This is a genomic window from Pseudomonas sp. BN417 (assembly GCF_029871205.1).
Lineage (GTDB): Bacteria > Pseudomonadota > Gammaproteobacteria > Pseudomonadales > Pseudomonadaceae > Metapseudomonas.
Map to the genome: position 1 here is coordinate 57,672 of NZ_SSOJ01000067.1, position 115,021 is coordinate 172,692.

General features: G+C 62.4%; 96 protein-coding genes, 2 tRNA genes and 1 other RNA gene (1 of these 99 running past the window's edge). 65 read left to right on the forward strand and 34 right to left on the reverse strand.

The window, feature by feature from the left end:
• The 3 genes from E8F11_RS06830 to gcl form a co-directional block, all read right to left on the reverse strand.
• On the reverse strand, nt 1–865 hold the 5' portion of the coding sequence (locus tag E8F11_RS06830; protein ID WP_280288081.1) for a 2-hydroxy-3-oxopropionate reductase. 26 nt of this gene lie to the left of the window's left edge; the window shows 865 of its 891 coding nt (coding positions 1–865); it begins with the start codon at nt 863–865; its stop codon lies off the left edge, out of view.
• 11 nt (nt 866–876) lie between these two features.
• Entirely contained in the window at nt 877–1,659 is a 783-nt protein-coding gene (gene hyi, locus E8F11_RS06835; RefSeq protein ID WP_280288082.1) for a hydroxypyruvate isomerase, read from the reverse strand.
• An 87-nt stretch (nt 1,660–1,746) separates the two neighbouring features.
• Nucleotides 1,747–3,522, reverse strand: a complete 1,776-nt coding sequence (gene gcl / locus E8F11_RS06840) for a glyoxylate carboligase (protein ID WP_280288083.1) — start codon at nt 3,520–3,522, stop codon at nt 1,747–1,749.
• 361 nt (nt 3,523–3,883) lie between these two features.
• Here gcl and E8F11_RS06845 point away from each other — a divergent pair, with 361 nt between their 5' ends.
• Nucleotides 3,884–4,321 carry a heme-binding protein gene (locus tag E8F11_RS06845; protein WP_280288084.1) on the forward strand — a complete coding sequence of 146 codons (438 nt, stop codon included), beginning with the start codon at nt 3,884–3,886 and terminating at the stop codon, nt 4,319–4,321.
• Between the two features lie 180 nt (nt 4,322–4,501).
• On the opposite strand, the gene E8F11_RS06850 is transcribed toward E8F11_RS06845, so the two are convergent.
• Nucleotides 4,502–5,131: a TetR/AcrR family transcriptional regulator gene (locus tag E8F11_RS06850; RefSeq protein ID WP_280288085.1), complete on the reverse strand. Its 630-nt coding sequence runs from the start codon at nt 5,129–5,131 to the stop codon at nt 4,502–4,504.
• A 200-nt stretch (nt 5,132–5,331) separates the two neighbouring features.
• On the opposite strand from E8F11_RS06850, the gene moaA reads away from it, so the two are divergent.
• The 5 genes from moaA to E8F11_RS06875 all read left to right on the forward strand — a co-directional run bounded on the left by moaA (nt 5,332) and on the right by E8F11_RS06875 (nt 10,193).
• Nucleotides 5,332–6,327 (forward strand): GTP 3',8-cyclase MoaA, encoded by a 996-nt coding sequence (gene moaA / locus E8F11_RS06855; protein WP_280288086.1) that lies wholly within the window; start codon nt 5,332–5,334, stop codon nt 6,325–6,327.
• 122 nt (nt 6,328–6,449) lie between these two features.
• Entirely contained in the window at nt 6,450–7,808 is a 1,359-nt protein-coding gene (locus tag E8F11_RS06860; RefSeq protein WP_280288087.1) for an 8-oxoguanine deaminase, read from the forward strand.
• Between the two features lie 116 nt (nt 7,809–7,924).
• The gene (locus E8F11_RS06865; RefSeq protein WP_280288088.1) at nt 7,925–8,743 is read left to right on the forward strand and encodes a transporter substrate-binding domain-containing protein; all 819 of its coding nucleotides are present in this window, start codon (nt 7,925–7,927) and stop codon (nt 8,741–8,743) included.
• 254 nt (nt 8,744–8,997) lie between these two features.
• A complete protein-coding gene (locus tag E8F11_RS06870; protein ID WP_280288089.1) occupies nt 8,998–9,261 on the forward strand; it encodes a hypothetical protein in 264 nt (87 codons plus the stop codon).
• A 122-nt stretch (nt 9,262–9,383) separates the two neighbouring features.
• Nucleotides 9,384–10,193 carry an outer membrane protein OmpK gene (locus E8F11_RS06875; protein WP_280288090.1) on the forward strand — a complete coding sequence of 270 codons (810 nt, stop codon included), beginning with the start codon at nt 9,384–9,386 and terminating at the stop codon, nt 10,191–10,193.
• A gap of 226 nt (nt 10,194–10,419) precedes the next feature.
• Here E8F11_RS06875 and E8F11_RS06880 read toward each other — a convergent pair whose 3' ends face one another.
• From E8F11_RS06880 to puuE, 7 genes are all read right to left on the reverse strand, one after another.
• Entirely contained in the window at nt 10,420–11,271 is an 852-nt protein-coding gene (locus E8F11_RS06880; RefSeq protein ID WP_280288091.1) for a nucleoside-binding protein, read from the reverse strand.
• Between the two features lie 188 nt (nt 11,272–11,459).
• A complete protein-coding gene (locus tag E8F11_RS06885) occupies nt 11,460–12,806 on the reverse strand; it encodes a nucleobase:cation symporter-2 family protein (protein WP_280288092.1) in 1,347 nt (448 codons plus the stop codon).
• A gap of 194 nt (nt 12,807–13,000) precedes the next feature.
• A complete protein-coding gene (locus E8F11_RS06890; protein WP_280288093.1) occupies nt 13,001–14,305 on the reverse strand; it encodes a urate hydroxylase PuuD in 1,305 nt (434 codons plus the stop codon).
• Nucleotides 14,306–14,356: 51 nt separating this feature from the next.
• The gene (locus E8F11_RS06895; protein ID WP_280288094.1) at nt 14,357–14,860 is read right to left on the reverse strand and encodes an ureidoglycolate lyase; all 504 of its coding nucleotides are present in this window, start codon (nt 14,858–14,860) and stop codon (nt 14,357–14,359) included.
• Between the two features lie 107 nt (nt 14,861–14,967).
• Nucleotides 14,968–15,963 (reverse strand): allantoicase, encoded by a 996-nt coding sequence (alc, locus tag E8F11_RS06900; protein ID WP_280288095.1) that lies wholly within the window; start codon nt 15,961–15,963, stop codon nt 14,968–14,970.
• A gap of 55 nt (nt 15,964–16,018) precedes the next feature.
• Nucleotides 16,019–16,534, reverse strand: a complete 516-nt coding sequence (uraD, locus tag E8F11_RS06905) for a 2-oxo-4-hydroxy-4-carboxy-5-ureidoimidazoline decarboxylase (protein WP_280288096.1) — start codon at nt 16,532–16,534, stop codon at nt 16,019–16,021.
• The gene (gene puuE / locus E8F11_RS06910; protein WP_280288097.1) at nt 16,531–17,460 is read right to left on the reverse strand and encodes an allantoinase PuuE; all 930 of its coding nucleotides are present in this window, start codon (nt 17,458–17,460) and stop codon (nt 16,531–16,533) included. Before puuE ends, uraD begins: the two co-directional genes overlap by 4 nt.
• A gap of 422 nt (nt 17,461–17,882) precedes the next feature.
• Between puuE and uraH the strand changes: the two genes are divergently transcribed.
• Nucleotides 17,883–18,236 carry a hydroxyisourate hydrolase gene (gene uraH / locus E8F11_RS06915; RefSeq protein WP_280288172.1) on the forward strand — a complete coding sequence of 118 codons (354 nt, stop codon included), beginning with the start codon at nt 17,883–17,885 and terminating at the stop codon, nt 18,234–18,236.
• Nucleotides 18,237–18,649: 413 nt separating this feature from the next.
• Here the strand turns inward: uraH and E8F11_RS06920 are convergent, their stop codons facing one another.
• Both E8F11_RS06920 and E8F11_RS06925 read right to left on the reverse strand, forming a co-directional pair.
• Nucleotides 18,650–19,276, reverse strand: coding sequence for a LysE family translocator (locus E8F11_RS06920; RefSeq protein ID WP_280288098.1), 627 nt, complete (start codon nt 19,274–19,276; stop codon nt 18,650–18,652).
• 70 nt (nt 19,277–19,346) lie between these two features.
• Nucleotides 19,347–20,696 (reverse strand): NCS2 family permease, encoded by a 1,350-nt coding sequence (locus E8F11_RS06925; protein WP_280288099.1) that lies wholly within the window; start codon nt 20,694–20,696, stop codon nt 19,347–19,349.
• Between the two features lie 617 nt (nt 20,697–21,313).
• Here E8F11_RS06925 and E8F11_RS06930 point away from each other — a divergent pair.
• A complete protein-coding gene (locus tag E8F11_RS06930) occupies nt 21,314–22,084 on the forward strand; it encodes a GntR family transcriptional regulator (RefSeq protein ID WP_280288100.1) in 771 nt (256 codons plus the stop codon).
• 236 nt (nt 22,085–22,320) lie between these two features.
• On the opposite strand, the gene guaD is transcribed toward E8F11_RS06930, so the two are convergent.
• The 4 genes from guaD to xdhA all read right to left on the reverse strand — a co-directional run bounded on the left by guaD (nt 22,321) and on the right by xdhA (nt 28,545).
• The gene (guaD, locus tag E8F11_RS06935; RefSeq protein ID WP_280288101.1) at nt 22,321–23,628 is read right to left on the reverse strand and encodes a guanine deaminase; all 1,308 of its coding nucleotides are present in this window, start codon (nt 23,626–23,628) and stop codon (nt 22,321–22,323) included.
• Nucleotides 23,629–23,683: 55 nt separating this feature from the next.
• Nucleotides 23,684–24,517, reverse strand: coding sequence for a xanthine dehydrogenase accessory protein XdhC (xdhC, locus tag E8F11_RS06940; protein ID WP_280288102.1), 834 nt, complete (start codon nt 24,515–24,517; stop codon nt 23,684–23,686).
• 199 nt (nt 24,518–24,716) lie between these two features.
• Nucleotides 24,717–27,113 carry a xanthine dehydrogenase molybdopterin binding subunit gene (gene xdhB / locus E8F11_RS06945; protein WP_280288104.1) on the reverse strand — a complete coding sequence of 799 codons (2,397 nt, stop codon included), beginning with the start codon at nt 27,111–27,113 and terminating at the stop codon, nt 24,717–24,719.
• Entirely contained in the window at nt 27,106–28,545 is a 1,440-nt protein-coding gene (gene xdhA / locus E8F11_RS06950; RefSeq protein WP_280288105.1) for a xanthine dehydrogenase small subunit, read from the reverse strand. Before xdhA ends, xdhB begins: the two co-directional genes overlap by 8 nt.
• A 489-nt stretch (nt 28,546–29,034) precedes the next feature.
• On the opposite strand from xdhA, the gene E8F11_RS06955 reads away from it, so the two are divergent.
• From E8F11_RS06955 to ligA, 4 genes are all read left to right on the forward strand, one after another.
• On the forward strand, nt 29,035–29,694 hold the full coding sequence (locus E8F11_RS06955) for a GntR family transcriptional regulator (protein ID WP_280288106.1): 660 nt from the start codon (nt 29,035–29,037) through the stop codon (nt 29,692–29,694).
• A gap of 13 nt (nt 29,695–29,707) precedes the next feature.
• Nucleotides 29,708–33,196: a chromosome segregation protein SMC gene (smc, locus tag E8F11_RS06960; RefSeq protein WP_280288107.1), complete on the forward strand. Its 3,489-nt coding sequence runs from the start codon at nt 29,708–29,710 to the stop codon at nt 33,194–33,196.
• Nucleotides 33,197–33,426: 230 nt separating this feature from the next.
• Nucleotides 33,427–34,239 carry a cell division protein ZipA gene (gene zipA / locus E8F11_RS06965; RefSeq protein WP_280288108.1) on the forward strand — a complete coding sequence of 271 codons (813 nt, stop codon included), beginning with the start codon at nt 33,427–33,429 and terminating at the stop codon, nt 34,237–34,239.
• A 70-nt stretch (nt 34,240–34,309) separates the two neighbouring features.
• Complete coding sequence (gene ligA, locus E8F11_RS06970; RefSeq protein WP_280288109.1) at nt 34,310–36,679, forward strand: NAD-dependent DNA ligase LigA; 2,370 nt, start codon at nt 34,310–34,312, stop codon at nt 36,677–36,679.
• A 3-nt stretch (nt 36,680–36,682) separates the two neighbouring features.
• Here ligA and E8F11_RS06975 read toward each other — a convergent pair whose 3' ends face one another.
• The gene (locus E8F11_RS06975; RefSeq protein ID WP_280288110.1) at nt 36,683–37,561 is read right to left on the reverse strand and encodes an AraC family transcriptional regulator; all 879 of its coding nucleotides are present in this window, start codon (nt 37,559–37,561) and stop codon (nt 36,683–36,685) included.
• Nucleotides 37,562–37,956: 395 nt separating this feature from the next.
• Here E8F11_RS06975 and E8F11_RS06980 point away from each other — a divergent pair, with 395 nt between their 5' ends.
• The 14 genes from E8F11_RS06980 to E8F11_RS07045 all read left to right on the forward strand — a co-directional run bounded on the left by E8F11_RS06980 (nt 37,957) and on the right by E8F11_RS07045 (nt 50,749).
• A complete protein-coding gene (locus E8F11_RS06980; RefSeq protein ID WP_280288111.1) occupies nt 37,957–38,154 on the forward strand; it encodes a Flp family type IVb pilin in 198 nt (65 codons plus the stop codon).
• A 41-nt stretch (nt 38,155–38,195) separates the two neighbouring features.
• A complete protein-coding gene (locus E8F11_RS06985) occupies nt 38,196–38,714 on the forward strand; it encodes a prepilin peptidase (RefSeq protein WP_280288112.1) in 519 nt (172 codons plus the stop codon).
• A 15-nt stretch (nt 38,715–38,729) separates the two neighbouring features.
• Nucleotides 38,730–40,052, forward strand: coding sequence for an AAA family ATPase (locus E8F11_RS06990; RefSeq protein ID WP_280288113.1), 1,323 nt, complete (start codon nt 38,730–38,732; stop codon nt 40,050–40,052).
• Between the two features lie 12 nt (nt 40,053–40,064).
• Entirely contained in the window at nt 40,065–40,880 is an 816-nt protein-coding gene (gene cpaB, locus E8F11_RS06995) for a Flp pilus assembly protein CpaB (protein WP_280288114.1), read from the forward strand.
• Between the two features lie 65 nt (nt 40,881–40,945).
• On the forward strand, nt 40,946–42,448 hold the full coding sequence (locus E8F11_RS07000; protein ID WP_280288115.1) for a type II and III secretion system protein family protein: 1,503 nt from the start codon (nt 40,946–40,948) through the stop codon (nt 42,446–42,448).
• A gap of 14 nt (nt 42,449–42,462) precedes the next feature.
• Complete coding sequence (locus E8F11_RS07005) at nt 42,463–42,735, forward strand: hypothetical protein (protein WP_280288116.1); 273 nt, start codon at nt 42,463–42,465, stop codon at nt 42,733–42,735.
• A gap of 10 nt (nt 42,736–42,745) precedes the next feature.
• Nucleotides 42,746–44,086, forward strand: coding sequence for a Tad domain-containing protein (locus E8F11_RS07010; RefSeq protein WP_280288117.1), 1,341 nt, complete (start codon nt 42,746–42,748; stop codon nt 44,084–44,086).
• An 8-nt stretch (nt 44,087–44,094) separates the two neighbouring features.
• Nucleotides 44,095–44,565 (forward strand): TadE/TadG family type IV pilus assembly protein, encoded by a 471-nt coding sequence (locus tag E8F11_RS07015; RefSeq protein ID WP_280288118.1) that lies wholly within the window; start codon nt 44,095–44,097, stop codon nt 44,563–44,565.
• Nucleotides 44,565–45,068, forward strand: coding sequence for a TadE/TadG family type IV pilus assembly protein (locus E8F11_RS07020; RefSeq protein ID WP_280288119.1), 504 nt, complete (start codon nt 44,565–44,567; stop codon nt 45,066–45,068). Before E8F11_RS07015 ends, E8F11_RS07020 begins: the two co-directional genes overlap by 1 nt.
• On the forward strand, nt 45,062–46,279 hold the full coding sequence (locus E8F11_RS07025; protein ID WP_280288120.1) for an AAA family ATPase: 1,218 nt from the start codon (nt 45,062–45,064) through the stop codon (nt 46,277–46,279). Before E8F11_RS07020 ends, E8F11_RS07025 begins: the two co-directional genes overlap by 7 nt.
• Nucleotides 46,280–46,282: 3 nt before the next feature.
• Nucleotides 46,283–47,719: a CpaF family protein gene (locus E8F11_RS07030; protein ID WP_280288121.1), complete on the forward strand. Its 1,437-nt coding sequence runs from the start codon at nt 46,283–46,285 to the stop codon at nt 47,717–47,719.
• Entirely contained in the window at nt 47,716–48,702 is a 987-nt protein-coding gene (locus E8F11_RS07035; protein WP_280288122.1) for a type II secretion system F family protein, read from the forward strand. The genes E8F11_RS07030 and E8F11_RS07035 overlap by 4 nt, the downstream gene beginning before the upstream one ends.
• A 30-nt stretch (nt 48,703–48,732) precedes the next feature.
• On the forward strand, nt 48,733–49,701 hold the full coding sequence (locus E8F11_RS07040) for a type II secretion system F family protein (protein WP_280288123.1): 969 nt from the start codon (nt 48,733–48,735) through the stop codon (nt 49,699–49,701).
• 1 nt (nt 49,702) lies between these two features.
• Nucleotides 49,703–50,749, forward strand: coding sequence for a tetratricopeptide repeat protein (locus E8F11_RS07045; protein ID WP_280288124.1), 1,047 nt, complete (start codon nt 49,703–49,705; stop codon nt 50,747–50,749).
• Between the two features lie 45 nt (nt 50,750–50,794).
• Here the strand turns inward: E8F11_RS07045 and E8F11_RS07050 are convergent, their stop codons facing one another.
• Complete coding sequence (locus E8F11_RS07050) at nt 50,795–51,094, reverse strand: HU family DNA-binding protein (protein ID WP_280288173.1); 300 nt, start codon at nt 51,092–51,094, stop codon at nt 50,795–50,797.
• A gap of 390 nt (nt 51,095–51,484) precedes the next feature.
• On the opposite strand from E8F11_RS07050, the gene ffs reads away from it, so the two are divergent.
• The 3 genes from ffs to E8F11_RS07065 all read left to right on the forward strand — a co-directional run bounded on the left by ffs (nt 51,485) and on the right by E8F11_RS07065 (nt 53,245).
• An RNA gene (gene ffs, locus E8F11_RS07055) (signal recognition particle sRNA small type) lies at nt 51,485–51,581 on the forward strand.
• Between the two features lie 510 nt (nt 51,582–52,091).
• Nucleotides 52,092–52,319 (forward strand): hypothetical protein, encoded by a 228-nt coding sequence (locus E8F11_RS07060; RefSeq protein ID WP_280288125.1) that lies wholly within the window; start codon nt 52,092–52,094, stop codon nt 52,317–52,319.
• Between the two features lie 290 nt (nt 52,320–52,609).
• The gene (locus E8F11_RS07065; protein WP_280288126.1) at nt 52,610–53,245 is read left to right on the forward strand and encodes a 2OG-Fe(II) oxygenase family protein; all 636 of its coding nucleotides are present in this window, start codon (nt 52,610–52,612) and stop codon (nt 53,243–53,245) included.
• A 47-nt stretch (nt 53,246–53,292) separates the two neighbouring features.
• Here the strand turns inward: E8F11_RS07065 and E8F11_RS07070 are convergent, their stop codons facing one another.
• Nucleotides 53,293–54,021, reverse strand: coding sequence for a transporter substrate-binding domain-containing protein (locus tag E8F11_RS07070; protein WP_280288127.1), 729 nt, complete (start codon nt 54,019–54,021; stop codon nt 53,293–53,295).
• A gap of 142 nt (nt 54,022–54,163) precedes the next feature.
• Here E8F11_RS07070 and dnaX point away from each other — a divergent pair, with 142 nt between their 5' ends.
• The 6 genes from dnaX (at nt 54,164) to E8F11_RS07100 (ending at nt 61,051) form a co-directional block, all read left to right on the forward strand.
• Nucleotides 54,164–56,311 carry a DNA polymerase III subunit gamma/tau gene (gene dnaX, locus E8F11_RS07075; RefSeq protein ID WP_280288128.1) on the forward strand — a complete coding sequence of 716 codons (2,148 nt, stop codon included), beginning with the start codon at nt 54,164–54,166 and terminating at the stop codon, nt 56,309–56,311.
• A gap of 11 nt (nt 56,312–56,322) precedes the next feature.
• Entirely contained in the window at nt 56,323–56,649 is a 327-nt protein-coding gene (locus E8F11_RS07080) for a YbaB/EbfC family nucleoid-associated protein (protein ID WP_009619439.1), read from the forward strand.
• A gap of 132 nt (nt 56,650–56,781) precedes the next feature.
• Entirely contained in the window at nt 56,782–57,381 is a 600-nt protein-coding gene (recR, locus tag E8F11_RS07085) for a recombination mediator RecR (protein ID WP_280288129.1), read from the forward strand.
• A gap of 148 nt (nt 57,382–57,529) precedes the next feature.
• On the forward strand, nt 57,530–58,678 hold the full coding sequence (locus E8F11_RS07090) for an acyl-CoA dehydrogenase family protein (protein ID WP_280288130.1): 1,149 nt from the start codon (nt 57,530–57,532) through the stop codon (nt 58,676–58,678).
• 98 nt (nt 58,679–58,776) lie between these two features.
• A complete protein-coding gene (locus E8F11_RS07095) occupies nt 58,777–59,310 on the forward strand; it encodes a PaaI family thioesterase (RefSeq protein ID WP_280288131.1) in 534 nt (177 codons plus the stop codon).
• A 277-nt stretch (nt 59,311–59,587) separates the two neighbouring features.
• Nucleotides 59,588–61,051, forward strand: coding sequence for a SulP family inorganic anion transporter (locus E8F11_RS07100; RefSeq protein WP_280288132.1), 1,464 nt, complete (start codon nt 59,588–59,590; stop codon nt 61,049–61,051).
• 246 nt (nt 61,052–61,297) lie between these two features.
• On the opposite strand, the gene putA is transcribed toward E8F11_RS07100, so the two are convergent.
• The 6 genes from putA to E8F11_RS07130 form a co-directional block, all read right to left on the reverse strand.
• A complete protein-coding gene (gene putA / locus E8F11_RS07105) occupies nt 61,298–65,275 on the reverse strand; it encodes a trifunctional transcriptional regulator/proline dehydrogenase/L-glutamate gamma-semialdehyde dehydrogenase (protein WP_280288133.1) in 3,978 nt (1,325 codons plus the stop codon).
• 332 nt (nt 65,276–65,607) lie between these two features.
• Nucleotides 65,608–66,177, reverse strand: a complete 570-nt coding sequence (locus E8F11_RS07110) for a TetR/AcrR family transcriptional regulator (RefSeq protein WP_280288134.1) — start codon at nt 66,175–66,177, stop codon at nt 65,608–65,610.
• Nucleotides 66,178–66,269: 92 nt separating this feature from the next.
• Nucleotides 66,270–67,214: a LysR family transcriptional regulator gene (locus tag E8F11_RS07115; protein ID WP_280288135.1), complete on the reverse strand. Its 945-nt coding sequence runs from the start codon at nt 67,212–67,214 to the stop codon at nt 66,270–66,272.
• A 223-nt stretch (nt 67,215–67,437) separates the two neighbouring features.
• Entirely contained in the window at nt 67,438–68,967 is a 1,530-nt protein-coding gene (locus tag E8F11_RS07120) for a tripartite tricarboxylate transporter permease (protein WP_280288136.1), read from the reverse strand.
• Nucleotides 68,964–69,485 (reverse strand): tripartite tricarboxylate transporter TctB family protein, encoded by a 522-nt coding sequence (locus E8F11_RS07125; RefSeq protein WP_280288137.1) that lies wholly within the window; start codon nt 69,483–69,485, stop codon nt 68,964–68,966. The genes E8F11_RS07120 and E8F11_RS07125 overlap by 4 nt, the downstream gene beginning before the upstream one ends.
• A 48-nt stretch (nt 69,486–69,533) precedes the next feature.
• On the reverse strand, nt 69,534–70,547 hold the full coding sequence (locus E8F11_RS07130; protein WP_280288138.1) for a tripartite tricarboxylate transporter substrate binding protein: 1,014 nt from the start codon (nt 70,545–70,547) through the stop codon (nt 69,534–69,536).
• A 406-nt stretch (nt 70,548–70,953) separates the two neighbouring features.
• Here E8F11_RS07130 and E8F11_RS07135 point away from each other — a divergent pair, with 406 nt between their 5' ends.
• The 6 genes from E8F11_RS07135 (at nt 70,954) to E8F11_RS07160 (ending at nt 78,276) form a co-directional block, all read left to right on the forward strand.
• Nucleotides 70,954–72,285, forward strand: coding sequence for an MFS transporter (locus tag E8F11_RS07135; protein WP_280288139.1), 1,332 nt, complete (start codon nt 70,954–70,956; stop codon nt 72,283–72,285).
• Nucleotides 72,278–73,243, forward strand: a complete 966-nt coding sequence (locus E8F11_RS07140) for an amidohydrolase (RefSeq protein ID WP_280288140.1) — start codon at nt 72,278–72,280, stop codon at nt 73,241–73,243. Before E8F11_RS07135 ends, E8F11_RS07140 begins: the two co-directional genes overlap by 8 nt.
• Nucleotides 73,240–74,253 (forward strand): 4-hydroxythreonine-4-phosphate dehydrogenase PdxA, encoded by a 1,014-nt coding sequence (locus E8F11_RS07145; protein WP_280288141.1) that lies wholly within the window; start codon nt 73,240–73,242, stop codon nt 74,251–74,253. The genes E8F11_RS07140 and E8F11_RS07145 overlap by 4 nt, the downstream gene beginning before the upstream one ends.
• Nucleotides 74,254–74,632: 379 nt before the next feature.
• The gene (locus E8F11_RS07150) at nt 74,633–75,958 is read left to right on the forward strand and encodes an MFS transporter (RefSeq protein ID WP_280288142.1); all 1,326 of its coding nucleotides are present in this window, start codon (nt 74,633–74,635) and stop codon (nt 75,956–75,958) included.
• A gap of 31 nt (nt 75,959–75,989) precedes the next feature.
• The gene (locus E8F11_RS07155) at nt 75,990–77,165 is read left to right on the forward strand and encodes an L-lyxonate dehydratase (RefSeq protein WP_280288143.1); all 1,176 of its coding nucleotides are present in this window, start codon (nt 75,990–75,992) and stop codon (nt 77,163–77,165) included.
• Between the two features lie 229 nt (nt 77,166–77,394).
• Complete coding sequence (locus E8F11_RS07160; RefSeq protein WP_280288144.1) at nt 77,395–78,276, forward strand: DMT family transporter; 882 nt, start codon at nt 77,395–77,397, stop codon at nt 78,274–78,276.
• A gap of 134 nt (nt 78,277–78,410) precedes the next feature.
• On the opposite strand, the gene E8F11_RS07165 is transcribed toward E8F11_RS07160, so the two are convergent.
• Nucleotides 78,411–78,722, reverse strand: a complete 312-nt coding sequence (locus E8F11_RS07165; protein ID WP_280288145.1) for a transcriptional regulator — start codon at nt 78,720–78,722, stop codon at nt 78,411–78,413.
• Nucleotides 78,723–79,007: 285 nt separating this feature from the next.
• Here E8F11_RS07165 and E8F11_RS07170 point away from each other — a divergent pair, with 285 nt between their 5' ends.
• Entirely contained in the window at nt 79,008–79,700 is a 693-nt protein-coding gene (locus tag E8F11_RS07170) for an endonuclease I family protein (protein ID WP_280288174.1), read from the forward strand.
• Between the two features lie 91 nt (nt 79,701–79,791).
• Here the strand turns inward: E8F11_RS07170 and E8F11_RS07175 are convergent, their stop codons facing one another.
• Both E8F11_RS07175 and E8F11_RS07180 read right to left on the reverse strand, forming a co-directional pair.
• On the reverse strand, nt 79,792–82,053 hold the full coding sequence (locus tag E8F11_RS07175; RefSeq protein ID WP_280288146.1) for an ATP-dependent DNA helicase: 2,262 nt from the start codon (nt 82,051–82,053) through the stop codon (nt 79,792–79,794).
• Nucleotides 82,054–82,055: 2 nt separating this feature from the next.
• On the reverse strand, nt 82,056–83,687 hold the full coding sequence (locus E8F11_RS07180) for a VRR-NUC domain-containing protein (protein ID WP_280288147.1): 1,632 nt from the start codon (nt 83,685–83,687) through the stop codon (nt 82,056–82,058).
• A gap of 157 nt (nt 83,688–83,844) precedes the next feature.
• Between E8F11_RS07180 and E8F11_RS07185 the strand changes: the two genes are divergently transcribed.
• From E8F11_RS07185 to E8F11_RS07275, 19 genes are all read left to right on the forward strand, one after another.
• The gene (locus E8F11_RS07185; RefSeq protein ID WP_280288148.1) at nt 83,845–84,192 is read left to right on the forward strand and encodes a DMT family transporter; all 348 of its coding nucleotides are present in this window, start codon (nt 83,845–83,847) and stop codon (nt 84,190–84,192) included.
• Nucleotides 84,193–84,427: 235 nt separating this feature from the next.
• Entirely contained in the window at nt 84,428–85,747 is a 1,320-nt protein-coding gene (locus E8F11_RS07190) for an NAD(P)/FAD-dependent oxidoreductase (RefSeq protein WP_280288149.1), read from the forward strand.
• A 50-nt stretch (nt 85,748–85,797) separates the two neighbouring features.
• Nucleotides 85,798–86,229, forward strand: coding sequence for a RidA family protein (locus E8F11_RS07195; RefSeq protein ID WP_280288150.1), 432 nt, complete (start codon nt 85,798–85,800; stop codon nt 86,227–86,229).
• 11 nt (nt 86,230–86,240) lie between these two features.
• The gene (locus tag E8F11_RS07200; RefSeq protein WP_280288151.1) at nt 86,241–86,918 is read left to right on the forward strand and encodes a DUF1028 domain-containing protein; all 678 of its coding nucleotides are present in this window, start codon (nt 86,241–86,243) and stop codon (nt 86,916–86,918) included.
• On the forward strand, nt 86,911–88,083 hold the full coding sequence (gene argE / locus E8F11_RS07205) for an acetylornithine deacetylase (protein ID WP_280288152.1): 1,173 nt from the start codon (nt 86,911–86,913) through the stop codon (nt 88,081–88,083). The genes E8F11_RS07200 and argE overlap by 8 nt, the downstream gene beginning before the upstream one ends.
• A gap of 279 nt (nt 88,084–88,362) precedes the next feature.
• The gene (rpsA, locus tag E8F11_RS07210; RefSeq protein WP_044875460.1) at nt 88,363–90,042 is read left to right on the forward strand and encodes a 30S ribosomal protein S1; all 1,680 of its coding nucleotides are present in this window, start codon (nt 88,363–88,365) and stop codon (nt 90,040–90,042) included.
• Nucleotides 90,043–90,191: 149 nt separating this feature from the next.
• Nucleotides 90,192–90,476, forward strand: coding sequence for an integration host factor subunit beta (ihfB, locus tag E8F11_RS07215; RefSeq protein WP_280288153.1), 285 nt, complete (start codon nt 90,192–90,194; stop codon nt 90,474–90,476).
• Between the two features lie 100 nt (nt 90,477–90,576).
• Nucleotides 90,577–91,638 (forward strand): Wzz/FepE/Etk N-terminal domain-containing protein, encoded by a 1,062-nt coding sequence (locus E8F11_RS07220; RefSeq protein WP_280288154.1) that lies wholly within the window; start codon nt 90,577–90,579, stop codon nt 91,636–91,638.
• Nucleotides 91,639–91,848: 210 nt separating this feature from the next.
• Nucleotides 91,849–93,102, forward strand: a complete 1,254-nt coding sequence (locus E8F11_RS07225; RefSeq protein WP_280288155.1) for an oligosaccharide flippase family protein — start codon at nt 91,849–91,851, stop codon at nt 93,100–93,102.
• Between the two features lie 26 nt (nt 93,103–93,128).
• Nucleotides 93,129–94,220, forward strand: a complete 1,092-nt coding sequence (locus tag E8F11_RS07230; protein WP_280288156.1) for an EpsG family protein — start codon at nt 93,129–93,131, stop codon at nt 94,218–94,220.
• Nucleotides 94,221–94,228: 8 nt separating this feature from the next.
• Complete coding sequence (locus tag E8F11_RS07235) at nt 94,229–95,422, forward strand: glycosyltransferase family 4 protein (RefSeq protein WP_280288157.1); 1,194 nt, start codon at nt 94,229–94,231, stop codon at nt 95,420–95,422.
• A gap of 11 nt (nt 95,423–95,433) precedes the next feature.
• On the forward strand, nt 95,434–96,483 hold the full coding sequence (locus tag E8F11_RS07240) for a polysaccharide biosynthesis protein (protein ID WP_280288158.1): 1,050 nt from the start codon (nt 95,434–95,436) through the stop codon (nt 96,481–96,483).
• A 3-nt stretch (nt 96,484–96,486) separates the two neighbouring features.
• A complete protein-coding gene (locus E8F11_RS07245) occupies nt 96,487–97,605 on the forward strand; it encodes an NAD-dependent epimerase/dehydratase family protein (RefSeq protein WP_280288159.1) in 1,119 nt (372 codons plus the stop codon).
• A gap of 91 nt (nt 97,606–97,696) precedes the next feature.
• A complete protein-coding gene (gene wecB, locus E8F11_RS07250) occupies nt 97,697–98,827 on the forward strand; it encodes a UDP-N-acetylglucosamine 2-epimerase (non-hydrolyzing) (protein ID WP_280288160.1) in 1,131 nt (376 codons plus the stop codon).
• Between the two features lie 13 nt (nt 98,828–98,840).
• Nucleotides 98,841–100,097 carry a glycosyltransferase family 4 protein gene (locus E8F11_RS07255; RefSeq protein WP_280288161.1) on the forward strand — a complete coding sequence of 419 codons (1,257 nt, stop codon included), beginning with the start codon at nt 98,841–98,843 and terminating at the stop codon, nt 100,095–100,097.
• Nucleotides 100,094–101,059 carry an SDR family oxidoreductase gene (locus E8F11_RS07260; protein WP_280288162.1) on the forward strand — a complete coding sequence of 322 codons (966 nt, stop codon included), beginning with the start codon at nt 100,094–100,096 and terminating at the stop codon, nt 101,057–101,059. The genes E8F11_RS07255 and E8F11_RS07260 overlap by 4 nt, the downstream gene beginning before the upstream one ends.
• Nucleotides 101,056–102,066: a glycosyltransferase family 4 protein gene (locus E8F11_RS07265; protein ID WP_280288163.1), complete on the forward strand. Its 1,011-nt coding sequence runs from the start codon at nt 101,056–101,058 to the stop codon at nt 102,064–102,066. Before E8F11_RS07260 ends, E8F11_RS07265 begins: the two co-directional genes overlap by 4 nt.
• Before the next feature lie 191 nt (nt 102,067–102,257).
• The gene (locus E8F11_RS07270) at nt 102,258–104,270 is read left to right on the forward strand and encodes a nucleoside-diphosphate sugar epimerase/dehydratase (protein WP_280288164.1); all 2,013 of its coding nucleotides are present in this window, start codon (nt 102,258–102,260) and stop codon (nt 104,268–104,270) included.
• 62 nt (nt 104,271–104,332) lie between these two features.
• The gene (locus E8F11_RS07275) at nt 104,333–104,656 is read left to right on the forward strand and encodes a ComEA family DNA-binding protein (RefSeq protein ID WP_280288165.1); all 324 of its coding nucleotides are present in this window, start codon (nt 104,333–104,335) and stop codon (nt 104,654–104,656) included.
• Nucleotides 104,657–105,052: 396 nt separating this feature from the next.
• Here E8F11_RS07275 and E8F11_RS07280 read toward each other — a convergent pair.
• A tRNA-Asn gene (locus tag E8F11_RS07280) sits at nt 105,053–105,128 on the reverse strand.
• A 70-nt stretch (nt 105,129–105,198) separates the two neighbouring features.
• Complete coding sequence (locus E8F11_RS07285) at nt 105,199–106,395, reverse strand: amino acid aminotransferase (protein WP_280288166.1); 1,197 nt, start codon at nt 106,393–106,395, stop codon at nt 105,199–105,201.
• A 183-nt stretch (nt 106,396–106,578) separates the two neighbouring features.
• On the opposite strand from E8F11_RS07285, the gene uvrB reads away from it, so the two are divergent.
• Nucleotides 106,579–108,594: an excinuclease ABC subunit UvrB gene (gene uvrB / locus E8F11_RS07290; protein ID WP_280288167.1), complete on the forward strand. Its 2,016-nt coding sequence runs from the start codon at nt 106,579–106,581 to the stop codon at nt 108,592–108,594.
• 39 nt (nt 108,595–108,633) lie between these two features.
• Here the strand turns inward: uvrB and E8F11_RS07295 are convergent, their stop codons facing one another.
• Genes E8F11_RS07295 through E8F11_RS07305 form a run of 3 tightly spaced genes read right to left on the reverse strand, consistent with a single transcriptional unit; the run spans nt 108,634 to nt 112,170 of the window.
• Nucleotides 108,634–109,533: an EamA family transporter gene (locus E8F11_RS07295; RefSeq protein WP_280288168.1), complete on the reverse strand. Its 900-nt coding sequence runs from the start codon at nt 109,531–109,533 to the stop codon at nt 108,634–108,636.
• Nucleotides 109,534–109,574: 41 nt separating this feature from the next.
• The gene (locus tag E8F11_RS07300) at nt 109,575–111,074 is read right to left on the reverse strand and encodes an MDR family MFS transporter (RefSeq protein WP_280288175.1); all 1,500 of its coding nucleotides are present in this window, start codon (nt 111,072–111,074) and stop codon (nt 109,575–109,577) included.
• A 49-nt stretch (nt 111,075–111,123) separates the two neighbouring features.
• Entirely contained in the window at nt 111,124–112,170 is a 1,047-nt protein-coding gene (locus tag E8F11_RS07305; protein ID WP_280288169.1) for an HlyD family secretion protein, read from the reverse strand.
• Nucleotides 112,171–112,278: 108 nt separating this feature from the next.
• Between E8F11_RS07305 and E8F11_RS07310 the strand changes: the two genes are divergently transcribed.
• From E8F11_RS07310 to E8F11_RS07320, 3 genes are all read left to right on the forward strand, one after another.
• Nucleotides 112,279–113,199, forward strand: coding sequence for a LysR family transcriptional regulator (locus E8F11_RS07310; RefSeq protein WP_280288170.1), 921 nt, complete (start codon nt 112,279–112,281; stop codon nt 113,197–113,199).
• A gap of 25 nt (nt 113,200–113,224) precedes the next feature.
• Entirely contained in the window at nt 113,225–114,706 is a 1,482-nt protein-coding gene (gene gltX / locus E8F11_RS07315; RefSeq protein WP_280288171.1) for a glutamate--tRNA ligase, read from the forward strand.
• Between the two features lie 146 nt (nt 114,707–114,852).
• A tRNA-Ala gene (locus E8F11_RS07320) sits at nt 114,853–114,928 on the forward strand.
• The last annotated feature ends 93 nt before the right edge of the window (nt 114,929–115,021 follow it).

The following is a 115,021-nucleotide window of genomic DNA, read 5'->3' on the forward strand; positions in this document are numbered from 1 at the left end:
CCATGTGCTCCAGGCCCTTGATCAGCGCGGAGTGGTCCCAGTTGCTGCCGCCGATGGCTGCGCAGGTGCTGAACACTTGCTGGGCGTTGGCGGTGTTCGGCAGGTTCAGGCCCAGCTCGCGGGCGCCGGACAGGGCCAGGTTCAGGTCCTTCTGGTGCAGGCTGATGCGGAAGCCCGGATCGAAGGTGCCCTTGATCATACGCTCGCCATGGACTTCCAGGATCTTGGAGCCGGCGAAGCCACCCATCAGGGCTTCGCGCACCTTGGCCGGGTCGGCGCCGTTCCTGGCGGCGAACAGCAGGGCTTCGGCGACGGCCTGGATGTTCAGGGCGACGATGATCTGGTTGGCCACCTTGGCGGTCTGGCCGTCACCGTTGGCACCCACGCGGGTGATGTTCTTGCCCATGGCCTGGAACAGCGGCAGGGCGCGTTCGAAGGCGTTCGGGCAGCCACCGACCATGATGCTCAGGGTCGCGGCCTTGGCGCCCACTTCACCGCCGGATACCGGGGCGTCCAGGTAGGCGGCGCCGGTGGCCTTGATCTTCTCGGCGAAGGCCTTGGTGGCGGACGGGGAGATGGAGCTCATGTCGATCACGACTTTGCCGGCGCCAACGCCTTCGACAACGCCGTCCTTGCGGAACAGCACGTCTTCGACCTGGGGGGTGTCCGGAACCATGATGATGATGAACTCGGCTTCCTGGGCAACCTCTTTCGGGTTGGCCAGGCCAACGCCGTTGTCGCCCAGCAGATCAGCCGGCGCCTTGTCGAAATGCTCGGAGAAGAACAGGGTGTGGCCGGCCTTCTGCAGGTTCTGAGCCATGGGCTTGCCCATGATGCCGGTGCCGATGAATCCGATTTTTGCCATGGGATTTGTCCTCAGATTGCGTTGTGCGTCTTCAGCCAGCCAAGGCCAGCAACGGTGGTGGTAGCCGGCTTGTATTCACAGCCGATCCAGCCCTGGTAGCCGATGCGGTCCAGGTGCTCGAAGAGGAAGCGGTAGTTGATCTCACCGGTGCCCGGCTCGTTGCGGCCCGGGTTGTCGGCGAGCTGCACATGGTTGATCGCGGCGAGGTTGGACTCGACGGTGCGCGCCAGGTCTCCTTCCATGATCTGCATGTGGTAGATGTCGTACTGCAGGAACAGGTTGGCACTGCCGACCTTTTCGCGGATGGCCAGGGCCTGCCTGGTGTTGTTCAGGTAGAAGCCGGGGATGTCGCGGGTGTTGATGGCTTCCATCACCAGCTTGATGCCGGCGGCCTCGAGCTTCTCGGCGGCGAACTTGAGGTTCTCGACGAAGGTCTGCTCGATGGTCGCGCAGTCATGGCCTTGCGGACGGATGCCGGCCAGGCAGTTGATCTGGGTATTGCCCAGTACCTTGGCGTAGGCGATGGCCTTGTCCACGCCGGCGCGGAACTCTGCCACGCGGTCGGGGTGGCAGGCGATGCCACGCTCGCCCTTGCCCCAGTCACCGGCGGGCAGGTTGAACAGCACCTGCTGCAGATTGTTGGCGTCCAGGCGGGCACGGATTTCCTCTACCGGAAAATCGTAGGGGAAGAGGTATTCGACACCGCTGAAGCCGGCTTCGGCGGCAGCGGCGAAACGGTCCAGGAAGTCCACTTCGGTGAACAGCATGGAGAGGTTGGCAGCAAAACGGGGCATGAATGTCTCCTTCTTGTTCCTCGCTCCCGCAAGCGGAAGAGGGGAGGTGAAGCCCCTCTCCTGCCACGAACAGGAGAGGGGTGTCAGTCAGTCCAGCAGCGAGATGGCGGTCGGGGCGTCGGCGCCGCTCTGGGCCAGTTCCTCGAACTCGTTGATCGCGTTGATCTCGGTACCCATGGAGATGTTGGTGACACGCTCCAGGATGACCTCGACCACCACCGGTACGCGGAACTCTTCCATCAGCTGCTTGGCCTTGGCGAAAGCGGCTTGCAGGTCGTTGGCGTCGTGCACGCGGATCGCCTTGCAACCCAGGCCCTCGACCACCGCGACGTGGTCGACGCCGTAGCCGTTGAGTTCCGGTGCGTTGACGTTCTCGAAGGACAGCTGCACGCAGAAGTCGATCTCGAAGCCGCGCTGCGCCTGGCGGATCAGGCCCAGGTAGGAGTTGTTCACCAGCACGTGGATGTAGGGCAGGTTGAACTGCGCACCCACGGCCAGTTCTTCGATCATGAACTGGAAGTCATAGTCGCCGGACAGCGCCACGACCGGACGGGTCGGGTCGGCCTTGACCACGCCCAGGGCTGCCGGAACGGTCCAGCCCAGTGGGCCCGCCTGGCCGCAGTTGATCCAGTGGCGCGGCTTGTAGACGTGCAGGAACTGCGCGCCGGCGATTTGCGACAGGCCGATGGTGCTGACGTAGCAGGTGTCCTTGCCGAAGAACTCGTTCATCTCTTCGTACACGCGCTGCGGCTTGACCGGCACGTTGTCGAAGTGGGTCTTGCGCTGCAGGGTGCGCTTGCGCTCGCGGCAGGCTTCGACCCAGGCGCTGCGGTCCTTCAGCTTGCCGGCGGCCTTCCACTCGCGGGCGACTTCGAGGAAGGCGTCCAGGGCCGAGCCGGCGTCGGAAACGATGCCTAGATCCGGGGTGAACACACGGCCGATCTGGGTCGGTTCGATGTCCACGTGGATGAAGCGGCGGCCTTGGGTGTAGACGTCAACGGAGCCGGTGTGGCGGTTGGCCCAGCGGTTGCCGATGCCGAAGACCAGGTCGGATTCCAGCATCGTGGCGTTGCCGTAGCGGTGCGAAGTCTGCAGACCGCACATGCCGGCCATCAGCGGGTGGTCATCGGGAATGGTGCCCCAGCCCATCAGGGTCGGGATGACCGGTACGCCGGTCAGTTCGGCGAACTCCACCAGCTTGGCCGAGGCGTCGGCGTTGATGATGCCGCCACCGGCGACCAGCAGCGGACGCTCGGCGTCGTTCAGCATGGCCAGGGCTTTCTCGGCCTGGATGCGGCTGGCGGACGGCTTGTGGACCGGCAGCGGTTGGTAGGCGTCGATGTCGAATTCGATCTCGGCCATCTGCACGTCGAACGGCAGGTCGATCAGCACCGGGCCGGGACGGCCGCTGCGCATTTCATAGAAGGCCTTCTGGAAGGCGTAGGGCACTTGGCCCGGCTCCAGGACGGTGGTCGCCCACTTGGTCACCGGCTTGACGATGCTGGTGATATCGACGGCCTGGAAGTCTTCCTTGTGCAGGCGTGCACGCGGGGCCTGGCCGGTGATGCAGAGGATCGGGATGGAGTCGGCGGACGCCGAGTACAGGCCGGTGACCATGTCGGTGCCGGCAGGACCGGAGGTGCCGATGCAGACGCCGATGTTGCCCGGGTTGGTGCGGGTGTAGCCCTCGGCCATGTGCGAGGCGCCTTCGACGTGACGGGCCAGTACATGGTCAATGCCGCCGATCTTGTTCAGGGCCGCGTACAGCGGGTTGATGGCGGCGCCGGGGATGCCGAACGCGGTGTCGATGCCTTCGCGGCGCATCACCAGGACGGCGGCCTCGATTGCTCTCATTTTGGCCATGTTTTGTGCCTCTTTCTTGTGAGAATTGTATACAAGCTACGTGGCTGGATTCTATTCAGCAGCTGACTGAAGGGTCAAGGCCATTTGTGAGGCTAAAGGTCGCAGGGCAGCGACTCTTTTAAAACGCCCGTTTCACGGGCCTCTCCAGGGATGGTCAGGATGCCGACGACACTAATGTATACAAAAAATAATGTGATTGTATCTATCTGTTGATTTTTTTGTGTTCGGTGGGATAGTGAGCTACAGCTTTCAGACGCATCGCAGGACGGGCTGGAAAACGCCCGCATGGCCGCAGGAGTGCACTGACTCTGGCCCGGACGACGCCGCACAAGGTTCAACCACTCACGAGGAACGCTTGAAAATGACCACTCTGACCCTGGAAACCGCTGTGAGCATTTCCAACCACGCCCTGGCCACTGGTCGGGAAATGCGCACGGCGCCGCTGACCATCGCCGTGCTGGATGCAGGCGGCCACCTGATCACCCTGCAGCGCCAGGACGGCGCCAGCATGCTTCGGCCGCAGATCGCCATCGGCAAGGCGTGGGGCGCCGTGGCCCTGGGCAAGGGCTCGCGCCTGATCGCCGCCGACGCGCAACAGCGCCCGGCCTTCATTGGCGCGGTGAACAACCTGGCCGACGGCAATCTGGTGCCGGCGCCGGGTGGTGTACTGATTCGCGATGCCCAGGGACAGGTGATCGGCGCCGTCGGTATCAGCGGCGATACCTCGGATATCGACGAGCAGTGCGCGGTGAGCGCCGTGGAAGCGGCCGGCCTGAAGGCGGATGCCGGCGCGGCGTGATGGCTGAAGGGGGCTGCTGCGCAGCCCTCAGCGAATGAATTCGCCCCCACAGGGTTGGTGCCAGCCGGCGCCTACCTTGTGGGGGCGAAAACGTTTTCTGTAGGGGCGAATTCATTCGCCAGGCAGTCCGAAGGACTGCCCGCTGAGGGTGCCAGAGAATCTTGTGGGAGCGGGTCGGCCTCAGGCGCTCTTGGCCTGGGGCTTCTCTTCCACTTCGCAGCCCTTGATCACCAGGCGGATGATGGTTTCCGCAGCGGCATCGTAGTCGGCGTCGCTGAGGCTGGCCTTGCCGGTGACGGTGGAGATCTGCCAGTCGAAGTCGGCGTAGGTCTGGGTCGCGGCCCAGATGCTGAACAGCAGGTGGTGGGGGTCGACCTTGGCCATCAGGCCCTGGTCTATCCAGCGCTGGATGCACTCGATGTTGTGCTTGGCCTGTTCGTTCAGCTGCGCGGTCTGCTCGGGGGAAAGGTGTGGCGCGCCGTGCATGATCTCGCTGGCGAACACCTTGGAGGCGTAGGGCAGTTCGCGGGAGATGCGGATCTTCGAGCGGATGTAGGCGGTGAGCACCTCGAACGGGTGGCCGGCCTGGTTGAAGGGCGCGGAGGCCTGCAACAGCGGCTCGACGATGCTCTCCAGCACCTCGCGGTAGAGGTTTTCCTTCGACTTGAAGTAGTAGTAGACATTGGGCTTGGGCAGGCCAGCCTTGGCCGCGATGTCGCTCGTCTTGGTGGCGGCGAACCCCTTGTCGGCGAATTCCTCGCTGGCCGCGCGCAGGATCAGGTCTCTGTTGCGCTCGCGAATGCTGCTCACATCGGCTCCTTGTTTGGCTCGCCAGGGCGCCAGAAAGGCCGGCTGGCGAGAGGTCGGGCATGTTAGCATCGGGTTCGCGGCGCTCTCAAGCGAGCCACTGGATGAATTTCCTGTATACAAAACAAGACGTTTCTGTTTCCATTCGGCATCCGTCCATGTCGCCGGTGTCCTGACCGGTGCGTGCTGCGGCAGGCTTCACCATGCAAGACAACCACTTGCTCGACCCTTTCGGGCGTCGAATTTCCTATCTGCGTCTCTCGGTCACCGACCGTTGCGACTTCCGTTGCACCTATTGCATGAGCGAAGACATGGTCTTCGCTCCCCGGGCGCAGATCCTCAGTCTGGAAGAACTTTACGCCGTGGCCGATGCCTTCATCGGACTCGGGGTCACCCGCATTCGCATCACCGGCGGCGAGCCGCTGGTGCGCAAGGGGCTGACCTCCCTGCTGACCCGCCTGGGCAAGCGCAATGAGCTGGAAGACCTGGCCATCACCAGCAACGGCTCCCAACTCGGGCACATGGCCGCCGAGTTGCGCGAAGCCGGCGTCACCCGCCTGAATATCAGCCTCGATTCCCTGCAGCGCGACCGTTTCGCCGCCTTCACCCGTCGCGACCGCCTCGACCAGGTACTGGCCGGCATCGATGCCGCGCGCGCCGCGGGCTTTCGCCGGATCAAGCTGAACACCGTGGTGCAGAAGGGCCGCAACGACGACGAGGTGCAGGACCTGGTGGCCTTCGCGGTGGAGCGTGGCCTGGATATCAGCTTCATCGAGGAGATGCCGCTGGGCAGCATCTCCAGCCACGAGCGCAAGGTTACCCTTTGTACCTCGGAGGAGGTGCGCGAACGGATCGAGCAACGCTTCCGGCTGCTGCCCAGCAGTCACCGTACCGGCGGCCCGTCACGCTACTGGCAGGTGATCGGCAGCGACACCCAGGTCGGCTTCATCTCACCCCACAGCCGCAACTTCTGCGGCGACTGCAACCGCGTGCGCGTCACCGCCGAAGGCAAGCTGGTGCTCTGCCTCGGTCACGAGGGCGCGCTGGACCTCAAGGCTCTGATCCGCCGCCATCCCGGAGATGGCCAGCGACTGCGCGCGGCGTTGATCGAGGCCCTCAGGCTCAAGCCGGAGCGGCACTACTTCGATGCTGCCGAACAAGTGCAAGTAGTCCGTTTCATGAGCATGACCGGCGGCTGACGGCCCCCCGCGATCTTTCAACTGAATCTGCGAATTCGTCTTTCGTAGGGTGCGCCGTGCGCACCGAAACCCCTGTCCGCATAACGAACGGTGCGCGTGGCGCACCCCACAAGGAGCCCCGAATGGCTAAGACACTCTTGGTGAAGAACGCCGACCTGCTGGTGACCATGGACGGCCAGCGCCGTGAAATCCGGCAGGGCGGGATGTACATCGAGGACAACCGGATCGTCCAGGTCGGGCCGAGCGCCGAACTGCCACAGACGGCAGACGAGGTGCTGGACCTCAAAGGCAAGGTCGTCATCCCCGGCCTGGTCAACACCCACCACCACATGTACCAGAGCCTCACCCGCGTGGTGCCGGCGGCCCAGGATGGCGAGCTGTTCAACTGGCTGACCAACCTCTACCCGATCTGGGCACGGCTGACCCCGGAGATGATCCATGTCTCCACCCAGACCGCCATGGCCGAACTGATCCTGTCCGGCTGCACCACCTCCAGTGACCACCTGTACATCTACCCCAACGGCTGCAAGCTGGACGACAGCATCCACGCCGCCGGCGAGATCGGCATGCGCTTCCACGCCGCGCGCGGCAGCATGAGCGTCGGCCGCAGCCAGGGCGGCCTGCCGCCCGATTCGGTGGTGGAGAAGGAAGCCGACATCCTCAAGGAATCCCAGCGCCTGATCGAGGATTACCACGACGCCTCCCACGGCTCGATGCTGCGGGTGGTGGTGGCGCCGTGTTCGCCGTTCTCGGTGAGCCGCGACCTGATGCGCGAAGCCGCGGTGCTGGCACGCAACTACGGCGTATCGCTGCATACCCACCTGGCGGAGAACGTCAACGACATTGCCTACAGCCGCGAGAAGTTCGGCATGACCCCGGCCGAATACGCCGAGGACCTGGGCTGGGTCGGCCATGACGTCTGGCATGCCCACTGCGTGCAGCTGGACGAGCATGGCATCGAGCTGTTCGCCCGCACCGGTACCGGCGTAGCTCATTGCCCTTGCTCGAACATGCGCCTGGCCTCGGGCATAGCGCCAGTGCGGCGCATGCGCGACGCCGGCGTGCCGGTGGGGTTGGGCGTGGACGGCTCGGCCTCCAACGACGGCGCGAGCATGATCGGCGAAGTGCGCCAGGCGCTGCTGCTGCAGCGGGTCGGTTTCGGCCCCGACGCCATGACCGCGCGCGAGGCCCTGGAGATCGCCACCCTGGGCGGCGCCAAGGTACTCAACCGCAACGATATCGGCGCCCTGGCGCCGGGCATGGTCGCTGACTTCGTCGCCTTCGACCTCGGCCATATCGCCTATGCCGGTGCTTTGCACGATCCGCTGGCGGCGCTGGTGTTCTGCACCCCGACCCATGTGTCCACCAGCGTGATCAACGGCAAGGTGGTGGTCCGCGACGGCCAGCTGGTGACGGTGGACCTGCCGCGGGTGCTGGAGCGCCACAACCAGTTGGCGCGGCAGTTGGTAGAGGGCGAGTAGCGCTCGAACCCAACGGCCGGACAGGTCCCCTGTAGGAGCGAGCTTGCTCGCGAAAGCATCGCGAGCAAGCTCGCTCCTACAGAAAGTTCACCTCACACGAGAACAAGGAGAAGGTAATGAAACCTCAGGTTTTCGGCTGGCTGGCTGCCGGCCTGCTGTCCGTCGATTGTGCCCTGGCCCAGACCTATGTTGTCGGCGTCGAGAAGCAATCCTTCCAGCCCCACTACTGGATCAGCGACCAGGGCGAGTACCAGGGCTTCGCCCGCGACCTGCTCGACCTGTTCGCCCGTGACGCCGGGCTTGATATCCAGTACCAGCCGCTGCCGGTCAACCAGCTGACCCAGCACCTGCTCAACGGCAGCATCGACTTCAAGTACCCGGACAGTCCCAATTGGGCCGGCGACCTCAAGGGCGGCAAGGGCATCGCCTACAGCCAGCCGGTGGTGCACTACGTCGATGGCGTGCTGGTGGCGCCCACGCAGCAGGGCAAGGGCATCGATCAGCTGGCCCGGCTGGCGGTGGTGGATGGCTGGACGCCCTGGACCTACCAGGACCGCATCGGTGCCGGCCAGACCCAGGTGGTGCGCAGCGCCGACCTGGGCCAGATGGTCAAGCAGGCGATGAAGCAACAGGCCGATGGCGCCTACTACAACGTGGTGGTCGCTACCTACTACCTCGACAACATCCGCGCACGCCCCGGCGCCCTGGTGTTCGACCCGAAGCTGCCGCACACCCGCGGTACGTTCAATCTTTCCAGCCTCAAGTACCCGGAACTGATCGCGCGCTTCGACCGCTTCCTCGCCGAGCACAGGGCGGAGGTGGACGCCCTCAAGGCGCGCTACCAGGTGGAGGCCAATCTGGATTCCGAGTACCTCGGGATGGAGCAGTGGAAGGTCGATTTCCTCAAGCGGCAGAAGGAAAAGGGCCAGCCCTGATTACCCTCGCGGAAGGTCTTGCGCCAGGCGGGCCGGCACCCTGGGAGCAGAGGGCTGCAGCTGCCAGGGGGAGAATTTCAGCTCGGCATTTTGTACACAATTCTGCAAAAAACTGTTGTTAGCGATGTTCACAGCGTGTATATAGTCAGAAAAACCTGACCGCTGGATCAGTTTTTCTGGCGAAGTAACTACATGGGGTGTCCAGAAGCACCCTTAAGCCCACGACCTACAAAAACAATAGGCAGGCTTTACCCATGAGTTCATCCGATATCTATGGGGCTCGCTCCGACCTCGTCTACGGCCTGGACGACGCTCGAGGCTCCATGGCATCCCCGTTCGCCATCCTGCCGGAGAGCCTGCTCCCGACCGAGCACGTCGCAGGCGATTACCTTGATTCCTATGCCGAGGCCTCGATGACCGAGGTCCCGCACAACCCCCTGGACGTAGCCGAACAGCGCAACGCTGAAGACAGCCCGTCCGGTCGCGCTCGCCCGATCAGCCCCGGCCTTGGCCGCTGACGCCCGGCGCGCGAAACCCACTCCAGCCCCGAGCCTGCCTGAACGCCTGCCCCGATACCGGGGCGGGCTTCGGGTGGGTGCGGGGCGGAAAAACCTGAAACCCACTACAACAAGGAAAAACCATGAAGCCCAAGTATCTGCCGCACTTTCTCGCCCTTTCGACCGGTCTGCTGGCGGGCGGCCAGGCGCTGGCCGGCGACCTGCTGTTCTGGCAGAACAACAGCCTGAGCTACCTCTACGGCCAGAACTACAAGATCAACCCCGAGATCCAGCAGACGGTGACCTTCGAGCACGCCGACGGCTGGAAGTACGGCGATAACTTCTTCTTCCTCGACAAGATCTTCTACAACGGTGACAAGGACGCCCTGGTCGGCGACAACACCTACTACGGCGAATTCCAGCCGCGCCTGTCGCTGGGCAAGATCTTCAACCAGAAGATCCAGTTCGGCCCGGTGACCGACGTGCTGCTGGCCATGACCTACGAGTTCGGCGAGGGTGACGTCGAGTCCTACCTGATCGGCCCGGGCTTCGACCTTGCCATCCCCGGCTTCGACTATTTCCAGGTCAACTTCTACAACCGCACCACCGATGGCAGCCGCCCCGGCGACAACGTCTGGCAGATCACCCCGGTATGGAGCTACACCATCCCGGTCGGCAACTCCGACATCCTGATCGACGGCTTCATGGACTGGGTGGTGGACAACGACGAGAACAGCCGCGGCACCTACCACGCCAACCTGCACTTCAATCCGCAGATCAAATACGACCTGGGCAAGTCCATGGGTTGGGGTGAGAAGCAGCTGTACGTCGGCTTCGAGTACGACTACTGGAAGGACAAGTACGGTATCGACAGCGAGAGCTTCCTCGGCGACGAGATTCTCGACGGCACCGACCAGAACACCGCCAGCCTGCTGGTCAAGGTGCACTTCTGATCCCATCGGGAAAAAGACCGGGGGAGGGCGCACCGCGCCTTCCCCACGGTTAGAAGGGGAGGGGAGCCAGTCCATGGCACGATCTTGCTGCTCTTTTGTGGGGGCGAATTCATTCGCTGAGCAGGCCGCAGGCCTGCCCTGGGTCAATGCCTGGGGGCCGCTGCGCGACCCTTTGCGAATGAATTCGCCCCCACAAGGGCCAGGCTGCTTTGCGGCCAGCCAGGGATCAGAAGGTGAATTCCAGGTTAACCGTCGGCGTCGAGGTGCGGCTGCCGCGGCCGCCGTCCACGCCGAACTTGTTGTGCCAGTACTCGTAGCCGACGCCGAACCAGAGGTTCGGCTTGCGCCTGGCGCCGGGCATGGCGGCGACCATCAGCGAGGTGCGCATCAGGGTCTCGGGGGCGGTGTCCTTGTCGAAATAGTCCTCGCCCTTTTCCCCGACGTAGTTGACGAAGCCCTGGAACTTGGCGTCGTGCTCGCCGAGCTGGAAGGGTTTCAGCCAGGTCAGGTTGACCATGTAGGTGGCGTCGAAGGTGTGGTCCGGGTGCTTGGCGCCCGGGATGCCCGAATGGTTCTTCTCGCGGTAGTACATCAGGCTCAGGTCGAGGACGCCGGCGCCGTTGAACTTCAGCGTCGGGCCGAACACCAGGGCGCGCTTCTTGGCCGAAGCGCGGTTGTTGTTGCGGTTGGCGTCGAAGCCGAAGCTGAAGGCGTAGTCCTTCACCAGGCCGGTGCCCAGCGGCTGGTCGAACACCCGCGAGGCATAGAGCTGGTGCCGGTAGACCGCGTAGACCTCACTGCCGCCGTGGTCGGTGCCCTTGCGCGGATCGCGGCTGTCGGAAAGGAACACATCCAGGTTGAAGAAGTTGCTGCCGTAACGGTAGCCGTCAGCGTGGGTGAAGCTGTAGATGCGTTTGGCGAACTTGTCCGGGTTGTTCGGGTTGGTGAACTGCTGGCCGTAGCGGAAGCCGACACTGTTGTTCATCCATTCGAAGACCTTGCCCTGTTCAGCGGCAAAGCCGGCCGGGCTGGCGGCGATCAAAGCGGCGCCAAGCGCCAGGCTGTGGTAGCGAAGCATTCAGGTTTTCCTTCTTGTTGTACTTCTGAAAACACGCCGAGACCTGCACGGAGTCTCCACGCGGCCGGAATGGCCGTGCGCGGGGCACGGCCCGATACCTGGGGCAGGTTTAAAAGAGCCCGCCGGGTGGGCGGGCTATGGAGTCCCGGACGGACCTCATGGGTACGGCCGGGTGGGAGCGAACAGGATCAGTGGGCGACGCAGTGTCGGCTTCGGTCCTTCTCACCGAGGATGTTGAACAGCAGGTTCAGGGTGAGGGCGCTGACCGTGGCCATGGCGATGCCACTGTGGGTGATGGGCTCCATCCAGTGGGGCAGGTGGGCGAAGAACTCGGGGCGTACCACCGGGGCCATGCCCATGCCGATGCTCACGGCCACCAGCAACTGGTTGCGGCGGTCGCTGATGTCGGCTTCATGGAGGATCTTGATGCCGGTGGCGGCCACCATGCCGAACATGGCGAGTCCGGCGCCGCCGAGCACTGCCGGCGGGATCGAGGCCACCATGAAAGCAGCCTTGGGCAACAGGCTGAGGACGATCAGGAAGCTCCCCGCGGCCACGGTCACGTAGCGACTGCGCACGCCGGTCATCTGCACCAGGCCGATGTTCTGGGCGAAGGAAGAGTGGGTGAAGGTATTGAAGAAGCCCGCCAGGAAGGACGCACCGGCGTCGCACAGCAGGCCGCGGCGCAGGGCGTTGGGGCAGACTTCGCGACCGGTGATCTTGCCCAGGGCGAGGAACATGCCGGTGGACTCGACGAAGATGATCACCACCACCAGGCACATGGACAGCACCGAGGCCAGCTCGAACCTGGGCATGCCGAAATGCATGGGCTCGACCACCTGGAACCAGGGCGTCTGGTCCAGCCCATCGAGGTTGACCATGCCGCAGGCGCCCGCCACGGCGTAGCCCAGGGCCATGCCGATCAGCACCGAGACATTCACCCAGAAGCCCTTGAGGAAGCGGTTCACCAGCAGGATCACGCCCAGCACCAGGGCCGCGATGGCCAGGTATTCCAGGGCGCCGAACTGTGCGGCCTTGCTGCCGCCGCCTGCCCAATTGACGGCCACCGGGAAGAGGGTGAGGCCGATGGAGGTGATCACGGTCCCGGTCACCAGCGGCGGGAAGAAGCGCACGATGCGCGACATGAAGGGCGCGATCAGCAGGCCGAAGAAGCCGGCGGCGATGGTGGCGCCAAAGATCCCCTGCAGGCCGACGCCGGGCATCCCGGCCATCACCACCATGCTGCCGACGGCGGCGAAGCTGGCTCCCATCATCACCGGCATGCGGATGCCCACCGGACCTATCCCCATGGACTGAACCACGGTGGCGATGCCGGCGACCAGCAGGTCGGCGTTGATCAGGAAGGCGATTTCTTCGCGGGAGAGACCGGCGGCCTGGCCGACGATCAGGGGTACGGCGACGGCGCCACCGTACATCAGCAGGACATGCTGGATACCGACGAGCAGCAGTTGCAGCAGGGGTAGGCGCTGGTCAGCGGGCGGAAGGGCGGTATCCCGCCCTGTCGGAGTGGTCATGCAACACCTCTGGCGCTTTTGTTTTTGTAAGTCGCTTGGCAATGCCGCACCTCGTGGGTGCGGCTTGCCGGGTCGTCATGTTGCGGGCCGGGTGCGGACATCCGGCCTGGGTACTGCGCGGAAGAAAAAAGCCCGCCTGGGGGCAGGCTTGGAAAAACGGGCCCTGCTTGGGGTCAGGGCCCGTCGTGGTCTTGCTAGTTGGTCTTGGCGCCCTGGGCGATCCAGCGACCGATCAGGTCACGCTCTTCCTGGGTCATCTGGGTGATGTTGCCCAGCGGCATGATCTGGCTGGCGACTGCCTGGGCCTGGATCTTCGGCGCGAGCATCTGGATCTGCTGCGGAGTGTCGAGCATCACGCCGCCCGGTGCCGAGGTGAACATCGGGCTGGTGGGCTTGGCGGAATGGCAGACGGCGCAGCGTTCCTGGATGACGCTATGGACCTTTTCGTAGCTGGCGGAACCGTTGCCGGCCTGGGCCGGGGCGGCTGCCGCCGGCTGTGCCGGAGCAGCGGCCTGCTCGGCGGCCGGGGCAGCGGCGCTGCTGGCGGCGGGAGCGGCGTGTTCCTGGTGGGCGGGCTCCACGGCCAGGCTCGGTTCGGCGGCCTTGTAGTTCGGCGCGGTGACAAAGGCGAGGCAGATCATGCCCAGGGCGCCGGCCGGCAGGGTCCAGGCGAACTTGTTGCTGTCGTGGCGGGTGTTGAAGTAGTGGCGCACCAGCACCGCGATCACCGCGATCCCGGCCAGGATCAGCCAGTTGTACTGGCTGCCGTAGGTGCTCGGGAAGTGGTTGCTGATCATGATGAACAGCACCGGCAGGGTGAAGTAGTTGTTGTGGCGCGAACGCAGCAGGCCCTTGGCCGGCAGTACCGGGTCCGGGGTGCGGTTCTCTTCGATGGCCTTAACCAGGGCACGCTGGGCCGGCATGATGATGCGGAACACGTTGCCGACCATGATGGTGCCGATCAGCGCGCCGACGTGGATATAGGAACCACGGCCACTGAACACCTGGGTGAAGGCCCAGGAAGCGCCGACGATCAGCACGAAGAGCACCAGGCCGAGCAGGGCGGGGGTCTTGCCCAGCGGCGAATCGCAGAGGAAGTCGTAGATGAACCAGCCGGCGATCAGCGAGCCGATGCCGATGGCGACGGCCGCGGCCGGGGAGATGTCCACGCCGGGTGCGATCAGGTACAGGGTCGGGTTCAGGTAGAACACCACGGTCAGCAGGGCGACGCCCGACAACCAGGTGAAATAGGCTTCCCATTTGAACCAGTGCAGGTTGTCCGGCATTTTCGGCGGAGCGAGCTTGTATTTCTCCAGGTGGTAGATGCCGCCACCGTGGATGGCCCAGAGGTCACCCGACAGCCCGTCGCGCGGGTTGGCGCGATTGAGGTTGTTCTCCAGCCACACGAAATAGAAGGATGCGCCGATCCAGGCGATGCCGGTGATCATGTGAACCCAGCGGATGCTGAGGTTCAGCCATTCGGTCAGATGTGCTTCCACAGTAGGTACCTCTTCCCGCCGATCGTCACGCCGATCATTGGGCTTCTCTTATTAGTGGTGGGGGTCGAGGAGGAGCTGCTCGTCCTCGGTGAAGTAATGCTCATCGCAGTTGTTGCCTGAACCACTGCGATCAACCACCAGGAAGTCATCCCGCTTTTCGATCGTCAGCACCGGGTGGTGCCAGACGCCGCGATGGTAATTAACGCCCTGCCTGCCATTACTGAGGAAGGCACGGACCAGACCCGGTACAGGTGCATCGCCAAGTGGCGCGACCACGACCAGAAAGGAGTTGCCGAGCAGCGGGATGAAGGCCTGGCTGCCCAGCGGATGTCGTTCCAGCATGCGGATGCGCAAGGGCATCTCAAGGGATTCGGCGCTGAAGATGCTGATGATCGCCTTGTCTTCCGGCTGGGCGGTCTCGACCGTCGCCAGCTTGTGGTAACGGCGGGTGGAGCCGTTGTTGATCATGAAGTACTCGGCGCCGTCGGTTTCGATCACATCTCCGAAGGGGGCGAAGGCTTCTTTGGTCAGGGGCTCGATCTTCAGGGTACGCATGGCTGTTCTACTTGTTCAGGTTCACGGTCATCTCTCTCACTCGGAGAGAGGTTGAGGGACGCTCCGCGTGGAGCATCCCTCGTCCGCCCCTTGGGGCAGTCAATCGCTTACTTTGCCACCTTGCCGAACAGGCGCAGACGGCTCACACCACCGTCCGGGAACACGTTCAGGCGGATGTGGGTGATCGGGCCCAGGGCCTTGATCTGCTCGACGAACTCGTGCTCGGCGTGCATCTGCAGCTTCTGGCTCGGCAGCAGCTCGCGCCAGAACAGGCTCTGGGTCTCGATCTGGCTGTCGGTGCCGCCTTTCACAAAGGCGCCCTGGATGGAGCAGCTGTCCGGGTAGTTGCCCTTGAAGTGCAGGGTGTCGACGACGATGCGCTCGATCTCGCCCGGGTGGCCCAGGGCGACGATGACCCAGTCGTTGCCCGGGGTACGGCGACGGGCGGTTTCCCAGCCGTCACCCATGTTGATGCCGCGACCCGGGTTGAGGATGTTGCTCATGCGGCCGAAGTGCTCGTCGGAGCAGGCCAGGGCACGGCCGCCGTTCAGCGCGGCTGCCAGGTCGATCTGCTCGTTGTCGCCCACCGAAGACCAGTCGCGGTAGGGGACGCCGTACACGCGCAGGCGTGCCACGCCGCCATCGGGGTAGATGTTGAAGCGCAGGTGGGTGAAGGCTTGCTCGTTGGCGATCTCGTGGAAGTGGTGGCTGTTGCCCTGCAGCTCAACGGCGGCCAGCACTTCGGTCCACTGGGTGTCGTCGGTCGGGTCGCCTTCGGCCACGAAGCAGGCTTCCAGGGAAGCCGACGGCGGGAAGTTGCCGGTGAAGAAGCTGGTGTCGATGTCCACACCCTTGATCGAGCCCGGCACGCCGAGGCGGATCACGGCGGAGTCGTAACCTTCGAAGCGCTTGCGGCGGGATTCCCAGCCGTCCATCCACTTGCCGTTGTCATCGAATACGCCCTCCTTCCAGACAGCCGGAGTCGGCTGGAACAGTCGGTTCACGTCAGCGAACCAATCGTCGGTGACGGAGATGGCCTTGGTGCCGAGACGGGCGTCGGCGAGGTTGACGTACTTCTCGAAGGGGACGGCGTAGCTTTTCATCTGTCTTGTCTGCCTTGAAATGAGGGCGATATGGAGGGAGCGGTACGCCTGCGGCTTACATTTGCTGCAGGCGGAACAGCGCGATCTTGTTGATCTCGGCCAGGGCCCTGGTGAATTCGGCTTCGGGTGAGTTGTGGATCCGCTCCTCGAAGGCCGCCAGGATCTGGTGCCGGTTACTGCCTTTCACCGCCATGATGAAGGGAAACCCGAACTTGGCCTTGTAGGCGTCGTTCAGCTCGGTGAAGCGCGCGAACTCTTCAGCCGTGCACTCCTGGATACCCGCACCGGCCTGTTCGCTGGTGCTGGCTTCGGTCAGCTCGCCACGGACGGCGGCCTTGCCGGCCAGGTCCGGGTGAGCATTGATCAGCGCCAGCTGGGATTCGTGGCTGGCACTGAGCAACAGGTCGGCCATGCGCTGGTGCAGGCCGTCGATTGCGTCGATCTGGGCGTCCTGGCCCAGGTCGAAAGCCTTCTCGGCTACCCAGGGCGAATGTTCGTAGATGTCGGCGAAGGCCTTGATGAAGGCATCGCGGGACAGGCTGGACGGGGTCAGGGTCTGGAAGCGGCTCATTTCGCTTGCTCTTTGAAAGGGTGAGTGGCGTGCCAGTGGCGGGCGATATCGTCACGGCGGGCGAACCAGACTTTCTCATGGCCCTTCACGTAGTCGATGAAGCGCGCCAGGGCGGCAAGGCGTGCCGGGCGGCCCAGCAGGCGGCAGTGCATGCCGATGGAGAGCATCTTCGGCGCGCCGGCGGCGCCTTCGGCGTAGAGCACGTCGAAGGCGTCCTTGAGGTATTCGAAGAAGTCGTCGCCCTTGTTGAAACCCTGCACCTGGGTGAAGCGCATATCGTTGGTGTCCAGGGTGTAGGGGATGACCAGGTGCGGCTTGCCGGTGGGGTTGTTCGGTTCCCAGTAGGGCAGGTCGTCGTCGTAGGTGTCGGAGTCGTAGAGGAAGCCGCCTTCCTCCATCACCAGGCGACGAGTGTTCGGGCTGGTGCGGCCGGTGTACCAGCCCACCGGGCGCTCGCCGGTCAGTTCGGTGAGGATGCGGATGGCTTCGAGCATGTGTTCACGCTCCTGGGCCTCGTCCATGTACTGGTAATCGATCCAGCGGTAGCCGTGGCTGCAGATCTCGTGGCCGGCCTCGACCATGGCGCGGATCGCATCGGGATGGCGCTGGGCGGCCATGGCCACGGCGAAGATGGTCATCGGGATGTCATGGCGCTTGAACAGATCGAGCAGACGCCACACACCGACGCGACTGCCGTATTCGTACAGGGACTCCATGCTCATGTTGCGCACGCCCTGCAAAGGCTGGGCGGCCACCATCTCGGACAGGAAGGCTTCGGATTCCTTGTCGCCATGGAGCACGCTGCGTTCGCCGCCTTCTTCGTAGTTCAGCACAAAGGACAGGGCGATGCGGGCCTCGCCGGGCCAGTGCGGGTGTGGAGGGGTGTTGCCGTAACCGATCAGGTCGCGTGGGTACTCAGCGCTCACTGCAGTCTTCCTTCTTTTCAGTTGGACGATCAGCGACAGCCTGGGAAGTGGTGCGCGACCGTGGATGGGGTGATTGTATACAAACTGTCTCGTGTTTTGTAAATCAAATATTTGTTGAATTTGCTGGTACCTGTCCAAACGAGAATCCTGTCCATCCGGTCAGGACCTTGAAGCGCAAGCCGCGCAGCCTGGCCGATGCGGGCAAATTCTGACAGGACAGCGGCTGGAGGTCGTTTTACAATATCGGGGGTGGTGATTGTGTACAATTTTTTGAGTTTATGTCTTACATTTATCCGGTCGCGTGTTATTCTGCGGACCGTACCGGGGCCTTTGCCCTGCCCACGCACCGATATGAACAAGCAGAGGAGGTGTGGCGTTCCGATCGAGGCCTGAACCAGGGCTCGGTGGACGCCCAGCGAGCAATGGGACGTTTGACCACGCATGTACTGGATGCCGCCCACGGCTGCCCTGGCCGTGACATCAGGATCGAGCTCTACCGCGTCGAAGGCGCCGGTCTGGAGCTGGTCGCCACCGCCACCACCAACGACGACGGCCGCTGCGATGCGCCGCTGCTGCAGGGCGCCGACTACCAAAGCGGCGTCTACCAGATCCACTTCCACGCCGGCGACTACTACCGTGCCCGTGGCGTGAAGCTTCCCGAACCAGCTTTCCTCGATGTGGTGGTGCTGCGCTTTGGTATTTCCGCTGAGCAGGACCACTACCACGTGCCGCTGCTGATCTCCCCTTACAGCTACTCCACCTATCGGGGCAGCTAGTTCCAGATACTCGTTACCCTCGACTCGTTGGAGTCTTCCTAGCCCGTTCACACTGCGGGCTTTTTTTTGCCCGCGAGAAAGTGCCGGCCCAAGTCCACGCCTGCTGGCGCTGCTTGTTGTGGTAAAGGGATGCGCAAAAAAAGCCCGACGCAAGGTCGGGCAGAAACGCATCACGGGGAGATGCGCAAGGGAGGGGGTATTTCCACTATCAGTGCGATGGGTGTCGAATAAACGCCGGCCAGATCAGATCGCGCGCGTCCATGGAACACGATCGGAACTCGAAGGAGTCTAGGCGGCTATCGCGACTTTGCCGGTTGGCGATCGGATTTCGTGGGGTGGTGCTGCCGGACGACGAAAGGAGGGGGCCGGCGGAGAGGGTGCGTTGCGCGGGGAGGGCAACGCACCGGGGAGCATCAGCGGGAAAGCAGAGACGCCGCGCCCGCACCGCCGAACAGCGCCGCGCTGGTGCGGTTGAACCAGACGTGGCCCTTGCCGGAACGCAGGTAGCGCGCGGCGCCCTGGGCGCTGAGGCCGTAGAACAGCTTGCAGCCGAGATCCAGCACCGCCCAGGTAGCGATCATGATCAGAAGCTGGGCCAGCAGCGGGCGCTCGGCGCTGAGGAACTGCGGCAGGAAGGCGGCGAAGAAGAGGATGTCCTTGGGGTTGCTGGCACCCAGGCCGAAAGCCTTCCAGAACATGGCGCGGAAGCTCGGGTTCACCGGTTGCTCCTCGGCATTGGCCGGGCGCGCGGCGCGGCGGGATTCCAGCCAGCTCTGCCAGGCGAGGTAGAAGAGGTACAGGGCGCCGATGATCTTCAGGGCGCTGAACAGCTTTTCCGAGGCCAGCAGCAGGGCGCCCAGGCCCAGGGCCGAGGCGCTGAGCAGGCAGATGGATGCCGAGACTCCGCCGAGGAAGGCCGGGAGTGACCGGCGCAGGCCATAGTTGAGGCTGTTGCTGACCATCAGCAGGGACAGCGGTCCGGGAATCAGGATCACGATCAGCGCGGCGCTGCTGAACAGCAGCCAGGTTTCCAGGCTCATGGGTTCTCTTCTCCATAAATGAAAAGGCCCCGCCGCATTGCGGCAGGGCCCGGTCTTGCTTGGTCGAAGCTTACAGGAAGATGAACTTGGCTACAAAGATTGCGCAGAGTGCATACAAACTGACCGACACTTCCTTGTACTTGCCGGTGAAGGCCTTCATCGCCACGTAGGTCACGAAGCCCAGGGCGATGCCGTCGGCGACCGAGAAGGTCAGCGGCATCATGATCACGGTGACGATCGCCGGGATGGTCTCGGTGTGCTCCTTCCAGTCGATATGGGCCATGCCGCCCATCATCAGCATGGCTACGTAGATCAGCGCGCCGGCGGTGGCGTAGGCGGGGATCATGCCGGCCAGCGGGGCGAAGAACATCGCGGCGATGAAGAGGATGCCCACGGTCACCGCGGTCAGGCCGGTGCGGCCACCGGCGGCCACGCCCGCGGCGCTCTCCACATAGCTGGTCACCGGCGGTACGCCGAGCACGCCACCGAAGACGCTGGAGGCGCTGTCGGCCTTCATGGCCTTGGACAGGTTCTCGATGCGGCCGTCTTCCTGCACCAGGTTGGCACGCTGGGCCACGCCCATCAGGGTGCCGGCGGTGTCGAACATGTGCACGAAGAGGAAGGCCAGGATCACGCTGACCATGGTCACGTCGAAGGCGCCGGTGATGTCCATCGCCATGAAGGTCGGGGCCAGGCTCGGGGGCATGGAGAACACGCCGCCGAACTGGACGATGCCCAGGCCCACGCCGGCCAGGGTCACGGTGAGGATGCTGATCAGGATGCCGCCGAAGATGCGACGGTATTCCAGCACCGCGATCATCAGGAAGCAGATGGCGGCCAGCAGCGGACCGGGGGAGGTCAGGTCACCGATGTGCACCAGGGTGGCCGGATGGGCGACCACGATGCCAGCGGTCTTCAGGCCGATCAGCCCGAGGAACAGGCCGACCCCCGCGCCCATGGCGAAGCGCAGGCTGCTGGGAATGCTGTTGAGCAGCCATTCGCGGATGCGCGAGAAGGTCAGGATCATGAACAGCACGCCGGAGAGGAACACCGCGCCGAGCGCGATCTGCCAGCTGTAGCCCATGGTGTTGACCACGGTGTAGGTGAAGAAGGCGTTCAGGCCCATGCCCGGGGCCAGGCCCACCGGCCAGTTGGCGTAGAGGCCCATGAGGAGGCAACCGAAGGCTGCGGCGAGACAGGTGGCAACGAAGGCCGCGCCATGATCGATCCCGGCATCGGCCATGATGTTCGGGTTGACGAAAATGATGTAGGCCATGGTGATGAAGGTCGTCAGACCTGCAGCCAGTTCGGTCTTCACGGTGGTGCCGTGGAGGCTCAGTTTGAAGAGCCGTTCAAGCAGACCGTTGGCGGGCGGTGTTGCGGCGTACGTTCCTTGTTCTTGTTGTTTGATGCTTTCCACAGCGTGGTACTCCTCATCTCTTTTGTTTTGGTCACCCAGAGCCTGGAGTTGGCTCCGGACTGACTGAGGCGGATGGCGTGAGTGGTGCGCTTCCTCCAATACTTGACCAGCGGGTCAGGAAGTTCACGGCGCGATTATGCCTTTGTATACAAAAAAAACAAATAATGTTTTCAATGTTCGAAAAAACGCACCAATCATGAAATCCTGACTTTATGGACAGGATTTGCTGCGACAATTCGCAACCTGACGAATTAACTAAATCGTTAAAAAACAACAGGTTATGAGTAACGCAAAAAGAGGGGGCGATTACCTGAGCGGTGAGGTAAAGCACGGAAAGGCACTGACACGGGCGTGCTTATGACAAAAAAATGTAGGGAAATCTGCTCGTTCGGCGCTTTTGTCGCCGCCCAGGTCGCGGGAAAGGGACTTGCGGGGAAAACCTGTGCAACTGGTCAGGAATGGGCGTTGAGCTGCGGCGAATCTGTTCAAGGCACGCTGATTGTGTACAATATCATTCGTCTTTTCCCTGATTTCCCTCGCTGACAAACCGGCTCGGCACGGCGGAGAGGGGCAAAAAGGGCCCTGGAAGACCGCCGAACCCACCGACGCGAGCCCCCATGAACGAACAGTTGCAGCCACTCAAGAAGCAGCCGCGCACCGCCAAAAGCACCCGCAGCGGCACGCAGGACGACGTCGTCTATGCGCACATTTTCGATGCCATTCTCGAGCAGCGCCTGGCCCCCGGCACCAAGCTGAGCGAAGAGGCCTTGGGCGAGATCTTCGGTGTCAGCCGCACCATCATCCGTCGCGCCCTGTCGCGTCTCGCCCATGAAGGCGTGGTGCTGCTGCGACCGAACCGCGGCGCCGTGGTGGCCAGCCCCAGCGTCGAGGAAGCGCGGCAGATCTTCTACGCCCGTCGCCTGGTGGAGCGCGCGATCACCGAACTGGCGGTGGAGCACGCTACCGCCGAGCAGCTGCAGGAACTGCGGCAGATGGTCCTGGAAGAGCAGGCCTGCTTCTCCCGCGGCGACCGTGGCGCTGGCATCCGCCTCTCCGGCGAATTCCACCTGAAGCTGGCCGAAGCGGCGAAAAACGCGCCGTTGGTGAGCTTCCAGCGCAGCCTGGTATCGCAGACCTCGCTCATCATTGCCCAGTACGAGAGCGGCAGCCGCTCCCACTGTTCCTTCGATGAACACAATCGCCTGATCGATGCCATCGAGTCCCGCGACACCGAGCGCGCGGTGATGCTGATGATGCATCACATGGATCACATCGACGACAAGCTCAATCTCGACGAAGGCGGCGCCTCGGACGATCTGCACGCGGTGTTCTCGCACCTCTTGCAGACCAAGAAGAAGCCCGGCCGCGGCACTAGCCGCAACGCCTGATCCGGCTCCGGCAGAAAGCCCCGCGAATGCGGGGCTTTTTGTTTGGCGGTGGGGCCTGCCATTGTGGGGGCGAATTCATTCGTTGAGGACCGCGAAGCGGTCCCTTGGTGGCCTGTGCCAGGGGGCAGGCCTTCGGCCTGCATCGCGAATAAATTCGCTCCCACAGGAAGAGCAAAGCGGCCCGGATTTCCAATAGAAAACCCCGCCTCGGCGGGGTTTTCTCATTGTCCAATCACTCAACCGCGCTGATGCACGCTACGGCCGGCGGCGAAGGTTTCCTTCACGGTGCGGTCGTCGCCGAGGATGGTCAGGGCGAACAGCTTCTCCGGAAGGCTCGTAGCCTGCTGCAGGCGGTAGTCCAGCAGCGGGGTGGCCTTGTAGTCGAGGACCACGAAGTCCGCGTCCTTGCCGGTCTGGAAGTTGCCGATCTTGTCGTCCAGGTAGAGCGCACGGGCGCCGCCCAGGGTGGCCAGGTAAAGGGACTTGAAGGGATCGAGCTTCTTGCCCTGCAACTGCATCACCTTGTACGCCTCGTTCAGCGACTGCAGTTGGGAGAAGCTGGTGCCGGCGCCCACGTCCGTGCCCAGGCCCACGCGTACGCCGTGCTCTTCCAGTTTGTTCAGGTCGAACAGGCCGCTGCCGAGGAAGAGGTTGGAGGTGGGGCAGAAGGCCACCGCCGAGCCGGTTTCCGCCAGGCGCTTGCACTCGTCGTCGCACAGGTGCACGCCATGGGCGAAGACCGAGCGCTCGCCGATCAGCTTGAAGTGGTCATAGACGTCCAGGTAGCCCTTGCGCTCGGGGAACAGCTCCTTCACCCATTCGATTTCCTGGCGGTTCTCGGACAGGTGGGTGTGCATGTAGAGGTCCGGGTACTCGGCGAACAACTTGCCGGCCAGTTCCAGTTGCTCCGGGGTGCTGGTGGGGGCGAAGCGGGGGGTCACCGCATAGTGCAGGCGGCCCTTGCCGTGCCAGCGCTCGATCAGCTCCTTGCTGTCGGCGTAGCCGGATTCGGCGGTGTCGGTCAGGTAGTCCGGGGCGTTGCGGTCCATCAGTACCTTGCCGGCGATCATCCGCAGGTCCAGGGCCTGGGCGGCCTCGAAGAAGGCATCCACCGACTCCTTGTGCACGGTGCCGAACACCAGGGCGGTGGTGGTGCCGTTGCGCAGCAGTTCCTTGAGGAAGATGCCGGCGACGTCGGCGGCATGGGCCTTGTCGGCGAACTGCTTTTCGGTGGGGAAGGTGTAGGTGTTCAGCCAGTCCAGCAGCTGTTCGCCATAGGAGGCGATCATGCCGGTTTGCGGGTAGTGGATATGGGTGTCGATGAAACCGGGGGTGATCAGGGCGTCGCGGTATTCGCGCACCTCGACGCCGGCGGCCAGGGTCGGCAGCAGGGCCTTGGCGTCGCCCAGGACCTTGATGCGGCCATCTTCCACCACCAGCAGGCCGTCTTCGAAATACTGGTAGGACTGCTCGACGCCCACCTGGGCGGGGTCGGCGATGCTGTGCAGGATGGCTGAGCGGTAGGCGGTTACGTGGCTGGTCATGTCAGTCTCGTTCTTTCGTGATTTCGACGCCCGAAGGCGGAACTCGTCATGGATGTCAGGCTTGCTCGCGGCGGGAGGAGGGGACCAGCTTGGCGACTGTTTCACCCTTCTTCACCTCGGTACCGAAGTTGGCGTTGTAGGTGGCGACCACCTCGCCGGCGATGGAGATGGCGATCTCCACCGGCAGCTTGCCTTTGACCTCGGCAATGCCCATCGGGCAGCGCATGCGCTGCACGGTTTCGCTGGCGAAGCCGCGCTCGCGCAGGCGGTGTTCGAACTTGACACGCTTGGTCTTCGAGCCGATCAGGCCGAAGTAGGCGAAGTCGTTGCGCTTGAGGATTTCGGCGGTCAGCTCCAGGTCCAGCTGGTGGTTGTGGGTCATGACGATGAAGTAGCTGCCCTTGGGCATCTCGGCGATCTCGTCGATCACTTCCTCGTTGACCACCTTCTCGACGCCGGCGGGAATCTGTTCGGGGAATTCGTTCTCCCGCGAGTCGATCCAACGCACCTTGCAGGGCAGGCTGGCGAGGATTGGCACCAGGGCGCGGCCCACGTGGCCGGCGCCGAATACGGCGATATGTGCCTGCGGCTGGCCCATGGGCTCGAACAGCAGCACCGTGGCGCCGCCGCAGCACTGGCCGAGGCTGGCGCCCAGGCTGAAGCGTTCCAGGCGGGTGTCCTGGGTGCGGTTCTCGAGCATCTCGCGGGCGATCTCCATCGCCTTGAACTCGAGATGGCCGCCACCGATGGTCTCGAAGATGCGCTCGGCGGTGACGACCATCTTCGAGCCGGAATTGCGCGGAGTAGAGCCGCGCTCTTCGATGATGGTCACCAGCACGCAGGGTTCACCGCGTTGCTGCAGGTCGGCGAGGGCGCTGATCCAACTCATTTGCTCAGTCTCCAGCTACGCAGTGGCCTGGTGGAGCGTGACAGGCGCCAGTCGTCCTTGGGACGCACAGGGGCCGGCAGCGTTTCCAGCAGCACGACGTCGGTGTCCTGCTGCGTTGTCTTCGAACGATCGGTGGGTGTTGTCATTATTTTGCACCGTTGTTTTTTCTGTAGGAGCCAGCAAGCTGGCTCCTACAGGGTCATGCCGGTTCGACCTGCGCCTGGGCGGCGGCCTGGGCCGGCTGTTGGAGTTTGCGCATCTGCTCGACGCCCCAGAGCACGCGCTCGGGGGTGGCCGGCGCATCGATCTGCGGCTGAACCTTGTAGTCGCCCAGGCTAGCCACGGCGTCCTTGATGGCGCACCAGACGGCGATGCCGAGCATGAAGGGCGGCTCGCCCACGGCCTTGGAATGGAACACCGTCTGCTCGGGGTTCTTGCGGTTCTCCACCAGCTTCACCCGTAGGTCGATGGGCATGTCGGCGATGGCCGGGATCTTGTAGCTGGCCGGGCCGCTGGTCATCAGCTTGCCCTTGGCGTTCCATACCAGCTCTTCCATGGTCAGCCAGCCCATGCCCTGGACGAAGGCGCCTTCCACCTGGCCGATGTCGATGGCCGGGTTCAGCGATGCGCCCACGTCATGCAGGATGTCGGTGCGCAGCATCTTGTACTCGCCGGTCAGGGTGTCGACTATCACTTCGGCGCAGGCGACGCCGTAGGCGAAGTAATAGAAGGGACGGCCACTGGCCTTGTCGCGGTCGTAGAAGATCTTCGGCGTACGGTAGAAACCGGTGCTGGAGAGCGAGATCTGGTTGAAGTAGGCCAGCTGGATCATTTCCTCGAAGGAGAGGAAATGGTCGCGTACGCGCACTTGCTCGTTCTTGAACTCGACGTCCTCGGCCGTCACCTTGAAGTGATTGGCGAGGAACTCCACCAGGCGACCCTTGATGGTCTCGGCGGCGTTCTGCGCGGCCTTGCCGTTCAGGTCAGTGCCGCTCGATGCCGCGGTCGGTGAGGTGTTGGGCACCTTGTCGGTGTTGGTCGCGGTGATCTGGATGCGGCCGATATCCACCTGGAAGACCTCGGCCACCACCTGGGCGACCTTGGTGTTCAGGCCCTGGCCCATCTCGGTGCCGCCGTGGTTCAGGTGGATGCTGCCATCGGTGTAGATGTGCACCAGCGCGCCGGCCTGGTTGAGGAAGGTGGCGGTGAAACTGATGCCGAATTTCACCGGGGTCATCGCGAGACCTTTCTTCAGCACCGGACTCTTCGCGTTGAAGACGCGGATTTCCTCGCGGCGCTTGGCGTACTCGCTGCTGGCCTCCAGTTCCTCGGTCATCTCGGCGAGCATGTTGTGCTCGACGGTCTGGTAGTAATGGGTGACGTTGCGCTCGTCCTTGCCGTAGTAGTTCAGCTTGCGCACGTCCAGCGGGTCCTTGCCCAGGCTACGCGCGATGGCATCCATGATCTCCTCGATGGCCACCATCCCCTGCGGGCCGCCGAAACCACGGTAGGCGGTGTTCGACGCGGTGTTGGTCTTGCAGCGGTGACCGTTGATGGTGGCGTGTTCGAGGAAGTAGGCGTTGTCCGAGTGGAACATCGCACGGTCGACGATGGAGCCGGAGAGGTCCGGGGAGTAGCCGCAGTTGCCGGCCAGTTCCAGCTGGATGCCGGTGAGCAGGCCGTTGTCGTCGAAGCCGACGTCGTACTCGACGTAGAAGGGATGGCGCTTGCCGGTGATGCTCATGTCTTCCATGCGCGGCAGACGCATCTTGGTCGGGCGCCCGGTGTGGTGGGCGATCACCGCGCAGAGGCAGGCCGGGCCGGCCGCCTGGGTTTCCTTGCCACCGAAGCCGCCGCCCATGCGGCGCATGTCGATGACGATCTTGTGCATCGGCACGCCCAGCACCTCGGCCACCAGCTTCTGCACCTCGGTGGCGTTCTGCGTGGACGTGTAGACGATCATGCCGCCGTCCTCGGTGGGCATCACCGAGGAAATCTGGGTTTCCAGGTAGAAGTGTTCCTGGCCGCCGATGTGCAGGGTGCCCTGCAGGCGGTTCTTCGAGGTCGCCAGGGCGCTGCTGGAGTCACCGCGCTTGTGCTGGTGGCTGTCCAGCACGAAATGCTTCTTGCGCAGGGCATCGACCACGTCCAGCACCGGCTCCAGGTCCTCGTATTCGACTATCGCCGCCAAGGCCGCCTTGCGTGCGGTTTCCAGGCTGTCGGCGCCCACGGCCAGGACGACCTGGCCAACGTACTCGACCTTGCCGTCAGCCAGCAGCGGGTCGCCGGCGACCACCGGGCCGATGTCCAGCTGACCGGGCACGTCCTCGGCGGTGATGGCGATGGCCACCCCCGGGAACTGGTAGCAGGGGGTGGTATCGATGCGGGTGATGCGCGCATGGGCGCGGTCGCTCATGCGGGCGTAGACGTGCAGCTGGTTGGGGAATTCCAGGCGGTCGTCGACATACACGGCCTCGCCCGAAACGTGCTTGGGCGCGCTCTCGTGCTTGACGCTCTTGCCGACGCCGGTGGTGATGTCGGCGCGGAACAGTTCCGCCAGTTCTTCCTGGGTCTTGTGGTGGTGGTGGTTAGACATAGGCGGTCACCCGGGTTTCGACTTCTGGGGATTGCAGCTCGAGGAAGAACTTGCGCAGCAGGTTCTGCGCGGTCAGCAGGCGGTACTCCTTGCTGGCACGGAAGTCCGAGAGCGGGGTGAAGTCCTTGGCCAGGGCCTCGCAGGCGCGCTCGACGGTGCCCGGGTACCAGGCGGCGCCGATCAGCACCTGCTCGCAGGCGCCGGCGCGCTTGGGAATCCCGGCCATGCCGCCGAAGGCGACGCGGGCCTTGCGCACCACGCCATTCTCGATCACCAGGTTGAAGGCGGCGCAGACGGCAGAAATGTCGTCGTCCAGGCGCTTGGACACCTTGTAGGCGCGGAAGGCCTGGTTCTTGCGGGCACGGGGCACGCGCACCTTCTCGATGAACTCGGAGTCCTGGCGGGCGGTGACCTTGTAATCGAGGAAGTATTCATCCAGCGGCAGGATGCGGGTCTGGTTGCCCTTGCGCAGGACGATCTCGGCGCCGAGGGCGATCAGCAGCGGCGGGGCGTCGCCGATGGGAGAGGCGTTGCCGATATTGCCGCCCAGGGTGCCCTGGTTGCGGATCTGCAGGGAGGCGAAACGGTGCAGCAGCTCGCCGAAGTCCGGGTATTCGCGGGCCAGGGATTCGTAGCAGTCGGACAGCGGGGTGGCGGCGCCGATTTCGATGAAATCGGCGGTCTCCTCGACACGCTTCATGGCTTCGATGTGGCCGACGTAGATCATCACCGGCAGTTCACGGTGGAACTGGGTGACCTCCAGGGCCAGGTCGGTGCCGCCGGCCAGCAGGCGGGCCTGCGGGTTGGACACGTAGAAGTCGGCCAGGTCGGTGATGGTCAGCGGGACCAGGCAGCGCTTGTCGCCGCTGTTCAGCTCGGCGGTCTCGCGCGGGGCTATGGCCTGGAGCTGGGCGACGGTCTGGGCTTCGGCGGCGTCGAACTGGTCCGGTTGCTTCTGGCAGCAGGCCTGCTCGGCGGCGTCGATGATCGGGCGATAGCCGGTGCAGCGGCACAGGTTGCCGGCCAGGGCTTCCATGGTCTGGCCCTTGTCGAAACCGCTGCTGTTTTTCTGCAGGGCGAACAGCGACATGACGAAACCGGGGGTGCAGAAGCCGCACTGGGAGCCGTGGCAATCCACCATGGCCTGCTGCACCGAATGCAGCTGGCCCTTGTGTTTGAGGTCTTCCACGGTGATCAGCTGCTTGCCGTGCAGGGACGAGACGAAGGTCAGGCAGGAGTTGAGGGTGCGATAGCGGATGCGATCGCCCTCCAGCTCGCCGACAACCACGGTGCAGGCGCCGCAATCGCCCGAGGCGCAGCCTTCTTTGGTACCGGGTTTGCCGACATGCTCACGCAGGTAGTTGAGCACCGTGACATTGGGATCGAGGGCATGCTCGGTGCGCAGCTCACGATTGAGTAAAAACTGGATCAAGGACGACCTCCAGGCACTTTATTGTTTTTACGAGGGCTCGTATGGGGGCAAATTTAGAGTCGTCTGACTTTTGGGTCAATAAATATTTGACTCGAAAGTCAGGAAAATATCATCTCTTTCGGTTATTAGCCCGCCGCGCCCGCTCTGTCTCAAGGATCAAGCGCAATTCGTGCCACTTGTCCATAAGTGTAGGAAAGGGCGCGCCGGGTGCTTTCCTGTAGGGGCGAATTCATTCGCCAAGCAGGCCGAAGGCCTGCCCTTGAGCGGGACGGGGCTGCTCCGCACCCTTGGCGAATGAATTCGCCCCTGCAAGAGCGGCCCCGCGCCTTGTGATAAACTCCGCCGCCTGCCCGCGTCCTGCGGCAGAGTCGGAAATTTCCCCCTATCGCTCTTGCGCCCACTGCCCGTACCCGTAGTACTGTCAGCGCCGGAGCTTTTGCGTGGGAAAGCCCGGCGCAGTGCACAGAGTCCCCAGTTCGAAGGAAAACCATGACGTTCAAGGCACCGGACAGCCTCTCCGAGCAGATCGCCCACTACCTGGCCGAGCGCATCATTCGCGGCGAGCTGAAGGAGCGTGAGCGCATTCAGGAACTGAAAGTCACCCAGGCCATGAATGTCAGCCGGGGTTCGGTGCGCGAGGCGCTGCTGATCCTCGAGCGCCGTCACCTGATCAACATCCTGCCGCGCCGCGGCGCCCAGGTGTCCGAGCTGACGCCGCAGCACGTGCGCAGCCTCTATATCTTGATGATGGAGCTGTACATCCTCCTGGCCTACGCCGTGGCCGAGCGCTGGCGCAGCGAGGAGGAGCTGGAGCCGTTCCGCGCCATCCAGCTGCGCCTGGCCGAGGCACGCCAGCGCGAAGACATCTTCGCCTTCGTCGACGCCAGCTTCGCCATCATGCAGGCGGCCTATCCCTTCGCCGACAACCCTTACCTGCAGCAGACCCTGGAAAACCTGCGGCCGGCCATCGCCCGCACCTACTACATCGCCCTGGAGCGTCGTCGCGGCCAGATGGGCCAGTTCGGCGAGGTCTTCGACGAGTTGCTGCTGGCAGTGATAGCCCGCGATCAGGCGAAGATTCGCGACGTGCTGACCGGATACGGTCAGCAGAACTGCGAGCTGGTGCTCGCAGCCCTGGCCGAGCGTTGAGCGGAGCGCGCCGATGCGGTTGAAGTGCATCAAGCTGGCCGGGTTCAAGTCCTTCGTGGACCCGACCACCGTCAGCTTCCCCAGCAACATGGCGGCCGTGGTCGGCCCCAACGGTTGCGGCAAGTCGAATATCATCGACGCCGTTCGCTGGGTAATGGGTGAAAGTTCCGCGAAGAACCTCCGCGGCGAGTCGATGACCGACGTCATCTTCAACGGTTCCAACACCCGCAAGCCGGTGGCCCAGGCCAGCATCGAGCTGATCTTCGACAACTCGGACAACACACTGGTGGGCGAATACGCCGCTTTCGCCGAGATTTCCATCCGCCGCCGGGTCAGCCGCGACGGGCAGAACACCTATTTCCTCAACGGCACCAAATGCCGTCGCCGTGACATTACGGACATCTTCCTCGGCACCGGTCTCGGGCCGCGCAGCTACTCCATTATCGAGCAGGGGATGATCTCCAAGCTGATCGAGGCCAAGCCCGAGGATCTGCGCAACTTCATCGAGGAAGCCGCGGGCATCTCCAAGTACAAGGAGCGCCGCCGCGAGACCGAGAGCCGTATCCGCCGTACCCAGGAGAACCTGGCTCGACTTTCCGACCTGCGCGAAGAACTCGAGCGCCAGCTGGAACGCCTGCACCGCCAGGCCCAGTCGGCCGAGAAGTACCAGGAATACAAGGCCGAGGAGCGCCAGCTCAAGGCCCAGCTCGCCGCCTTGAAGTGGCGGGCGCTGAACGATCAGGTCGGCCAGCGCGAAGCGGTGATCGGCAACCAGGAGGTCAGCTTCGAGGCCCTGGTGGCCGAGCAGCGCAATGCCGACGCCAGCATCGAGCGGCTGCGTGACGGTCATCACGAACTGTCCGAACGCTTCAATCTGGTGCAGGGCCGCTTCTATTCCGTGGGCGGCGATATCGCCCGGGTAGAGCAGAGCATCCAGCACGGCCAGCAACGCCTGCGCCAGTTGCAGGATGACCTGCGCGAAGCCGAGCGTTCGCGCCAGGAAACCGAATCCCACCTGGGCCATGACCGCACCCTGCTCGCCACGCTCGGCGAAGAGCTGGACATGCTCGGCCCCGAACAGGAAATCAGCGCCGCTGCCGCCGAGGAAGCCTCCGCCCAGTTGGAAGAAGCCGAGACCGGCATGCATGCCTGGCAGGAGCAGTGGGACGGCTTCAACCAGCGCAGCGCTGAGCCGCGCCGCCAGGCCGAGGTGCAGCAAGCGCGCATCCAGCAGCTGGAGCAGGGCCTGGAGCGCCTGCTGGAGCGCGAGCGCCGGCTGAATGACGAACGCGTCCAGCTGGCCGCCGACCCGGAAGATGCGGCGGTCCTGGAAATGACCGAAGAACTGGCGGTCGGCGACATGCGCCTGGAGGAGCTCCAGGCCGCCGAACAGGGCCTGGTGGAGCGCCTGGAAAGCCTGCGTGAAGAATTGCAGCAGGCCAGCCAGGCGCAACAGCAGGCCCAGGGGGAACTGCAGCGCCTGAATGGCCGCATAGCCTCCCTGGAAGCCCTGCAACAGGCCGCGCTCAACCCCGGCAAGGGCGCCGCTGAATGGCTGCGTGAGCAGCAGTTGGCCGAACGCCCGCGCCTGGCCGAAGGGCTGCGGGTGGAGCAGGGCTGGGAGCTGGCGGTGGAAACCGTGCTCGGCGCCGACCTGCAGGCAGTGCTGCTGGACGATTTCGCGGGCCTCGACCTGTCCGGCTTCAGCCAGGGCGAGCTGCGCCTGGCCAGCGCCGGCCGGAGCGGGGCGCGGGTACCTGGTAGCCTGCTGGACAAGGTCGAGGCGCCGGTTGACCTGGCGCCCTGGCTGGCCAAGGTCCTGCCGGTGGAAAGCCTCGATCAGGCCCTGGCCCGCCGCGCCGGCCTCGGCGACGGCGAGAGCCTGATCAGCCGCGACGGTTACTGGGTCGGTCGCAACTTCCTGCGGGTGCGCCGCGCCAGCGAGGCCGAGAGCGGGCTGCTGGCCCGTGGCCAGGAGCTCGAGCGGCTGCACACCGAGCGCGAGGAACGCGAGGCCGCCCTGGAGCTGCTGGAAGAGCGCCTGCAGCAGTTGCGCGATGGTCAGCGCCAGCAGGAAGAAGCCCGCGAACAACAGCGCCGCCTGCTGCAGGACGAGTCCCGTCGCCTGGGCGAACTGAAGGCGCGATTGTCCGCCCAGCAGGCCAAGGTCGAACAACTGGCCCTGCGCCGCCGCCGTCTGGAAGAAGAACTCCGCGAACTGGAAGAGCAGCGCGCCGCCGAGCTGGAGCAATTGGGCGAAGCGCGCCTGACCCTGCAGGACGCCCTGGATGCCATGGCCAGCGACACCGAGCAGCGCGAGAAACTGCTGGCCGAGCGCGACGGCCTGCGCGAGCGCCTCGACCGCAACCGCCAGGAAGCCCGCCAGCACAAGGACCACGCCCACCAACTGGCCGTGCGCGTCGGCTCGTTGCGGGCGCAACACGATTCCACCCGCCAGGCCCTGGAGCGACTATCCCTGCAGTTCGAGCGCCTCAACGAGCGCCGCGAACAGCTCAGCCTGAACCTGGAGGAGGGCGCCGCACCGCTGGAGGAGCTGCGCCTGAAGCTGGAGGAGCTGCTGGACAAGCGCCTGGGCGTGGAGGAAGAACTCAAGCAGGCACGCCTGGCCCTGGAAGATGCCGACCGTGAACTGCGCGATGCCGAGAAGCGCCGTACCCAGGCCGAGCAGCAGTCCCAACTGCTACGCGGCCAGCTGGAGCAACAGCGCCTCGAATGGCAGGCCCTGACTGTGCGTCGCAAGACCCTCCAGGACCAACTGCACGAAGACGGCTACGACCTGCACGGGGTGCTCGCCACCCTGCCGGCCGAGGCCAGCGAGGGTGCCTGGGAGGAGGAGCTGGAACGCCTCGCCGCGCGTATCCAGCGCCTCGGCCCGATCAACCTCGCGGCCATCGACGAATACCAGCAGCAATCGGAACGCAAGCGCTACCTGGATTCGCAGAACGACGACCTGGTCGAAGCCCTGGAGACCCTGGAAAACGTCATCCGCAAGATCGACAAGGAAACCCGCAACCGCTTCAAGGAAACCTTCGACCAGATCAACGCTGGCCTGCAGGCCCTCTTCCCCAAGGTCTTCGGTGGCGGCCACGCCTACCTGGAACTGACCGGCGAAGACCTGCTGGACACCGGCGTGGCGATCATGGCGCGACCGCCGGGCAAGAAGAACAGCACCATTCACTTGCTCTCCGGCGGGGAAAAGGCGCTCACTGCACTGGCCCTGGTGTTCGCCATCTTCCAGCTCAACCCGGCGCCCTTCTGCATGCTCGACGAGGTGGATGCGCCCCTGGATGATGCGAACGTCGGACGCTATGCGCGATTGGTGAAGGAAATGTCCGAGAAGGTGCAGTTCATCTACATCACCCACAACAAGATCGCCATGGAAATGGCTGACCAACTGATGGGGGTAACCATGCATGAGCCGGGGTGCTCCCGCCTGGTGGCAGTGGATGTGGAGGAGGCGATGTCGATGGTCGAGGCCTAGTGGCGTCGCTGGATGCGAACTCCTGGCGAGAACGGGGTCAAATTCGCATCGGCTTCTGCGTAAGCCTCTATCAGAGGTTTCTCTGCTGGTCTGGTCGTGCTAGCTTTATGCCCAAATTTGTTGCACGTGGAAAACGCCATTCAGAACATGGAGTTGGGCGCCACGTTTCAGGGGACGGGATGTCCTTTCTTCACCATTGTTTGCATTTTCACTAGGGGACACAGGACTACATGGATATCGGTCTGCGCGAGTGGCTGATTGTCATTGGCATCATAGTAATCGCCGGCATTCTGTTCGATGGCTGGCGCCGCATGAGTGGCGGCAAGGGGAAACTCAAGTTCAGGCTGGATCGCAGCTTCTCCAATGCTGCGGACGAAGAGGAAGATCCGAACCTGCTCGGCCCGGCCAGGGTCAAGGACCGTTCGCACCACGAGCCCTCGCTGGATGAGGCGGACCTGCCGTCCCTGAGCGCTCGCGAGGCCAGCAAGCGCCGTGGCGAGCCCCAGCAGGGCGATCTCAACCTTGACGAACCGCCGACTCTCCTCAACCCGGTCGACGACGGCAAGAAGAACGGCAAGGCCTTCCCGCAGTCCCAGGCCGACGAAGTACCGGTAGAGGAAGTCCTGGTGATCAACGTGGTCGCCCGCGACGAGGGCGGCTTCAAGGGCCCGGCCCTGCTGCAGAACATCCTGGAGAGCGGCCTGCGCTTCGGCTCCATGGACATTTTCCACCGCCACGAGAGCATGGCCGGCAACGGCGAAGTGCTGTTCTCCATGGCCAACGGCGTCAAGCCCGGCACCTTCGACCTGGACGACATCGACCACTTCAGCACCCGCGCCGTGAGCTTCTTCCTCGGCCTGCCGGGCCCGCGCCATCCGAAGCAGGCCTTCGACGTGATGGTCGCTGCCGCCCGCAAGCTGTCCCAGGAACTGAACGGCGAGCTGAAAGATGACCAGCGCAGCGTAATGACTGCGCAGACCATCGAGCACTATCGCCAGCGCATCGTCGAGTTCGAGCGCAAGCACCTGACCCAGAAGCGCTGATCCAGCGCCCAGTCGACGAAAGAGCAGCCCCGGCTGCTCTTTTTGTTTCAAGAGAAAGAGCCTGAACACCATGACCGATGCCCAAACCGCCGCCGAACGCATCCTGGAACTGCGTACCGAGCTGGATGCGCACAATTACCGCTACTACGTGCTGGACGAGCCCAGCGTGCCCGACGCCGAGTACGACCGCCTGTTTCGCGAACTGCAGGCCCTGGAAACCGAGCACCCGGAGCTGGTGACCCCGGACTCACCGACCCAACGGGTAGGCGGCGAGGCCCTCAGCGCTTTCGGCGAGGTGCGCCACGAGGTGCCCATGCTCAGCCTGGGCAACGCCTTCGAGGAGGAGGACCTGCGTGCCTTCGATCGCAGCGTACGGAGTGGGCTCGGCCTGTCTGGCGGCGACCTGTTCGGCGGTGGTGCCGAGGTGGAATACAGCTGCGAGCCCAAGCTCGATGGCCTGGCGGTCAGTCTGCTGTACCAGAACGGTCAACTGGTGCGTGGCGCCACCCGCGGTGACGGCAGCGTAGGCGAGGACATCAGCGCCAATGTGCGCACCATCCGCAACGTCCCGCTCAAGCTGCAGGGAGAGGGTTGGCCAGCGCAGTTGGAGGTGCGTGGCGAGGTCTACATGCCCAAGGCCGGTTTTGACGAACTCAATGCGCGCCAGGCGGAAAGCGGTGGCAAGACCTTCGCCAACCCGCGCAATGCGGCTGCCGGGAGCCTGCGACAACTGGACCCAAGGATCACTGCCAGTCGGCCGCTGGAATTCTGCTGCTATGGCATCGGCCTGGACAGCGGCGCACTGCCGGCGACCCAGGTCGACATGCTCGAGCAGCTCAAGACCTGGGGCATACCCATAAGCCGTGAACTGAAACTGGCCAAGGGCGTGGAAGCCTGCCTGGATTACTACCGGGATATCGGCGAGCGGCGCATGGGCCTGGCCTATGACATCGATGGCGTGGTGTTCAAGGTAAACAACATCGAGGATCAGCAGCAGCTGGGCTTTCGCGCGCGCACTCCGCACTGGGCCATCGCCTGCAAGTTTCCGGCCCAGGAGGAACTCACCGAATTGCTCGACGTGGAGTTCCAGGTCGGCCGGACCGGTGCAGTGACCCCGGTGGCGCGGTTGAAGCCGGTCAAGGTGGCCGGTGTGACCGTGGCCAACGCCACCTTGCACAACATGGATGAAGTTGCGCGCCTGGGCCTGATGATCGGCGACACCGTGATCATCCGCCGTGCCGGCGACGTGATTCCGCAGGTGATGCAGGTGGTGGCCGAGCGCCGCCCGGCCGATGCGCGTCCGGTGCATATCCCCGAGCAGTGCCCGGTTTGTGGTTCGGCAGTCGAGCGCACCCAACTGATCAAGCGCGGCAAGGGCAAGGAAACCACCAGCGAAGGTTCGGTCTACCGCTGCGTAGGCCGCCTGGCCTGCGGCGCGCAGCTGAAGCAGGCGATCATCCACTTCGCCTCGCGCCGCGCCCTGGATATCGAAGGCCTGGGCGACAAGATCGTCGATCAACTGGTGGATACCGGCCTGGTGGCTTCGCCGGCCGATCTCTACACCCTGAAGTACGAACAGGTGGTGGAGCTGGAAGGCTTCGCCGACCTGTCCACCCGTAAGCTGCTGAGTGCCATCGCCGACAGCCGTAAGCCGAGCCTGGCGCGCTTCATCTACGCCCTGGGCATCCCTGATGTGGGCGAGGAGACCGCCAAGCTGCTGGCGCGCGCCCTGGGCTCCCTGGAGCGCATCCAGCAGGCGCTGCCCGACGTGCTCACCTATCTGCCCGACGTGGGCCTGGAAGTGGCCAACGAGATCCATGCCTTCTTCACTGATGGGCACAACCAGAAGGTAATCCGCGACCTGCTGGAACGCGGCGTCGAGCTGCAGGAGGAGGGCGGCCTGAGCCCCGAGTTCGCGGCCTGCGCGACCTTCGCCGGCTTCATCGACAAGCTCAACATTTCCGGCATTGCGACTACCGGGGCGAAGAACCTGGCGGAAAAGGCCGGCAACCTCGACGGCCTGATCGCCCTCAGCCGCGACTGGCTGGAACTGAGCGTGATGAAGGGCGTCAACGAAAAGGCGAAACAGGCCCTGCGCGAGTTCTTCGCGGTGCAAGCCAACGTCGAGCGCGCGCAGGTCATCGAAGCCCAGTTGCGTGACTTCGGCATGCACTGGGAAAGCGAGAAGAAGGCCGTGGAAGGCCTGCCGCTGGCGGGGCAAACCTGGGTGCTCACCGGTACCCTGGAAGTCATGAGCCGGGACGTGGCCAAGGAGAAGCTGGAAGCCCTGGGGGCCAAGGTGGCGGGATCGGTGTCGGCCCGTACCCACTGCGTGGTGGCCGGGCCCGGCGCGGGCTCCAAGCTGGCCAAGGCCCAGGAGCTGAACATCCGCGTGCTGGACGAGGAGCAATTTCTTGCCGAATTGGCCACGTTGGGCTGAGGCCTAAGCCTCGAGGCTCAGGACCACCTGGGCGATCTCCGCGGCAGTGGTGTCCGGCTCTTGCTGGGTAGCGCTCGCCGTGGCCCCGTGCCGCAGGCTCTGGCGGTACTCGCTGGGGGTGCAGCCGGTCAGTTGCTTAAAGGCCCGGGCAAAGTAGGACGGGTCCTTGAAACCGGCCTCGTAGCCGATGCTGGTCACCGGCATCTGGCTGTTTTCCAGCAGCGCCTTGGCGTAGTCCATGCGTTTGGCGAGGATGTACTCCATGAAGCCGACTCCGTTGACTTCCTTGAACAGCCGGCTGAAGCGAAAGGGGGTCATGCCGCAGCGCTGGGCCAACTCCTTCTGATCCACGCTCTCGCGGAAATTCTGGTCGATGTAGGGCATTACCCTATCCAGCGCCTTGTGCTTCTGGTGGCTCGACGTCCGGCGAATGCTGTCCGGTAGGGGAGGGTTGCGTTCGAGTACCGGTGTTCTGCCCAGGTTGATGGCGGAGCGCCGCACTTCATTCAGCTTCCTGAGGGCCTGGAGGTAGCGGCTTTTGTCCTCAGGTGTAAGTGGCAGCACCATGTATTCCCATACCTTGGCGCGCATCGCCCATACGGCGAGTTCTTCTGAATGTTGCACGGTGAACATGGTGATCGGGATCGAAGGATGCGACCTCTTGATCTCTAGCAGCAGGTTCAGGCCGCTGACATCTGGCTTGTTGAAGTGGATGCAGATCATATCGGCCTGTCGCAAGTTTTCGCAGCCAGCGACCAGGGTGGCCTCGCCCAGTCTGCAATCGCAGAAATCCTCGAATTGCTGGATGAGCTTGCGTGTCGACCTTTCGCGCGTCAGGTCAAGCCAGAGCAAGCTTGGTTTACCGGCCGAGTAGGACTGCATGATCGAACCCTGCCCTCGTTATTGTCCCTTCCCCGTGATGCAGTATTGCCACTGTGCCACCAGAGTAAAGAACAAGTCCTTATTGCCCTGCAGTTTTTTGTGCGCATCCTGTTCTACCCAGGTCTGGGGCCCCCATTTCTGGGGGTGCGCGGGCGACTGTTCCGTTCGTCGCCCGACCAATCACCTTGGTGCTTTTTATGCAGGGCGCCAAGCCTGCCCAGGCCACAGCCGGCCTGGCTTCCGTTGATTTCCGCTCCTTTGTGGTCCGCAAAAAAGTCCTATCTATCCGCAAAAAACTCCTAACCCCCAAATTTGGGGAAGGCTAGGGTCCTCCACAGGCGGATCGCGAAGTGCCGCCGAATTCTCGTAGAGACAACTTGAGTGAGGTGGGCGAAATGATTTTTGAAGCAATCAAGACTTCGGTGGTGGAGTTCATCAAAGACGAGGACGGCCTGACCATCGTGGAGTATGCAGTGGCCGGCGGACTGGTGACCCTGGGGGCAGTTGGTGCATTCCTTGCGCTGGGCGGCAGTGTGGCGACAGCCATCCAATGCTTGGACGATGCCGTAAACGGGGTTGATTGCACTCCGTAAGCGGGATCAAGAGCTGAATGAGCCTCCAGAGGGACGCAGCAATGTCCATAGAGCAAATGTTCCCCGTCATTTTGCTGCTAGGGCTGCTGGCGGTTGCGGTGGCGACCGATCTTCGTCGCCACCGCATCCCGAACCTCCTGGTCCTGATGGGTATTGTGGCGGGGCTGGGTACCCAGGTCGTTTCCGTCGGTTTCAGCGGTTTGACTATCGGCCTGCTGGGGATGCTGACCGGGTTCGCCATTTTCCTGCCCCTGTACATCCTCAAGGGGATGGCGGCGGGCGACGTGAAGCTGATGGCCATGGTTGGCAGTTTCTTCATGTACCAGGACGCCATGTGGATTTCCTTCTACAGCCTGATCGCGGGTGGCGTCTGTGGCTTCCTGATCGTGCTGTTCCGCGGGCAGCTCCTGCAGACCCTGGCGCGGTACGGCCTGATGTTGAGGGCCCGCGCCTATCTGGCGCCCGAGGCGGACGAAGTCGCAGGCAAGCCGTTCCCCTATTCGGTCGCCATTCTACTCGGGACCTTGACCGGTATTTTCTGGCAACCCTTCGGGCTATAGGTCAGGAGACGACTCATGTATGCCGTCAGCGACAGAATTGCCTACCCCAGCGAACGGGAAGCCGTGCAGCGCCTGGCCCCGCAGCCGCGCAACATTCGCGAGACCGGTCTGGCGGACAACTTCCTCGGCGACCTGGTCTGCAAACACCTGCATGATGCCGGCGTGCTTGACATGCCGCGGCTGGTGGAGCGCCTGGCGCTGACGGGGGCCGTGCTGGAGGAGATTCTTGCCTTCCTGCGCAAGGACGGTCGTATCGAAGTGCTGGGGCAGACGGGCGGGCAGGCCTTGCGCTACGGGCTTACCGAGCGGGGCCGTGCCACGGCCCGCGATGCCTTGTCGCGCAGCGGTTACATAGGCGCGGCCCCTTTTCCGGTCAGTGCCTATCGCTCCTTGCTGAAGTTGCAGACCATCCACCACGGGAGTGTCACCGCACGCGACATGCACGCGGCTTTCCAGGGAGTGGTGCTTTCGGAAAACATGCTGGACCAGTTGGGCGTGGCCATGAACTCCGGGCGCGCCATCATGATTTACGGGCCGGCGGGTACCGGCAAGACCTATATCAGCAGCCGGCTGATCCGCCTCTTCGCCGAAGCCGTCTGGGTGCCCTACGCGATTGCCGTCAACGAATCGGTGATCGAGATCTACGACCCCCAGGTGCATCAGCGCCTGGAAGACATCACGCAGACGAACAAGCTGCTGATGGACGAGGGTATCGACCGGCGCCTGCTATGCTGCAAACGACCCATAGTGATCACCGGTGGCGAACTCAGCATGGAACAGCTGGACATCCGCTACGATCCCTTTTCCCGCCTCTACCAGGCCCCCTTGCAGCTTAAGGCCAGCAACGGCCTGTTCATCATTGACGACATGGGGCGCCAGCGCATGGCGCCGGCCGAATTGCTCAACCGCTGGATCGTGCCCATGGAAGAGAAGCGCGACTTCCTCAACCTGGGCGGTGGGCGCCACTGCGAGTTGCCCTTCGACCTGATCCTGGTGTTCTCCACCAACCTCAATCCGCTGGAGCTGGCCGATGAAGCCTTCCTCCGGCGCATTGGTTACAAGCTGCATTTCACCTACCTGCAGCCGGAGGAGTACGAGCGCATCTGGCGCCAGGAAACCGAGCGCCTGGGCATCGTCTATGACCCGGTGCTGCTGCGTTACGTGCTGCAGGGCCTCTACGAGGAACAGGGCATGCCCCTGGTGCCCTGCCACCCCCGCGACCTGCTCGGCATGGCCCGGGACCGCCAGTCCTACCTGGGCGAATCGGGACCCCTGTCGCCCCGCGACCTGGAATGGGCCTGGCACAACTATTTCGTCCAGCTCGAAAGCCTTGGATAAGGAGACGCCGACATGAGTGCTCGTACCCTGACCCTGATTGCCCTGTCGCTGGTCCTCGGCCTGGGCGCGGCCTGGATGGCCAACAACTGGTTGAGCGCCAAGCTCAACGCCAGCCCGGACGACAACCTGCAGGCGGTTGTGGTGGCCACGGTGGAGATTCCCTTCGGCCAGATGATCGAGGCCCAGCAGGTCACTCTGGTGCGCATGCCGAAGGGCACCGTGCCGGATGATGCCTTCGACGCCACCGACAAGGTGGTGGGGAAGATCGCCACCTTCGCCATGCTGCGCGGTGACATCCTCCGTGAAGCGCGGGTGGCCGAGCACCTGGGTGGCAGTACCCTGGCGTCGTTGATCGAGTCGGACAAGCGTGCCGTATCGGTGCGGGTGGACGATGTGGTGGGTGTGGGTGGTTTCCTGCTGCCGGGCAACCGGGTCGATGTACTGGCCACCAAGAAGGTGGGGGGCAACGGTACCGATTCCGAGTCCAAGACCATTCTCGAGGACCTGCGGGTGCTGGCCGTGGACCAGACCGCCAGCACCGACAAGACCCAGCCGGTGGTGGTGCGTGCCGTCACCCTGGAGATGACGCCCAAGGAAGCGGAAGTTCTGGTCAAGGCCATGAGCGAAGGCCGCCTGCAACTGGCCTTGCGCAATCCCCTGGACGACCAGAAGAAGCCCGAGCCCAAGGTCGCGGTCGCGCCGAAACCAGCCGCCCCCGCGCCCATTCCGGTCGCCACCAAGCCCCTGGTGCGGCGCAGCGTCGGGGTAAGCGGAGGCGTGATCATCATTCGCGGTACTGAAGTGAAATTGGCGAAAGCGCAGCCATAGCGCGACCCGTCATCGAGCACTGATTCGGCGACCAGGTAATCGACCCGTCACGCAAGGAGATGGTTATGCATAGCATTCGGAAAGTAGGCTCGTTGGCGGTGTTCCTGCTGGCCTGGGCGATGTTGCCGATTCCGCTGATGGTGGCTCAAGCCGGGCAAGCGGCGACGTCCATGCCCGCGGCCAACAACGGCAGCATCCAGGTGCCGATCTACAAGTCGCGACTGCTCACGACGCGGGTACCGGTCAAGCGTATCTCGGTGGGCAACCCGGAGATTGCCGACATCCTGATCACCAGTCCGACCCAGCTTTACCTGCTGGGCAAGTCCCTGGGCAGCACCAACGTCATGCTCTGGGACAACGGCAACCGGCTGATCGACACTCTGGACCTGGACGTGGTGCATGACCTCAGCGGCCTCAAGGACAAGCTGCACCAGCTGTTGCCCAATGAGCGCATCGAAGTGTTCAGCGCACAGGGTTCGCTGGTGCTGCGCGGCCACGTCCACAGTGCCGCGGTGATGGATACCGCGCTCAAGGTGGCCAAGAGCTACGCCGCCCAGACCGCCAGCGTGGTGCAGGGCGAAGGGGAGGAGGCCAAGGCCGCGCCGACCCAGTCCCTGGAGGTGATCAACCTGCTCACCGTCGGCAGCAGCCAGCAGGTGATGCTCGAGGTCAAGGTGGCGGAAATGCAGCGCAACCTGCTCAAGACCCTCGATGTACGCTTCAATGCCCTGAATCTGGACGGCAATTGGGCCACGGGGGGCTTCAATAACGGCCAGGGCCTGGGCTTCGATGGGGAGGGCATCGTCAACCCGACCGCGCTGTTCGGCAATGGCAAGGGCTTCTTCGGCCAGTTCCTTTCGGACAGTTTTCTCTTCAACGTGGTGCTCGAGGCGGCCAAGGACAACGGTTCGGCCAAGGTGCTGGCCGAGCCCACCCTGACCACCCTGAGCGGCCAGCAGGCGGAATTCATTTCCGGTGGCGAGTTCCCGGTGCCCATCACCGAGGACGATGGCATCACCATCGAGTTCAAGGAATTCGGGGTAGGTGTGAAGTTCCTTCCGGTGGTACTGGATGAAGGGCGCATCAACCTGAATCTCAATGTCTCGGTCAGCGAACTGTCCAACGCCAACTCCCTGGTGCTGGATACTGGCCTGGAGAGCGTCCTGGGTGACGGTGTGACCCAGGTCATTCCTTCGCTCACCAAGCGCAGCGCCGAGTCGACCGTCGAGTTGGGCAATGGCCAGACCATCGCCATCGCAGGCCTGATCAGCGAGAACACCCGCGACTTCGTCAGCCGCTTCCCAGGGTTGGGCGACATTCCGGTACTGGGGCACCTGTTCCGCAGTCAGTCATTCCAGAACGGGGAAACCGAACTGGTGATCCTGGTCACGCCGCACCTGGCCAAACCTGTCGATGCCAAGGCAGTGCGCCTGCCCACCGAGAAGTTCGTCGAACCCAGCGACCTGGATTTCTACCTGCTGGGCAAGACCAAGGGGCGCGAGCCCGGAAGGCCGGTGCCGGTCAGTCTCGGCGTCAGCGAAGGCCGGTTTGGCCACGATCTCAAGTAATCGGAGGCACGACCATGAAACTGCTCATTCCGTTCTGCCTGATGGCGCTGTCCTGCGGTTGTGTCATGTCCTACGAGGAAGGCCGGGTCGGAACCCTCGGCTACAGCGTCTACCAGACCACCTACCAGCAGATCGCCAACAAGGAGCGGGCGGCCCACCCTGGTACCGAGGCTTCATCCGTCGGCCGGGACGGCCCGGTAACGGAAAATGCCATGGATGGTTATCGGGCTGTGACCGGCGATGGCAAGCAGGTCGGCCAGCCGATTCAGATCAATATCGACAACTGAGGACCTGGCCATGACCCCGCGAATCCAAATGGTGTTCGCTTCGCCGCCGCGGCAACAGCGGGGCGCGGTCCTGGTGCTGGTGGTGGTCGCCCTGTTGGCCATGCTGGCCATGGCCGCGCTGGCGCTGGATGGTGGCCATATGCTCCTGAACAAGACCCGGCTGCAGAATTCGGTGGATGCGGCAGCGCTGAGCGGTGCAAAGACCCTCAGCCAGGTGATGGGGGCAGGCAATGCCTCCACCCTCGCGAAGGATGCTGCGCTGGCCACTCTCAATCTGAACGCTGCGGCGTCGGGCAACGGTGAACTGGCCGACGCCATGGCCGGTAACGCCGGCTTCGCCGTGGTGGAATTCTCGGACAGCGTCTATGGGCCCTTCGCCTTTCCCGGGCCGTCGGACTCACGCTATGTGCGGGTTTCTGTACCGGACTATCCGCTTACCGGATTCTTCTGGGGCATCGTCGAGGCGCTGAGCGATGGCACGCCCCCGGAAAAGGCGGTGGCGGCAGTTGCCACCGCCGGGCCCAGTCCCACCAGTCCCTGCGATATCGCGCCGATGATGGTCTGTGGTGACCCGGACGACTACAACCCGGATACCGGTGCCTTCTGGGGCTACCAATTCGGCGATGTGGAGGTGCTTAAAAGTGCCGCCGGCAATGCGCCGGCCATAGGACCTGGCAATTTCCAGTTGATTCGTCTGGGCAATAACACGGGCGCGGCGGATATCCGCAATGCGTTGGCCGGTGGCATCGACCAGTGCAACACCGTTGGCGACGAGGTGGAAACCGAGCCCGGCAACTCCGTGGGGCCGGTTGCCCAGGGACTGAACACCCGCTTTGGCGAATACACCGGACCGATGGGCAATAGCGCGTCTTCCTACCCGCCGGATCTGGTGACCAGCTTCAGCAACCCGAAGATGAGCTACAACGACAGCGTTTCCCCGGCGCGGGTGGAATACCAGGGCCAGCCGGTCAATTCCAATGACGGCAACCTTTCCACCGCCACATCCGCCCTCCTGGACTACAACGACTGGGTCGCCAGCGTCGCCAATTGCCCCAGCGGTTGCCAGGCTAATGGGGTCTTCGAGCGGCGTATGGTGAAGATCGTGGTCGGTAATTGCGACGGGGAGTCCGGGGGGCAGACCACGGTACCCGTGCTGGGCTTCGCCTGTTTCTTCCTGCTGCAAACAGTTGCCCAGCAGGGCAATGAGGCGCAGATCTTCGGCCAGTTCATCAAGGAGTGCGAAGGGGACAACGTGCCCGGCCCGACTCCAACCGACGATGTCGGCCCGCAGATCATTCAGCTGTACAAGACCTATATCGACAACAGCCAGACACCAAGCAGCGATTCGTAGGAGGTGTCATGGGACGTCTTGCATTCTCAAGGGCACGGGCCCAGCGTGGGGTGGCCATGGTGGAGTTCACCATCACCCTGCCATTGCTGCTCCTGTTGCTGTTCGCCATAGCCGAATTCGGTCGCTTGCTGTTCCAGTACAACAGCCTGCTGCAGGCCAACCGCGATGCGGTGCGCTACGTGGCGGGCAGGGCCTGGAACCCGACATTGGGAACAGTCGAGTTGAGTGCCGCGTTGCAGACCGCAACCAAGAACCTGGCCGTGTACGGCGTACCGGTGGCACCTGGGAACGGCCAAGCGCTGGTGCCCGGCCTGACCACTACAAATGTGCAGGTCACGGCCGTGGGGACGACTCACGTCCAGGTCAGCACCAGTTTCACCTTCGTTCCGGTTCTGGGGGCCGGTATCCCGGGATTCATCGGTGACGGCGTTTCGTTCGGTTTTCCCCTGGTCGCCACCACCGTCATGAGGGTCCTGTGATGAATGCCAGAAGCATGCGCGGGGTGTATGTGGTGGAGTTCGCCATCATCGGCCTGCTGCTGTTCATCCTGCTATTCGCCATCCTGGAATTCGGCCGGCTGTATTTCACCGTCAATGCCCTGAATGAAACCGTGCGGCGTGGTGCCCGGCTGGCCGCGGTGTGCGACATCAGCGATCCGGTCATCCTGCGCCGGGCCATCTACAACGCCGCCACCGACGCCGGCGCGAGCAGCCTGATCGGTGATCTCGAAACCGCCGACCTGACCCTGGCCTACCTGGACGAGAGCGGCGCGACGGTGGCCAGCCCGAACAACCTGGTCAGCCCCGACGGCTTCATTGCCATTCGCTATGTGCAATTGCGGGTGGAGAACTTCAGCTTCAATCTCATGATCCCTGTGCTCGGCGGCACCATCACGCTGCCAGTGTTCAGGTCGACCCTGCCCCGCGAGAGCCTCGGCCGCCATGCCGAGGAGGATGTATTGCCGGAGATCACGCCATGTTGAACAGTCGGGAAGTTCCCATTAGCACTGCCACGAACCGGCAGGGGCTGCGTCTGTTGATCAGCAGCCGTGACGCTGCTGCCTTGCGTCATCTGCAGGGCTGCTGCCAGCGCCTTCCCGGCCTGACGGTTAATACGCGCCTGGTCACCAACGGGCACACCGACCCGCTCTACGGGCTGGAGCAGATGCCTGACTTCCTGTTGCTGCGGGTCAGCCACCTGTGGCGCGAGGAACTGGCCGCCCTGCTGCAGCGGCCCGCCAGTGAGCGACCGCCGCTGCTGATCTGCGGCCCGCTGAACGAAAGGGAAGGCGTGCGCCTGGCCATGCAGGCAGGTGCCCGGGACTTCCTGCCGGAGCCGGTGGCCGAGGATGAGCTGGTGGCGGCACTCGGGCGAATGCTGACGGAGTCGCGCGCCGGCACTGGCGGCGGCAGCAAGCTGATTGCCGTAATGAATGCCAAGGGCGGTTCCGGAGCGACCCTGCTGGCCTGCAACCTGGCCCAGCAGCTAAGCGCCCGGGGCGGCACCACCCTGTTGCTGGACCTGGATCTGCAGTTCGGTAGCGTGGCCCACTACCTGGACGTGCAGACAGCCCACAGCCACCTGGATGTCCTGCAGCAGGTGGACGAACTGGATAGCGTGGCCCTGCGCGGTTTCTGCAGCCATTTCAGTCCCACCCTGCATGTGCTGGGCGGGCGCTCCAGCGAGCTGTGCCTGTCCCAGGATATCCGCCTGGAGCAGCTTGAAGCGCTGCTGCGTCTGGCGCGCAGTACTTACGACTGGGTCGTGGTGGATCTACCGAGACAAATCGACCATCTCACTGGTATCACCCTGGAGCAGGCTGATCGGGTGTACATCGTGGTGCAGCAGAGCCTCAGTCACCTGAAGGACGCGACCCGGCTGGCGCGCATTCTGCGCGACGACCTGGGGGTGCAGGGCAGTCGCTTGCAGGTGGTGGTCAACCGTTACAACAAGGCGTCGCCGGTGAGCCTCAAGGACATTGCCGAAGCTCTGCGCTGTGAAGTCCTGCAGAAGCTGCCCAACGATTACTCCGTGGTCACTGAAAGCCAGAACACAGGCGTGCCGCTGGAGCTTCATGCCCCGCGGGCTCCGGTGACCCTGGCCATGCGCGAACTGAGCCAGGAACTGCTCGGCGCCGAAGAGGCCGGCGAGGGGTTACTCAAGCGCACTTTCGGCCGTCTGTTCGGGAGGTAGATCATGCTCAGCGAGTTTCGCAACCGCCTGCGCCAGCATGCAGGGAAGAACGCCGCCTCCGGGGAAGAGCAAGCCAGCCCCACGGCTGAAGACAATCCGCTCATGGCCTGGGAAACCAGCGCGCCGGAGACGCCCTACGAAACCAGGACCCAGCTCAGCCCGGTTGAGGCCGAGTGGCGGGAGAAGACCTACCAGCAACTGCTCAAGATCATGGACCTGTCGCTGCTGGATTCCCTCGAGCCGACCGAGGCGGCGCGGCAGATCCGCGAGATCTGCCTGCGCCTGCTGGACGAGCACTCGGCGCCGGTCAGCAGCAATGCCCGGCAACTGATCATCAAGCAGATCACCGATGAGGTGCTTGGCCTGGGGCCGCTTGAGCCTCTGTTGGCCGACCACAGCGTGTCGGACATCCTGGTCAACGGCCATGCCTCGGTCTACGTCGAGCGCCATGGCAAGCTGCAGCGAACCGATGTGCGCTTTCGTGATGACCAGCATCTGCTGAACATCATCGACCGCATCGTTTCCAGCCTGGGGCGGCGCATCGATGAGTCGTCGCCGCTGGTGGATGCTCGCCTGAAGGATGGTTCGCGGGTCAATGCGATCATTCCGCCGCTGGCCATCGACGGGCCGAGCATGTCGATCCGCCGATTCGCGGTCGACCTGCTGAACACCGAGAGCCTGGTGCAGATGGGCACGCTGACCCCGGCCATCGCCTTGGTGCTCAAGGCCATAGTACGTGGTCGCATGAATGTGCTGGTGTCCGGCGGCACTGGCACCGGCAAGACCACCATGCTCAACGTGCTGTCCAGCTTCATCCCGCACAACGAGCGCATTGTCACCATCGAAGACTCGGCTGAGCTGCAGTTGCAGCAACCCCATGTGGTGCGCCTGGAAACCCGACCGTCGAATATCGAGGGTCGCGGCGAGGTGAACCAGCGCGAGCTGGTGCGCAACAGCCTGCGTATGCGCCCCGACCGCATTGTGATCGGCGAAGTACGCGGCGCTGAGGCGCTGGATATGCTGACCGCTATGAATACCGGGCATGACGGCTCTATTACCACCATCCATGCCAATACCCCACGGGATGCCCTGGGGCGGATCGAGAACATGGTGTCCATGACCGGCGCCACCTTCCCGATCAAGGCCATGCGCCAGCAGATCGCTTCGGCCATCGATGTGGTGATCCAGCTGGAGCGCCAGGAGGACGGCCGGCGGCGGCTGGTCAGCGTGCAGGAAATCAACGGCATGGAAGGCGAGATCATCACCATGACCGAGATCTTCGGCTTTGAGCGCCGGGGCATAGGAGAGCATGGCGAGGTAATTGGGGACTTCCGCCCCACGGGCATGGTGCCGGCTTTCCGCGATGTCCTGGCCAAGCGCGGCATCGAGCTGCCCTTGAACCTGTTCCGCCCGGAATGGATGGAGGACCTGCAGTCATGAGCCAGATACCCTCCGAGTTCATCCTGGCCTTCCTGGGCATGGTCTTCGTCGCGGTATTCCTGCTCAGCCAGGGGCTGGTGGTTCCGGTTTTCGGCGAGGCGAGCAAGGTACGCAAGCGCATCCGCGCGCGTCTCGATCTACTGGAACACAGCTCCAACCTGCCAAATATGCAAACGGTGCTGCGGCAGAAGTACCTGAAGCGCCTGTCGCCTCTGGAGGCGGCCCTGGAACAGTTGCCTTTCATGGAGCGCTTGGCGCAGGTAATTGAGCAGGGTGGGCATGAATACCGGGCCTACCGGGTGCTGTTGCTTGGTTTGGTGCTGGCGGTGGTGGCTGGGTTGGGACTCTGGTTGCTGCTGAAGATCTGGTGGGCGGCGCTGCTTCTGGCGCTGGTTGTGTTCTGGGTGCCGATCCTCAAGGTTTCCAGCGACCGGGCCAGGCGCTTCGCCGCCTTCGAGGAAGGCTTGCCGGATGCCCTGGACGCCATGTGCCGCGCCTTGCGTGCCGGACACCCTTTCAACGAGACCTTGCGCCTGGTGGCCGAGGAGCATAAGGGGCCCGTGGCCCACGAGTTTGGCCTGACATTCGCCGATATCAACTATGGCAATGACGTGCGCCGCGCGATGCTGGGCCTGCTGGAACGCATGCCGAGCATGACCGTGATGATGTTGGTGACCTCCATCCTGATCCACCGGGACACCGGCGGTAACCTTACCGAGGTGCTGGAGCGCCTGGCCAGCCTGATTCGCGGCCGCTTCCGTTTCCAGCGCAAGGTCAAGACCCTCTCGGCGGAGGGGCGAATGTCGGCCTGGGTGCTGGTTGCCATACCTTTCCTGCTGTCGGCGGCGATCATGCTGACGTCACCGACCTACCTGCCCATGCTCATCAAAGAGCCCATTGGCCAGAAGCTGGTAATGGCCGCCTTCGTTGCCATGTTGTTGGGCATCCTCTGGATTCGCAGGATCATTCGAATCCAGGTTTGAGTTCCGCAAGCTGATTGGTGGGGGTGTTTCATGGACTATCTGCTTGGCTTGATCAACGGCGCAGTGGGCAATGAGCAAGCTGCGCGTCTGCTGTTCCTCGTCGCAATCGGCCTGAGCGCGGTGCTTGCCGCCGTAACGGTGGGGCTTCTGGTACTTGGCCTGCAGGATCCGGTACAGCGCCGCCTGACCCTGATCAAGCGCGGCCATGGCGACCTCGCCCTAGGCCAGCGTCCACCGAGCAATCTGCATCTGCTCCTGGAGCGGGTGGGGCAGCGAGTATCGTCCGGGGACGAAAGCAAGGTTTCCGCCACCCGCACCTTGCTGATCCATGCCGGTTACCGCTCCGCCTCTGCAGTGCAGATGTACTGGGCCATTCGCCTGTTGTTTCCGTTCCTGTTGCTGGGTGTGGCCCTGTTGCTGGTGCCGCTGCTGCCGAAGCTTTCTGTTTCCATCGTGTTGATGATCGCTGCAGGGGCCCTCGGTGTCGGCTGGCTGGCACCTGCGGTGTTCGTGGACAAGCGCAAGGCGGCCCGGATTAACCGCTTGCGAGCGGCGTTTCCGGATGCTCTGGACCTGATGGTGGTGTGCGTGGAGTCTGGCCTTGCCTTGCCGCAGGCCATCGAGCGGGTGGCTGAGGAGATGGCCGTGAGCCAGGCCGAGTTGGCCGAGGAACTCGCCCTGGTCAACGTGGAGGTCCGCGCAGGCATTCCCAGTACCAAGGCCCTGAATCACCTGGCCGACCGCACCGGTTTGGACGATGTGCAGGGGTTGGTAAGTCTGCTGTCGCAAAGCATCCGATTCGGTACCAGCGTCGCCGACACCTTGCGCATCTATGCCGAGGAGTTTCGCGACCGGCGTACCCAGGCCGCCGAAGAGCAGGCGGCGAAAATCGGCACCAAGCTGGTCTTCCCACTAATCTTCTGCCTGTGGCCAAGCTTCTTCCTGGTGGCCATCGGACCGGTGATCCTCGGGATCCTCAAAACCTTCGGGAAGCTATGACATGAACAGAGCCTGTCTGCTGGTGGCCATGATGGCCGTGCTGTCCGGATGTCAGACAATGGGGCCGGATGCGCCGAGCGGCTTCCGCTCGGTCTACAGTGGCGACAATTCCGTGCTCTACCAGGTGCAGAAAGAGGTCAATTCACCCGACCAGGCCATGCTGATGGCGGCCCGCTCCTACCAGGCGGGTGACCTCGACCAGGCACTGTTCCAGTACCTGCGCGCCATCGAGTTGGACCCGAAGCGCTATGAGGCCCTGGTCTGGGTGGGCCGTATCCACCGTGAGCGGGGTAATAGCCAGTTGGCCGAAATGGCTTTCAACGAGGTTCTGGGCAGCGACCCGAACAACCTGAATGCCCTGGGCGAAATGGGGCTGCTCAAGCTTGGCGTCCGCGAGTATCAGAAGTCCGAGGAATTCCTGCTTCAGGCGGTGGGAGAAGACCAGCGCCGGCTTGGCGCCTCCCCGACGGTAAGCTTCGCCGACGCCGCGAAGCTCAAGGTGGACAGCCAGTCCCCGGTGCGGGTCTACAACGGCCTGGGGGTGCTGGCGGACCTGAAGGAGAATTTCGCGGTTTCCGAAACCTACTACCGCCTGGCCGTGCAGATCGAGCCTCGCTCGGGGCTGGTGCAGAACAGCCTGGGCTATTCCTACTACCTGGCCGGGCACTGGCCCGAGGCTGAACGCGCCTACAAGCAGGGCATCAGCTATGAGCCGAACTACAAGCCGCTCTGGAGGAACTACGGCCTGCTGCTGGCGCGAATGGGGCGTTACGAGGAGGCCATTTCGGCGTTCGAGCAGGTGGAGAAGCGTGCCGAGGCAAGCAACGATGTCGGTTATATCTGCCTGGTGGAAGGCAAGCTGGATGAAGCGGAGCAGTTCTTCCGCACTGCCATCGATCAGTCGCCGGCGCATTACGACAACGCCTGGGACAACCTCAACAGGGTGCAGCAGATTCGCCGAATGCGCGGACAGGGGAGCAACACGACAGTGGGTGAGCCGGTAGCGGTGATCCCGGGGGTAGAGGTCAACCCGGTCGCCTTGCCCTGAGGCGGGATAGAAAAAAGGGGCAGGCCATTGGCCTGCCCCTTTGCATTACTTGTTGACCGCGTCGGTCAGGGCCTTGGCCGGTACGAACTTGACCACCTTCTTCGCGGCGATCTCGATGGTCTTGCCGGTCTGCGGGTTGCGGCCGGTGCGGGCGGGGCGGTCGCCGACCTTCAGTTTGCCGATGCCCGGCAGGGTGATCTCATCACTGTTCTCCAGGGAGTCGCTGACGATCTCGCCGAGCTGCTCCAGCACGGCACGCACGGCGGCCTTGGTGGTGTCGGTGGCTTCTGCGATGTCAGTGATCAGCTGGTCTTTGGTGAGTGCCATGGTGTAGCTCCATTCAATGAGTGTCTGGCTCGTGGCCTGGCCGGTCGCGCCGGCCCTTGCTGAGACAAGCGGCGGGCCTGGAAGTGCGGCGGAGGTTGCAACCGGGGATCGAATCCACAGGGACGTTAGCACGAAAGTGCGGGCCGTCTGGCCGGGCGGTGGAGCTTTTATGCTGAATTTACGCAGCCGGGCGGGCTGTTGCTGCGGTGGTTGCGACAGGTTGTCGCCGAATCGGCGTTTGTCGTCAATGGCCGGGCCGGGCCCGCGGGGCGGCGCCCAGCCTCGACCGCGCTATCGTGGCTGATTCGCAAGTGCTTGTAAGGAAACCGGTTTTAGCGGTTGTAAGTTGGCGAGGAGCCGGTACAATGGCGCGGCTCGCCGATCTGGCGAGCTGCGTGATGGTGGCCCTGCCGGTCCCCCCGCAACGATCAGCCGTGAACCCGGTCAGGCCTGGAAGGGAGCAGCCGCAGCGGTGAAATCGTGTGCCGGGGTGTGGCTGGTGGGGTCACCTCCAATTTCTAAGTCTTTAATTCTAAAAGACTTTTCTCGCCAAAAATCGAAGAGTGGAACAGCGTTTAGGTACACCTGAGTGGTGCGTCGTGCGATACATCGTGCCTGTTCGCTCAATATCTTCGCTGTTCAGCCCAACTCCAGCTCCTTCCCCCTTTCTGGCCGATGACCATCCTCAAGCCACGTTGCTTGCTGCGCAGCAAGCCGGAAGTGTCAGGGGAGGGCGATATATCCGGGCGTTATCTGCTGTTGTCGTCCTGCTGGTCCTCGGGGTGGTTCAGGTCGCCATTTGCAATGGATACGGGTGCCTGGATGAAGGTTGACGCCACTTCGTGACCTAAACTCATATATGGCCTCGCAGGGAGGGGCAGTCGATATGAGGCAAGCGAGATCACGGCTATTTACTGCTCTACTTCCAGTCTTGTGTTATGCGGCGAGTACTGCGGCAGAGGGTTTTGATTGCAATCACACATTCGATCTCAAGCTGCGAACAAGCATGTGTGCCTTGGAGTTGGAGAAAGAGTGGAGGCCAAAATTAAAACCTGATGATGCGTGTGCAAAACTTATTGCCGAGGCTGGAAGATTCGTCGCCCAATTTGACAAGGGCAATATACAGATTAATGAAGTTTGCACTAAGGACCAGTTGATGGAAGCGGCCGAAAATGCGGCGGCGACGATTGCCAAGGCGCGTGAAAAAGGATGGACCACCCTTGAGGAATATTTGAATTATTAGAGCTACTACACAGGCTGGCCCGTAAGGGCTGACGAAATTGCCTGTGCGTTTACTTGTGCGGTATGTCGTGCAGTGCGTTCACTCTTCGCTTGTCTTCCTCTGTAATACGTTTTGACAGGCTCCCTGGGATAAACCTTCTCGTCGATTCTTTTTCCGGGTACCTGCGCGCTGCTCGGCAAGGTGCTGCTCGCTTTGGCGAGCCCGGCCAGGCGATGCTGGGTCCGGCCATGGCGGGGTGCATTGGTGTGCGGACTAAACTGGTAGGGACCCATCTCGTGCGGTGAGCAGCCATGCCGCCCTCCAGTGCTGAAGTCGTCCGCCTGTTCCCGACCTTCGTCTGGCAAAGCCAGTTCGAACCTGCCTGCTACGAACCGCTCAACCGAGATCTGCTCGCCTATGTCGAGACGCTCATGGGGGCGGGGGGCGAAGCCTGTACGGGCGTCGCTTGGCAATCCGGGTACCAGCTGCATCGGAAACCGGAATTGGCGGCGCTGGTCACTCATATCGAGGCGGCTGTGAGCGATGTGCTTGCGTTCATCAAGGTGGTCGATGCGCCGTTCCGCATCACTGGCTGCTGGGCCAATGCACTCGGACCCGGGGCGCCGCATCCGATGCACAGCCATCCCAACAATTTCCTGAGCGGCGTTTATTACGTGCAAACGCAGGAGGGGGCAGACAGGATCAACTTCCATGATCCGCGCCCCCAGGCAGCCGTGATTCGTCCGCCGGTCACTGCCTTGATGGCATACAACACCGACCAGGTCGTGCTAACGGTCCGCGAAGGCACTCTGCTCATATTCCCGGCGTGGCTGCCGCATTCAGTGCCCGCGAACACCAGTGATCGCCTGCGTGTCAGCGTAAGTTTCAACGTTATGTTCGTTTCGTACGACGCGACCATGAGCCCGCCGCTATGGGGCGAGGACTGAAGACCCGAAGAGCAGCCTCCAGTCCGTTTCTCTTTCGGCGTCGATGCTCAGCGGTATCGCGCCAGGATCTCGTCGATCTCCCCTGATTCCTTCATCTGCAACAGTGTGTGCAGAATGCGCTGTGCCGGCAGGTCCGGGTCATTGCGCACCAGGCAGCTCACGGGCTCTTCGTCCAGCGTGGCGACGCCGATCAACTGGTCGCTGTCGGGCAGGTCGCGGTTGAACCAGGCCAGGGCCAGTTCGTTGCTCAGTGCGTACTGGTAACGTCCGGCCAGCAGCTTCTGCAGCACCAGCTGCTGGTTGCGGGCGTCGTCTCGTTGCACGGCACCGCGCTCGAACTGTTGTTGCAGGCGCGGGTAGGTGTAGCCCAGCACAGTGCCGATGCTCTGACCGGAGAGGGCGTCCGGACCGGAGATCCCTTCACTTCCCTGGCGCGCCACTATCAGGTCGCGCTGGCGGATGAAGGGCACGCTCCAGAGGTATTCCTCGCCGTTGGCGATCCATTTCGGGCTGATATAGCAACGCACATCGATCTCGCCTTGCTTCAGCGCCAGCTCCACGCGATTGCGCGGCAGAACCAGGATCTGCGCCGGCATATCGAGCCGCTGCGCCAGGCTCAGGATCAGGTCGTGGATGATGCCGCCGACCAGGCGGTTTTCCTTGAATTCGGCCAGCGGCATGGCCCAGCTGTCCACTGCCGAGAAGCGCAGGGCGGCTGGGGCGGCGATGCCGGCGGGGCCCCAGCAGAGGAGCAGGGCGAGGACTACTGAGCGCATCGGGCTCCCTCGTCATGGGTGGCGGTGCTCCACAATGCCCGTTGCTGAGCGGATTGAACAGGGCGAAGTTCGCATCGGATGCAATTTGCGCATCGCTCCGCTAGCATTAGCTCCCTCTGCTTTCCCGACGCGATGGTTTTCAATGAGTTATCAGGTTCTTGCACGTAAATGGCGTCCGCGCTCGTTCCGCGAAATGGTCGGCCAGACTCATGTGCTGAAAGCCTTGATCAATGCACTGGACAACCAGCGCCTGCACCACGCCTATCTCTTTACCGGCACCCGAGGCGTGGGCAAGACCACCATCGCGCGCATCCTCGCCAAGTGCCTGAACTGCGAGACTGGTATCAGCTCCACGCCTTGCGGCCAGTGCTCGGTGTGCCGGGAGATCGATGAGGGCCGTTTCGTCGACCTGATCGAAGTGGACGCCGCCAGCCGCACCAAGGTGGAAGATACCCGCGAGCTGCTCGACAACGTGCAGTACGCCCCCAGTCGCGGTCGCTACAAGGTCTACCTGATCGACGAAGTGCACATGCTCTCCACGCACTCGTTCAACGCCCTGCTCAAGACCCTCGAAGAGCCGCCGCCCCACGTCAAGTTCCTGCTGGCCACCACCGACCCGCAGAAACTACCCGTCACCATCCTCTCGCGCTGCCTGCAGTTCTCCCTGAAGAACATGCCGCCGGAGCGCGTGGTGGAGCACCTGACCCATGTGCTCGGCGCCGAGAACGTGCCCTTCGAGGCTGACGCACTCTGGCTGCTCGGCCGTGCCGCCGACGGCTCCATGCGCGACGCCATGAGCCTCACCGACCAGGCCATCTCCTTCGGTGAGGGCAAGGTCCTGGCCGCCGATGTGCGCGCCATGCTCGGCACTCTCGACCACGGCCAGGTCTACGGCGTGCTCCATGCGCTGGTGCAGGGCGACGCCCGTGCACTGCTGGAGGCCGTGCGCCAGTTGGCCGAACAGGGTCCGGACTGGAGTGGCGTGCTTTCCGAGCTGCTCAACGTGCTGCACCGCGTGGCCATCGCCCAGGTGCTGCCGGATGCCGTCGACAACGGCCAGGGCGACCGTGACCGCGTGCTGGCGTTGGCCCAGGCGCTGCCGGGCGAAGACGTGCAGTTCTACTACCAGATGGGCCTGATCGGCCGCCGCGACCTGCCCCTGGCGCCGGACCCGCGCAGTGGCTTCGAGATGGTCCTGCTGCGCATGCTGGCATTCCGCCCGGCGGATGCCGAAGGCACGCCAAAGGTGGTGCTAAAGGACCCGGGGATCAGCCAGGCCACAGCTGATCCCCAGACCAACCCAGTGGCCGGAGCCGCCTCGTCGGCTCCGGTTGCCGTTGCCGCTCCGGCAGCCGCTGCCGTACCGATGCCCGCACCGGCTGTTGCCCCGGCCCCCGCGATGAGCCAGCCTGTCGCGGCTCCGGCTCCGGCTCCGGCTCCGGCTCCGGCTCCGGCTCCGGTCGTCGAGGCGCCCGCACCTGCAGTGGAGGCTCCGGCTCCCGCTGCCGTTCCCGATGCGGTGCCGATGCCGATGGTCGAGCCCGTAGCCGACCCTGTACCCGAACCCGTGGTGGAGCAGGCCGCCCCCGTGGTCGCGGCAGCGGCCGAAGTGATCGACCTGCCCTGGGAAGAACCTTCTGCTGCGGTAGTGGCGGCGCCGGTGGCCGAGCCTGAACCCGAGGCGGTTCCGGTCGTCGAACCCGCGCCCGTTGCCCAGCCCGAGCCCCAGCCTCAACCGGCTGCAGCCGTGGCCCAGGACGATGCCGACGACGAGCCGCCGCCCGGCGACTATGACGACTATTTCGAGGCCGATGCCGGCAGCATCGCCTACCTGGACGACCTGGGGCCGGCGGAAGAGAAAACCGCCGAGCCTGAAGTCCTGCCCGCTGCGCAGCCGGCTACCGGCCTGGCCGCCGAGTGGCTGGATCTCTTTCCCCGTCTGGGGCTGTCGGGCATGACCGGCAACATCGGCGCCAACTGCACCCTGGTGACGGTGGAGGGCGACGTCTGGCGCCTGCACCTGGACCCGGCGCAGAGTGCGCTGTTCAATGCCACCCAGCAGCGTCGCCTGAACGATGCCCTGAACCAGTACCATGGGCGTAACCTGACCCTGGAAGTCGAGGTGCGCCGGCCCGAGCAGGAAACCCCGGCGCAGGCCGCCGCCCGCAAGCGCGCCGCTCGTCAGCGCCAGGCCGAAGAGGCCATTGCCAGCGATCCGCTGGTGCTGAAAATGATCGAACAGTTCGGCGCCCAGGTGCGCGCCGACTCCATTGAACCCCTTGACCGCTGAGGACAATCACCATGATGAAAGGTGGCATGGCAGGCCTGATGAAACAGGCCCAACAGATGCAGGAAAAAATGCAGAAGATGCAGGAAGAGCTGGCCAATGCCGAAGTCACCGGTCAGTCCGGCGCCGGCCTGGTGAGCGTGGTGATGACCGGTCGTCATGACGTCAAGCGCGTCTCCCTGGACGACAGCCTGATGCAGGAAGACAAGGAAATCCTCGAGGACCTGATCGCCGCCGCGGTGAATGACGCCGTGCGCAAGATCGAGCAGAACAACCAGGAGAAAATGGCCGGCATGACCGCTGGCATGCAGCTGCCTCCTGGCTTCAAGATGCCCTTCTGATCCAGCCCCCTCTCCCGCCTGCGGGAGAGGGTTGGGGAGAGGGCGCATTCTGCCCTTTTCCCTGGCCCCTCACCCTTTGATGGGCGAGGGAAAATCGCGGCCATTGGCCGCTTTTTTCATTGCGAGATTTCCATGAGCTTCAGCCCGCTGATCCGCCAACTGATCGACGCCTTGCGCATCCTGCCCGGAGTGGGGCAGAAGACGGCGCAGCGCATGGCGTTGCAGATGCTGGAGCGCGACCGCAGCGGCGGCTTGCGGCTGGCCCAGGCCCTGACAGCGGCCATGGAAGGGGTAGGGCACTGCAAGCGCTGCCGGACCCTGAGCGAGGAAGAGCTCTGCCCGCAATGCGCTGACCCGCGCCGCGACGATTCGCTGCTCTGCGTGGTCGAAGGGCCGCTGGACGTGTTCGCCGTCGAGCAGACTGGCTATCGAGGCCGCTTCTTCGTGCTCAAGGGACACTTGTCGCCGCTGGACGGTCTCGGCCCGGAGGCCATCGGCATCCCCGAGCTGATGGTGCGCATCGAGGCCGGCAGCTTCGCCGAGGTGATCCTGGCCACCAACCCCACAGTGGAAGGTGAAGCCACCGCCCACTACATCGCCCAGTTGCTGGCGCCCAAGTCCATCGTCGTCTCCCGTATCGCCCACGGCGTACCGCTCGGCGGCGAGTTGGAGCTGGTCGACGGCGGCACCCTGGCCCATGCCCTGGCCGGTCGGCGGCCGATCGGGCTCTGACCGCTCCCGTATCCGGCAAATCCGTTGCGTACAGCGCTCCTGTCGCGAACCCTCGAGGCCGATCTGTCCTGATCGATGGCGTAACTCTCGCCTTGTAAACCAAGCAAGCGCTCGGTAAGTTCGTTCGATCTCACCAGGGAGCCTTGCCATGTCCACCTGCCAGGAATACTTCGACGAGTCCCACCAACTGGTCCGGGATTCGGTGCGCCGCTTCGTCGAGCGGGAAATCCTGCCCCATATCGTCGAATGGGAAGAGGCCGAGGAGTTTCCCCGCGAGCTGTATCTCAAGGCCGGCGCTGCCGGCATCCTCGGCATCGGCTACCCCGAGGCCCTGGGCGGCAGCCACGAAGGCGACCTGTTCGCGAAGGTCGCTGCCAGCGAAGAGTTGATGCGCAGCGGTTCCGGCGGTCTGGTGGCCGGGCTCGGTTCTCTGGATATCGGCCTGCCACCGGTGATCAAGTGGGCGCGCCCGGCGCTGCGCGAGCGCATCGTGCCCCAGGTGCTGGCGGGCGAGAAGATCATGGCGCTGGCGGTTACCGAGCCTTCCGGCGGCTCGGACGTGGCCAGCCTAAAGACCCGCGCTGTGCGCGATGGCGACTTCTACCGCGTCACCGGCAGCAAGACCTTCATCACCAGTGGTGTGCGCGCCGACTACTACAGCGTGGCGGTGCGCACCGGCGGCGAGGGCTTCGGCGGCGTCAGCCTGCTGCTGGTGGAGAAGGGTACCCCAGGTTTCACCGTCGGCCGCAAGCTGAAGAAGATGGGCTGGTGGGCCTCGGACACCGCCGAACTGTTCTTCGACGACTGCAAGGTGCCGGCGGGGAACCTGATCGGCATGGAGAACATGGGGTTCGCCTGCATCATGGCCAACTTCCAGAGCGAGCGCCTGGCCCTGGCCATCATGGCCAACATGACTGCGCAGCTTGCCCTGGAGGAGTCGCTCAAGTGGGCCCGTGAGCGCGAGGCTTTCGGCAAGCCCATCGGCCGCTTCCAGGTGCTCAGGCACCGGCTGGCGGAAATGGCCACCCAGTTGGAGGTGTCCCGCGAGTTCACCTATCGCCAGGCGGCAAAGATGGCGGCGGGCAAGAGCGTGATCAAGGAAATTTCCATGGCGAAGAACTTCGCCACCGATATCGCCGACCGCCTGACCTACGACGCGGTGCAGATCCTCGGCGGCATGGGCTACATGCGCGAGAGCCTGGTGGAGCGCCTCTATCGCGATAACCGCATACTTTCCATTGGCGGCGGGACGCGGGAAATCATGAATGAGATCATCGCCAAGCAGATGGACCTCTGAGCAGGACCGGAGCTCCCGAAAGGGAGTTCCGGTATTGTTCGGTATGGATATATTATGGTCGACATCCAATTCGACCGAGTGATTCCGGAGAAACCCTGATGAGCGATCTGTCCCGCGAAGAAAAACTGCAAGTCTGGCTGGCGGCCGAGGCCGAAATCCGCGCCCGTCTGAAACCCGGCACCATGAGCATCGCGGAGGTGGCGACGCTCAGCCCCATGGAATTCTTCGACGGCATCGGCCGTGGCGAGTTGCCCGCGCCGCCCATGGGCGAGCTGATGGGCTTCGTGCCCATCGAATGGTCAAAAGAGCGCTTCATCTTCCAGGGCGTGCCGCAGATGCAGCACTACAACCCGATCGGCTCGGTGCATGGCGGCTATGCCGCGACCCTGCTGGACTCGGCCATGGGTTGCGCCGTCCATACCCACTTGCAGCAGGGACAGGGCTACACCACTACCGACCTGCGCATCAGCTATATCCGCGCCCTGACCACCAGCACCGGCCCGGTGCGCGCCGAAGGGCGGATCATCCACGTCGGCCGCTCCACCGCCCTGGCCGAAGGGCGCATCTACGATGTGGACGGCAAGCTCTATGCGACCGGGTCCACCACCTGCCTGATCCTGGGGGGCAAATAAGGGCTGTGCAGCCTGGGCCGGCCTGGCAGATTCCCTGTGGGGGCGAATTCATTCGCGAAGCAGGCCGCAGGCCTGCCCGCCGGACTTCCAGAGGGGCAATTGCATTGCCCTTAGCGAATGAATTCGCCCCCACAGAACAAAGCGATGCCAGGGCTTTCCGAGTGCTGGAGACGAAGGAGGTGCTGACAATCGAAGGGCAGCTGGCCGGGCCGCTGCCGATTCCGTAACATTCGCCCCCCCGCCGGTTATCCCCTCTGCCCCACGTCTCAGGTAAGCCATGAAACCAGCCCGTCTGCGTGCCGATGTCCTGGCCGGACTCACCACCTCGTTCGCGCTGGCGCCCGAGTGCATCGCCTTCGCCCTGGTCGCCCACCTCAACCCGCTGATGGGGCTGTATGGCGCCTTCATCATCTGCACCCTGACGGCGCTGTTCGGCGGCCGGCCCGGCATGGTGTCGGGCGCCGCAGGATCGATGGCCGTGGTGATAGTCGCCCTGGTGGTGCAGCAGGGTGTGCAGTACCTGCTTGCCACCGTGCTGCTGGGCGGATTGATCATGCTCGCGTTCGGCCTGCTGCGCCTGGGCAAGCTGGTGCGCATGGTGCCCTACCCGGTGATGCTCGGCTTCGTCAACGGCCTGGCCATCGTCATCGCCCTGGCCCAGTTGGAGCACTTCAAGGCCGGCGAGACCTGGCTGAGCGGCACGCCGCTTTCCCTGATGCTCGGCCTGGTGGTGCTGACCATGGCCATCGTCTACCTGATGCCACGCCTGACCCGTGCCGTGCCGCCGGCGCTGGTGGCGATTCTCGGCGTCGGCCTGCTGGTCTACCTGCTCGACGTTCCGACCCGCACCCTGGGCGACATGGCGCATGTCGCCGGTGGCCTGCCCGGCCTGGCACTGCCCGAGGTGCCCTGGAACCTGGAGACCCTGCGCATCATCGCCCCTTACGCGGTGCTGATGGCCCTGGTCGGCCTCCTGGAAACCCTGCTGACGCTGAACCTCACCGATGAGATCACCGAAAGCCGCGGCTATCCGGACCGCGAGTGCGTCACCCTGGGCGCGGCCAACATGGTTTCCGGCCTGTTCGGCGGCATGGGCGGCTGCGCGATGATCGGGCAGACCATGATCAACCTCGGTTCCGGCGGTCGCGGCCGCCTCTCCGGCGTGGTCGCCGGGGTGATGATCCTGCTGTTCGTGCTGTTCCTTTCGCCGCTGATCGAGCGCATCCCCCTCGCGGCGCTGGTCGGGGTGATGTTCGTGGTGGCGCAGCAGACCTTCGCCTGGGCGTCGCTGCGGGTGCTCAACAAGGTGCCGTTGAACGACGTGCTGGTGATCGTCGCGGTGACCGTCATCACGGTGTTCACCGACCTGGCCACCGCCGTGATGTGCGGAATCGTCATCGCTGCGCTCAATTTCGCCTGGAGCCAGGCCCGCGAACTGTACGCCGACTCCCATCTGGAAGCCGATGGCAGCAAGCTCTACCTCCTGCACGGCACGCTGTTCTTCGCCTCCACCACGCCATTCCTCAGCCAGTTCGACCCAGCCAAGGATCCGCCCAGGGTGACGCTCGACTGCCGTCATCTGATCTTTGTCGACTACTCGGCCATCGCTGCGCTGATGACCCTGCGCGAGCGCTACCTCAAGGCCGGCAAGCAACTGCGCGTGATGCACCTGTCCGAGCGCTGCCGGCAATTGCTCAAGCGCGCCGGCGTGCAGCACGCCGAGGCCGGCGCACAGCCCTGAATTGGCTCGGCCGGTGGTCGGGCGGGCCTGGCCTGCCGTCACTGAAAAAAGAAGGGGGCACGCTTGTGGCGTGCCCCCTTTGCCGTTCGGCGGGGTGACGGTCGAGCCGTCCAGAGAGAAACGGGAGCTCCCTGGTGGGGAGGCCCGATTGGAAACCTTGGCTTCCGGGTGACGCAATCCGGCGCTCGACCTTGTGGGCCGGGCACCGGTTTGGAGCGGTGCCGCGCCCGCAGGCGCGGCGGTCGGTCAGCCGATGGTCATCAGGCTGGCGTTGCCGCCGGCGGCGGCGGTGTTGACGCTGATGGCGCGTTCGATCAGCAGGCGCTCCAGCGGGATCGCGGTCTCGCCGTGGGACAGGCCCTGGACGCCGATGATCGGACCCTTGCGGCTCGCGACCTGCTGGCAGACTGCGCGCAGCTGGTCGGAGTCACCGTGGTGCAGGACGGCGTCGAAGTCGACTTCGGATTGGGTCCAGTCGGCGACCAGCTGGATGCGCGCCTGCACGGCCTTCGGCAGGCTGCCGCGCAGCTTGCCGGTCAGCTCGCTGGTGGCCCAGAGCGCGCTGCTGCCAACGGCCAGTGCGGCAGCCAGCTGGGCGAGCAGGTCGGCTTCGTCGTCGGCCAGGCACAGCACGGTCTCGCGGGGCAGCAGCACATAGGTGTTGCGCTCGCCGGTCGGGCCCGGGAGGACGCGGCTGAGACCGCTCTGCGACTGCCCGGCGAAGCTGTCGCAGAGGCTGGCCAGGCTTTCCTTGCCATTCTTCGCGGCCCAGGCTTTCAGTGCTTCCAGCGGTTTTCCAAGGCGGTCATGCAGGGCGTCGCGCTGTTGCGCATCGGCGACGTGCTGGCCGTCCAGGCGCTGGAAGGTGCGGCTCACGGCATCGATCGGGCGGGTAGCCAGCAGGCGATACATGTAGAGCGGGCCGCCGGCTTTCGGGCCGGTGCCGGACAGGCCTTCGCCGCCGAAGGGCTGAACGCCGACCACGGCGCCAACCATGTTGCGGTTGACGTAGAGGTTGCCGGCATGGGCCTTGTCCACCACCTTGGCGATGGTCTCGTCGATGCGGGTGTGCACGCCCAGGGTCAGGCCGTAGCCGGTACCGTTGATCTGGTCGAGCAGGGCGTCCATGTCCTCGCGCTTGTAGCGCAGCAGGTGCAGCACCGGGCCGAAGATCTCGCGCTCGAGGTCGGCGAGGCTGTCCAGCTCGATCAGGGTCGGCATCACGAAGGTGCCGCGCTGCATCACATCGCCCTCGGTGCGGGCGATCTGGAACACGCTGCGGCCTTTGCTGCGCATGGCCTGGATGTGCTTGTCGATATTGGCCTTGGCTTCGGCGTCGATCACCGGGCCGATGTCCACATTCAACTGCTCGGGGTTGCCGATGCGGCACTCGCCCATGGCGCCCTTGAGCATTTCCACCACGCGGTCGGCCACGTCTTCCTGCACGCAGAGCACGCGCAGGGCGGAGCAGCGCTGGCCGGCGCTGTCGAAGGCGGAGGCGATCACGTCGGTCACCACCTGCTCGGCGAGGGCGGAGGAGTCGACGATCATAGCGTTCTGGCCGCCGGTTTCGGCGATCAGCGGGATCGGGCGACCCTGGGCGTCCAGGCGGCCGGCGACGTTGCGGGCGAGGATGCCGGCGACTTCGGTAGAGCCGGTGAACATCACGCCCTTGACGCGCTCATCGCCCACCAGGGCGGCGCCCACGGTGTGGCCGAGGCCCGGCAGCAGCTGCACGACACCTTCCGGTACGCCGGCCTGCAGCAGGATGCGCACGGCCTGGGCGGCGATCAGCGGGGTCTGCTCGGCGGGCTTGGCCAGCACGGTATTGCCGGCGGCGAGGGCCGCGGCTACCTGGCCGGTGAAGATCGCCAGGGGGAAGTTCCACGGGCTGATGCAGACCACCGGGCCCAGCGGGCGGTGGCTGTCGTTGGCGAAGTCATGGCGGGCCTGGGCAGCGTAGTAGCGCAGGAAGTCCACGGCCTCGCGCACTTCGGCGATGGCGTTGGCGAAGGTCTTGCCGGCCTCGCGGGCGAGGACGCCCATCAGCGGCTGGATCTCGTTCTCCATCAGGTCGGCGGCGCGGTCCAGGGCGGCGGCGCGCTCCACCGGCGGGGTGGATTGCCAGATCGGTGCGGCGGTGAGGGAGGCCAGCACGGCATTGCCGACGTCGGCGGTGGTGGCGTTCTGCACATGGCCGACCACATCGCGGTGATCCGCCGGGTTCAGCACCGGCTCGGCCGGGCCTTCGCTGGCCGGGCAGCCGAGCATGGGTTGGGCGCGCCAGTTGGCATGGCCGCTGCCCAGCAGGGCGCTGGAGAGGGACGCCAGGCGGTGTTCGTTGGCCATGTCGATGCCGCTGGAGTTGATCCGGGCGTCGCCGTACAGGGCCTTGGGCTGCGGGATGCGTGGGTGCGGCAGGCCCAGGGCGCCTTCGACCGTGGCCATGGCTTCGGCGCTGGCGACCGGGTCTTCCACCAGTTCCTTGATGGAAATGCTGTGGTCGGCGATGCGGTTGACGAACGAAGTGTTGGCGCCGTTTTCCAGCAGGCGACGGACCAGGTAGGCCAGCAGGGTTTCATGGGTGCCGACCGGTGCGTAGATACGGCACGGGCGGTTCAGCTTGCCGTCGGCCACCTTGCCCACCACTTGCTCGTACAGCGGCTCGCCCATGCCGTGCAGGCACTGGAATTCGTATTGGCCCGGGTAGTAGTTCTGCCCGGCGATCTGGTAGATGGCCGACAGGGTGTGGGCGTTGTGGGTGGCGAATTGCGGGTAGATGGCGTCCGGCACGCCCAGCAGCTTGCGGGCGCAGGCGATGTAGGAAATGTCGGTGTAGACCTTGCGGCTGTAGACCGGGAAGCCTTCCAGGCCGTCGACCTGGGCGCGCTTGATCTCGCTGTCCCAGTAGGCGCCCTTCACCAGGCGGATCATCAGGCGGTGCTGGCTGCGGCGGGCCAGATCGATGACGTAGTCGATCACGTACGGGCAGCGCTTCTGGTAGGCCTGGATGACGAAGCCGACGCCGTTCCAACCTTTCAGGCTGGGTTCGAAGCAGAGGCGCTCGAGCATGTCGAGGGAGATTTCCAGGCGGTCCGCTTCCTCGGCATCGATGTTCAGGCCGATGTCGTACTGCTTGGCCAGCAGGGTCAGGGACAGCAGGCGCGGGTACAGCTCGCCCATCATGCGCTCGTACTGGGCGCGGCTGTAGCGCGGGTGCAGGGCGGAGAGCTTGATGGAGATGCCGGGGCCTTCATAGATGCCGCGGCCATGGGAGGCCTTGCCGATGGAGTGGATGGCCTGCTCATAGGAGGCGTAGTAGCGCTGGGCGTCTTCCTCGGTCAGCGCGGCTTCGCCGAGCATGTCGTAGGAGTAGCGGAAGCCCTTGGCTTCGAAGCTGGTGGCGTTGGCCAGGGCTTCGGCGATGGTCTCGCCGGTAACGAACTGCTCGCCCATCAGGCGCATGGCCATGTCCACGCCCTTGCGGATCACCGGTTCGCCGCTCTTGCCGATGATGCGGTTCAGCGAGCTGGAGAGGCCGGCCTCGTTATGGGTGGACACCAGCTTGCCGGTGATCAGCAGGCCCCAGGAGGCGGCGTTGACGAACATCGATGGGCTCTGGCCGAGGTGCTGCTGCCAGTTGCCGGTGCTGATCTTGTCGCGGATCAGGGCGTCGCGGGTGCCCTTGTCCGGGATGCGCAGCAGGGCTTCGGCCAGGCACATCAGCGCCACGCCTTCCTGGGAGGACAGGGAAAACTCCTGCAGCAGGCCCTGGACGATACCGGCGCGGCCGCCAGCGCTCTTCTGGTTGCGCAGCTTCTCGGCGATGCCGTAGGCGAGCTTGTAGCTGGCCTCGGCCAGCTCGGCGGGCAGGCGCGCCTGCTCCAGCAGCATGGGTACGGCCTCCTGCTCGGGGCGGCGGTAGGCGGCGGTGATAGCAGCACGCAGCACGGACTGCGGCAGGATGCTTTCGGCGAAATCGAGGAACGGCTGGTGGGCGGGCTCGGGCAGGGCTTCGAGCGCGTCGTGGTCACCCTCGGCCAGGCGGTGGGCGATGCCCTGGAGTTCCGGCAGGGTCATGCCGCTTTCCAGGCCCTCGAGGTAGCTGAAGATCGCTTGCTTGATCAGCCAGTGCGGGGTGCGCTCGATCTTGCGCGCAGCTTCCTTGAGACGATCGCGGGTTGCCTCGTCCAGTTTCACGCCAAGGGTGGTGCTCGTAGCCATTTCTTGTCCTCTTTTCAGCCGTGGTTGACGGCGTTAGCGGCGCAAAGAGTAGCGATGTCCTACAGGGGGTGCAACCGAGTGCAACCAAAGGTTGTATCTCTGGAGGCGTTCTCCGGATGAAAGGTCGAAGTCGCGCCCGGATATGGTTGCACTTTGTGGGTGCGAGACGTAGGGATTCCAGGGGCTCTGCAGGGGGTGAACGGCTCGGCGAAGAAGGGTGCAACCCAGGTGCAGCCGGCTTCGGCCCTACCTGGAAAGCATAGGCGGCCCTCGGCGGATGCCGAGGGCTCGAAGGGGGAGGCGACGGATGGCGCCCAGTGCAGGCGGGGAGGTCAGGCCTTGGCGGCTTGCGCGGCTTCGACCTGGGCGAGCAGGGTCTGGCGGGCGCTGTCGAGGATACGGTCGGACAGCTCCTCGCTGGCCACGCTGCGGGACAGGGTCAGGGCGCCCACCAGGGTGGAAAGCATGGCCAGGCTCTGCTCGGCACTGCCGGTTTCCTTCTCCATCAGTTCCAGCAGGCCAGTCAGTACGCCGTCGGTGATGGGGCTGGCATTGCCGCGCTGGCCGAGCTCCGCCGACATGGTGGGCAGCGGGCAACCCTGCTCGGGGTGGGCGCGGTGCTGGGGCGAGAGGTAGCGCTCGAAGAAGCTCTTCAGCGGTTGCTCCTTGGAAAAGGCCTTGGCCCACTGGACATTGGCATCGTTGGCCGCTGCCTGCAGGGCTTCCTCCACCAGGGCATCCTTGGATTTGAAGTGCGCGTAAAAACCGCCGTGGGTCAGGCCCAGGGCCTTCATCAGGGGCTGCAGGCCAGTGGCGTCTATGCCCTCGCCGCGGAACCGGCGGGACGCCTCGGCGACGATGCGCTTATGGGTTTCGGCTTTGTGGTCTTCGGGATAGCGCATGGTGGTCGCCTCGTTCGGAGGATTGATATGGCGATTGTAATTCCACATTGCTCCGGGCGCGAGCACGGGAATCGGCGGGGCGATGGATCGCGTCAGTCCGCGGCCTGCGCCTGCTCCGTTTTCACTGCGCTGATGAAGGCCTGCATGGCCGAAGACTTGATGCGATGGCGACGGGTGATCAAGCCGAAGGGCGGCAAGCGCGGCTCGAAGGCGATCGGCAGCTCCGCGAGCAGGTGCCGGCCGGGATAGTCCTCGATCACGGAGCGCGGGGTGACGCCAATCATGTCGGTCTGCTGCAGCAGGGAGAGCAGGGTCATGATCGAAGTGGTCTCGACGATGCTGCTGGGGATGTCCACCCGGGCATTGTGGAAAGCCTGGTTGACGATGGCGCGCATCGGGCTGGGGTGTTGCTGGAGGACCCAGGTCATGCCCTGCAGCTCGGTCCAGGTCAGGCTTGCGGCGCTGGCTACCGGGTTCTGCGCGCCGGCGATCACGCAGAGTTCTTCCTCGCCCAGGCTGTCGAACAACAGGTCGTCGGCCCGTGCGCCGGTGGGGATACGCCCCAGCACCAGGTCCAGTTGGTCCTGTTGCAGCGCCTGGACCAGCACGTCGCTGGTATCCACCTGGATGCTCATGGACAGGCGCGGATGGCTCTTCTTCAGGGTGGCGATGGTGCGGGTCAGCAGGCCCGAGGCCAGGGCCGGTATGGCGCCGACCGTAACCCGGCCGAGGTTGCCCGACTCCAGCGCCGCCAGCTCTTCGCGCATGCCCGACAGTTCGGCGAAGACCATTCGCGCGTAGTAGATCACCGTCTCGCCGAAAGGCGTGGCGCGCATTCCGCGGGGCAGGCGCTCGAACAATTCGACGCCGAGCAGGCCTTCGGCCTCGTGGAGCATCTTGGTCGCCGCCGGCTGGGTCATGCCGATCTCGTCGGCGGCACGGCGCAGCGAGCCGAGCTCCTCCAGGGCCAGCATCAGGCGCAGTTGCCGCAGGCGCAGGCGGCTGTGGATGAGGGCGGCTTCGGGGATGCGCGACATGGGCGGGGCTCGGCAGTCAGGGAGCGGCAAGCCTGACAAGAATCGCCAGGGCTTGCCAGAGGGGCAGGAGGCGAACGCTTCGCGAGCAAGCTCGCTCCTACATCGGGCCAGGCTACGGCTGCGAGTGCTGAACCTTGGGCCGTAGGATGGGTGGAGCGGAGCGATACCCATCGATATCCCGTGATGGGTATCGCCGGCTCCACGGAACGCCGCCCGACCCATTCTACGGGGCTGCTTTCTCGGCGCGGGCCTTGAAGCTGCGGAGACCTGCAAGGGCCTTGGCACCGCGCGCCAGCAGCGGCCAGAACAGCATCAGCAGCGCGGCGGTGGTCAGGCTGCCCACCAGCGGGTTGGACCAGAAGATGGAGAGTTCGCCGTTGGAGAACAGCATCGACTGGCGGAACGCATCCTCGGCCTTGTCTCCCAGCACCGCCGCCAGCACCAACGGCGCGATCGGGTAGCCGAGCTTCTTGAACAGGTAGCCCAGGGCGCCGAAGCCCAGCATCAGCGCCACGTCGAACATCGAGTTATGCACCGAGTAGGCGCCGATGGCGCAGACCATGACGATGATGGGCGCGATGATCGAGAACGGGATACGCAGGATCGAGGCGAACAGCGGCACCGTGGCCAGCACCACGATCAGGCTGACGACGTTGCCCAGGTACATGCTGGCGATCAGACCCCAGACGAAGTCGTGCTGTTCGACGAAGAGCGTCGGCCCCGGGTGCAGGCCCCAGATCATCAGGCCGCCGAGCATCACCGCGGCGGTGGCCGAACCGGGAATCCCCAGGGTCAGCATCGGCAGCAGGGCGCTGGTGCCGGCCGCGTGGTCGGCGGTTTCCGGCGCTATCACCCCTTCGATCTCGCCCTTGCCGAAGTTGTCGCGGTTCTTCGAGAAGCGCCGCGCCAGGCTGTAGCTCATGAAGGAGGCGGCCGTCGGCCCGCCGGGGGTAATGCCCATCCAGCAGCCCACCAGGGCGCTGCGCAGCCAGCTCAGCCAATAGCGCGGCAGCTTGGCCCAGGTACGCAGGATCACCATGGGCGTGATGCGCGCATGCTCGCCACGGAACACCAGGCCTTCCTCCACCGTGCAGAGGATCTCGCCGATGCCGAACAGGCCTATCACCGCCACCTCAAAGCTGATGCCCGACAGCAGCCAGTTCTGGTCGAAGGTCAGGCGCAGGTCGCCGGATACGGTGTCCATGCCCACGGCGGCCATGGCGAAGCCGATCATCATCGCCACCACCGTCTTCAGCGGCGGGTTCTTGCTCATGCCGATGAAGGTGCAGAAGGCCAGCAGGTAGACGGCGAAGAACTCCGGCGAGCTGAAGGCCATGGCGAATTCGGCGATGCGCGTGGAGAGGAAGGTGAGCAGCAGCACGCCCACCAGGGCGCCCAGCAAGGCCGAGGTGAAGGCGGCCGTCAGCGCCTCGCCGGCCTTGCCCTGGCGGGCCATGGGATAGCCGTCGAAGGTGGTCGCCACGGACGATGGCTCGCCGGGGATATTGAACAGGATCGAGGTGATCGAACCGCCGAACAGTGCCCCCCAGTACATGCAGGACAGCAGGATGATCGCCGACACCGGTTCCATGGTGAAGGTCAGTGGCAACAGCAGGGCAACGCCATTGGGGGCACCGAGGCCTGGCAGCACGCCGACCAGGATGCCCAGCAGCACACCGACCACCATCAGGCCGATATGGCCGGGTGTGAGGATCAGGTTCATGCCCTGCATCAGGGAATCGAATTCGCTCATCGCAGCAGCCCTCCCAGCATGGCCAGCGGGCCGGCCTGCAGCGGCACCTTGAACCAGAGCGCGAAGATCAGGTAGCTGGCCAGGGCAGCGCCCCCGGCTACCGCGACTATGGTCAGGAGCCCGTAGGGTTTCTCGCGCTGGCGGTCGCGCCACATGAACCAGGCGATGAAGCCCGCCGACGCCAGGTAGATGCCGGCGAAGGGCATGCAGGCGACGTAGATGACGATCGGCAGGAACACCGCCAATACCTGGCGGAACGCGCCACGGCTGACGAAGGCTTCGCCCAGGGCGCGCCAGCGCAGCAGCGTCAGCAGCAGGTTGGCCAGGCTGGCGGCGGTCAGCAGCAGGCCGATGTAGAAGGGAAAGTAACCGGCCTCGGGGCCGGCGTCGCCCCAGCCGATGCCGCTGGAGTAGCTTCCGTGCATGACCACGCCACCCAGGGCGGCGGTGAACAGCGCAAGGCCGGCTTCCACCCAGCGGGTGGCAACCAGCGCGGACGAATCAAGGTTTCTGGACATGGTTTCACCCCACTGGCGGGCGCCGCGCAGGGCGGCGCCCGCGCTGGATCACTTGCGCAGCCAGCCGGCGCCCTGGAACACCGGGGTCACCCGGGCGGTGTCCTTCTCGATGTAGGCGGTCAGTTCGTCGCCGGCGAGGAAGGTTGGCACCAGCGCATTGCGCTGGACGTAGGCCTTGAATTCCGGGGTCTGGCTGACCTTGCGCAGCAGCTCGACATAGAAAGCGCGCTGCTCGGCGCTGACCTCGCCGGCCATGAACACCGTGCGCGGGAAGCGGTACTGGTCCACGCCCAGGCCCTGTTCCTTGCAGGTCGGCACGTCGGCCCAGGCTTTGTCACCGGCGACCTTCTCGGTGTAGGTCATGCGCTCCTGGCTGAAGACGCAGAGCGGCTGCACCTGGTTGCCGCGCCACTGGCTGAGGCTCTCACTGGGGTTGTTGACGTTGGAGGTGATGTGCTTGCCGGCCAGCTGGGTGGCCGCTTCGCTGCCGCTCTTGAAGGGGATGTAGGTGAGCTTGGTTGCGGTGGTCTGGTTCAGCAGCAGGGTCAGGGTCTGGTCGACGTCCTTGGACTGGCTGCCACCCATGCGCATCTTAGTCGGGTCGGCCTTGATCTGCTCGTAGTAGGCCTTGGCGTCTTTCCAGGGCGCGTCCTGGTAAGTCCAGAGGATGAAGTCGTCTTCAGCCACGGCGGCGACCGGGGTCAGGTCGGTCCACTGGTAGCCGAGCTTGGCCACCAGCGGCAGCAGGTAGACGTTGTTGGTGCCTATCACCAGGCGTTCGGCGTCGCCCTTGGAGAGCTTCATATCGAGGAAGGCCTCGGCGCCGTTCCCGCCACCCTTGTTCATCACCACGGTGTTCACATCGAGGAGCTTGTGCTGGCTGATGATCGACTGGATCAGCCGGCCGAGCTGGTCGGTGCCGCCGCCCGGCCCACCGGCGACTACGATTTCGACATTCTTTTCCGGCTGCCAGTCGGCAGCGAGGGCGGGGAGGCTGCCGGCGCAGAGCAGGGCGCAGCCAGTGAGCAGGTGAGCGAAACGACGAACAGGAGTGGTTCGCATGGTGGCCTCTTCTTGTGCTTGTTATGAGTGGGGCCGAGTGTGGGAAGCGGGAGCTATTCCGTCTACTCAATAAATCGCATACAGCGATAGCTTGGGGTTATCGCTATGGGCCCCGATGCCCCAGCCTGGCATACCAAGCTTTCGGCCAGCCTTCGAAGGGGGCTGGGACCTTTGTAGGAGCGAGCTTGCTCGCGAAGACTTCGTCGTCCTTCGCGAGCCCTGTAGCCCGGATTTCATCCGGGCTACGAATCGGCAAATGGCTGAGGTATATCCCTAGGGAATACGCCTATGAGGAGTTTTGATTAGACGGTTATCGCTCCGCCTTGAAATAGTGCCCCCATGCCGGCCAGGGACCGAGTCCTCCGGATACCCCGACTACAAGAAATATAACGATGAGGTCAGAGCCATGGCTCATTCGAGTGCGGCGCACAGCCTGCCCCCTACACCTGCTTCCACCGATCACGCCGGGGCGATTCGTCCTTCCCGCGTCCGCTGGCGGATCTTCGCCATCATCTTCGCCCTCACGGTGATCAACCTGATCGACCGCGTTTCCCTGTCCATCGCCATGCCCACCATCGGCAAGGAGTTCGATCTCTCGCCGAGCATGCAGGGGCTGATCCTGAGCAGCTTCTTCTGGGCCTATGCGCTGTTGCAGATTCCCGGCGGCTGGCTGATCGACCGCTACGGGCCGCGCCGGGTGATCGGCTGGTCCACCGGTCTCTGGGGGTTGTTCCAGACCGTCGCGGCCTTCGCCACCGGCGGCCTGTCCCTACTGTTTGCCCGGGTCGCCCTGGGTGCCGCCGAGGCCCCGCTGTTCCCTTCCGGTGGCAAGCTCAATTCGCTCTGGCTTGCACCCAGCGAGCGCAGCCGTGGCGCCGTATTGATGGATTGCGGCGGACCGCTGGGCGTCGCCCTGGGCGGGCTGATCATTGCCTACCTGATCGCCGTGCTCGGCTCCTGGCGCATCGCCTTTTTCATCGCCGGTATCGCCACCCTGGCCATGGCCTGGCTGGCCTGGCACTACCTGCGCGATGACCCGGCGCGGCATCCCGGGGTCAATGCCGAGGAACTTGCACGGATCAACGCCGGCCGCGCCACCTCGGCCGCCGAAGCCGCCAAGGCGCAGGTGAAGGGGCTGGGCATCGCCTCCCGATCGCTCACCGGCATGCTGCTGGGGCGCGCCAGCTGGGCCATGGTGTTCTTCGGCCTGCTGACCTGGGGCCCAAGCTACCTGGCCCAGGCCCGTGGCTTCGACATCAAGGGCATTGGCGCGGCCACTTTCATCATCTTCCTCTGCGGTGCGGTCGGTTCGATCTGCGGCGGTTTCCTCTGCGACATGCTGATTCGCAAGGGCGTGCGTCGGGGGCTGGCGGCCAAGGGCCTCCTGGCGGTGTCCGGCCTGGTGGCGCTGGGCGCCTTCATGCTGCTACCCACCCTGCACGACGCCTATGCCGCCGTCGCACTGCTCTGCCTGACCGCCTTCTTCCTCATGTGGGGCAGCCTCTACTGGAGCTTTCCCGCGCTGCTGGCGGCGCCGGCACGGGTCGGGCTGATCGGCGGGGTGATGAACCTGGCCGGCAGCCTGGGCGGCATCCTGGTGCCGATCCTGGTGGGCGTCATCCTGCAGTACTTTGGCGGCTACGCTGGCGTCCTCGGATTCTTCGCCGGCTGCTCGGCCCTGTTCGTCGTCGGCACCCTGCTGATCGGTCTGGATAATCCTGAGGTGAAACATGCGTGAAGCCGCGCCCTATAACGGCCCGATAGTCGATGCGCACCACCATTTCTGGGACCCGCAGCGCAACTTGCATCCCTGGTTGTCCGCTGGCGAAAGCATCCCGTTCCGCTACGGCGACTACAGCGCGATCAAGCGGCGCTACTTCCCGGAGGATTACCTGGCCGATGCCGGTACCCACAAGGTGGTGGCAACGGTCTACGTGGAGACCGAATGGGACCCGACCGACCCCATAGGCGAGAGCCGCTTCATCCATGAAGTCGCCGCCCGCTACGGCGCACCGAACGCGGTGGTGGCCCAGGCCTGGCTGGATGCGCCGGACGCCGCCGAGGTGCTGGCCGCCCAGGCCGGCTTCGAGCGGGTGCGCAGCGTCCGCCACAAGCCGGGCGGCCCGACGCGGCCCGATGAGGTGGGAGCAAGCCGCAGCCTGATGAGCGATGACGGCTGGCGCCGGGGCTTCGCCGAACTCGCCCGCCACGGCCTGCACTTCGACCTGCAGACGCCCTGGTGGAACCTGCCGGAAGCCGAGGCGCTGGCGCGGGACTTCCCTGGGACGCTGCTGATCCTCAACCACGCCGGCTTGCCGTCGGACCGCAGCGAGCAGGGCCTGGCCGGCTGGCAGGCGGCCATGGCGCGCTTCGCCGAGCTGCCCAATGTGACGGTGAAGATCTCCGGCATCGGCCAGGCCGGCAGGCCCTGGCGCGCCGAGGACAACGCCTGGATAGTGCGCGAGACCCTGGCCATGTTCGGCAGTGAGCGGGCGATGTTCGCCAGCAACTTCCCGGTGGACAGCCTCTGCGGTTCCTTCGACGACATCTACGGCGGCTTCAAGCGCATGGTCGCCGACCTGCCATACGCGGAGCAGGAGCAACTCTTCTGCGGCAACGCGCAACGCATCTACCGTACCCATCCCTCGGCCTTCCGACTGCCGCAGGACGCAACCGATATGAGGACTACCGCATGAGCAACGCCCGTCTTCCCCGAATCGCCATGGTCCTGGGCGACCCCGCCGGCATTGGCCCGGAACTGATCGCCCGACTGCTGGCCGAGCCCGAGGTGCGCCGCCAGGCCCAGGTGCTGCTGATCGCCGACGAGGCGGAACTGCGCAAGGGCATGCAGATTGCCGGTTGCGAATTCCCCTACCGATCCGTCGAGTCGCTGGACCGCCTGGACTTCATCGATGAGGTCCCACTGTTCTACAACTTCCGCGGTGCCGCCGAGGGATCGTTCCCGCGCAGCGAGGCCAGCGTGCTCGGCGGCCGCTACTGCCTGGACACCCTGGAGGTAGCGCTGCGCCTGACCGCCGCCGGCACCACCGATGCCATCCTGTTCGGCCCCTTGAACAAGACTTCCTTGCACATGGCCGGCATGGCCCACAGCGATGAGCTGCACTGGTTCGCCGAGTACCTGGATTTCCATGGACCCTTCTGCGAGTTCAACGTGCTGGACAACCTCTGGACCTCACGGGTGACCTCCCACGTGGCCCTGGCCGATGTGCCGGGCCTGATGAGCCAGGATCGGGTCGTGGAGGCGATTCGCCTGATCGATACCGCGCTCAAGCGCAGCGGGCTGGAAAAGCCGCGTATCGGCGTCTGCGGCCTCAACCCGCACAACGGCGACAACGGCAGCTTCGGCCGCGAGGAACTGGACATCATCGGCCCCGCGGTGCGCAGGGCGCAGGATCAGGACATCGATGCCGACGGGCCGTACCCGGCGGACACCATCTTCCTCAAGGTGCAGGGCGATACCCGGGCCTTCGACGCGGTGGTGACCATGTATCACGACCAGGGCCAGATCGCGATCAAACTGATGGGCTTCTCCCGTGGCGTGACCGTGCAGGGCGGCCTGCCCATTCCCATCACCACCCCCGCCCACGGCACCGCCTTCGACATCGCGGGGCAGGGCAAGGCCAACGTCGGCGCCACCCGCCAGGCCTTCGAGATCGCCTGCCGCATGGGCAGCAAGCGGGGCTGATAGCCCTCATCGCCACAGACCTGTAGGAGCGAGCTTGCTCGCGAAGGGCGCCAATGCACTTTCGCGAGCAAGCTCGCTCCTACGTCAATCGTTCCTCCACCAAAGACCGTGCCGCCCTTCAGGGCAGCACGGCGTTCTCGTTCGCCGCGCAAATTTCGCTGAGGCCTGATCGATAACCCTTCTTCAGCTATCCGGGAAAAATGTATTGCCTGGGGTTATCACTGAATGAGCACAAGTGATTATTCGCCAGGTCCCGCGCTGGCTAGAGTCGGCCTCAACGAAAACGTCCGGGCTGCCACCGGCACCTCGTTGGATCGACTTACAAGAAGCCCGCCTTGTCGCCTCGCAAGGCGAATACCGGCAACAGAAGGACATGACAATGACAACAACCACGACCTCCCTGTCCGATGCGCTGTCTTCGGCCATCGCCAAGAGCCGCCTGCGGCTGCTGCCCTTCCTCATCCTGATGTACGTCCTGGCCTTCATCGACCGGGCCAACGTCGGCTACGCGCGCTCCTTCCTGCAAGCCGATACGGGCCTGGGCGATGCCGCCTTCGCCTTTGGCGCGAGCATCTTCTTTATCGGCTACGCCTGTTTCGAGGTGCCGAGCAACCTGATGCTGCACCGCCTCGGCGCCCGCGTCTGGCTTTGCCGGATCATGGTCACCTGGGGCCTGGTGTCGGCGGCGATGATGTTCGCCGACAGCGCGACCGCCTTCTACGTGCTGCGCTTCCTGCTGGGCGTGGCCGAGGCCGGCTTCTTCCCCGGCATCATCCTTTACCTCACCTACTGGTTCCCGGCGCAGAGCCGTGGCCAGGCCTTGGGGATGTTCTACTTCGGCCTGCCACTGGCGCTGGTGCTGGGCGGGCCGCTGTCCGGCTGGCTGCTGGAGTTCCATGGCGTCTTCGGCATGAGCAACTGGCAGTTCCTGTTCGTGGTCGAGGGCTTGCTGGCCTCGCTGGTGGGAATCGCCGCGTACTTCTACCTGGTGGACCGTCCGCGCGCCGCGCGCTGGCTCAGCGAGGAAGAGAAGGGCGCCCTGGAGGGCAAGCTGGCCGAGGAGGAGGCGCGGAAGCAGGGCCAAGGCCCGCACGGCTTCCTCAGTGCGCTGCGCAGCGGCCAGGTGCTGAAGTTCTGTCTGGTCTACTTCACCGTGCAGATGAGCGTGTACGGCGTGGTGTTCTATCTGCCGACCCGCATCGCCAGTTTCCTCGACGGCAATGTTGGCCTGAGCGTCGGCCTGATCACCGCGATCCCCTGGCTTTGCGCCCTGGTGGTGACGCGCCTGGTGACCCGCTATGCCGACCGCAGCGGCCAGCACAGGCGTCTGGCGGTGTGCATGCTGGCCATGGCCGCCGCCGGCATCGCGGCCTCGGCGCTGAGTCCCAACCTGACATTCGCGGTCATTGCCTTCTGCTTCGCCGCCTCCGGTTTCGTCTCCGTGCAACCGCTGTTCTGGACCATTCCCACCAGCTACCTGAGTGGTGCGGCAGCGGCCAGCGGCATCGCGCTGATCAATTCTCTGGGCAACCTCGGCGGTTTCGTTGCCCCCAACCTGAAAACCCTGATGGAAACCCAGTTCGGTGACCCCCGTGCCGGCATGTTCGCCCTGGCCGTGGTTGCCGTGTTCGGTGCCCTGATGATCTGTCGCCTCAACACCCCGTCCAGCAAGAGCCAGCCGCTGAAACCGGCGCGCGCGGCCTGATAGACGCCTTCCAGTGAAAGGAGCTGCAAGCATGAAAATCAAAGCCATCCGTACCCGCGTCTTCGAGTGGAAGGGCAAGGTGGTGCCGCCCCAGGCGCACTTCTGCACCAACGCCACCGACATCCTCTATGAGCGCGGCGACGCCATGGGCTCATTCCGCTTCCACGGCTGGCTGGTGGTGGAGGTGGAGACCGACACCGGAATCGTCGGCATCGGCAACTGCGCCCTGGCGCCACGGGTGGCCAAGGAGATCGTCGACCTCTACCTGGCCCCGATTGCCATCGGCGAAGACCCCTTCGACTACGAGTACATCTGGCAGAAGATGTACCGCCGCACCCACGCCTGGGGTCGCAAGGGCATCGGCATGGCCGCCATCTCGGCGGTGGACCTGGCCATTTGGGACATCATGGGCAAGGCGGTGAACAAGCCGGTGTTCAAGTTGCTGGGCGGCCGCACCAAGGAAAAGATCTGGACCTACGCGTCCAAGCTCTACGCCAACGACAACCTCGACCTGTTCCTGGAAGAGGCCCAGGGCTACCTGAACCAGGGCTTCACCGCGCTGAAGATGCGCTTCGGCTACGGGCCGAAAGACGGCCCGGCGGGCATGCGCAAGAACATCGAGCAGGTCCGCGCGCTGCGTGAACTGGCCGGGCCGGACGTGGATATCATGCTCGAGTGCTACATGGGCTGGACCCTGGAATATGCTCGCCGCATGTTGCCGAAGCTGGCCGAGTTCGAACCGCGCTGGCTGGAAGAGCCCGTGATCGCCGATGACATCGAAGGCTACGTGGAGCTGAAGAAGATGGGCATCATGCCGATCTCCGGCGGCGAGCACGAATTCACTTCCTACGGCTTCAAGGACCTGCTGGAACGCCGCGCGGTGGATGTGATCCAGTACGACACCAACCGGGTCGGCGGCATCACCGCGGCGCGCAAGATCAACGCCATGGCCGAAGCCTGGTCGGTGCCGGTTATTCCCCACGCCGGACAGATGCACAACTACCACTTGACCATGGCCAGCACCGCCTCGCCCATGGCCGAGTTCTTCCCGGTGTTCGACGTCGAGGTCGGCAACGAACTCTTCTACTACGTGTTCAAGGGCGAGCCGCAGCCGGTCGACGGCTACATCCAGCTGGATGACAACACCCCGGGCCTGGGCCTGGAGATCTCCGAGGAATACCTGAAGGACTTCAACATCATCGAGTGACGGGCACTCCAACCCACAGGGTTGCCCTGGGCCAGGTTGTGTCGGCGGCCACGGGCGCCTGATTGGCCCCGGCAGATGCCGGGGTTCTTTTTTTCAGGCCGACGCCTGGGCCAGTCCCCCGGTGCTCCGCTGTGCGGCCCTTGAGTCGCCCAGGCTTAGCCGATATCTTGAGGCGCCTAATCGTTAGTCTGCTACCAAGTCCTTTCTGCGCAGACACTCCGGATTCTTGATGAGCTCGCAAAGCCCCCTGTCGCAACGCATCGACCAGCCGCTGAAAGGCATTGTCCTGGTCTGCCTGGCGACCTTCCTGTTTTCCAGCCACGACGCGATCTCCAAGTACCTGTCGGCCTTCTATCCCATCGTCATGGTGGTCTGGGTGCGCTATCTGGTGCATACCCTGCTGATGGCGGGCTTCCTGCTGCCACGGGAAGGTGTGCGTGTGCTGCGCACCAAGCGCCCCCTGCTGCAGGTGGCGCGGGCGCTGTGCCTGGTCGGGGTGAGCCTGCTGTTCACCACCGGGTTGCGGCATATCCCGCTGGCGGAGGCGACTTCGGTGATTTTCCTGGCGCCCTTGCTGGTCACCACTCTGTCAGTGCCGCTGCTGAAGGAGCGCGTATCCCGTGTCCAGTGGGTGGCGGTGCTGGTGGGGTTCGGCGGGGTGCTGCTGATCGTGAGGCCGGGTAGCGCTCTGTTCACTCCGGCCATCCTGTTCCCCCTGGCGGCGGCGGTGTGCTTCGCTTTCTACCAATTGCTGACGCGCATCGTTTCCCGCACCGACAGTTCGGCCACCAGCAACTTCATCACCGGCCTGACCAACACCCTGGTCATGAGTGCCCTCGTGCCCTTCTTCTGGCACCTGCCCGACAGCCTCGGTCACAGCCTGCTGATGCTGGCCCTGGGCACCTGCGGCATGGGCGGGCACATGCTGCTGACCCAGGCTTTCCGCCATGCCTCGCCGCCGTTGCTGGCGCCTTTCGGCTATGGGCAGATCGTCTTCGCCGGCCTGCTCGGGCTGCTGCTGTTCAACCATGCACCGGACCAGGTGGGCCTGCTGGGCATCGCCATCATCGTTGGCAGCGGGCTGTTCATGGCCTACGCGCAGAAGCGCTGACGCTGCGGGTGGATGTCAGAAGTAGGGTGAGCCGTGCGCACCAGGCTGGGTGATGGCCTACCCGTTGACCCGACCCGAGCACAGGAAACGGTGCGCATGGCGCACCCTACGAGCAGCCATTCAGGCATCCAGACTCAAGCGCTCTCGACCTCCCGCGAATCCACGTAATCCTTCAGCCACCTCAACACCTGTACCGGCTCCCAGCGGGCCGGGTCGAACAGGGCATAGGCCTGGCCCTGATAGCCCACCACGTCCAGTTGCCGGTGATAGCCGGCGCGCTGGAACAGGGCCTCTATTTCCGCCAGGCAGGTGTTGAAATGCAGACGCCCGAAGGGCGTCTTGCCGTCGGTCACCAGGCCTTCCAGGTGCAATTCTTCCACCGCTTCGCGGATCTCTTCCGGGGCCATCCGGCTCACGGTGTATTTCAACTGGCGTACATCCAGCATCTTGGGTGTCCTCAGGCGGCTCAGTGCAGCCACCGGCTGGCGAACAGGGGCTGTACCTGGCCACGGGGCGGGAAGGGCAGGGGCAGTTGGTAGGGTACGGGGATTGTCGATGGAACAGGTTGCTCAGGCATCGGCAAGCGGATCGGGGCTGATACAGGCATAGGACTTTTCCTGGATTACTGTATATTTATACAGATACCAGTTGCCGTGGTCCGATGGCAACCAAACCAAAGGAAAAATCTGTTGTCAGTCATTTCCCCTGACGCAGTATCGGGAATGAGAAGTCTGATGATCCGCTCTATCTTGCTGTTTTGCCTGTTGTTCTCCGCCGTAACCGAAGCCGCCGCCCCCCGCACTTTCAACGAGGCCAAGAAGGTCGCCTGGAAGCTCTATGCCACCCACCCGGTGGAGTTCTATTGCGGCTGCCGCTACGAGGGCAACCGGGTGGACCTGAAAAGTTGCGGCTATGTGCCGAGGAAGGCGCCGCAGAGGGCCAAGCGCATCGAGTGGGAGCACATAGTGCCGGCCTGGGTGATCGGCCATCAGCGCCAGTGCTGGCAGAAGGGCGGGCGCAAGAACTGCACCGAGAACGACCCCACCTACCAGCGCGCCGAAGCCGATCTGCACAACCTGGTGCCTAGCATCGGCGAGGTGAACGGCGACCGCAGCAATTACAGCTTCGCCTGGCTGCCGCAAAAGCCCAGCCAGTACGGCGCCTGTCCCATGGTGGTGGACTTCAAGGCGCGAAAGGCCATGCCGCGCCAGCAGATCCGCGGGATGATCGCGCGCACCTACTTCTACATGAGCGACCGTTACAACCTGCGTATCTCCAGCCAGGACCGCAAGCTCTACAACGCCTGGAACCGCCAGTACCCGGTGGAAGCCTGGGAGCGCAACCGCAACCAGCGCGTGGCCTGCGTGATGGGCTATGGCAATCCCTTCGTGGGCAAGGTGGATATGGGCGCCTGCCGGCGCTAGGTAACTTCGCCCGGCGAGCACTGAACCGGAGGTAGGGTGCGCCGTGCGCACAGGTGAGCCGGCACGGGGTGTCCGGTGCGCGCAGCGTACCCTACGGAAAAGCGCGTGGCTTCTCCATGGACCACCAGCTTGGCAGCAGCCGTTTCACCTCCGGCCGGGCGAAGCGGTCGTCGATCAGGTACACCACGCCCTGGTCTTCAGTCGTACGGATCACCCGCCCGGCGGCCTGCACCACCTTCTGCAGGCCTGGATAGAGATAGGCGTAGTCGTACCCAGCGCCGAACAGGCTGGCCATGCGCTGTCTGAGCTGTTCGTTCACCGGGTTCAGTTGTGGCAGGCCGAGGGTGGCGATGAAGGCGCCGATCAGGCGTTCGCCCGGCAGGTCGATGCCTTCGCCGAAAGCCCCACCGAGCACGGCGAAGCCTATGCCCTGTCCGCCGGCGTCGAAGCGCTGGATGAAGGCCTGGCGCTCGGCTTCGTTCATTTGCCGCGCCTGCAGCCAGATGGGCACTTGCGGCTGCTCGCGGGCGAACAGGGCGGCCACCTGCTGCAGGTAGTCGTAGCTGCTGAAGAAGGCCAGGTAGTTGCCGGGGCGCTCGCCGAACTGCCGGGCCATCAACTCGGCTATGGGCGCGAGGGAGCTGGCGCGGTGCTGGTAGCGGGTGGATACCTCGGCGGCAACGCGCACCTGCAGTTGCCCTGCATTGAAGGGCGAGTCCACTTCCAGCCAGGGCGTATTGCGCGCCAGCCCCAGCAGGTCGCTGTAGTAGTGGCGCGGGTTGAGGGTGGCGGAGAAGAGCACGGTGGAGCGGCTGGCGGCGAAGCGCGGCTCGAGGAAGGGCGCCGGCACCAGGTTGCGCAGGCACAGGCGCGACAGGTCGCGGCCACCCTTGCCTGGGCGCTTGCTGAGGTCGAACAGCGAATGGCTGTCGAACTGTTCGGTCATGCGAACGAACTGCATGGCTTCGAAATAGAAGTCCTGCAGGGCGTTGTCCCGCGCCGTGGGGTTGTCGGTGAGGTAGTCGGTGATGGCGGTGACCGCCCCCTGCAGGGCATTCAGCAGTTTCTGCGGTGGTTCGGCGTAGGCGCAGTAGTCCTCCGCCTGCGCCTTGTTCAGTTCGCTCCAGCTGCGGCCGACCCGCTCCAGGGGCTTTTTCAGTACGGCCGGCGCCGTCTTGCGCAGGGTCTTGAGGCTCAGTTGGTCGAGCTCGGCTGAATACATCTTGCGCGCCCGGTCCACCAGGTTGTGCGCTTCGTCCACCAGCACCGACACGCGCCACTGGTTGGCGCTGGCCAGGCCAAAGAGCAGGGCGCTGGTGTCGAAGTAGTAGTTGTAGTCACCCACTACCAGGTCGCTCCAGCGCGCCATTTCCTGGGCCAGGTAATAGGGGCAGACCTGATGGGCGAGGGCGACCTCGCGCAGGGTCTCGCGATCCAGCCAGCGCCGCTGCGCAGCCGCCTCGCGCGCCGCAGGCAGACGGTCGTAGAAGCCCCGGGCCAGGGGGCAGGATTCGCCATGGCAGGCGTTTTCCGGGTGCTCGCAGGCCTTGTCGCGGGCTACCAGCTCCAGTACGCGCAGGGGTTCTGCGCGAATCTGGCGCAAGGCGTCGAGGGCCAACTGGCGGCCAGGTGTCTTGGCGGCGAGGAAGAACACCTTGTCCAGGGCCTGGCGCTGGAAGGCCTTGAGCAGTGGGAACAGGGTGCCGAGGGTCTTGCCGATGCCGGTGGGGGCCTGAGCCATGAGGCAGCAGCCGGTGCTCACCGCCTTGTACACGGCTTCGGCGAGCTGACGCTGCCCGTGGCGGAACCCCGCATGGGGAAAGGTCAGGGTTTCCAGCGCGGCATTGCGTGCGCCAACATGGGCAAGCTCCTGCTCCGCCCAGGCGATGAAGCGCTGGCACTGCTCCTCGAAGAAAGCTCGCAAGTCGCCGGCCCTATGGCGCTCGGTGAGCAGGGTTTCCTTCTGGCTGCCGATATCGAAATACACCAGCGCCAGTTCGATCTCTGGCAGCGATTGCTGTTGGCAGAGCAGCCAGCCATAGACCTTGAGCTGAGCCCAATGCAACTGCCGATGGTTGGCCGGCATGCGCTGGAGGTCGCCGCGGTAGGTCTTCACCTCCTCGAGGCGGCCACGCGCCGGGTCGTAGCCATCGGCGCGACCGCGTACCCGCAGGGGACCGAACTCGCCGCTGAGGGCCAGTTCGGCCTGGTAGCCCTCGCCTCGGCGGCTGGCCACCAGGGCATGACCGGCCATGCCTTCCTGGGCGGTGGGGGCGGGCGTGAAGCGCAGGTCGAGGTCGCCGCATTTCGCAGTGAACTCGCAGAGCGCACGCACGGCCACGCTGTAGGCCATGGTCAGTCCTCCGCCCACTGCACGTAGCAGACGTCCACGGGGATCTCGTGGCGGGCGCAGAATTCCAGCCACCGTAACTGGTTGTCCTGCAGGCGGTCGCCGGGGCCCTTCACCTCGATCAGGCGGTAGCGGCGCTCTTCTGGCCAGAACTGGATCAGGTCGGGCAACCCGGCGCGATTGGCCTTGATATCGGCCAGGATGCGCTGAAAGCAGGCCTTGAGGTGCGCAGCCGGCAGGCACGCCAGGGCCTGGTCCAGGAGCGCTTCATCCAGGTTGCCCCAGTAGACGAAAGGCGAGAGCAGACCCCGCTTGGTGGCATAGGTGCGGCGGATATTGGCCTGGTATTCGTCGCTGTCCAGTTGCGCCAGGCAGGCGGCGAAGCGTTCGGCGCGGCGCGAATGGAAGTCCGGGCTGAGCAGGTCAGCCGGGCCGTTGTGGAAGGGATGGAAGAAGGCGCCGGGCACCGCAGCGAAGATGGCGTCCCAGCAGAGGAGGCCGAACAGGGAGTTGAGCAGGGTGTTCTCCACGTAGTGCACCGGCGCGCTTTCCTCAACGAAGTGCAGCAGCACGGCGTGCTCCACCGATAGCGGCTCCGGCGGTTGCGGCAGGACCAGGTCGAGTCGGCGTACCGGCGCGCTGCCGGCGGGTGACTCCTTGGGCAGGCCCAGCTTGCGCCGCAGGCGCGGCAGGATGCGCGCCAGATGCTGCTGTTCCTCCTCGCTCTCGGGGGTCTCCCAGGCCTCCTGCGCCAAGCCGAAGGCCTCGTCATGGGCGCCGAGGCGCTCCAGTACACGAATGCGCCGTACCCGTGCGCCCAGGTATTCGCAGAGACTGTAGAGGCTCAGCGCCGCATCCAGCAGTGCGCTGCGCTCGCAGTGCTGGGCGACCTGGAACAGCAGCTTGCGCCGGCGTGCGTCCAGCCAGGGGTTGTCGTGGGGTTTCAGGGGCAGTTCGCTCAGCAACTCGTCCAGTGCTTCGCCCGCCTCGAAGCGCTCCCGCCAGCGGTGCAGGCGCAGGTAGTACTCCAGGTCGGCACGCTCGCGGAAGCCCCGCGCGGAAGCGTCGATCTCGACCTTCTCATACTGGTAGATGCCGAGGTCGGAGAGCACGAACTCGGACCAGTCCTGGTAGAGGTTGCCGAAGAACATCAGCCGCAAGCGGTCGCAGATGTCCATCAGTTCGAGCGCAAAGATGCGGTCCTGGCTGGCCGGATACCAGGCAGCGAAAGAACGCGGTTCAGGGTGTTCGGCGAGCAGGGCGCCCAGGCGCTCGGCCTTGCGCCCCGGTGCCTTGCCGAAACAGGCATCCACCTCGGCCAGGGTGAGCAGGCCGAAGAGTTGCGTGAGGTCCAGGTGGGGCGCCGCGTCGACCCATCCCAAGTCCACCAGCGGCGCCACCGCGTCGAGGGTGTCGCCGATCTCGGCATAGCTCAGCTTGCTGGCGCGGAAGCGTGTGCCCTTGCGCATCACCATGCGCACCAGCAGCGCCTGGGAGGCGCGGGGCAGGGCACGGAAGCCTTCGATGAAGGCTTGCTCCTCGGCAGTCAGCAGATCGCTGTAACGCTCGCTGATCCAGTCGAGCAGGGTGTGGAAGTTGTTCAGGTAGTAGAAGGGATCTTCGAGGGCGGCGGGCATGGCGAGGGCGGGTGAGCCGGGCTATTACTGTGGATTTATACAGATATCAGGCCCGGCCGGTTCGCGGCAAATGGATTTCGATCAGTGGGGCTCAAGTGGCCGCAGCCAGCACTTGGCTGCGTAGCCAGGCCAGCGTCGGGTCGCCCGTGCCGCGCTGGTGCCGCTGTTGCTGGCGCTGCGGATACCGATGCCGGCGTTCGGCTTCGCCACCAAGGCACCGACCTGGGTATGGACGGGTGTAGTCTACGGCGTCTGCTTCATTTCCCTGGCGCTGATCCTGGCGCCCCGTCTGGGTGTGAGCGGCTTAGTCGCCGCGGCGGTGGCGGGGCAGATGCTGGCGTCCCTGGCCCTCGATCACTTCGGCCTGATGGGGCTGCCGGCGCGGCCGCTGAATATGGGCAAGGCGCTGGGGGCGCTGCTGCTGGTCGCCGGGGTGGTGGTGCAGACCTTCAGCACCGAGGCGCCCGGCCAGGCTGGGCCTGTGCCGGAGCGTTCCGCTGGCTAGCTGGCGCCGGGACCTGCGCGACACCATTCAATTTGTCGTGCCTGAAGTTAAAAAACCTATATCCGAAGCCTTCTGCCGCGCGGGCCCCGCGCTTTCGGTGCGTGCAGCTTTTTCCTAGCCAGCGACTACAAAAATCATAATTTCGCGAATCCCTCGCTCTGAACAGAATGCGGCCAACCCCGACAGTTAGCCGCAACTGCAGAACAACAATGATCAGAGTCAGAGGAGGCAAGCCATGACCGACCTGAATCAAACCGCCTTTCAGAAGTACACGGGCGTGACCGTTGAAAAAATGGAAATCGACACGCTCGTGGTCGGCGCCGGTCAGGCCGGTGTAGCTATGAGTGAGCACCTGAGCAAGCTCGGCGTGCCCCATCTGGTCCTGGAGCGCAATCGCATCGCCGAAGCCTGGCGCACCGGCCGCTGGGATTCGCTGGTCGCCAACGGCCCGGCCTGGCACGATCGCTTCCCGGGGCTGGAGTTCGACGGCCTCGACCCCGACGCCTTCGCCTCGAAAGACCAGGTCGCGGCCTACTTCGAAGCCTATGCCAAGACGTTCGACGCTCCCATCCGCACCGGTGTGGAGGTGAAGTCGGTGGTGCGCAATGCGGACCGGCCGGGCTTCACCATCGAAACCTCGGAAGGTGTGATCGAGGCCCGGCGCGTGGTGTCCGCCACCGGGCCCTTCCAGCGCCCGATCATCCCGCCGATCGCGCCCAAGGATGATGCGATCACGCAGATTCACTCCGCCCAGTACTACAACCCGCAGCAGCTGCCCGAAGGCGCCGTTCTGGTGGTGGGCGCCGGTTCTTCCGGTGTACAGATCGCCGATGAATTGCAACGTGCCGGCAAGCAGGTCTACCTCTCGGTTGGGCCGCACGATCGTCCGCCGCGTGCCTATCGCAATCGAGACTTCTGCTGGTGGTTGGGTGTTCTCGGCCTGTGGGACATGGAAGCCGCACAACCGGGCAAGGAGCACGTCACCATCGCCGTGAGTGGCGCCCGTGGCGGCCATACCGTCGATTTCCGCGCGTTGGCCAAGCAGGGCATCACCCTCGTCGGCCTGACCAAGGCATTCGAGGACGGCGTGGTGACGTTCCAGTCGGACCTTGCCGACAACCTCGCCCGTGGTGATGAGAACTACCTGGCGCTGCTGGACGCAGCCGACGCCTACATCGCCCGCAACCGCCTGGACCTGCCGGAAGAGCCTGAAGCGCGTTTCTTCCTCCCGCAGCCGGAATGCGTGACCAATCCCATTCTCGAGCTCGACCTGGCCAAGGCCGGTGTGACCTCGATCATCTGGGCGACCGGCTATGCAGTGGATTTCAGCTGGCTGAAGGTCAATGCCTTCGATGGCAACGGCAAGCCGCAGCATCAGCGTGGTGTGTCGAGCGAGCCTGGCATCTATTTCGTCGGCCTGCCCTGGCTGTCGCGCCGTGGCTCCACCTTCATCTGGGGGGTGTGGCACGACGCCAAGCACATCGCCGACCACATCGCTACGCAGTGCAAGTACCTCGCCTATCGCGATGCCGGACAACGCCAGGCGGAAAGCTGATCCAACCCCGATTCGCACATTCAAGCAGACAGATTAAAGGAGGCAATCCGATGCCGACCCATACTCGCATCCGCATGTTCAATACCAAGGACACTTATCCCAACCAGACGCTGGATAACGACCTCTGCCAGGCGGTGCGCGCCGGCAACACCGTCTATGTGCGTGGCCAGGTCGGGACCGACTTCGAAGGGCGCCTGGTAGGCCTCGGCGACCCGCGCGCCCAGACCGAGCAGGCGATGAAGAACGTCAAGCAACTGCTGGAAGAGGCGGGCAGCGACCTGTCGCACATCGTCAAGACCACCACCTACCTGATCGACCCGCGCTACCGCGAGCCGGTGTATCAGGAAGTGGGCAAGTGGCTGAAGGGGGTCTTCCCCATCTCCACCGGTCTGGTGGTGTCGGCCCTGGGTCAGCCGCAGTGGCTGATGGAGATTGACGTGATCGCAGTGATCCCGGACGACTGGCAGCCGGTGCAGGTATAAGGAGCAAGGCTATGACGTTCTCCATCATCGGTCGTTGCCCGGAAACCGGGCAACTCGGCATCGCCATCAGCTCGTCCAGCATCGCCGTTGGCGCCCGCTGCCCCTGGGTGCGGGCCGGGGTCGGAGCGGTGGCGACCCAGAACGTCACCCTGCCGGCCCTGGGGCCGCAGATCCTCGATCTGCTCGATGGTCAGCAGCTGGAGCCCGCCGAGGCACTGGACCGGGCATTGAGCAGCAATGGCTGGAGCCAGTACCGGCAGGTGACGGTGATCGACGGCCAGGGCCGCGTCGCCTTGTTCAGTGGTAGCGAGGCGCTGGGTTTGCACAATGCGGTGGCTGGCGAGCAATGCGCCGCCGCCGGCAACCTGCTGGCCGGGACCCAGGTGATAGAAGCGATGGTGCAGGCCTTCGAGACGGCGACTGGGCTGCTCGCCGACCGCCTGCTGGCGGCCATGCACGCCGCCATGGTGGCCGGGGGCGAAGCCGGGCCGGTGCATTCGGCGGCGCTGAAGGTGGTGGGTGATCTCACCTGGCCGATCGTCGACCTGCGGGTGGACTGGGCGGACGAGGACCCCATCGGCCAGTTGGATGGCCTCTGGCAGGCTTATCGGCCGCAGATGCAGGACTATCTCACCCGGGCGCTGGACCCCACCGCGGCGCCCAGCTACGGGGTGCCGGGCGATGAGTGAATCGGCCAGCCGCGTCCTGCTGGAGCAATTGATCGGCTTCGCCACCGTCAGTCGGGATTCCAACCTCGAGCTCATCGCTTTCATCAGGGATTACCTGGCGGCGCAGGGGGTGGAGAGCGAAATTTTCTACAACCCCGAGCGCACCAAGGCCAACCTGTTCGCCACCATCGGTCCTCGCGACCGGGGTGGCATCGTGCTTTCCGGACATACGGACGTGGTGCCGGTGGAAGGCCAGGCCTGGACGGTCGAGCCATTCCGCCTTACGGAGAGGGAAGGGCGCCTGTACGGACGCGGAACGGCCGATATGAAAGGCTTTATCGCCTCCGTATTGGCTGCTGTGCCCGCTTTCCTCGAACAGCCACTGACGATGCCGGTGCACCTCGCTTTCTCCTATGACGAGGAGGTGGGTTGCCTGGGCGTGCGTCCGATGCTCGCCGAACTGGAGAAAAGACCTCACAAGCCGCGGCTTTGCCTGATCGGCGAACCCACCGAGATGAAACCGGTGCTCGGGCACAAGGGCAAGCTGGCCATGCGCTGCCAGGTTCAGGGCGCCGCTTGTCACTCGGCCTATGCGCCCTATGGCGTCAACGCCATCGAATACGCGGCGCGACTGATCGGCAGGCTGGGGTCGATAGGTGCCGAACTGGCGAAGCCGGAGCGTCAGGACGACCGCTTCGATCCGCCTTTCTCCACGGTGCAAACCGGCATCATCAAAGGTGGGCGGGCGCTGAACATAGTTCCCGCGGAATGCGAGTTCGATTTCGAAGTGCGGGCACTGCCCGACTTCGACGCCCGGCAAGTGGCCGACGAACTGCAGTCGTTCGCCGAAACCGAGCTGTTGCCGCAAATGCGCGCTGTGCAGGCTGGCACCGGCATTCGCCTGCAACCTTTGAGCGCCTATCCTGGGCTGGTCACTTCAGCCGATAGCGAGGCGGCGCAGTTGCTGGCGCTACTCAGTGGTTCGACGGAGTTCGGTACCGTAGCCTTCGGCACCGAAGGCGGGCTGTTCGACCAAGCGGGCATTCCTGCGGTGGTCTGTGGCCCGGGCAGCATGGACCAGGGCCACAAGCCGGACGAGTTCATCAGCCTTGAGCAACTCGCCGCGTGCGACGCCATGCTGCGCCGTCTGGCGCTTTATCTGCAGGACCGGGGCGGTCTGCTGTAGACTGCCGCACCCCAAGAAATGCCTGGGACGCGGAATTGACGGGCGTCAGCCCCGTTGCTAACATTCCCGTCCTTATATCGGCTCAATTCCTCCGTCCGGAGGCTGAAAAAGCCGGTGTCAACCCCGAGATTTGCGTCATTGCCGGCTTTGGCTGGAAGTGGCGCCACTGGGGCGGCGCAGGATACCAGCTTCGATCCTCGTCGCTTCTATTGATGACTTGACCGCATTGGCTGGAGTGCGGAATAGGGCCTTTCCTGGCCTTTGACTACAGGTATGAACATGAGCGAAAGCTTTGCAGAACTTTTTGAAGAAAGCCTGAAATCCCTCGACATGCAGCCGGGTGCGATCATCACCGGCATCGTGGTCGACATCGATGGTGACTGGGTCACCGTCCATGCTGGCCTGAAATCCGAGGGCGTCATCCCGGTCGAGCAGTTCTACAACGAACAGGGCGAGCTGACCATCAAGGTGGGTGACGAGGTCCACGTAGCGCTCGACGCGGTGGAAGACGGCTTCGGTGAGACCAAGCTGTCCCGCGAGAAAGCCAAGCGTGCCGAATCCTGGCTGGTTCTGGAAGCTGCTTTCAACGCCGAAGAAGTGGTCAAAGGCGTTATCAACGGCAAGGTCAAGGGCGGTTTCACCGTCGACGTCAGCGGTATCCGCGCGTTCCTGCCGGGCTCCCTCGTGGACGTGCGCCCTGTGCGCGACACCACCCACCTGGAAGGCAAGGAACTCGAGTTCAAGGTCATCAAGCTGGACCAGAAGCGCAACAACGTTGTCGTTTCCCGTCGTAGCGTCCTGGAAGCCGAGAACAGCGCCGAGCGCGAAGCTCTGCTGGAATCCCTGCAGGAAGGCCAGCAAGTCAAGGGTATCGTCAAGAACCTCACCGACTACGGCGCATTCGTGGACCTGGGCGGCGTAGACGGCCTGCTGCACATCACCGACATGGCCTGGAAGCGCATCAAGCATCCGTCCGAGATCGTCAACGTTGGTGACGAGATCGACGTCAAGGTCCTGAAGTTCGACCGCGAGCGCAACCGTGTCTCCCTGGGTCTGAAGCAGCTGGGCGAAGATCCGTGGGTCGCCATCAAGGCGCGCTACCCGGAAGGCACCCGTGTGACCGCCCGCGTTACCAACCTCACCGACTACGGCTGCTTCGCCGAGCTGGAAGAGGGCGTGGAAGGCCTGGTGCACGTTTCCGAAATGGACTGGACCAACAAGAACATTCACCCGTCGAAAGTCGTTCAGGTTGGCGACGAAGTGGAAGTTCAGGTTCTGGACATCGACGAAGAGCGTCGTCGTATCTCCCTGGGCATCAAGCAGTGCAAGTCCAACCCGTGGGAAGACTTCTCCAGCCGCTTCAACAAGGGCGACAAGATCTCCGGCACCATCAAGTCGATCACCGATTTCGGTATCTTCATCGGCCTGGAAGGCGGCATCGACGGTCTGGTTCACCTTTCCGACATCTCCTGGAACGAAGTGGGCGAAGAAGCCGTACGCCGCTTCAAGAAGGGCGACGAGCTGGAAACCGTCATCCTCTCCGTTGATCCGGAGCGTGAGCGCATCTCCCTGGGTATCAAGCAACTGGAAGACGATCCGTTCTCCAGCTACGCCTCCCTGCACGAGAAAGGCAGCATCGTTCGCGGAACCGTGAAAGAAGTTGACGCCAAAGGCGCTGTAATCAGCCTCGGTGGCGAGATCGAAGGCGTTCTGAAGGCTTCCGAAATCAGCCGTGACCGCGTTGAAGACGCGCGCAACGTGTTGAAGGAAGGCGAAGAAGTCGAAGCCAAGATCATCAGCATCGACCGCAAGAGCCGCGTAATCAGCCTCTCCATCAAGTCCAAGGACGTTGATGACGAGAAGGACGCCATGAAGGAACTGCGCAAGCAGGAAGTCGAGTCCACCGGCCCGACCACCATTGGTGACCTGATCCGTGCTCAGATGGAGAACCAGGGCTAATCACCCTGCTCCAACAGCAAAAAGGGCGGCCTAGGCTGCCCTTTTTGTTGTCTGCGTTTCCCCTTCCCGGGTTTGGGCTGTTCAAAGCCTCCCTGGCGTGCTAAAAACTCATAGAGCTGATCTAGCCGCTTGAATTAGAAGGGAAAACCATGACCAAGTCGGAGTTGATCGAACGGATTGTTACCCATCAGGGCCAGCTGTCGTCTAAAGACGTGGAACTTGCCATCAAAACGATGCTCGAACAGATGTCTCAGGCCCTGGCGACTGGGGACCGTATCGAGATTCGTGGGTTTGGGAGCTTCTCACTGCATTACCGCGCGCCACGTGTTGGACGCAACCCGAAAACCGGAGAGTCGGTTCGGCTTGACGGAAAGTTTGTGCCGCATTTCAAACCGGGCAAGGAGCTTAGGGATCGGGTCAACGAAGATGAGTGATCAGATATTTATATCTCTTTCGTAAAGCTTTGAATTTATTTGCGCGCAGGGTAGTTTCGATTATTTGATTTATTTTTAGTTTTGAAAGGTTGGTGTAAGAGTGGCAGATTTAGAGTTTAGGGGGCGTGAAGCGGACGAAGTCAGGCTCTCTGATTGGATGCTGGCCCTGTGGGGGCAAAAATATATAATTGCATCAAGTGTTTTGTTGTTTTTAGTTGGAGCCATTGTTGCCTTAAACTTTGTACAGCCAAAGTATGAGTCGAAAGTGACGCTGTTGCCTCCGCGACTCTCTGATGTCTCCCTTCTGAACGTTGGCAGAGAGCAGGGCGGACTACCGCCTTTTGATGTCGAACGTGTCTATCTTGAATTCAAGAATCAGCTTACATCGGTGTATTTGAGGGATAGGTTCTTTGGCGAGGTTTACCTGAAGGATACAGGGGCCGGCGTGGATAAGGATTCGCTGCGACGGCTTTTTGATCGGGAGTTAATTGTTCAGGCCCCGGACAAAAATAAACCTGAGAAGTATGAGGTTGTTGTGCAGACGACTGACGCGGTCCGCTCTGCAGAGATTGCCAACAAATTTGTGGAGATGGCATCAGCTCGTGCTGTTGAAAATATTCAGCAGAATGTCACTGCAGAAATCTCAACGCAGTTGCAAGGCCTTAAGCAATACGTCGGAGTTCTCCGTGAAAGTGCAAAGGATCGACGTCAGGACCGAGTAGCAAAGCTCCGTGAAGCACTTGCAGTGGCTGAAGCTGTAGGGGTGGAACAGCCCCAACAGGTCACGGGTCGTACCGCGGCTGTTGAAGATCTCAAAGCCTATACCGACGGGAGTCTGATGTACATGCGGGGTGCGGAGGCGATTCGCTCTGAGATCGAGGCGCTTGAACGACGAAAAAGCGACGACCCATTTACCAGCGGGTTGAGGGACGTGCAGCAACGAATTCAGTTTCTGGAAGGCATGCCGCTAAATTTCGAAAAAATCTCTGTAGTGACTGTTGACCAGATAGCGAACCCAGCGGACCAGCCCATCAGTCCAAACAAGCCAAAGATTATCGCGTTTGGAACCTTGCTTGGGCTTTTGTTGGGCTGCTTCATTTCGAGCTTTCGCTGGTTCTGGAAGTTACAGGTAAACAGAACACCTTTAGGTATCAGGGATTGATGTCTTTGGCTTCGTTTTAGGGTGTCTAATTACAATAATGTGCTCCACATTCATGTGTGGAGCACGTCTGTTTTTGTCTTCCGACTATTCAGCTGGTTGTTGAAGACGCACATGCCTACTGTTTTATATTGTACTAACTCTCGATCTGTCTGTGTAGTTAGTTGTTTGGATGGTTTTTCTTTATGATGAAATTCATCTTGCGGAATAGCTATGGCGTCTCTTAAAGGGAATGCATATGCTGCGCTTGGTGTGGCGCTACAGGCAGTTTTGAAGCTCATCTTTTCAGCTGTTGCTACTAAGGTGTTAGCTTTCTACGCTGGACCATCTGGAATGGCGATTGTTGGCCAGTTGCAATCATTGTTGCAGATTGCAGCCGCAGGCGTGGCATCCGTAACTACGACCGGTGTAGTCAAGAATGTTGCTGAACAAAAGCATTCGAGCGCCGCTATTTTTTCTCTTTCCCTTGTGTTGTTGTTGGGGTTCAGCCTGGTTCTTCTGCTGCTGTTCGCCGCTTTGGGCGGGTACCTGTCAGTTCTATTTCTGGGCGGTGAGTGGTTGTTGGTTCTCTTGATCATACCGCTAACGGTGGTGGCGCTGGGCGTAACAAATCTCAATATGTCCTATTTCAATGGGCGTCAGGAATATCGGGCCTATACTGTTTACACAGTCGTCTTTTCTTTCCTCGTTGCCTGTTCGACCGTTGCCCTTTGTGTTGTGTTTGGCGTCCAGGGCGCGGTTTATTCAGTTGCACTGTCTCCAGCGCTGGCTGCCTTGATTGTCACTGTGCTGTTTCGAAGTGGTCACTTGTTTGTTTTTGATCTTTCAGTGATCAAAAACTCCGATTTGCTCAGGTCGCTCCTCAGTTATTCGTTCATGACCATCGTGTCGGCTCTATTTGTGTATGGCGGGCACATATATGTAAGGGATTTCATGACGAAGGCACTTTCGCTTCAAGCTACAGGAATCTGGTACTCGGTAACTAGGCTGTCCGAGTTGTACATGACTATTGCTAGCATCGCATTTTCTACCATCCTGCTACCTCGTTATTCTTCGTCATCAGGTGCCGCTTTAACTAAAGAAATTGGCGTTGGAGCCATTCTGGCCGTTGTTGCTGCTGTCCTTTTGGTTTTGTTTGTGATTTTATTTTCGGATTTCCTTATCGTTTTCCTGTTTGGCGATGAGTTCATGCCTGCAAGTAGGATCCTGAGGCTGTACGTGATTGGCGATGCGATAAAAATTCTTTGCTGGGTTGTCTTGTACGTTGCCTTGGCCAAGCAGAATGTCCGATTTTATGTTCTTTTCGAAATATTTTCATCCGTCTTGTATGTGATCCTTGTTCTCTCCATTTTTACCTGGAAGGGGTTCGACTTCACGCCCATTGGCTATATCTTTCAGTCAGTAATTTCGCTTTCTGTCCTGATAGGTTGGTTCGCTTTCTTTCGCAAGGAGATCAGGGTAGGGTGATTTACTGTCGGCTGATGGGGCTCTAGATGTTCGCTTATAACGCCATCTTCGTGCTTTCTGTTTTGTCTTCGTATGGGGCCTTTCTTCGCGAGAGCTCCATCTCAAGGTCGTTCTTCTTTCTTGTCTTCCTTCTGTTGTTTTTGCTTGCTGCGTGCCGATATGAGACAGGTTATGACTGGCTCGTATACAAGCAGTTCTACGAGTCACTCCTACAGGATGGCGAGTTCAGGATAGATTTTGAGTCTGGTTTCCAGTTCGCGGCCAAGGCACTGGTTTATCTTGGTCAGGACTATTATGTCTTGCAAGTTGTATTCTCTGCTGTCGCGTGTTATTCGGTTTACAAACTTTTTTCATTATTCAATGTTACCGCTTTATCTGTCTATCCACTTCTCTATTTGTCCACAAATTTTTTTACTTCGCAAATGGGGACGATCAGGTATACGGCTGCGGTATCGGTGTTTTGCCTGAGTTATCGATGGATACTCTCTTCTGACTGGGTAAAGTACGTTGCTTCGGTCATCGTCGCCATGCTGTTCCATTCGGCAGCGTTGTTTTTCTTGGTCATTTATTTCCTCCTGAAATGGACCGAGGCTCATCGGTACGGCCTTTTGATAGTTGCTGTATCCAGTGTCTTTCTGCTTGTTGATAGGGGGCTGGTGCTGAGCGTTTTCCCATTTGTGGTCGGTGATGGGGAAGTTGCAAATGAAAATTTAGTCGGAAAGTTGTTTAGAGGGTTTATCTATATTGTCGTGTTCCTAGTTTGTCACATGAAGCGCGAGGAGTTGATTGCAAGGCATGTTTCTTTGTATAATTCTTCGCTTTTTTCAGTGGTGCTTTTTTTTCTGTTCTCGTGGTCGTCGGTGCTGTCGAGTCGCTTAGTTGAACCATTTTTGCTGGTTTCAATTGTTGGTTTCTACTATGCAGTACGCAGTTTCTCGCTCTTGGACAGGTTTGTAATCATCTCCGGTATCGCGTTTTATTTTGTATTGAAGGTAAGCGTTGTGTTTTCGGGGGGCGATATGATGGTCTTCCTGCCCTACCAATCGATTCTTTTCGATATTGGGAGTGGTGATGGGATGGAACGTGCGTATCAGTTATATAACTCAAGGTTTAAATAGGTGGGCGTATGGCCAACGTTGTGTTGTTAACGACTAAGTATGCCAACGAGAAAAAAGATGCTTGGCTGACCAATGAACTGGCATATTCGTTAAGAGATCAGGGTTATAACGTTACGGCCGTGGTATTTTCCTGGTTGAAAAATGACCCTGAGTCTTCTGTCTCCGAGCTGGATGGCATCAACGTCGTCCGGCTTAAACTGCATAAGCTGTTCTACACTACCGGTTTTATCGGTACAGCGTTGAAGGTTTTCCTGTTCCCCTATTGGGCGCGTTATGTCATTGGGCGCAATCTGAAAACGTGTGATCTCCTGATTGCCAATACACCTTGTATCACCATTCAAGGCCTGTCTACCTACTTTAAAAGACGTTATGGCTCGAAAAGCTATCTGGTCTTGTGGGACTTCTTCCCTTTTTATTTAAAAGATCTTGGTGTCATAAGGAATAAGCTATTCTTCAAGTTCTTCTGGTTTCTTGAGCAGAAAATGTACCAATCGTTCGACCGAATTGGTTGTATGACTCCAGGGAATATCGATTTTTTGCTTGAGAATTACTCCGGTATTGAGCGTGATAAGGTAGAGATTCTGCCTCTGTGGACAGACCAAAAGCCAATCGTAGCTGTCGATAAGTATAAGTTGCGCGAAAAATATTCCCTGCCGCAGGACAAGGTTATTGCGGTTTATGGTGGGGCTATGTCGATCGTCCAGGAACTCACCAATATTCTGGACTTGGCTGAGCATACGGCTGATATCAATGTTCTGTTCCTATTCATTGGTAGGGGGACAGAGAAGAAAAGCCTGGAGGAAGAAGCGTCAAGACGGGGGTTGAAAAATGTCCGCTTCCTGGACTATGTGCCTCGCGACGAATATGAAGGGTTGGTTGCATCTTGCGATGTTGGCCTCATTTCGTTGTCACGCAGGTTAAGCGTTCCAAGTTTTCCGTCAAAATCGATCGACTATTTCAAGGTGGCATTACCGGTTTTAGCATCCCTGGACTCAGTGACTGACTTTGGCACGATTCTGCAGGATGAAATAAAGGCAGGTTTTTCGGTCGTTGCGGGAAACACTGCTTTGATGAGTGAGAAGTTGAAAGCATTGGTGTCCGATGCGGATCTGCGCAAGAAGATGGGAAGCTTAGGGCGTCTCTATTACGAGAAGCATTTGAGCGTCGAGAATGCAAGAAACAAGATTTCGTCGATAATTTAACGGAGGCTGCTATGTCTTTCCAGGATGTTTTTTTTGGTAAAACCCTATTGATTACTGGTGGTACCGGCTCTTTCGGAAATGCTGTTCTTAAGCGTTTCCTGAATACAGGTATATCTGAGATTCGCATATTCAGTCGTGACGAAAAGAAACAAGACGATATGCGCAAGCGTTATGCTAGTTCGAAACTTAAGTTTTATATCGGCGACGTGCGCGATTACCAAAGTGTGCTGAATGCCACCCGCGGTGTTGACTATATCTTTCACGCTGCTGCGTTGAAGCAGGTTCCATCTTGCGAGTTCCACCCCCTCGAAGCGGTCAAGACGAACGTTCTTGGAACTGAGAACCTGCTCGAGGCTGCTATCCAGAATGGGGTCAAGCGTGTCGTATGTCTGAGTACGGACAAGGCGGTTTACCCTATCAATGCCATGGGTATTTCGAAGGCAATGATGGAAAAGGTCATGGTTGCCAAGTCACGTAATGTTGATGACAACAAGACAGTGATTTGCGGCACTCGATATGGCAACGTCATGGCTTCGCGCGGTTCTGTCATTCCATTGTTCATCGAGCAGATTCGCTCTGGTAAGCCGCTGACCATCACCGATCCCGATATGACTCGGTTCATGATGACCTTGTCCGATGCCGTCGATCTGGTCCTTTATGCTTTCGAGCATGGCAATAACGGTGATCTGTTTGTGCAGAAGGCGCCTGCCGCCACTGTAGAAGTTCTGGCAAAGGCTTTGACCGCACTGCACGAAAAGCCCGACCATCCGATTCAGGTTATCGGAACTCGTCACGGCGAGAAACTCTATGAGGCACTGCTCAGCCGCGAAGAGATGGCCTGTGCCGAAGATATGGGCGACTACTTCCGTGTTCCGCCGGATCTGCGTGACCTCAACTATGCGAAATTCATTGAGCAGGGAGAGGAAAAGATTTCTCACAGTGAAGATTACAACTCGCATAACACCGATCGTCTGGATATAGCGGGCATGCAGAAACTGTTGCTCAAGCTGGACTTCATTCGGGCAATTCAGCGTGGCGAGCTTGCCACCCCTGAGGAGTAGGTTATGCGGGTTCTGATTACCGGGGCTAACGGTTTCATTGGACGGAATCTGGTCGTTCATCTTGAGGAACGCAAGGACATCGAAGTAGTTCGTTTCACACACGAAAATAGCTTGGATGACCTTGTTGAGCTGGTTGGAAAAAGCGAATTTGTTTTTCATCTGGCTGGTGTAAATCGTCCACAAAGTGTCGATGAGTTCAGGGTCGGGAATACTGATTTGACCCGTGCTGTTTGCGATGCAATCGTAAAAAGCGGAAAGCGGATCCCTGTACTCTATACCTCTTCTACCCAAGCTGAACTGGATAATGCATACGGCGTCAGCAAGTTTGCAGCAGAGGAGGCGCTCAAGGAATTTTCTGCTCGCCAAGGCTCTCCGGTTCATCTATTCAGATTGCCTAATGTATTTGGCAAATGGGCTCGGCCAAATTATAACTCGGCAGTTGCGACGTTTTGCCACAATATCAGCCGTGATCTGCCAATAACGATCAACGACCCGTCTCATGTCATTCGTCTTGTATATGTTGATGACGTGATTGATAAGTTCATTGCGGTGATGGACGGAAACGTTTCTGGAGAAGCGTTCTCCAATGTCGAGCCTGAATACAAGATTACTGTAGGTGCTCTTAGTGAGCAGTTATATGCATTCCGCGAGAGTCGCAAAAGCCTGATAACAGAAGCTGTTGGTACCGGTCTCTGTCGAGCATTGTATTCAACCTACCTAAGTTATCTGCCGCCGGAGAGTTTTGCTTACGAAGTTCCAAAGTATGGCGATCCGCGCGGTGTTTTTGTTGAGATGCTAAAGACTCGCGATTCCGGGCAATTTTCATTCTTCACCGCTCATCCGGGGGTCACCCGCGGCGGGCATTATCATCATTCGAAGACTGAAAAATTTCTCGTCATCAAGGGGGAGGCATCCTTTCGATTCCGACACATAGTCTCGGGCGAATTCTATGAGATGCGCACTTCTGGCGATACTCCGCAGATTGTGGAGACTGTGCCCGGATGGACTCATGACATTACCAATGTCGGCACCGAAGAAATGGTCGTGATGCTTTGGGCTAACGAGATTTTCGATCGGGAACGTCCTGATACCTATGCGCGGCCATTGATTTCCGAGGGTTGATCGACACCATTGTTAGGCCGATTTTGATGGCTTTGGAAATCTGGCTGTTTTCGGAAATCTATTGCATGAATTTGGAGTTGGAGGTTCTCAATTGAATAAGATGAAGGTTGTTACGGTCGTTGGTACTCGTCCGGAGATTATTCGTCTTTCCCGGGTAATGGCGAAACTTGACCAGTATTGTGATCATGTCCTGGTGCACACTGGGCAGAATTATGATTACGAGTTGAACGAAATATTCTTCACCGATTTGAATATTCGTAAGCCTGATTACTTCCTAAATGCGGCTGGTTCCACTGGTGCAGAAACAATAGGGAACGTAATTATTTCCGTTGACCGAGTGTTGTCGGAAGTCAAACCAGATGCCCTGCTTGTGCTTGGAGATACCAATAGTTGCATGGCGGTCATCCCGGCAAAGCGCCGTAAGATTCCAACTTTTCATATGGAAGCTGGGAACCGCTGCTTCGATATGCGAGTCCCTGAAGAAATCAATCGTCGGATTGTTGATCACACTGCTGATATTAACCTTACGTACAGTACGATCGCCCGTGATTATCTCCTTCGCGAAGGAATGTCACCCGATATGGTCATTAAGACCGGCAGCCCGATGTTCGAAGTGCTGAACCATTATCGGGAGGGGATTGAGCAGTCTGACGTGCTCGAGCGCTTGGGGCTTCAAGAGCAGAAGTTCTTCGTGGTTTCCGCGCATCGCGAAGAGAATATAGACTCGGATAAGAATTTCCTGAAGCTTGTTGATGTCTTGAACTCTGTCGCTGAAAAATATGGCTTCCCCGTAATTGTGTCTACTCACCCTCGTACGATGAAGAGGGTGGAAGCAATGGGTGCTAAGTTTCATGAGAATGTACGTCTTCTTAAGCCGCTTGGCTTCAAGGACTACAATAAGTTGCAGTTGAAATCCAAGGCAGTCCTTTCCGATAGCGGCACGATCAATGAAGAGTCCTCGATTCTCAATTTCCCAGCTCTGAATATTCGCGAAGCCCACGAGCGCCCCGAGGGTATGGAAGAGGCGGCGGTGATGATGGTTGGGCTTGAGACGGAGCGTGTTCTCCAAGCTCTTCAAGTGCTGGAGGGGCAGGCACGGGGCGAGGAACGCAGCCTTCGTCTAGTTGGTGATTACAGCATGCCTAACGTTTCGGAAAAGGTCGTTCGGATCATTCATAGTTATCGCGATTACGTCATGCGGACCGTTTGGAAAAGGTTCTGATTGAGTTCAGGAAATGACCGACAAGAAGATTAAGATCCTGATCGTTACTCAGTACTTTTGGCCGGAAAACATGAGGATCAATGATCTGGTCGAAAGATTTCTGGAAAAGGGACACGAAGTTACTGTTCTGACGGGTGTCCCAAATTATCCGGAAGGCCATGTTTTTCCTGCCTTCAAGGCCAGTCCTTCGAAGTTCTCAAGTTACCATGGGGCCGATGTTTTACGAGTTCCCATGATGTCAAGAGGGCGTCGCAGCATTACGCTGGCCTTGAACTATCTTTCTTTTTTCTGTAGCGCATCAGTATTTGGAGCTTATAAGCTAAGGAAAAAAGAGTTTGACTCTATTTTCGTTTATGCCGTTTCTCCAATTATGGCGGCGATCCCTGCCTTGGTAATCGGCAGACTAAAGAAAGTGCCTGTATTCGTCTGGGTTCTTGACCTTTGGCCGGAGACGCTTGAGGCAGTTGGAGTGGTCAGGAACGAGAGGATTCTATCTCTTGTCGGCAGGGTGGTTTCATTTATATATAATCGTGCCGATTATCTGCTGCTGCAATCAAAGTCCTTCGAGGAAAATGTTAGGAAGTACTGCACGAAAAGGATGTCAGTTGATCGATTTGTTTACTTTCCGAGTTGGGCTGAGGATGGATTCTCTGGTCAAGTAGTGGAGCATTCGGATCTTATCGAACGTGATGAGTCGGTCTTTACAATAGTTTTTGCCGGCAATGTAGGGGAGTCACAGGATTTTCCCGCAATTCTGAAGGCGGCAGAAACTATACAGTCCGACCTTAAAGTGCGATGGGTTGTAGTGGGGGATGGTAGAGTCAGCGACTGGCTGCGTGAGCAGATTTCTGCTCGCGGCCTGTCCAATTTCCTGTTTTTGGGGAGGCATCCCTTAGCAAAAATGCCCCCTTTGTTTGCTGCTGCGGATGCGCTGCTGGTTTCGCTGAAGTCAAATGAGGTGTTTGAGAAAACGATACCTGGAAAAGTCCAGGCTTACTTGGCATCTGGCAAGCCGATCATCGCGATGATCAATGGAGAGGCAGCAAGAGTGATTCAGGAGTCCCAGGCTGGAATGGCCTGTCCAGCCGGTGATGCCGCAGCTCTGGTCGAAATAGTCCGCTCGATGGTTGCAATGCCGTTGGCGGAAAGAGATGCCATGGGCAAGTCTGGAAGAGCGTATTATCTGGACAATTATTCCAAGACTACTCTTTTGGACCGCCTTGAGATGCTCTTCAGAAAGGCCAGTTTGAGAAATAGGAGCGAGTCGTGAGCAAAATCCTTATAACTGGCGTGTCGGGATTTGTTGGTCGCGCCGTGCATGACGAGCTTGCTTCGCGAGGACTTGCCGAGTTGGTTGTAGCTGTGCGTGGTTCCTCGTCTGGCCTAGGGGCTTCGTCCACGGTAGTGCGGATTCCCGGGATCGACGGATGTACTGATTGGCGGGTTGCCCTGGCCGGAGTCGAAGTCGTGATTCATAGTGCTGCTCGTGTGCATGTGATGAATGACAAGTCTGCTGACCCCCTTGCGGAGTTCCGCAAGGTGAATGTCGAGGGCACGTTGAACCTGGCGCGCCAGGCAGCATCTCAGGGCGTGCGCCGGTTCATCTTCATCAGTTCGATCAAGGTCAACGGCGAGTCCACCCCACCGGACTCTCCTTACTCTGCAGATGCAGTTCCGGCGCCGCTGGATCCTTATGGCGTTTCAAAGCTGGAAGCAGAAGTAGGTTTACGGGCGTTGGCAAATGAAACAGGTTTGGAAGTGGTTATTTTACGACCAACTTTGGTTTATGGCCCTGGCGTCAAAGCAAATTTTTTGAACATGATGCGCTGGATCTACCGAGGAGTACCGTTGCCTTTTGGTTCAATCCACAACAAACGGAGCTTTGTTGCCTTGGATAATCTGGTTGATCTAATTGTGACTTGCGTAAAGCATCCTTCAGCGGCAAACGAAACTTTTCTCGTTAGCGACGGCGAAGATTTATCGACATCTGAACTTCTACGTAGAATGGGGGTGGCGCTGCGCCGTCCTGCGAGATTACTTGCTATTCCAAGTTGGCTGCTGGAGAGAGCAGCCAGTTTTATCGGTAGAAGAGACATCTCCCAGCGGTTATGTGGGTCGCTGCAAGTTGATATAAATAAAAATAGCGAGCTGTTGGGCTGGACTCCACCGGTCAGTGTCGATCAGGCACTTCGTAAAACTGCTCAATACTTCCTGGAGCACCAAGCCAAATGATTATCTGGTTGGCGCTTGCGCTCGTTATTTTGGGGTCGTTGTTGCTGACTTGGGCATTGAGACACTACGCACTCAACCGTAGCCTCGTGGATATTCCCAACGCTAGAAGTTCGCACTCTGTTCCGACGCCACGGGGAGGCGGTGTGGCGATCGTGCTGGCATTTATCTTGGCGCTGCCGGCTCTGGTGCTGGCTGAGGTTCTTCCGTGGCCACAATTTTGCGCTCTAGCTGGTGCTGGCCTTTGGGTGGCGGCGATCGGATTTCTGGATGACCATGGGCATATCGCGGCACGTTGGCGACTTCTGGGTCATTTTGCTGCTGCTATTTGGGCATTGTTCTGGCTGGGAGGAGTCCCGCCAATTGTCGTTTTCGGTGTTCAAATAGAGTTGGCCTGGGCTGGAATATTTTTAGCTGCTGTATATCTTGTTTGGTTATTGAACCTCTACAATTTCATGGATGGTATTGATGGAATTGCAGGTGTCGAAACCATAACCGTATGCCTTGGCGGTGCATTTCTGTATTGGTACCTGGATTTTGTGGAGTATGCTGCAGTTCCTCTATTGCTGGCTGCGGCGGTTGCCGGCTTCCTTTTCTGGAACTTTCCACCCGCCCGTATCTTCATGGGAGATGCTGGAAGCGGGTTCTTGGGCGTATCTCTGGGCCTGCTTTCATTGCAGGCGGCGTGGGTGAAGCCGCAACTGCTATGGAGTTGGTTGATACTTCTCGGGGTATTCATCGTAGACGCGACCTGGACATTGATTCGTCGAATGCTTCGAGGAGAGAAAGTGTATGAGGCCCACAGGAGTCATGCCTACCAATTCGCCTCTCGCCGCTACGGTCGGCATTTGCCTGTTACCCTTGCTGTGGCGGCTCTCAATCTGTTCTGGCTTTTTCCTCTTTCGGTGTTGGTCGGAGCTGGAGCGGTGGACGGAGTCGCTGGCCTGATCATTGCCTATCTGCCACTGTTGGCTCTGGCCGTGCGTTTCAAGGCTGGTCAGAACGAGTAAGGCTCGTCTCGGACGAATAGTAATCCTCTTTGAATTCCTTCGATTTATTCAATACTGGGCTTCGAGTTCATGCTAGGTGCTAGGATTGCGGATGGTTTCACCAAGGCTGTATGGAGGGGCATTAGCGTCCTTTACTGTGTGGTGGATACTGGCTGTGATTCAAGTACAGGGCGCAACGAGGTTAGCAACGGATGACCAATAAGCTACGTAAAGGGCTGCTGGGCCTGCCCAGGCGATACAAGCGAATTCTGCAGGTCGTGACGGACGCCGTGCTGATCACCCTTGGCTTGTGGGCGGCATTCATGGTTCGTCTCGGCATCGACGCTCCGCTCGATCCCTTTACCACCCATACCTGGCTCTTTGGGGCGGCCCCCTCGGTTGCAATTCCGATATTTATTCGCTTCGGCATGTACCGTGCCGTCATGCGATATTTCGGTAATGACGCGCTAATCGCAATTATCAAGGCTGTAACGCTTTCGGCCCTTCTTCTGGCGCTGGTGGTTTATTGGTACCGGGATCCTGAGGTTGCGGTACCCAGATCGGTAGTTTTCAACTATTGGTGGCTGACCCTGGTACTGATTGGTGGTCTGCGTCTGGTGATGCGTCAGTACTTCCTGGGGGACTGGTATATCGCGAGCCAGGCGATGTCATTCAAGGTTCGGGATGACGGTCTGCCACGCGTTGCGATCTACGGAGCTGGCGCGGCGGGGAACCAGTTGGTCGCAGCGCTAAGGATGGGGCGAGCAATGCGGCCGGTTGCGTTCATAGATGATGATGGCAGCATTGCCACGCGCACAATTGCTGGATTGGAGGTCTACAAGCCAAAACATATTCAGCAGCTGATCGATCAGACTGGGGCGCAGGAAGTCCTGTTGGCGATTCCCTCTGCGTCACGGGAAAGGCGAAGAGAGATCCTGGCGAACTTGGAGCGCTATCCTCTGCATGTTCGCAGTATCCCCGGTTTCATGGATCTGGCCAGCGGCAGGGTGAAGGTGGATGACATCCAGGAGGTCGACATCGCCGACCTGCTGGGCCGTGACGCGGTCCCGCCTCGCAAGGAGCTTTTCGAGCGCTGCATCCGTGAGCAGGTGGTCATGGTGACCGGTGCCGGTGGATCCATCGGTTCGGAGCTGTGTCGCCAGATACTGAATTGCGGCCCGCGGACGCTGATCCTTTTCGAGCACAGCGAGTTCAACCTGTACAACATTCAGATTGAGCTCGATCGTCGAATCTCTCGAGAGTCGCATAACATCCACCTGGTTCCCATTCTCGGGTCGGTGCGCAATCTGACGCGTCTGCACGACGTGATGCGGACCTGGCGCGTGGACACCGTTTATCACGCGGCAGCGTACAAGCACGTTCCTATCGTCGAGCACAATATTGCCGAAGGCGTTCTCAACAACGTGATGGGGACTCTCTACACCGCGCAGGCAGCGATCAAGGCGGGTGTCGATAATTTTGTACTGATCTCGACCGACAAAGCCGTGCGGCCAACCAATGTCATGGGAGGAACCAAGCGCCTCTCGGAAATGGTCTTGCAGGCCTTGAGCCTGGAGTCGGCTCCTGTTCTGGTGGGTGAAGACGCTTCTGTTCATCGAGTCAACAAGACCCGTTTCACCATGGTCCGCTTCGGCAATGTCCTGGGATCCTCCGGCTCCGTGATCCCGTTGTTCCGCGAGCAGATCAAGCGTGGCGGTCCGGTGACGGTCACCCATCCGAATATCACGCGCTATTTCATGACTATTCCCGAGGCAGCCCAGTTGGTCATCCAGGCCGGGTCGATGGGGCAGGGTGGGGATGTATTCGTGCTGGACATGGGGCAACCGGTCAGGATCGCGGAACTCGCCGAGAAGATGGTCCATCTGTCCGGCCTGACTGTTCGCTCGGAGAAGAACCCCAATGGTGATATCGCTATTGAATTCTCTGGACTGCGACCGGGCGAGAAGCTCTATGAAGAGCTGCTCATTGGCGACAATGTCAGCCCGACCGAGCATCCGATGATCATGCGGGCCAACGAAGAGCATTTGCCCTGGGACGTCTTCAAGCGCGTGCTTTCCGAGCTCTTTTCCGCGGTCGAGAAAGACGACTACGTCCGCGTGCGTCAGCTCCTACGTGAAACTGTCAACGGTTACACCCCGGAAGAAGAAATTGTTGACTGGATCCATCAGCAACGGCGAATTGAGCCTTCCAGCTCCAGGCACTAGTTTGTGCAGGGCGGATATGGATGTACCGCCCTTCCCCTTACTGATGACAAGGAGTCTTCGCGATGTTGCGTATTCGAATCGCCTCGCTGTTTCTGGTGCTCTGTTCGCTTTTCTTCGGCTTCACCCAGACTGCAGTTGCCGCCAAAACGGAGGCTGCTGCCGCTGTCACAAGTGCGGCGCCGCAGACTGGAAAACTCAATATCAACTCGGCCGATGCGGCGGCGCTCCAGAGTGAACTCGTCGGTATCGGTGAGACGAAAGCCAAGGCGATAGTCCAGTATCGCGAAGAGAATGGGCCTTTCTCCTCGGTGGATGATCTTCTGGAGGTCAAGGGAATTGGCGCCAAGACGCTTGAGAAGAACCGAGAGAAATTGAGCGTGGAGTGATATTGCGGGAAGTCAGAAAGCCGGCCAGTTAGGGCCGGCTTTTTTGTTGCCCGCTGCATCGTTGGTGATCTGGATGCCGTGCAGGGACTCCGCTCGTGATGGCGACACCAACATTTTCCCTTCGGTGCGGCCCCGACGGGAAGGAGGCGTTAGGTCTGAGTTACCTGGGGGGAGGTCCCTGGTGAGAGTCCAACGCACAAAGCAAAAGCCCCCGGCATGTGCCGAGGGTTTTCAAGTTGGCTCCGCGACCTGGACTCGACGGCGCCAGCCGAACGCGCTTCAGCGCGGCCCCGGCGGGGTGAGGGCCGCAGGCCCGAATAACCTGGGACGAAGTCCCTGGTGAGAGTCCAGTGCACAAAGAAAAAGCCCCCAGCATGTGCTGAGGGCTTTTCAATTTGGCTCCGCGACCTGGACTCGAACCAGGGACCCAATGATTAACAGTCATTTGCTCTACCGACTGAGCTATCGCGGATCGGATGCGCGTATCTTACTGATTAGAAAGGAGAAGTCAAGCATCTCGCTTGAACTTCTCCTTATCGGCCTCAGAGCACCTGGGTGATGGCGCGGGTGATGCTTTCCAGGTTGCTGTTGTTCAGCGCGGCAACGCAGATGCGGCCGGTGCTGACGGCGTAGATGCCGAACTCGTTCTTCAGTCGTTCGACCTGCTCGGCGGTGAGGCCGGAGTAGGAGAACATGCCGCGCTGGCGCGCTACGAAGCTGAAGTCACGCTTGGCGCCGAGGCTCGCCAGTTGCTCGACCATGGCCAGACGCATGCTGTGGATGCGAGTGCGCATTTCACCGAGTTCTTCTTCCCACAGGGCACGCAGCTCGGGGCTGTTCAGCACCGAAGCGACCACGGTGGCGCCGTGGGTCGGCGGGTTGGAGTAGTTGGTGCGGATCACGCGCTTGACCTGGGACAGTACGCGGCCGGCTTCTTCCTTCGAGCTGGTCACTACGGACAGGGCGCCAACGCGCTCGCCGTAGAAGGAGAAGGACTTGGAGAAGGAGCTGGACACGAAGAAGGGCAGGCCGGACTGGGCGAACAGGCGCACGGCTTCCGCGTCCTGGTCGATGCCTGCGCCAAAGCCCTGGTAGGCGATGTCGAGGAAGGGGACGTGTTCACGCTCGCGCAGGACTTCCAGGACGGCTTTCCAGTCTTCCAGGGTCAGGTCGACGCCGGTAGGGTTGTGGCAGCAGGCGTGCAGGACCACGATGGAGCGAGCGGGCAGGGCCTTGATGTCTTCCAGCAGGCCGGCACGATTCACGCCATTGGTGGCTGCATCGTAATAACGGTAGTTCTGCACCGGAAAACCGGCGGCTTCGAACAGCGCGCGATGGTTTTCCCAGCTGGGATCGCTGATGGCGACCACGGCGTTCGGCAGCAGGCGCTTGAGGAAGTCCGCGCCGGTCTTGAGTGCGCCGGTACCGCCCACGGCCTGGGTGGTGACGACGCGGCCCTGGGCGATAAGTTCGGAGTCCGCACCGAACAGCAGCTTCTGCACGGCCTGATCGTAGGCAGCGATGCCTTCGATCGGCAGGTAGCCGCGTGGGGCGTGGGCTTCGATGCGGGCTTTTTCCGCTTCTGCTACAGCGCGCAGGAGCGGGATACGGCCTTGCTCGTTGTAGTAAACGCCCACGCCCAGGTTGACTTTGTCGGCGCGGGTATCGGCGTTGAACGCTTCGTTGAGACCCAGGATGGGGTCGCGCGGAGCCATTTCGACGGCAGAAAACAGACTCATGATGCGGCAGCTCGGAGGAGGAAGGTGAGGAAGGGTGCAACCCGGCGCGATGTGCGCTAGGGGTTGCGCAATCGGGTCGGTATTATAGCGACCCAGGTAGCCTGCGGCGACATCGCGCGCACGCTTTCCACCAGGTATGACGCCCGTTCTGCGCAGGTGTCACATCCAAGAGTCGAGGTCAGCATGTCGGAGTTTCAGCTTGTCACCCGCTTCGAGCCCGCCGGCGACCAACCGGAGGCCATTTGCCAGATGGTAGAAGGGCTGGAGGCCGGCCTTTCGCACCAGACGCTGCTGGGTGTGACCGGGTCGGGGAAGACCTTCAGCATCGCCAACGTCATCTCCCAGGTGCAGCGTCCTACGCTGGTTCTGGCGCCGAACAAGACTCTGGCTGCACAGCTTTATGGCGAATTCCGCTCCTTCTTTCCGAACAATTCGGTCGAATACTTCGTTTCCTATTACGACTATTACCAGCCGGAAGCCTACGTCCCGTCCTCCGATACCTATATCGAGAAGGACGCCTCGATCAACGACCATATCGAGCAGATGCGACTGTCGGCGACCAAGGCTCTGCTGGAGCGGCCCGATGCCATCATCGTCGCCACCGTCTCCTCCATCTACGGCCTGGGCGACCCGGCGTCCTACCTGAAAATGGTCCTGCACATCGACCGCGGTGACCGCCTCGACCAGCGCTCACTGCTGCGCCGCCTGGCGGAACTGCAGTACACCCGCAATGACATGGACTTTGCCCGTGCCACTTTCCGCGTGCGCGGCGACGTCATCGACATCTTCCCGGCGGAATCCGACCTGGAAGCGATTCGTGTCGAGCTGTTCGATGACGAGGTGGAAAACCTGGCTGCCTTCGACCCGCTCACCGGGGAGGTCATCCGCAAGTTGCCACGCTTCACCTTCTACCCCAAGAGCCACTACGTGACGCCTCGCGAAGTGCTGCTGGAGGCGGTGGACCAGATCAAGGAGGAGTTGAAGGAGCGCCTGGAGCAGTTGCGCACCGCCAACAAGCTGGTGGAAGCCCAGCGCCTGGAGCAGCGCACCCGTTTCGACCTGGAGATGATCCTCGAGCTCGGCTACTGCAACGGCATCGAGAACTATTCCCGCTATCTTTCCGGCCGTGCCCCTGGCGAGGCACCACCGACGCTCTATGACTACCTGCCGGCCAATTCCCTGCTGGTGATCGATGAGTCCCATGTCACGGTTCCCCAGGTCGGCGCCATGTTCAAGGGCGACCGATCGCGCAAGGAAACGCTGGTGGAATACGGCTTCCGCTTGCCCTCGGCGCTGGATAACCGCCCGCTGCGTTTCGATGAGTGGGAGGCCATCAGCCCGCAGACCATCTTCGTTTCGGCCACGCCCGGACCTTACGAGGGCGAGCACGCCGGCCGGGTAATCGAGCAGGTGGTGCGCCCCACCGGCCTGGTGGACCCGGAGGTGGAGGTGCGTCCGGCCACCACCCAGGTGGATGACCTGCTCTCGGAAATCCGCAAGCGCGTGGCGGTCGAGGAACGGGTGCTGGTCACCACCCTCACCAAGCGCATGGCCGAGGACCTCACCGACTATCTGGCCGACCACGACGTCAAGGTGCGTTACCTGCACTCGGACATCGATACCGTGGAACGCGTGGAAATCATCCGTGACCTGCGCGTCGGCGCCTTCGACGTGCTGGTGGGTATCAACCTGCTGCGCGAAGGGTTGGACATGCCGGAGGTGTCGCTGGTGGCAATCCTCGATGCGGACAAGGAAGGCTTCCTGCGTTCCGAACGCTCGCTGATCCAGACCATTGGTCGCGCCGCCCGTAACCTCAATGGCAGGGCAATCCTTTACGCGGACAACGTCACCGGCTCCATGCAGCGTGCCTTGGATGAGACCGATCGGCGCCGGCACAAGCAGGTCGCCTTCAACGAGGCCCATGGCATCGTGCCCAAAGGGGTCAAGAAGGACATCCAGGACATCCTCGAAGGCGCCACCGTGCCCGGCTCGCGCAGCAACAAGCGCAAGGCCATGGCCAAGGCCGCGGAAGAGAGTGCCCGCTACGAGAGCGAGCTGCGTTCGCCCAGCGAGATCACCAAGCGCATCCGCCAGATGGAGGAGAAGATGTTCCAGTTGGCACGCGACCTGGAGTTCGAGGCCGCGGCGCAACTGCGCGACGAGATCCAGAAGCTGCGGGAGCGGCTATTGAAGGTCTGAACAGGAATGGGCGCCAATTGGCGCCCATTTCCTTTGCTCTCAGCGCCGGCCGAAGATGATCAGCACCACGCCCGCGAGGGTGGCCAGGCAGGCCATGAGGGACGCGGAATCCAGCCGCTCGCCGAGGACCAGGAAGCCCAGCAGCAGCGCCACCACCGGGTTGACGAAGGCGAAGGTAGACACCAGGCTCGGCCGCACTTCCCGCAACAGCCAGAAGTAGGCGGGGTAGACGCCGAGGCTGACCGGGATCACCAGGTACCCCATCCACAGCCAGGCATCCAGGCTCAGGCTGCCCAGTTCCACGCCTTGCCAGTCGCCGCGCCAGAGGCCGAAGACCGCCAGCACCAGGGTGCCGGTCAGCATCTGCAGGCTCAGGCCCATCCAACTGGAGCGGAAAGGTGGGCGCTGGCGCAGCAGCCAGGCGCCGATGGCCCAGAGCAGGGTGGCCATGACCACCAGGCCGCCGGCGAACCATTGCTCGAATCCGGCGTCGCTGCCCAGCCCGTTGCCCATCAGCATCACGATGCCGCCGCTGGCCAGGGCGAGCCCGCAGAGCACCCAGAGCGGCGGACGGCGGTCCAGCAGCCATTCCAGGGCCACGCTCCAGAGGGGCAGGGTGGTGTAGAGCATCGCCAGCATGCCGGTCGGCAGGAACTGGTTGGCGTAGATCAGCGCGCCCTGGCCGACGGCGATCAGCAGCAGGCCGCCGATCAGCGCACCGCCCAGGTCGCTGCGCTGCACCTGTGCCTTGCCGCTGGCAAGCACCCAGGCCAGGGCCAGGACTCCGGCGAACAGGAAGCGCAAGGTGGCGATGACGAAAGGCGGCAGTTCGCGGAGGAGGAAGTGGTTGGCCAGATAGGTGGTGCCCCAGCCGACGTAGATCATGGCGAAGGCGCCGATCAGCAGAACGGTGCGGCGGGTTGTTGCTTGGGAAGACATGTACAGCCTGAAACGCGGCGCGCCGGTTGCCCGGCGCGGGATTAGTGGGCGGCGGCGCCTGCGCCGCCGGTGGTACCGGCGGGCAGCGCGCGGGTGAGCAGCACGGCGAGCATGCTGATGCCAAGGGCGATGCCGATGAAATGAAAGGCGTCATTGTAGGCCATGATGCTGGCCTGCTGGTGTGCGATTTCGCTGAGTTTGCCGAGGGCCGCTTGCTCGCTGCCGAGCTTTTCCGTCAGCAGCGCCAGGCGTTCGGCCACCTGTGGGTTGCTTGGCACCAGGGATTCGCGCAGGTAGTCGAAATAGACCTTGGCGCGAGCATCCAGCAGGGTGGCGAGCAGGGCGATGCCGATGGCGCCGCCCAGGTTGCGCAGGATGTTGAACAGGCTGGAGGCCGAGCCGGCGTCCTGGGGCAGGATATAGGCGGTGGCGATCAGGGAGACGGTCACCATCACCAGGGGCTGGCCGAGGGCGCGGATAATCTGGATCTGGTTGAACTGCGGCCCGGCGAAGTCCGGGTTGAGCACCCCGGAAGCGAAGCTGGCGTAGCCGAACAGGCCAAAGCCCAGGGCGCACAGGAACTTGGGCGAGATCACCTTCATCAGCTTGGGTACCAGCGGAATCAGGAAGAGCTGCGGAACGCCCATCCACATGATCACTTCGCCTATCTGCAGCGCGTTGTAGCCCTGGATCTGCGCCAGGTACAGCGGCAGCACATAGATGGAACCGTAGAGGCCCATGCCGAGGCCGACGCTGGAGATGCTCGACAGGCCGAAGTTGCGGTTCTTCAGGATGCCCAGGTTGATCAGCGGGTTGGGCCGCGACACCTGGAGAATGACGAAGAGCACCAGGCTGACCAGCGCCACGCTTCCGAGGCCGACGATCAGGTCCGACTCCAGCCAGTCCTTGCGGTGACCTTCCTCGAGGAATACCTGCAGGCAGCCGAGGCCCAGCCCCAGGGTGACGATCCCGGCGTAGTCGGTGCGTTTCAGCAACTCCCAGTGCGGCGCCTTTTTCTCCAGGCCGTAAAGCAGGCCGGCGATCATCAGCAGGCCGGGCGGCACATTGATATAGAAGATGTACTCCCAACCGAAGTTCTCGGTCAGCCAGCCGCCCAGGGTCGGGCCGATGGAGGGGGCGAAGGTGGCGGTGATAGCGAACAGCGCCATGCCTTTGGCTCGGTGATGTTCCGGCAGCTTGATCAGGGTCAGGGTGAAAGCCAGCGGAATCAACGCCCCGCCGGTGAAGCCCTGCAGTGCACGGAAGACGATCATGCTCTCCAGGCTCCAGGCCAGGGAGCAGAGCAAGGATGAGATCAGGAAACCGATCGACACCCACACTGCCAGGCGCCGGGCGGAGAGCAACTGCACCAGCCAGGCGGTGAGGGGGATCATGATGATCTCCGCCACCAGGTAGGAGGTGGAAATCCAGGAGCCTTCCTCCAGGGTTGCGGCCAGCGCGCCCTGGATGTCCTTGAGGGAGGAATTGGTGATCTGGATGTCCAGCACCGCCATGAAGGCGCCGAGCATGGCGCTCATCACCGCGATCCAGTCGCGGCGGCTGGGCTCGTCGGTGGGGCGGATCAGTGAATCAGCCGCCACTGCGCTGTTCCTTGAGGCTCACCTTGACCAGCACCGACATGCCCGGGCGGATGCGGCCCTTGAGCGGATTGTCGGCGGCGAAGGTCAGCTTCACCGGAATGCGCTGCACCACCTTGGTGAAGTTGCCGGTCGCGTTGTCCGGGGGCAGCAGGCTGAATTGCGCGCCGGAGGCTGCGAAGAGGCTGTCCACACGACCGTCGATCGGGGTATCGGGGAAGCTGTCGAAGACCAGTTCGGCCTTCTGCCCGGGCTCCATGTGTTCGATCTGGGTTTCCTTGAAGTTGGCCTGGATCCAGATGTCCGCGTCCGGCACCAGGGACAGCAGGTGGGCGCCCACCTGCACGTACTGGCCGTTGCGCGCGGCACGCTGGCCGACGCGGCCGTCCATGGGCGAGCGGATCTCGGTGCGGCCGAGGTTCAACTCGGCTTGGGCAATTTCGGCGCGGGCGTTGGCGATCTGAGCGTCGAGGCGCTTGATCTCGGCGTTCAGTGCGTCCACCTGCTGGCGTTGGGCCTTGAGGTCCGCCTCGGCCTTGGCCACCTGGGAACGGGCGACACGGGAGTCGGCTGAGAGTGTGGTGACCCGCTCTTCGGAGACGAAGCCCGGCTTGCGCAGGGTCTGGGCCCGGGACAGATCGATCTGAGTGCGGCCCAGGGTGGCCTGGCTGGCCGACACATCCGCCTGGCTGGCTGCGATCAGGTTGGATTGCTGCGCCAGTTTGCTCTGCGCCTGGGTCAGCTCGGCCTCGCGGGTGGCGAGCAGGGCGCGCGCGCGTTCCAGGGCGAGCTTGAAGTCGTCGGCTTCCAGGCGGACCAGCAGGTCGCCTTTCTTCACCTGCTGGTTGTCGCTGACCAGCACCTCGTCGATCCGGGCGCCCAGTTGGCTGGATACCCGGGTGATCTCGCCCTGCACATAGGCGTTGTCGGTGCTCTCGATGAAGCGGCCGACCAGCAGCCAGTGGGCGAAGAGGCCGGCAATGACCAGTGCCACCAGGGTGACGAAGACGAAAAGGCGGCGTTGCAATTTGGCAGGCATGGCAAAACTGTGCTCGAAGTCTTTGCAGAATGTTGCGAATCTAGCAGTGTTCCGTGCTCGCAAATAGCCGGTACAATTCAGAAACTTTGTTGCTTATAGGGAACAATAATGGGGCTGGATGATGCGCTGATCTTCACTCGCGTGGTCGAGTGCCACAGCTTCACCCAGGCAGCCCAGAGCCTGGGCATGCAGAAGTCCACCGTGAGCCGGCGCATCGCCCTGCTGGAGGAGCGCCTCGGCGTTCGCCTCCTCAATCGCACGACCCGCAAGCTGCGTCTGACCGAAGTGGGGCTGGCCTACTACGAACGTTGCCGGCAGATCATGTTGGACTTCGCCGAGGCCGAGCAGGCGGTGATGCAGCTGCAGCAGGAGCCGTCCGGCCTCCTGCGGGTCACCGCGCCCATCGAGTTCGGCCAGCTGTTCCTCGGCAAGGTGCTGGGCAGTTTCATGCGCCAGTACCCGCAGATCACCGCCGAGGTGGAGATCACCTCGCGCAACGTCGATCCGCTGGAGGAGGGCGTGGACATCGCCATCATGATCGGCCAGCCGCAGGACTCCACCCTGATCGCCCGCAAGCTCTTCGAAAGCGACCGCCGGCTCTGTGCCAGCCCGGCTTACCTGGCGGCCCATGGCACGCCGCGCACCGTTGAGGCACTGGCGGGTCACCGCGCAGTACTGCTGCCCCAGGACTCCCAGCGCTACTGGATGCTGCAGGGCGAAAGCGTGCCCTGCCAGCGGGTGCTTTACTGCAACAACATCACCTTCGCCCGCGAGGCGGTAGTAGCCGGCGCCGGCATCGCCGCACTGCCGGTGATGTTCACCGAGCCGGCTGTGCAGCGCGGTGAGCTGATCGAGTTGTTGCCCGAAGCGCGGCTGCCGAGTGGCGAAATCTACGCGGTCTACCCGTCCCGGCGTTTCCAGGCGATGAAGGTCAAGGCCTTCCTCGACTTCCTGATGCGCAGCCTGCCGGTGCAGGAAGGACACTTGCTGGAGCCCGCGGCGGCCAGCCTGATAAGATCGCGCCTTTGATCGACCCAGAGTTTCGAGAGAACCCATGACCACCGTCCGTACCCGTATCGCGCCGTCGCCCACTGGCGACCCGCACGTGGGCACCGCCTACATCGCCCTGTTCAACCTGTGTTTCGCGCGCCAGCACGGCGGTCAGTTCATCCTGCGGATCGAAGACACCGATCAGTTGCGCTCGACCCGCGAGTCCGAGCAACAGATCTACGACGCCCTGCGCTGGCTCGGCATCGAGTGGGACGAAGGCCCGGACGTCGGCGGCCCGCACGGCCCCTATCGGCAGAGCGAGCGTGGCGAGATCTACAAGAAGTACTCCCAGGAACTGGTGGACAAAGGCCACGCGTTCCCCTGCTTCTGCACCGCCGAGCGCCTGGACAAGCTGCGCGCCGAGCAGACCGAGCGCAAGGAAACCCCGCGCTACGACGGTCACTGCATGCACCTGTCCAAGGACGAGGCGAACCAGCGCATCGCCGCCGGCGAGCCCCACGTGGTGCGCATGAAGGTGCCGAGCGAGGGCGTCTGCGTGGTGCCGGACATGCTCCGTGGTGATGTCGAGATCCCCTGGGATCGCATGGACATGCAGGTGCTGATGAAGACCGATGGCCTGCCCACTTACTTCCTCGCCAACGTGGTGGATGACCACCTGATGGGCATCACCCACGTGTTGCGCGGCGAAGAGTGGCTGCCCTCCGCGCCCAAGCTGATCAAGCTCTACGAATACTTCGGCTGGGAGCAGCCCAAGCTCTGCTACATGCCGCTGCTGCGCAATCCGGACAAGAGCAAGCTGTCCAAGCGCAAGAACCCCACTTCCATCACCTTCTACGAGCGCATGGGCTTCCTGCCGGAGGCGATGCTCAACTACCTGGGCCGCATGGGCTGGTCCATGCCGGACGAGCGCGAGAAGTTCTCCCTGGCCGAGATGGTCGAGCACTTCGACCTGTCGCGTATTTCCCTGGGCGGGCCGATCTTCGACCTGGAGAAGCTGTCCTGGCTGAACGGCCAATGGATCCGCGAGCTGCCGGTGGAGCGTTTCGCCACCGAGGTACAGAAGTGGGCGCTCAATCCTGACTACCTGATGCGCATTGCGCCGCACGTACAGGGCAGGGTGGAGACCTTCAGCCAGATCGCTCCGTTGGCCGGCTTCTTCTTCTCCGGCGGCGTAGCGCTGGACGCCAAGTTGTTCGAGCACAAGAAGTTGAGCCCGGACCAGGTGCGCCAAGTCATGCAGCTGGTGCTGTGGAAGCTGGAATCCCTGCGTCAGTGGGAGAAGGACAGGATCACGGCCTGCATCCAGGCCGTGGCCGAAAGCCTGGAGCTGAAGTTGCGTGATGTGATGCCGCTGATGTTCCCGGCCATTACCGGCCAGGCCAGTTCGGTATCGGTGCTGGATGCCATGGAAATCCTCGGGGCTGACCTCAGCCGCTTCCGTCTGCGCCAGGCCATCGAGCTGCTCGGTGGCGTGTCGAAGAAGGAAACCAAGGAGTGGGAAAAACTGCTCGCGGCCATCGCCTGATGGCCCGGCGGCCGGTGCGGGGAAGGTCCGGCATCGGCCAAGGGCGGGTAAGTGTTTGTTCTTCCAGATAAAAAACTTCGGTTGGAAGAAAAAATATTGTTGACAGCGGGAGGGGGCGCCCCTAATATGCGCCCCGTCCTCGCGACGGGGCTATAGCTCAGCTGGGAGAGCGCTTGCATGGCATGCAAGAGGTCGACGGTTCGATCCCGTCTAGCTCCACCACTCTTTCCGGAGTGGGTCGCGAACAGGCATGAAGGTTTCGTCCCCTTCGTCTAGTGGCCTAGGACACCGCCCTTTCACGGCGGTAACAGGGGT

Coding starts and splice junctions, on each gene's coding strand:
- E8F11_RS07010 (WP_280288117.1), top strand. CDS start 42,746: ATGACCCCGCGAATCCAAATGGTGTTCGCTTCGCCGCCGCGGCAACAG.
- E8F11_RS07135 (WP_280288139.1), top strand. CDS start 70,954: ATGGCTCATTCGAGTGCGGCGCACAGCCTGCCCCCTACACCTGCTTCC.
- E8F11_RS07000 (WP_280288115.1), top strand. CDS start 40,946: ATGCATAGCATTCGGAAAGTAGGCTCGTTGGCGGTGTTCCTGCTGGCC.
- E8F11_RS07190 (WP_280288149.1), top strand. CDS start 84,428: ATGACCGACCTGAATCAAACCGCCTTTCAGAAGTACACGGGCGTGACC.
- uraH (WP_280288172.1), top strand. CDS start 17,883: ATGGGACGTTTGACCACGCATGTACTGGATGCCGCCCACGGCTGCCCT.
- E8F11_RS06875 (WP_280288090.1), top strand. CDS start 9,384: ATGAAGCCCAAGTATCTGCCGCACTTTCTCGCCCTTTCGACCGGTCTG.
- E8F11_RS07295 (WP_280288168.1), bottom strand. CDS start 109,533: ATGTCTTCCCAAGCAACAACCCGCCGCACCGTTCTGCTGATCGGCGCC.
- xdhC (WP_280288102.1), bottom strand. CDS start 24,517: ATGAGTTGGATCAGCGCCCTCGCCGACCTGCAGCAACGCGGTGAACCC.
- E8F11_RS07235 (WP_280288157.1), top strand. CDS start 94,229: ATGGCCAACGTTGTGTTGTTAACGACTAAGTATGCCAACGAGAAAAAA.
- E8F11_RS07130 (WP_280288138.1), bottom strand. CDS start 70,547: ATGCGAACCACTCCTGTTCGTCGTTTCGCTCACCTGCTCACTGGCTGC.
- E8F11_RS07275 (WP_280288165.1), top strand. CDS start 104,333: ATGTTGCGTATTCGAATCGCCTCGCTGTTTCTGGTGCTCTGTTCGCTT.
- E8F11_RS07305 (WP_280288169.1), bottom strand. CDS start 112,170: ATGCCTGCCAAATTGCAACGCCGCCTTTTCGTCTTCGTCACCCTGGTG.
- E8F11_RS07015 (WP_280288118.1), top strand. CDS start 44,095: ATGGGACGTCTTGCATTCTCAAGGGCACGGGCCCAGCGTGGGGTGGCC.
- E8F11_RS07080 (WP_009619439.1), top strand. CDS start 56,323: ATGATGAAAGGTGGCATGGCAGGCCTGATGAAACAGGCCCAACAGATG.
- E8F11_RS07175 (WP_280288146.1), bottom strand. CDS start 82,053: ATGGCCTACAGCGTGGCCGTGCGTGCGCTCTGCGAGTTCACTGCGAAA.
- E8F11_RS07070 (WP_280288127.1), bottom strand. CDS start 54,021: ATGCGCTCAGTAGTCCTCGCCCTGCTCCTCTGCTGGGGCCCCGCCGGC.
- E8F11_RS06975 (WP_280288110.1), bottom strand. CDS start 37,561: ATGCAGTCCTACTCGGCCGGTAAACCAAGCTTGCTCTGGCTTGACCTG.
- uvrB (WP_280288167.1), top strand. CDS start 106,579: ATGTCGGAGTTTCAGCTTGTCACCCGCTTCGAGCCCGCCGGCGACCAA.
- E8F11_RS07265 (WP_280288163.1), top strand. CDS start 101,056: ATGATTATCTGGTTGGCGCTTGCGCTCGTTATTTTGGGGTCGTTGTTG.
- hyi (WP_280288082.1), bottom strand. CDS start 1,659: ATGCCCCGTTTTGCTGCCAACCTCTCCATGCTGTTCACCGAAGTGGAC.
- E8F11_RS07200 (WP_280288151.1), top strand. CDS start 86,241: ATGACGTTCTCCATCATCGGTCGTTGCCCGGAAACCGGGCAACTCGGC.
- gcl (WP_280288083.1), bottom strand. CDS start 3,522: ATGGCCAAAATGAGAGCAATCGAGGCCGCCGTCCTGGTGATGCGCCGC.
- E8F11_RS07195 (WP_280288150.1), top strand. CDS start 85,798: ATGCCGACCCATACTCGCATCCGCATGTTCAATACCAAGGACACTTAT.
- E8F11_RS07255 (WP_280288161.1), top strand. CDS start 98,841: ATGACCGACAAGAAGATTAAGATCCTGATCGTTACTCAGTACTTTTGG.
- gltX (WP_280288171.1), top strand. CDS start 113,225: ATGACCACCGTCCGTACCCGTATCGCGCCGTCGCCCACTGGCGACCCG.
- E8F11_RS07120 (WP_280288136.1), bottom strand. CDS start 68,967: ATGAGCGAATTCGATTCCCTGATGCAGGGCATGAACCTGATCCTCACA.
- E8F11_RS07285 (WP_280288166.1), bottom strand. CDS start 106,395: ATGAGTCTGTTTTCTGCCGTCGAAATGGCTCCGCGCGACCCCATCCTG.
- dnaX (WP_280288128.1), top strand. CDS start 54,164: ATGAGTTATCAGGTTCTTGCACGTAAATGGCGTCCGCGCTCGTTCCGC.
- E8F11_RS06955 (WP_280288106.1), top strand. CDS start 29,035: ATGACGTTCAAGGCACCGGACAGCCTCTCCGAGCAGATCGCCCACTAC.
- E8F11_RS06880 (WP_280288091.1), bottom strand. CDS start 11,271: ATGCTTCGCTACCACAGCCTGGCGCTTGGCGCCGCTTTGATCGCCGCC.
- E8F11_RS07155 (WP_280288143.1), top strand. CDS start 75,990: ATGAAAATCAAAGCCATCCGTACCCGCGTCTTCGAGTGGAAGGGCAAG.
- E8F11_RS06860 (WP_280288087.1), top strand. CDS start 6,450: ATGGCTAAGACACTCTTGGTGAAGAACGCCGACCTGCTGGTGACCATG.
- recR (WP_280288129.1), top strand. CDS start 56,782: ATGAGCTTCAGCCCGCTGATCCGCCAACTGATCGACGCCTTGCGCATC.
- E8F11_RS07005 (WP_280288116.1), top strand. CDS start 42,463: ATGAAACTGCTCATTCCGTTCTGCCTGATGGCGCTGTCCTGCGGTTGT.
- rpsA (WP_044875460.1), top strand. CDS start 88,363: ATGAGCGAAAGCTTTGCAGAACTTTTTGAAGAAAGCCTGAAATCCCTC.
- E8F11_RS07115 (WP_280288135.1), bottom strand. CDS start 67,214: ATGTCGCGCATCCCCGAAGCCGCCCTCATCCACAGCCGCCTGCGCCTG.
- E8F11_RS07035 (WP_280288122.1), top strand. CDS start 47,716: ATGAGCCAGATACCCTCCGAGTTCATCCTGGCCTTCCTGGGCATGGTC.
- argE (WP_280288152.1), top strand. CDS start 86,911: ATGAGTGAATCGGCCAGCCGCGTCCTGCTGGAGCAATTGATCGGCTTC.
- E8F11_RS07095 (WP_280288131.1), top strand. CDS start 58,777: ATGAGCGATCTGTCCCGCGAAGAAAAACTGCAAGTCTGGCTGGCGGCC.
- E8F11_RS07125 (WP_280288137.1), bottom strand. CDS start 69,485: ATGTCCAGAAACCTTGATTCGTCCGCGCTGGTTGCCACCCGCTGGGTG.
- E8F11_RS07090 (WP_280288130.1), top strand. CDS start 57,530: ATGTCCACCTGCCAGGAATACTTCGACGAGTCCCACCAACTGGTCCGG.
- E8F11_RS06885 (WP_280288092.1), bottom strand. CDS start 12,806: ATGACCACTCCGACAGGGCGGGATACCGCCCTTCCGCCCGCTGACCAG.
- E8F11_RS07225 (WP_280288155.1), top strand. CDS start 91,849: ATGGCGTCTCTTAAAGGGAATGCATATGCTGCGCTTGGTGTGGCGCTA.
- cpaB (WP_280288114.1), top strand. CDS start 40,065: ATGAGTGCTCGTACCCTGACCCTGATTGCCCTGTCGCTGGTCCTCGGC.
- putA (WP_280288133.1), bottom strand. CDS start 65,275: ATGGCTACGAGCACCACCCTTGGCGTGAAACTGGACGAGGCAACCCGC.
- smc (WP_280288107.1), top strand. CDS start 29,708: ATGCGGTTGAAGTGCATCAAGCTGGCCGGGTTCAAGTCCTTCGTGGAC.
- E8F11_RS07065 (WP_280288126.1), top strand. CDS start 52,610: ATGCCGCCCTCCAGTGCTGAAGTCGTCCGCCTGTTCCCGACCTTCGTC.
- alc (WP_280288095.1), bottom strand. CDS start 15,963: ATGAAAAGCTACGCCGTCCCCTTCGAGAAGTACGTCAACCTCGCCGAC.
- E8F11_RS07140 (WP_280288140.1), top strand. CDS start 72,278: ATGCGTGAAGCCGCGCCCTATAACGGCCCGATAGTCGATGCGCACCAC.
- E8F11_RS07025 (WP_280288120.1), top strand. CDS start 45,062: ATGTTGAACAGTCGGGAAGTTCCCATTAGCACTGCCACGAACCGGCAG.
- E8F11_RS07150 (WP_280288142.1), top strand. CDS start 74,633: ATGACAACAACCACGACCTCCCTGTCCGATGCGCTGTCTTCGGCCATC.
- E8F11_RS07100 (WP_280288132.1), top strand. CDS start 59,588: ATGAAACCAGCCCGTCTGCGTGCCGATGTCCTGGCCGGACTCACCACC.
- guaD (WP_280288101.1), bottom strand. CDS start 23,628: ATGACCAGCCACGTAACCGCCTACCGCTCAGCCATCCTGCACAGCATC.
- E8F11_RS07270 (WP_280288164.1), top strand. CDS start 102,258: ATGACCAATAAGCTACGTAAAGGGCTGCTGGGCCTGCCCAGGCGATAC.
- E8F11_RS06930 (WP_280288100.1), top strand. CDS start 21,314: ATGAACGAACAGTTGCAGCCACTCAAGAAGCAGCCGCGCACCGCCAAA.
- moaA (WP_280288086.1), top strand. CDS start 5,332: ATGCAAGACAACCACTTGCTCGACCCTTTCGGGCGTCGAATTTCCTAT.
- E8F11_RS07165 (WP_280288145.1), bottom strand. CDS start 78,722: ATGCTGGATGTACGCCAGTTGAAATACACCGTGAGCCGGATGGCCCCG.
- E8F11_RS07110 (WP_280288134.1), bottom strand. CDS start 66,177: ATGCGCTATCCCGAAGACCACAAAGCCGAAACCCATAAGCGCATCGTC.
- zipA (WP_280288108.1), top strand. CDS start 33,427: ATGGATATCGGTCTGCGCGAGTGGCTGATTGTCATTGGCATCATAGTA.
- E8F11_RS06990 (WP_280288113.1), top strand. CDS start 38,730: ATGTATGCCGTCAGCGACAGAATTGCCTACCCCAGCGAACGGGAAGCC.
- ihfB (WP_280288153.1), top strand. CDS start 90,192: ATGACCAAGTCGGAGTTGATCGAACGGATTGTTACCCATCAGGGCCAG.
- uraD (WP_280288096.1), bottom strand. CDS start 16,534: ATGAGCCGCTTCCAGACCCTGACCCCGTCCAGCCTGTCCCGCGATGCC.
- E8F11_RS06985 (WP_280288112.1), top strand. CDS start 38,196: ATGTCCATAGAGCAAATGTTCCCCGTCATTTTGCTGCTAGGGCTGCTG.
- E8F11_RS07030 (WP_280288121.1), top strand. CDS start 46,283: ATGCTCAGCGAGTTTCGCAACCGCCTGCGCCAGCATGCAGGGAAGAAC.
- E8F11_RS06845 (WP_280288084.1), top strand. CDS start 3,884: ATGACCACTCTGACCCTGGAAACCGCTGTGAGCATTTCCAACCACGCC.
- E8F11_RS07310 (WP_280288170.1), top strand. CDS start 112,279: ATGGGGCTGGATGATGCGCTGATCTTCACTCGCGTGGTCGAGTGCCAC.
- E8F11_RS07145 (WP_280288141.1), top strand. CDS start 73,240: ATGAGCAACGCCCGTCTTCCCCGAATCGCCATGGTCCTGGGCGACCCC.
- E8F11_RS06920 (WP_280288098.1), bottom strand. CDS start 19,276: ATGAGCCTGGAAACCTGGCTGCTGTTCAGCAGCGCCGCGCTGATCGTG.
- E8F11_RS06980 (WP_280288111.1), top strand. CDS start 37,957: ATGATTTTTGAAGCAATCAAGACTTCGGTGGTGGAGTTCATCAAAGAC.
- E8F11_RS07045 (WP_280288124.1), top strand. CDS start 49,703: ATGAACAGAGCCTGTCTGCTGGTGGCCATGATGGCCGTGCTGTCCGGA.
- E8F11_RS07230 (WP_280288156.1), top strand. CDS start 93,129: ATGTTCGCTTATAACGCCATCTTCGTGCTTTCTGTTTTGTCTTCGTAT.
- E8F11_RS07040 (WP_280288123.1), top strand. CDS start 48,733: ATGGACTATCTGCTTGGCTTGATCAACGGCGCAGTGGGCAATGAGCAA.
- E8F11_RS06895 (WP_280288094.1), bottom strand. CDS start 14,860: ATGCGTACCCTGAAGATCGAGCCCCTGACCAAAGAAGCCTTCGCCCCC.
- ligA (WP_280288109.1), top strand. CDS start 34,310: ATGACCGATGCCCAAACCGCCGCCGAACGCATCCTGGAACTGCGTACC.
- E8F11_RS07245 (WP_280288159.1), top strand. CDS start 96,487: ATGCGGGTTCTGATTACCGGGGCTAACGGTTTCATTGGACGGAATCTG.
- xdhB (WP_280288104.1), bottom strand. CDS start 27,113: ATGTCTAACCACCACCACCACAAGACCCAGGAAGAACTGGCGGAACTG.
- E8F11_RS07160 (WP_280288144.1), top strand. CDS start 77,395: ATGAGCTCGCAAAGCCCCCTGTCGCAACGCATCGACCAGCCGCTGAAA.
- E8F11_RS06870 (WP_280288089.1), top strand. CDS start 8,998: ATGAGTTCATCCGATATCTATGGGGCTCGCTCCGACCTCGTCTACGGC.
- E8F11_RS07020 (WP_280288119.1), top strand. CDS start 44,565: ATGAATGCCAGAAGCATGCGCGGGGTGTATGTGGTGGAGTTCGCCATC.
- E8F11_RS07240 (WP_280288158.1), top strand. CDS start 95,434: ATGTCTTTCCAGGATGTTTTTTTTGGTAAAACCCTATTGATTACTGGT.
- E8F11_RS07180 (WP_280288147.1), bottom strand. CDS start 83,687: ATGCCCGCCGCCCTCGAAGATCCCTTCTACTACCTGAACAACTTCCAC.
- E8F11_RS06865 (WP_280288088.1), top strand. CDS start 7,925: ATGAAACCTCAGGTTTTCGGCTGGCTGGCTGCCGGCCTGCTGTCCGTC.